General features: G+C 72.2%; 102 protein-coding genes, 2 tRNA genes and 1 pseudogene (2 of these 105 cut by a window edge). 40 read left to right on the forward strand and 65 right to left on the reverse strand.

The window, feature by feature from the left end; genetic code table 11:
• Positions 1-1,338, reverse strand: partial view of a class I SAM-dependent DNA methyltransferase gene (locus tag M1L56_RS05475; protein WP_248598475.1) — the 5' portion only. 1,254 nt of this gene lie to the left of the window's left edge; 1,338 of the gene's 2,592 nt are visible here — the first part of the coding sequence; it begins with the start codon at positions 1,336-1,338; its stop codon lies beyond the left edge, outside the window.
• A 214-nt stretch (positions 1,339-1,552) separates the two neighbouring features.
• Here M1L56_RS05475 and M1L56_RS05480 point away from each other — a divergent pair, with 214 nt between their 5' ends.
• Both M1L56_RS05480 and M1L56_RS05485 read left to right on the forward strand, forming a co-directional pair.
• Positions 1,553-1,825: a hypothetical protein gene (locus M1L56_RS05480; protein ID WP_248598476.1), complete on the forward strand. Its 273-nt coding sequence runs from the start codon at positions 1,553-1,555 to the stop codon at positions 1,823-1,825.
• A 65-nt stretch (positions 1,826-1,890) separates the two neighbouring features.
• Positions 1,891-2,079 carry a hypothetical protein gene (locus M1L56_RS05485; protein WP_248598477.1) on the forward strand — a complete coding sequence of 63 codons (189 nt, stop codon included), beginning with the start codon at positions 1,891-1,893 and terminating at the stop codon, positions 2,077-2,079.
• 1,055 nt (positions 2,080-3,134) lie between these two features.
• Here M1L56_RS05485 and M1L56_RS05490 read toward each other — a convergent pair.
• The 5 genes from M1L56_RS05490 to M1L56_RS05510 all read right to left on the reverse strand — a co-directional run bounded on the left by M1L56_RS05490 (position 3,135) and on the right by M1L56_RS05510 (position 7,630).
• Positions 3,135-3,833: a hypothetical protein gene (locus M1L56_RS05490; RefSeq protein ID WP_248598478.1), complete on the reverse strand. Its 699-nt coding sequence runs from the start codon at positions 3,831-3,833 to the stop codon at positions 3,135-3,137.
• A 147-nt stretch (positions 3,834-3,980) separates the two neighbouring features.
• On the reverse strand, positions 3,981-4,871 hold the full coding sequence (locus tag M1L56_RS05495; protein ID WP_248598479.1) for a type II secretion system F family protein: 891 nt from the start codon (positions 4,869-4,871) through the stop codon (positions 3,981-3,983).
• Positions 4,859-5,716: a type II secretion system F family protein gene (locus M1L56_RS05500; RefSeq protein WP_248598617.1), complete on the reverse strand. Its 858-nt coding sequence runs from the start codon at positions 5,714-5,716 to the stop codon at positions 4,859-4,861. The genes M1L56_RS05495 and M1L56_RS05500 overlap by 13 nt, the downstream gene beginning before the upstream one ends.
• Positions 5,717-5,721: 5 nt before the next feature.
• Positions 5,722-6,966, reverse strand: a complete 1,245-nt coding sequence (locus M1L56_RS05505) for a CpaF family protein (RefSeq protein ID WP_248598480.1) — start codon at positions 6,964-6,966, stop codon at positions 5,722-5,724.
• 70 nt (positions 6,967-7,036) lie between these two features.
• The gene (locus M1L56_RS05510; protein ID WP_248598481.1) at positions 7,037-7,630 is read right to left on the reverse strand and encodes a hypothetical protein; all 594 of its coding nucleotides are present in this window, start codon (positions 7,628-7,630) and stop codon (positions 7,037-7,039) included.
• A gap of 167 nt (positions 7,631-7,797) precedes the next feature.
• On the opposite strand from M1L56_RS05510, the gene M1L56_RS05515 reads away from it, so the two are divergent.
• On the forward strand, positions 7,798-9,546 hold the full coding sequence (locus M1L56_RS05515) for a serine/threonine-protein kinase (protein WP_248598482.1): 1,749 nt from the start codon (positions 7,798-7,800) through the stop codon (positions 9,544-9,546).
• Positions 9,547-9,553: 7 nt separating this feature from the next.
• Entirely contained in the window at positions 9,554-10,339 is a 786-nt protein-coding gene (locus M1L56_RS05520; RefSeq protein WP_248598483.1) for a TIGR01458 family HAD-type hydrolase, read from the forward strand.
• Here M1L56_RS05520 and M1L56_RS05525 read toward each other — a convergent pair.
• Together M1L56_RS05525 and M1L56_RS05530 are read right to left on the reverse strand one after the other, a co-directional pair.
• Positions 10,336-10,596 carry a hypothetical protein gene (locus M1L56_RS05525; RefSeq protein WP_067949310.1) on the reverse strand — a complete coding sequence of 87 codons (261 nt, stop codon included), beginning with the start codon at positions 10,594-10,596 and terminating at the stop codon, positions 10,336-10,338. The genes M1L56_RS05520 and M1L56_RS05525 overlap by 4 nt on opposite strands.
• A gap of 134 nt (positions 10,597-10,730) precedes the next feature.
• Positions 10,731-11,693, reverse strand: coding sequence for a hypothetical protein (locus M1L56_RS05530; protein ID WP_248598484.1), 963 nt, complete (start codon positions 11,691-11,693; stop codon positions 10,731-10,733).
• Positions 11,694-11,841: 148 nt separating this feature from the next.
• Here M1L56_RS05530 and M1L56_RS05535 point away from each other — a divergent pair, with 148 nt between their 5' ends.
• Positions 11,842-12,501 (forward strand): hypothetical protein, encoded by a 660-nt coding sequence (locus M1L56_RS05535; protein WP_248598485.1) that lies wholly within the window; start codon positions 11,842-11,844, stop codon positions 12,499-12,501.
• A gap of 40 nt (positions 12,502-12,541) precedes the next feature.
• Here the strand turns inward: M1L56_RS05535 and M1L56_RS05540 are convergent, their stop codons facing one another.
• The 3 genes from M1L56_RS05540 to M1L56_RS05550 form a co-directional block, all read right to left on the reverse strand.
• Positions 12,542-14,203: an FAD-dependent oxidoreductase gene (locus M1L56_RS05540; RefSeq protein ID WP_067950023.1), complete on the reverse strand. Its 1,662-nt coding sequence runs from the start codon at positions 14,201-14,203 to the stop codon at positions 12,542-12,544.
• Positions 14,204-14,207: 4 nt separating this feature from the next.
• Positions 14,208-16,475, reverse strand: a complete 2,268-nt coding sequence (locus M1L56_RS16085; RefSeq protein WP_248598486.1) for a PAS domain S-box protein — start codon at positions 16,473-16,475, stop codon at positions 14,208-14,210.
• 102 nt (positions 16,476-16,577) lie between these two features.
• On the reverse strand, positions 16,578-16,889 hold the full coding sequence (locus tag M1L56_RS05550; protein ID WP_248598487.1) for a hypothetical protein: 312 nt from the start codon (positions 16,887-16,889) through the stop codon (positions 16,578-16,580).
• 46 nt (positions 16,890-16,935) lie between these two features.
• On the opposite strand from M1L56_RS05550, the gene M1L56_RS05555 reads away from it, so the two are divergent.
• Positions 16,936-17,017 (forward strand) — tRNA-Leu (locus tag M1L56_RS05555).
• Positions 17,018-17,092: 75 nt separating this feature from the next.
• Here the strand turns inward: M1L56_RS05555 and M1L56_RS15905 are convergent.
• The 8 genes from M1L56_RS15905 to merB form a co-directional block, all read right to left on the reverse strand.
• Positions 17,093-17,515 carry a pyridoxamine 5'-phosphate oxidase family protein gene (locus M1L56_RS15905; protein ID WP_308198816.1) on the reverse strand — a complete coding sequence of 141 codons (423 nt, stop codon included), beginning with the start codon at positions 17,513-17,515 and terminating at the stop codon, positions 17,093-17,095.
• 123 nt (positions 17,516-17,638) lie between these two features.
• Entirely contained in the window at positions 17,639-18,472 is an 834-nt protein-coding gene (locus M1L56_RS05565; protein WP_248598488.1) for an ABC transporter permease, read from the reverse strand.
• A 2-nt stretch (positions 18,473-18,474) separates the two neighbouring features.
• Positions 18,475-19,419 (reverse strand): ABC transporter ATP-binding protein, encoded by a 945-nt coding sequence (locus M1L56_RS05570; RefSeq protein WP_248598618.1) that lies wholly within the window; start codon positions 19,417-19,419, stop codon positions 18,475-18,477.
• Between the two features lie 292 nt (positions 19,420-19,711).
• Positions 19,712-20,815, reverse strand: coding sequence for a hypothetical protein (locus M1L56_RS05575; RefSeq protein ID WP_248598489.1), 1,104 nt, complete (start codon positions 20,813-20,815; stop codon positions 19,712-19,714).
• Positions 20,816-20,923: 108 nt separating this feature from the next.
• Positions 20,924-21,520 carry a DUF1992 domain-containing protein gene (locus M1L56_RS05580; RefSeq protein WP_248598490.1) on the reverse strand — a complete coding sequence of 199 codons (597 nt, stop codon included), beginning with the start codon at positions 21,518-21,520 and terminating at the stop codon, positions 20,924-20,926.
• 232 nt (positions 21,521-21,752) lie between these two features.
• Positions 21,753-22,028, reverse strand: coding sequence for a hypothetical protein (locus M1L56_RS05585; protein WP_067950051.1), 276 nt, complete (start codon positions 22,026-22,028; stop codon positions 21,753-21,755).
• 151 nt (positions 22,029-22,179) lie between these two features.
• Entirely contained in the window at positions 22,180-22,617 is a 438-nt protein-coding gene (gene arfB / locus M1L56_RS05590; RefSeq protein ID WP_248598491.1) for an alternative ribosome rescue aminoacyl-tRNA hydrolase ArfB, read from the reverse strand.
• A gap of 59 nt (positions 22,618-22,676) precedes the next feature.
• Complete coding sequence (gene merB, locus M1L56_RS05595) at positions 22,677-23,342, reverse strand: organomercurial lyase (protein WP_248598492.1); 666 nt, start codon at positions 23,340-23,342, stop codon at positions 22,677-22,679.
• Between the two features lie 237 nt (positions 23,343-23,579).
• On the opposite strand from merB, the gene M1L56_RS05600 reads away from it, so the two are divergent.
• The gene (locus tag M1L56_RS05600; protein WP_248598493.1) at positions 23,580-25,238 is read left to right on the forward strand and encodes a thiamine pyrophosphate-binding protein; all 1,659 of its coding nucleotides are present in this window, start codon (positions 23,580-23,582) and stop codon (positions 25,236-25,238) included.
• A gap of 85 nt (positions 25,239-25,323) precedes the next feature.
• Entirely contained in the window at positions 25,324-25,566 is a 243-nt protein-coding gene (locus M1L56_RS05605; protein ID WP_248598494.1) for a DUF1653 domain-containing protein, read from the forward strand.
• Between the two features lie 10 nt (positions 25,567-25,576).
• On the opposite strand, the gene M1L56_RS05610 is transcribed toward M1L56_RS05605, so the two are convergent.
• The 4 genes from M1L56_RS05610 to M1L56_RS05625 form a co-directional block, all read right to left on the reverse strand.
• Entirely contained in the window at positions 25,577-26,371 is a 795-nt protein-coding gene (locus M1L56_RS05610; protein WP_248598495.1) for a zinc permease, read from the reverse strand.
• A 102-nt stretch (positions 26,372-26,473) separates the two neighbouring features.
• Positions 26,474-27,334 carry a M23 family metallopeptidase gene (locus M1L56_RS05615; protein WP_248598496.1) on the reverse strand — a complete coding sequence of 287 codons (861 nt, stop codon included), beginning with the start codon at positions 27,332-27,334 and terminating at the stop codon, positions 26,474-26,476.
• Positions 27,335-27,454: 120 nt separating this feature from the next.
• Positions 27,455-28,414, reverse strand: coding sequence for an aldolase/citrate lyase family protein (locus M1L56_RS05620; protein WP_248598497.1), 960 nt, complete (start codon positions 28,412-28,414; stop codon positions 27,455-27,457).
• Entirely contained in the window at positions 28,411-29,832 is a 1,422-nt protein-coding gene (locus M1L56_RS05625; RefSeq protein WP_248598498.1) for a cation:dicarboxylate symporter family transporter, read from the reverse strand. The genes M1L56_RS05620 and M1L56_RS05625 overlap by 4 nt, the downstream gene beginning before the upstream one ends.
• Before the next feature lie 181 nt (positions 29,833-30,013).
• Between M1L56_RS05625 and M1L56_RS05630 the strand changes: the two genes are divergently transcribed.
• The 3 genes from M1L56_RS05630 (at position 30,014) to M1L56_RS05640 (ending at position 33,316) form a co-directional block, all read left to right on the forward strand.
• Positions 30,014-31,654, forward strand: coding sequence for an ATP-binding protein (locus M1L56_RS05630; RefSeq protein ID WP_248598499.1), 1,641 nt, complete (start codon positions 30,014-30,016; stop codon positions 31,652-31,654).
• Positions 31,647-32,393, forward strand: a complete 747-nt coding sequence (locus tag M1L56_RS05635; protein ID WP_248598500.1) for a response regulator — start codon at positions 31,647-31,649, stop codon at positions 32,391-32,393. The genes M1L56_RS05630 and M1L56_RS05635 overlap by 8 nt, the downstream gene beginning before the upstream one ends.
• A gap of 104 nt (positions 32,394-32,497) precedes the next feature.
• Positions 32,498-33,316, forward strand: coding sequence for a DedA family protein (locus M1L56_RS05640; RefSeq protein WP_374256020.1), 819 nt, complete (start codon positions 32,498-32,500; stop codon positions 33,314-33,316).
• A gap of 33 nt (positions 33,317-33,349) precedes the next feature.
• Here M1L56_RS05640 and M1L56_RS05645 read toward each other — a convergent pair whose 3' ends face one another.
• The 4 genes from M1L56_RS05645 to murI all read right to left on the reverse strand — a co-directional run bounded on the left by M1L56_RS05645 (position 33,350) and on the right by murI (position 36,643).
• Positions 33,350-34,279: a cation diffusion facilitator family transporter gene (locus M1L56_RS05645; protein WP_248598501.1), complete on the reverse strand. Its 930-nt coding sequence runs from the start codon at positions 34,277-34,279 to the stop codon at positions 33,350-33,352.
• An 80-nt stretch (positions 34,280-34,359) separates the two neighbouring features.
• Complete coding sequence (rdgB, locus tag M1L56_RS05650) at positions 34,360-34,986, reverse strand: RdgB/HAM1 family non-canonical purine NTP pyrophosphatase (protein WP_248598502.1); 627 nt, start codon at positions 34,984-34,986, stop codon at positions 34,360-34,362.
• A 14-nt stretch (positions 34,987-35,000) separates the two neighbouring features.
• A complete protein-coding gene (gene rph / locus M1L56_RS05655) occupies positions 35,001-35,771 on the reverse strand; it encodes a ribonuclease PH (RefSeq protein WP_067950073.1) in 771 nt (256 codons plus the stop codon).
• Positions 35,768-36,643, reverse strand: a complete 876-nt coding sequence (gene murI, locus M1L56_RS05660; protein ID WP_067950075.1) for a glutamate racemase — start codon at positions 36,641-36,643, stop codon at positions 35,768-35,770. Before murI ends, rph begins: the two co-directional genes overlap by 4 nt.
• Before the next feature lie 103 nt (positions 36,644-36,746).
• Between murI and M1L56_RS05665 the strand changes: the two genes are divergently transcribed.
• A complete protein-coding gene (locus tag M1L56_RS05665) occupies positions 36,747-38,069 on the forward strand; it encodes a nicotinate phosphoribosyltransferase (RefSeq protein ID WP_308198818.1) in 1,323 nt (440 codons plus the stop codon).
• A 36-nt stretch (positions 38,070-38,105) separates the two neighbouring features.
• Here M1L56_RS05665 and M1L56_RS05670 read toward each other — a convergent pair whose 3' ends face one another.
• From M1L56_RS05670 to M1L56_RS05680, 3 genes are read right to left on the reverse strand one after another with little or no spacing between them, the layout of a single operon-like run.
• Entirely contained in the window at positions 38,106-38,393 is a 288-nt protein-coding gene (locus M1L56_RS05670) for a DUF3039 domain-containing protein (RefSeq protein ID WP_067950077.1), read from the reverse strand.
• 21 nt (positions 38,394-38,414) lie between these two features.
• A complete protein-coding gene (locus M1L56_RS05675; RefSeq protein ID WP_248598503.1) occupies positions 38,415-39,989 on the reverse strand; it encodes a hypothetical protein in 1,575 nt (524 codons plus the stop codon).
• Positions 39,965-41,557: an ABC transporter ATP-binding protein gene (locus M1L56_RS05680; RefSeq protein ID WP_248598504.1), complete on the reverse strand. Its 1,593-nt coding sequence runs from the start codon at positions 41,555-41,557 to the stop codon at positions 39,965-39,967. Before M1L56_RS05680 ends, M1L56_RS05675 begins: the two co-directional genes overlap by 25 nt.
• A 13-nt stretch (positions 41,558-41,570) precedes the next feature.
• Between M1L56_RS05680 and M1L56_RS05685 the strand changes: the two genes are divergently transcribed.
• The 5 genes from M1L56_RS05685 to M1L56_RS05705 all read left to right on the forward strand — a co-directional run bounded on the left by M1L56_RS05685 (position 41,571) and on the right by M1L56_RS05705 (position 45,630).
• Positions 41,571-42,029 carry a hypothetical protein gene (locus tag M1L56_RS05685; protein WP_248598505.1) on the forward strand — a complete coding sequence of 153 codons (459 nt, stop codon included), beginning with the start codon at positions 41,571-41,573 and terminating at the stop codon, positions 42,027-42,029.
• A 190-nt stretch (positions 42,030-42,219) separates the two neighbouring features.
• On the forward strand, positions 42,220-42,912 hold the full coding sequence (locus tag M1L56_RS05690) for an NTP transferase domain-containing protein (RefSeq protein WP_067950079.1): 693 nt from the start codon (positions 42,220-42,222) through the stop codon (positions 42,910-42,912).
• 114 nt (positions 42,913-43,026) lie between these two features.
• Positions 43,027-43,824 carry an ABC transporter permease gene (locus M1L56_RS05695; protein WP_067950081.1) on the forward strand — a complete coding sequence of 266 codons (798 nt, stop codon included), beginning with the start codon at positions 43,027-43,029 and terminating at the stop codon, positions 43,822-43,824.
• A complete protein-coding gene (locus M1L56_RS05700; protein ID WP_248598506.1) occupies positions 43,824-44,564 on the forward strand; it encodes an ABC transporter ATP-binding protein in 741 nt (246 codons plus the stop codon). Before M1L56_RS05695 ends, M1L56_RS05700 begins: the two co-directional genes overlap by 1 nt.
• 64 nt (positions 44,565-44,628) lie before the next feature.
• Positions 44,629-45,630, forward strand: coding sequence for a hypothetical protein (locus tag M1L56_RS05705; RefSeq protein WP_248598507.1), 1,002 nt, complete (start codon positions 44,629-44,631; stop codon positions 45,628-45,630).
• On the opposite strand, the gene M1L56_RS05710 is transcribed toward M1L56_RS05705, so the two are convergent.
• The 5 genes from M1L56_RS05710 to M1L56_RS05730 form a co-directional block, all read right to left on the reverse strand.
• The gene (locus M1L56_RS05710) at positions 45,627-46,931 is read right to left on the reverse strand and encodes a hypothetical protein (RefSeq protein ID WP_067950087.1); all 1,305 of its coding nucleotides are present in this window, start codon (positions 46,929-46,931) and stop codon (positions 45,627-45,629) included. The genes M1L56_RS05705 and M1L56_RS05710 overlap by 4 nt on opposite strands.
• Positions 46,932-46,960: 29 nt before the next feature.
• On the reverse strand, positions 46,961-47,860 hold the full coding sequence (locus tag M1L56_RS05715; protein WP_248598508.1) for a glycosyltransferase: 900 nt from the start codon (positions 47,858-47,860) through the stop codon (positions 46,961-46,963).
• Entirely contained in the window at positions 47,847-48,659 is an 813-nt protein-coding gene (locus M1L56_RS05720) for a CDP-alcohol phosphatidyltransferase family protein (protein WP_067950091.1), read from the reverse strand. Before M1L56_RS05720 ends, M1L56_RS05715 begins: the two co-directional genes overlap by 14 nt.
• A 2-nt stretch (positions 48,660-48,661) precedes the next feature.
• A complete protein-coding gene (locus M1L56_RS05725; protein ID WP_067950093.1) occupies positions 48,662-49,717 on the reverse strand; it encodes a glycosyltransferase family 2 protein in 1,056 nt (351 codons plus the stop codon).
• A gap of 117 nt (positions 49,718-49,834) precedes the next feature.
• The gene (locus tag M1L56_RS05730) at positions 49,835-51,502 is read right to left on the reverse strand and encodes a S1C family serine protease (RefSeq protein ID WP_248598509.1); all 1,668 of its coding nucleotides are present in this window, start codon (positions 51,500-51,502) and stop codon (positions 49,835-49,837) included.
• A gap of 145 nt (positions 51,503-51,647) precedes the next feature.
• Here M1L56_RS05730 and M1L56_RS05735 point away from each other — a divergent pair, with 145 nt between their 5' ends.
• On the forward strand, positions 51,648-52,886 hold the full coding sequence (locus M1L56_RS05735; protein ID WP_248598510.1) for an aminotransferase class I/II-fold pyridoxal phosphate-dependent enzyme: 1,239 nt from the start codon (positions 51,648-51,650) through the stop codon (positions 52,884-52,886).
• Here M1L56_RS05735 and M1L56_RS05740 read toward each other — a convergent pair.
• Together M1L56_RS05740 and M1L56_RS05745 are read right to left on the reverse strand one after the other, a co-directional pair.
• Positions 52,849-53,682 (reverse strand): carbon-nitrogen hydrolase family protein, encoded by an 834-nt coding sequence (locus M1L56_RS05740; protein ID WP_248598511.1) that lies wholly within the window; start codon positions 53,680-53,682, stop codon positions 52,849-52,851. The genes M1L56_RS05735 and M1L56_RS05740 overlap by 38 nt on opposite strands.
• Before the next feature lie 10 nt (positions 53,683-53,692).
• Entirely contained in the window at positions 53,693-54,319 is a 627-nt protein-coding gene (locus M1L56_RS05745; protein ID WP_067949025.1) for a cyclodeaminase/cyclohydrolase family protein, read from the reverse strand.
• A 173-nt stretch (positions 54,320-54,492) separates the two neighbouring features.
• Here M1L56_RS05745 and M1L56_RS05750 point away from each other — a divergent pair, with 173 nt between their 5' ends.
• Both M1L56_RS05750 and M1L56_RS05755 read left to right on the forward strand, forming a co-directional pair.
• Positions 54,493-56,712 carry an immune inhibitor A gene (locus M1L56_RS05750; protein ID WP_248598512.1) on the forward strand — a complete coding sequence of 740 codons (2,220 nt, stop codon included), beginning with the start codon at positions 54,493-54,495 and terminating at the stop codon, positions 56,710-56,712.
• Positions 56,713-56,906: 194 nt separating this feature from the next.
• Complete coding sequence (locus tag M1L56_RS05755; RefSeq protein ID WP_248598513.1) at positions 56,907-57,587, forward strand: TMEM175 family protein; 681 nt, start codon at positions 56,907-56,909, stop codon at positions 57,585-57,587.
• Positions 57,588-57,665: 78 nt separating this feature from the next.
• On the opposite strand, the gene M1L56_RS05760 is transcribed toward M1L56_RS05755, so the two are convergent.
• The 4 genes from M1L56_RS05760 to M1L56_RS05775 all read right to left on the reverse strand — a co-directional run bounded on the left by M1L56_RS05760 (position 57,666) and on the right by M1L56_RS05775 (position 63,016).
• Positions 57,666-57,742, reverse strand: a tRNA-Met gene (locus M1L56_RS05760).
• 193 nt (positions 57,743-57,935) lie between these two features.
• Positions 57,936-58,814 carry a bifunctional 2-polyprenyl-6-hydroxyphenol methylase/3-demethylubiquinol 3-O-methyltransferase UbiG gene (locus M1L56_RS05765; RefSeq protein WP_248598514.1) on the reverse strand — a complete coding sequence of 293 codons (879 nt, stop codon included), beginning with the start codon at positions 58,812-58,814 and terminating at the stop codon, positions 57,936-57,938.
• On the reverse strand, positions 58,811-61,693 hold the full coding sequence (locus M1L56_RS05770; protein ID WP_248598515.1) for a UPF0182 family protein: 2,883 nt from the start codon (positions 61,691-61,693) through the stop codon (positions 58,811-58,813). The genes M1L56_RS05765 and M1L56_RS05770 overlap by 4 nt, the downstream gene beginning before the upstream one ends.
• A 186-nt stretch (positions 61,694-61,879) precedes the next feature.
• On the reverse strand, positions 61,880-63,016 hold the full coding sequence (locus tag M1L56_RS05775; protein ID WP_082847191.1) for a PDZ domain-containing protein: 1,137 nt from the start codon (positions 63,014-63,016) through the stop codon (positions 61,880-61,882).
• A 217-nt stretch (positions 63,017-63,233) separates the two neighbouring features.
• On the opposite strand from M1L56_RS05775, the gene M1L56_RS05780 reads away from it, so the two are divergent.
• Entirely contained in the window at positions 63,234-64,592 is a 1,359-nt protein-coding gene (locus M1L56_RS05780; protein WP_248598621.1) for a zinc-dependent metalloprotease, read from the forward strand.
• An 802-nt stretch (positions 64,593-65,394) separates the two neighbouring features.
• On the opposite strand, the gene M1L56_RS05785 is transcribed toward M1L56_RS05780, so the two are convergent.
• Positions 65,395-67,206: an ATP-dependent helicase gene (locus tag M1L56_RS05785; protein WP_248598516.1), complete on the reverse strand. Its 1,812-nt coding sequence runs from the start codon at positions 67,204-67,206 to the stop codon at positions 65,395-65,397.
• Positions 67,203-68,237, reverse strand: coding sequence for an NAD(+) diphosphatase (nudC, locus tag M1L56_RS05790; protein WP_248598517.1), 1,035 nt, complete (start codon positions 68,235-68,237; stop codon positions 67,203-67,205). The genes M1L56_RS05785 and nudC overlap by 4 nt, the downstream gene beginning before the upstream one ends.
• Positions 68,238-68,411: 174 nt before the next feature.
• Here nudC and M1L56_RS16205 point away from each other — a divergent pair.
• Positions 68,412-69,086, forward strand: a pseudogene (locus M1L56_RS16205) (phosphotransferase); the annotation flags it as partial.
• Positions 69,087-69,523: 437 nt separating this feature from the next.
• On the opposite strand, the gene M1L56_RS05795 reads toward M1L56_RS16205, so the two are convergent.
• Both M1L56_RS05795 and M1L56_RS05800 read right to left on the reverse strand, forming a co-directional pair.
• Entirely contained in the window at positions 69,524-72,838 is a 3,315-nt protein-coding gene (locus M1L56_RS05795) for an ATP-dependent DNA helicase (protein ID WP_248598518.1), read from the reverse strand.
• Positions 72,835-75,942 carry a UrvD/REP family ATP-dependent DNA helicase gene (locus tag M1L56_RS05800; protein ID WP_248598519.1) on the reverse strand — a complete coding sequence of 1,036 codons (3,108 nt, stop codon included), beginning with the start codon at positions 75,940-75,942 and terminating at the stop codon, positions 72,835-72,837. The genes M1L56_RS05795 and M1L56_RS05800 overlap by 4 nt, the downstream gene beginning before the upstream one ends.
• 93 nt (positions 75,943-76,035) lie before the next feature.
• Here M1L56_RS05800 and M1L56_RS05805 point away from each other — a divergent pair, with 93 nt between their 5' ends.
• Entirely contained in the window at positions 76,036-76,260 is a 225-nt protein-coding gene (locus tag M1L56_RS05805) for a DUF3107 domain-containing protein (protein ID WP_067949010.1), read from the forward strand.
• On the forward strand, positions 76,260-76,565 hold the full coding sequence (locus tag M1L56_RS05810) for a hypothetical protein (RefSeq protein ID WP_067949007.1): 306 nt from the start codon (positions 76,260-76,262) through the stop codon (positions 76,563-76,565). The genes M1L56_RS05805 and M1L56_RS05810 overlap by 1 nt, the downstream gene beginning before the upstream one ends.
• 54 nt (positions 76,566-76,619) lie before the next feature.
• Here M1L56_RS05810 and M1L56_RS05815 read toward each other — a convergent pair whose 3' ends face one another.
• Entirely contained in the window at positions 76,620-77,336 is a 717-nt protein-coding gene (locus M1L56_RS05815) for a ferritin-like fold-containing protein (RefSeq protein WP_082847189.1), read from the reverse strand.
• Positions 77,337-77,471: 135 nt separating this feature from the next.
• On the opposite strand from M1L56_RS05815, the gene M1L56_RS05820 reads away from it, so the two are divergent.
• Complete coding sequence (locus tag M1L56_RS05820; RefSeq protein WP_248598520.1) at positions 77,472-78,965, forward strand: DEAD/DEAH box helicase; 1,494 nt, start codon at positions 77,472-77,474, stop codon at positions 78,963-78,965.
• 9 nt (positions 78,966-78,974) lie between these two features.
• Here M1L56_RS05820 and M1L56_RS05825 read toward each other — a convergent pair whose 3' ends face one another.
• Positions 78,975-79,865 (reverse strand): PHP domain-containing protein, encoded by an 891-nt coding sequence (locus tag M1L56_RS05825; RefSeq protein ID WP_248598521.1) that lies wholly within the window; start codon positions 79,863-79,865, stop codon positions 78,975-78,977.
• A gap of 96 nt (positions 79,866-79,961) precedes the next feature.
• Here M1L56_RS05825 and M1L56_RS05830 point away from each other — a divergent pair, with 96 nt between their 5' ends.
• The gene (locus M1L56_RS05830; protein ID WP_067949001.1) at positions 79,962-80,984 is read left to right on the forward strand and encodes an endonuclease/exonuclease/phosphatase family protein; all 1,023 of its coding nucleotides are present in this window, start codon (positions 79,962-79,964) and stop codon (positions 80,982-80,984) included.
• Positions 80,985-81,014: 30 nt separating this feature from the next.
• The gene (locus M1L56_RS05835; protein WP_248598522.1) at positions 81,015-82,595 is read left to right on the forward strand and encodes an aminopeptidase P family protein; all 1,581 of its coding nucleotides are present in this window, start codon (positions 81,015-81,017) and stop codon (positions 82,593-82,595) included.
• 56 nt (positions 82,596-82,651) lie between these two features.
• Here M1L56_RS05835 and M1L56_RS05840 read toward each other — a convergent pair whose 3' ends face one another.
• A complete protein-coding gene (locus M1L56_RS05840) occupies positions 82,652-83,359 on the reverse strand; it encodes a general stress protein (RefSeq protein ID WP_248598523.1) in 708 nt (235 codons plus the stop codon).
• A gap of 66 nt (positions 83,360-83,425) precedes the next feature.
• Here M1L56_RS05840 and M1L56_RS05845 point away from each other — a divergent pair, with 66 nt between their 5' ends.
• The 5 genes from M1L56_RS05845 to M1L56_RS05865 are packed head-to-tail and all read left to right on the forward strand — an operon-like array spanning position 83,426 to position 88,932.
• Positions 83,426-84,760 (forward strand): magnesium transporter MgtE N-terminal domain-containing protein, encoded by a 1,335-nt coding sequence (locus tag M1L56_RS05845; protein ID WP_067949383.1) that lies wholly within the window; start codon positions 83,426-83,428, stop codon positions 84,758-84,760.
• Entirely contained in the window at positions 84,747-85,268 is a 522-nt protein-coding gene (locus M1L56_RS05850) for a DUF1003 domain-containing protein (protein WP_067949384.1), read from the forward strand. Before M1L56_RS05845 ends, M1L56_RS05850 begins: the two co-directional genes overlap by 14 nt.
• Entirely contained in the window at positions 85,258-86,466 is a 1,209-nt protein-coding gene (locus M1L56_RS05855) for an Mrp/NBP35 family ATP-binding protein (RefSeq protein ID WP_248598524.1), read from the forward strand. The genes M1L56_RS05850 and M1L56_RS05855 overlap by 11 nt, the downstream gene beginning before the upstream one ends.
• Positions 86,467-86,471: 5 nt before the next feature.
• Positions 86,472-87,368, forward strand: a complete 897-nt coding sequence (locus M1L56_RS05860) for a hypothetical protein (RefSeq protein ID WP_248598525.1) — start codon at positions 86,472-86,474, stop codon at positions 87,366-87,368.
• Between the two features lie 4 nt (positions 87,369-87,372).
• The gene (locus tag M1L56_RS05865; RefSeq protein WP_248598526.1) at positions 87,373-88,932 is read left to right on the forward strand and encodes a succinic semialdehyde dehydrogenase; all 1,560 of its coding nucleotides are present in this window, start codon (positions 87,373-87,375) and stop codon (positions 88,930-88,932) included.
• Between the two features lie 30 nt (positions 88,933-88,962).
• Here the strand turns inward: M1L56_RS05865 and M1L56_RS05870 are convergent, their stop codons facing one another.
• A complete protein-coding gene (locus M1L56_RS05870) occupies positions 88,963-89,352 on the reverse strand; it encodes a twin-arginine translocase TatA/TatE family subunit (protein WP_067949392.1) in 390 nt (129 codons plus the stop codon).
• Positions 89,353-89,442: 90 nt separating this feature from the next.
• On the opposite strand from M1L56_RS05870, the gene M1L56_RS05875 reads away from it, so the two are divergent.
• Positions 89,443-90,075: an O-methyltransferase gene (locus M1L56_RS05875; RefSeq protein WP_067949393.1), complete on the forward strand. Its 633-nt coding sequence runs from the start codon at positions 89,443-89,445 to the stop codon at positions 90,073-90,075.
• Positions 90,076-90,077: 2 nt separating this feature from the next.
• Here M1L56_RS05875 and M1L56_RS05880 read toward each other — a convergent pair whose 3' ends face one another.
• From M1L56_RS05880 to dapE, 3 genes are all read right to left on the reverse strand, one after another.
• Complete coding sequence (locus M1L56_RS05880) at positions 90,078-90,251, reverse strand: DUF3117 domain-containing protein (protein ID WP_019179788.1); 174 nt, start codon at positions 90,249-90,251, stop codon at positions 90,078-90,080.
• 124 nt (positions 90,252-90,375) lie between these two features.
• Complete coding sequence (locus tag M1L56_RS05885) at positions 90,376-91,608, reverse strand: hypothetical protein (RefSeq protein ID WP_248598527.1); 1,233 nt, start codon at positions 91,606-91,608, stop codon at positions 90,376-90,378.
• 7 nt (positions 91,609-91,615) lie between these two features.
• On the reverse strand, positions 91,616-92,719 hold the full coding sequence (gene dapE, locus M1L56_RS05890) for a succinyl-diaminopimelate desuccinylase (RefSeq protein ID WP_248598528.1): 1,104 nt from the start codon (positions 92,717-92,719) through the stop codon (positions 91,616-91,618).
• 101 nt (positions 92,720-92,820) lie between these two features.
• Between dapE and dapD the strand changes: the two genes are divergently transcribed.
• The gene (dapD, locus tag M1L56_RS05895) at positions 92,821-93,783 is read left to right on the forward strand and encodes a 2,3,4,5-tetrahydropyridine-2,6-dicarboxylate N-succinyltransferase (protein ID WP_248598529.1); all 963 of its coding nucleotides are present in this window, start codon (positions 92,821-92,823) and stop codon (positions 93,781-93,783) included.
• A 122-nt stretch (positions 93,784-93,905) separates the two neighbouring features.
• Positions 93,906-96,464, forward strand: a complete 2,559-nt coding sequence (locus M1L56_RS05900) for a penicillin acylase family protein (protein WP_248598530.1) — start codon at positions 93,906-93,908, stop codon at positions 96,462-96,464.
• Between the two features lie 8 nt (positions 96,465-96,472).
• On the opposite strand, the gene M1L56_RS05905 is transcribed toward M1L56_RS05900, so the two are convergent.
• Entirely contained in the window at positions 96,473-96,904 is a 432-nt protein-coding gene (locus M1L56_RS05905) for an Lrp/AsnC family transcriptional regulator (RefSeq protein WP_248598531.1), read from the reverse strand.
• Positions 96,905-97,028: 124 nt separating this feature from the next.
• Between M1L56_RS05905 and M1L56_RS05910 the strand changes: the two genes are divergently transcribed.
• Together M1L56_RS05910 and ctlX are read left to right on the forward strand one after the other, a co-directional pair.
• Positions 97,029-98,057 (forward strand): ornithine cyclodeaminase, encoded by a 1,029-nt coding sequence (locus M1L56_RS05910; protein ID WP_282573326.1) that lies wholly within the window; start codon positions 97,029-97,031, stop codon positions 98,055-98,057.
• Positions 98,058-98,061: 4 nt separating this feature from the next.
• Positions 98,062-99,048 carry a citrulline utilization hydrolase CtlX gene (ctlX, locus tag M1L56_RS05915; RefSeq protein WP_248598532.1) on the forward strand — a complete coding sequence of 329 codons (987 nt, stop codon included), beginning with the start codon at positions 98,062-98,064 and terminating at the stop codon, positions 99,046-99,048.
• Positions 99,049-99,129: 81 nt separating this feature from the next.
• Here the strand turns inward: ctlX and M1L56_RS05920 are convergent, their stop codons facing one another.
• The 5 genes from M1L56_RS05920 to M1L56_RS05940 form a co-directional block, all read right to left on the reverse strand.
• Positions 99,130-100,443, reverse strand: a complete 1,314-nt coding sequence (locus M1L56_RS05920) for a citrate synthase (RefSeq protein ID WP_369798145.1) — start codon at positions 100,441-100,443, stop codon at positions 99,130-99,132.
• A gap of 190 nt (positions 100,444-100,633) precedes the next feature.
• Positions 100,634-101,749, reverse strand: coding sequence for a succinyldiaminopimelate transaminase (gene dapC, locus M1L56_RS05925; RefSeq protein ID WP_248598533.1), 1,116 nt, complete (start codon positions 101,747-101,749; stop codon positions 100,634-100,636).
• Positions 101,750-101,751: 2 nt separating this feature from the next.
• Entirely contained in the window at positions 101,752-102,072 is a 321-nt protein-coding gene (gene fdxA / locus M1L56_RS05930) for a ferredoxin (RefSeq protein ID WP_067949403.1), read from the reverse strand.
• A 39-nt stretch (positions 102,073-102,111) separates the two neighbouring features.
• Positions 102,112-102,558 carry a hypothetical protein gene (locus M1L56_RS05935; RefSeq protein ID WP_248598534.1) on the reverse strand — a complete coding sequence of 149 codons (447 nt, stop codon included), beginning with the start codon at positions 102,556-102,558 and terminating at the stop codon, positions 102,112-102,114.
• Positions 102,555-103,004 (reverse strand): hypothetical protein, encoded by a 450-nt coding sequence (locus tag M1L56_RS05940; protein WP_248598535.1) that lies wholly within the window; start codon positions 103,002-103,004, stop codon positions 102,555-102,557. The genes M1L56_RS05935 and M1L56_RS05940 overlap by 4 nt, the downstream gene beginning before the upstream one ends.
• 88 nt (positions 103,005-103,092) lie before the next feature.
• On the opposite strand from M1L56_RS05940, the gene M1L56_RS05945 reads away from it, so the two are divergent.
• The gene (locus M1L56_RS05945; RefSeq protein WP_248598536.1) at positions 103,093-103,905 is read left to right on the forward strand and encodes an enoyl-CoA hydratase/isomerase family protein; all 813 of its coding nucleotides are present in this window, start codon (positions 103,093-103,095) and stop codon (positions 103,903-103,905) included.
• A 67-nt stretch (positions 103,906-103,972) separates the two neighbouring features.
• On the opposite strand, the gene M1L56_RS05950 is transcribed toward M1L56_RS05945, so the two are convergent.
• The 6 genes from M1L56_RS05950 to M1L56_RS05975 form a co-directional block, all read right to left on the reverse strand.
• Positions 103,973-104,662, reverse strand: coding sequence for a M23 family metallopeptidase (locus tag M1L56_RS05950; protein ID WP_248598537.1), 690 nt, complete (start codon positions 104,660-104,662; stop codon positions 103,973-103,975).
• A gap of 274 nt (positions 104,663-104,936) precedes the next feature.
• Entirely contained in the window at positions 104,937-106,841 is a 1,905-nt protein-coding gene (gene typA, locus M1L56_RS05955; protein ID WP_248598538.1) for a translational GTPase TypA, read from the reverse strand.
• 202 nt (positions 106,842-107,043) lie between these two features.
• On the reverse strand, positions 107,044-108,813 hold the full coding sequence (locus M1L56_RS05960; RefSeq protein ID WP_248598539.1) for an ABC transporter ATP-binding protein: 1,770 nt from the start codon (positions 108,811-108,813) through the stop codon (positions 107,044-107,046).
• Positions 108,810-109,760, reverse strand: coding sequence for an ABC transporter permease (locus tag M1L56_RS05965; RefSeq protein ID WP_248598540.1), 951 nt, complete (start codon positions 109,758-109,760; stop codon positions 108,810-108,812). The genes M1L56_RS05960 and M1L56_RS05965 overlap by 4 nt, the downstream gene beginning before the upstream one ends.
• Complete coding sequence (locus M1L56_RS05970) at positions 109,750-110,679, reverse strand: ABC transporter permease (protein WP_248598541.1); 930 nt, start codon at positions 110,677-110,679, stop codon at positions 109,750-109,752. The genes M1L56_RS05965 and M1L56_RS05970 overlap by 11 nt, the downstream gene beginning before the upstream one ends.
• 184 nt (positions 110,680-110,863) lie before the next feature.
• Positions 110,864-112,486 carry an ABC transporter substrate-binding protein gene (locus M1L56_RS05975; protein ID WP_067949416.1) on the reverse strand — a complete coding sequence of 541 codons (1,623 nt, stop codon included), beginning with the start codon at positions 112,484-112,486 and terminating at the stop codon, positions 110,864-110,866.
• Between the two features lie 228 nt (positions 112,487-112,714).
• Here M1L56_RS05975 and M1L56_RS05980 point away from each other — a divergent pair, with 228 nt between their 5' ends.
• Positions 112,715-113,479 (forward strand): CPBP family intramembrane glutamic endopeptidase, encoded by a 765-nt coding sequence (locus M1L56_RS05980; protein WP_067949418.1) that lies wholly within the window; start codon positions 112,715-112,717, stop codon positions 113,477-113,479.
• Here M1L56_RS05980 and M1L56_RS05985 read toward each other — a convergent pair.
• On the reverse strand, positions 113,425-113,901 hold the full coding sequence (locus M1L56_RS05985; RefSeq protein WP_157356824.1) for a hypothetical protein: 477 nt from the start codon (positions 113,899-113,901) through the stop codon (positions 113,425-113,427). The genes M1L56_RS05980 and M1L56_RS05985 overlap by 55 nt on opposite strands.
• 136 nt (positions 113,902-114,037) lie before the next feature.
• On the opposite strand from M1L56_RS05985, the gene M1L56_RS05990 reads away from it, so the two are divergent.
• Positions 114,038-114,114: the 5' end (the start) of a hypothetical protein gene (locus tag M1L56_RS05990; protein ID WP_248598542.1), read on the forward strand. It continues 118 nt past the right edge of the window; 77 of the gene's 195 nt are visible here — the first part of the coding sequence; the start codon lies at positions 114,038-114,040; its stop codon lies off the right edge, out of view.

The following is a 114,114-nucleotide window of genomic DNA, read 5'->3' on the forward strand; positions in this document are numbered from 1 at the left end:
CTCGCCGTCATCGTTGGACTCCTGGGCCCGTCCGAGGTCGTACTTTTTCAGGATCGTCTGCGACAGCTCCTTGATCTTCACTCCGAACGGCGGATTACAGACGACGACATCCCATTCGTCCTTCTGCCTATTGACCGAGTCGAGCGAGTTCTCCTTCTTGATGTTCGATTTGCCGTCGCCGTTGAGCACCATGTTCAGCACGGCCACCTGCACTGCCTCAGCCGAGACGTCAGCCCCCCACACTCTGCTCGCGTAGTCGGGGAAGTGCTGACCTCGACGGAATGCCGCAGTAAGGAAATCCGCACTGCCACACGCGGGGTCGCGGACCTGCTCATCCCATTGAGGGTTCACCACGTCCACGATGAAGTCGGTGACGGTAGGCGGGGTGAAGTACTGTGCCAGGTCCCACTTATAGAGTCCCTTGGCGAAGTACATGTAGAACTCTTGGATGACGCTGTGACGCATTGCCGTGATCTGGTGCGGTGCGAGGATCGACATCACTTCGAGGAAGGCATCGTCAGTCAGCACGAGGGTCTTCGAGACAGGCTCGGGCAAGTGCCGCTCGTAGTACTTTGCAGCGGCAGCAAGAAGCTCGTTGAAGGTGGTCTTCGCGGCATTCGCCCCGACGCCCAGAGACCGGTAGTCCTGGATCACCAGCGGCTGGTCCGGGTGGATCTCGTGCTGGTGCTCGTCATGCAACTTCGCCAGAAGCAGCTGGAGCATCATCGTGAAGCGGCGAGCCGGCCCGATGGATGCTGCGTGAAGAACGTCCTCAATGCGTTCGAAGATGCTCTTCAGGCTGGTCTCGTACTTCAGCAGGTCTGCAATCATCAACGGCTTGAGGCCGGGTTCCCCGCCAAAGGGTGGCAGGCTCGCGATCGGTCCGTCCTGAACGACTCGGTGACCATCTTCGACGGCTTGCCAGAACACCCGACGTTCAACATCGTCCCAGTAGACCGCCATGCAGCGGTCATGTGCCGCGAACGCGAGCAGCGGCTTCACCTGGTACTGCTTGGCGTCATCGGCAGAGGCATTGCTGCGCTTCACTTCCGCGAGCAGTACCGCGTGCTCAAGCAACTCGTCCGCGGTGTGTCCGACCTCAGCCGCAGGTACGTCCAAGACTGCGAAGTCAGCCCGGAAGCTGTTGCGACCACCGTTACCGAAGCGCTTGATCACGGGCTCAATGACGAAGTGGCTCTTAGGGTAGCCCTTGTCGATCAGGTACTTGATCGCCTCGACGCGGAAGCGTTCCTCTGAAGGGGTGAGGCCGTCCGCAGTCCGTCCGGTGACCTTGAGGCGACCACGGACGGGGCATACGAGAGTCAGACCATCTACCATTCTGAAAACGATAGGGGATGACCACATCTTCCTCGGGCGTGTCGCGCGGGCCGCGTCCGACAGCTAGGCCCGGATGTTGGTGCGACTCGGCAGCGGGGGGCCATTTCGGGCCTTACGCGCCCAGGAAGCCGGGTTTTCGCACCCACGCGCATCCGAATGTCTGAGCCTCCGCGTACTGTGCAGCTGCCAAGTACAGCAACCCGAGGAGGCAATCATGGCGGTTCACTGGGTGAATTACGACCTCAACAAATCCGGTCAGGACTACACGAAGCTTATCGAGTACCTCAAGTCTCACAACGGCTGGGCGAAGCCGCTCAAGAGCAGCTTCTTCGTCAAGACCTCGCTGACGGCTGGCGAGCTCCGCGATGGGATCAAGAAGCACATCGACGCGAACGATGACGTGGTGGTCCTCGGAGTCGGCGGCAAGGGGTGGGCAACCTACGGCCTTTCCGACGAGCTGAACAAGTGGCTCAAGGACAACCTGTAGGGGAACGTGCCCGCCGACTAGAAACCGCTCGGCGCCAGCTCTGTCTAGTGGATAGCATCAGCACCATGCCCACAGGCCCGAAGCACATCCGCTCCTACGACCTCCTGCACCCGGACGGGCGGGAGGAGCACATCGAGGAACCTTGCCGCTGCACCATCGGTGATGACCATGACGCCAGCGACGCGCTGAGCCCGTGGGAAGCGGAGGACATCTACATGTCGAGCGGCATGGACGAGGATTACGACTTCCGCTAGGGCGGATCTCCAAGTCATGGAATCCATATGAGTACGGCGTTCAGGATGGCGTCGGCGCGGTGTACGCTACCCGTCACCACTACGGACCTTGCGGGAGGCTGACCGGTGCCGGAATACGAGCTCTCGTTCAAGGATCAGGCGAGACTTACTCCAGCGCAGCGAACGGAGTACGAGCGACTAAAGTCCAACGTCGCGAGCCCGCCGCCGAATGCCGGAGAGTCTTGGCTTGGACCGTTCCTTCCGGGCCTAGTCGCCGGTCTGTTGGCTCTGCTTATCTTCCTCGTGACAATATTCGTGCTGCTTGAGTCCTCGTGGCTCATGCTGGTGATGGCCGCTGAGGGGCCCCTTCTCCTCGGAGCGTGGTTGCTGGCAACTTACATCGGCAGTCATCGTTGGGATCGCAAACGACGACCGCAGCATGAGCGGGCTCTAGCCGCGTTCGTTGACGCAAACCGTTCCCGAAATACCGGACCTAGCAATCGTTGGGATGACGACACTCGCACGGAACGACAGCGCCAGCACGATTGGTACGGTAGCCACACGGAGCTCGATTGGCGAGACCGCACAGCGGCGAAGACGTTTGGGATGACGTCTGATGAATGGTCTTCGAACATGTCGGGCGATTAGGAGACGCGCCCTAGCCGATGCAGCGACCGCACCGCACTTTGGACAGCGCCACACTCGCCGAACCGTGACTCCGCCAATCCACGGCATCCAAGCAGCTTCGCAGGTGGGGCGGTTCGTTGCCCAGTCGACGAGCCTGGCCGACCTCTCTCTGCCGCTCCAGATTGTTCACTCCGCCAGCCGGGGCAGGCGAGAGCGCCCACGCGCGGCGCTCCGTGGAGCCTTCCTTGACCTCGCGGGGGCTGGACGGTATTCGAGGGGGTCCGCGCCACTAGAATTCAAAGGAGAGGCGCGGAAAGCCGTCCGCGACTCAGAGAACACGGCGAACCCGAGCGAACCCGAGCGAACACGACGAAACCGAGATGCCCGCCAACAGGGCATGACGAAGCCCCCGATGCCGAACAGGCGAGCCGGGGGCTTCGTCGAGTGAGTCAGGCCGCGTTGTTGACGCCGAAAGTGCGGTCGAGCTTCCGGACCGCCTCAGCCGTGTCCGCGTTCGCCACCGGCTCGGTGTTCGACGCCATCAGCGCCTCGAACCCCTCCGGATCGGCGTGGAACAGCGCCGTGAGACCGCCCCCGGTCTCCCGACCCTCGATGGCGTCCACCACCACCTCGCGCCACGCCGCCTGCTCGTCGTACGCACGCTGGGCGTCCCGGGCGATGGTGGCCTTCGCGTCGCCGACCTCGACCAGCCGCTCGAACACCTGCCCGTGAATGCGCGTCACCTCCTCGGGGGCGTTCTGTCCCGCGCCGAGAACGGCCGGGATCACCTCGATTTGTGCGAGGATCGCGTCGAGTCGCGCCGGGGTCGCGTCCCGGATAACGCCTTCGAGGGGGTGGCCGGCGGCGAGCAGCCGCTCCACGATCCCGAACTCGTGCTGGGCCACCGCCACCTGATCGGCGGTGCGCGGCGCACGGTCCGCGAGGACCTTCGCCGGGGTCATGGTCGGGGCGGTGGGCTCCGCCGGGACGGACTTGAGCAGCTCCGCCCTTGCCGCCATGATCTTGTTGTGCCGGTGGCGCGTGATCGCGGACGCCGTGAGGTCCGCGTCGGTGAACTTGACCGCGCTGGCCGTGTCCGTCCGGAACTTAGTGACTGCGGCGACGAGCGCCTGCTTGTTGATTGCCATTCGTACTCTCCTCATTGGTTCCCTGGCTGGGCCTCGAGGCCCTGGGTGGGACCCGGCGACGGGATTGCCGCCGGGGGCTTGTGGGCCCGCTAGGCGGCTTCCCGGAGGCTGACCTCGAACGGGAACTTGGGGAGGGTGACGACAGGGCTAGATGCAAGCCCACCGAGCAGGGACGAGCATCGCGATCTCCTTGCGGCCGGCGAGTTCGATGATGCTGCGCTTGGCCTCGGCGCGTGCGTCGCCGGCCTGCGCGCGGAGCACCGCCGCGAGCGGCGCACCCCGGTCGAGCGCGCCGAGCACCTGGTCGAGCGCGCGCGCCAGCCCGGGATGCTCGAGTCCGTCGCGGAGGTCGGCCAGCGCGACCGGCAGCGGGACCCCGGCGCTCACCGCGGAGACGACCCCGGCGAACTCGACGGGCAGTTCCCCCGAGCCGGCACGGGCGACGCGGCGCAGGGCGTCGAGCATGCCCTCGCCGGCGGTGAGACTCAGCGTGAGGAACTCGAGCATGGTCGGCAGCTCGGACGAGATGCGGGTGAGCCGACGGCGCGCCGCCCGCTGCAGGATCCAGTCGCGAGCGACCGCTCCAGCGACGCTGAGAAGGAAGGGCAGAAGCGCCCGGACGACCGGCGGCGCCGCGGCGAGCGCCGGTGCGAACAGCGCGAGAGCCGCGCCGAGCGCGAAGGCCGCACCCGCCCATGCGAGCTGTTCACCTCGGAAGCGCTCGACCGTGGCCGTCGAACCGGCCTGGCGCAGGCGCCTGGCGATCGTGTCGTTGCCGCCGAGGACCGTCGAGAGGACGCCGCGGAGGCGCCGGGCTGCGGGGAGGACCAGGAGTCCGAGCATGCTGCCCGGATCGGCCGAGGGTCGTGCCCGCATCGCGCGGGCCTCGGCCGAGAAGTCGGTGATGTACGGCGCCACGCGGTCGACCAGCCGGGGGCGACCGAGTCGCGGGGCGGAGGCGACGACGAGCCAGAGTCCCAGGCCGAGCACGGCGCCGAGCGCGACCGAGACGGTGGGCGCGGCGCTCAGGTGAACCATCGGCGCTCCTCTGGGAGACGGCCGAGGCCGATCATGAGTCGGTATGCGATGAGCGTGACCCCGACGCCGCACAGGATGAGCGCCGAGCCCGCGGCGGAGTCGTAGGCGCGCAACGTCTCCGGTCGGCTCGCGAGCACGAGCAGGAGGAGCCACGGAGCCGCCACGCCGAGCCGGGCGGCGTTGCGGATCCACGACTGCCGCGCGCTCACCTCGGCGCGCACGGCGGCATCCTCGCGCAGATAGACGGCGAGTCCGCGGAGAACGGCGGTGAGGTCGGTGCCGCCGACCTCGCGGGCCATGCGGAGCGTCTCGAGGATGCGGTCGGCGGTCGGGTCGGCGAGTCGCGCCTTGAGCGTGTCCACTGCGCCGCCGAAGTCCCCGGTGCGGCGGAACTCGTCGTCGAACGAGGCGAAAGCTGCCCGCGTCACCGCCGGGCCGAGGTCGCCCAGCGCGCCGATGCTGTCGGGCAGCGACATCCCGGCGCGAACGCTGGCGACGAGGTGGTCGACGACGTCGGGCCAGACCGCCCGATTACGGATGCGGCGCCGGTTCGCGCGGGCACGGATCACGACGGGAAGCAGCAGGAGGCCCAGGACGCCGCCGACCACGGCGAGCACCGTCACGCCGAAGACGGCCTGGCCGAGGGCGGCGCCCACGACGCCGAGCACGAGGGTGACGGCGAGCGCGGCGGTGACCGGCGCACCGGGCACGCCGGCGAGGGCGAGCTCGTCGGCCAGCGCCGAACGCCGACGTGTCGGAGGGGTGGTCTCGCCGCCGCGAGGAGAGGGCCACAACAGCGGCGAGACCACGAGGAGCAGGCCGACGCCGAGCGTCGCACCGAGCATGAGGCTCACGCCGCGACCTCGCCGGCGTCGAGCACCACCGCGGGATCGAAGCCCGCGGCCGCGTACTTCTCGAGGCGGGCCGGGCGGATGCCGGTGGCGACCAGCTCGTGCGTATGCGGATCGAGGCGGAAGATCGGCTCGGCGTCGACGCCGGCGCCGGTGGTCGTGCCGGTGGTCGCGTCGATCGACGCGACCCGGCGGTGACCGCGGCGGTCGATGGTGAGGTGGACGACCAGGTCGACGCAGGTCGCGACCGTCGGGACGACGAAGCCGGAGTCGATGTTGCGGCCCGCGAGCAGCGGCAGCGTGCACAGCTTGGCGAGGGCGTCACGCGCCGAGTTCGCATGAATCGTGCACATGCCCGGAAGCCCGGAGTTCAGCGCGATGAGCAGGTCGAGGCTCTCGGCCTCGCGCACCTCGCCGACGATGAGCCGGTCCGGTCGCATGCGCAGGGCCTCCTTGATGAGGCGGCGGAGGGTGATCTCGCCGGTGCCCTCGAGGTTCGGCTGCCGGCACTGCATCGCGACGAGGTCGCGCACGTCGAGGTCGAGCTCGAAGGTCTCCTCGACCGTGACGACGCGCTCCCCCGCTCGGGTGCCCGACATGAGGGCGTTGACCATCGTGGTCTTGCCCGTGTGCGTGGCGCCGGAGACCAGGATGTTCGCGCCGGCGAGCACGCTCATCCGCAGGAATTCGGCGGCGGGGCGGGTGAGCGACCCGCGTTCGACGAGCTGTCCCAGCGAGCGGATGCGCTGCTGGAACTTGCGGATGTTCACCGCCCAGTGCGCGCGCGTCACATCCGGGATCGCGACGTGGAGCCGCGACCCGTCGGGCAGGGACGCGTCGACGAACGGCGACGACAGGTCGACGCGGCGACCGGAGTGCTGCAGCATCCGTTCGACGAGGTCGCGCACCTCGCGGTCGGACAGCACGACCGTCGTCAGCTCGGGCACGCCGGCCCGGGCGACGAACACGCGCGTCGGCGAATTGATCCAGATCTCCTCGACGGTCGGGTCGTCGAAGAACGGCTGCAACGGCCCGTACCCGGTGATGGATGCCACGACCTCGCGTGCCGCGTCGCGCTCGTCGACGAGCGGGGCATGGGCGCCGGCGAGCGCACGCTCGGAATAGCGCTGCACCTCCTCCGCGACGTAGCGCGAGGCGAGCCCTTCGTCTCGTGCGAGGTCGACGCCCTCGCGCAGCACCCGACCGCGCACCCGCTCGGCGATGGTGCGCACGGGATCGGACATGCGCACCATCTTGGAGAGCCGCCGAGAACGGCCCCGGAAGTTATCCACACCGGGGGCCGCCGGACCGCGATCAGCGGAGCGGATCCTCCATGCCGGCGGGGTGGTGCGCGACGGCGAACGCGTACGCCACCTTGAGCAGGAACAGCGCCGCGGCAACGAGCAGCAGGAGCGGCGCGACATCCGTCATCGCCCAGATCACGACGCCGGCCAGGCCGAACGCGAGCACGAGACCGCCGACCGGCTGCTGCAGCCGCGACCCGTGCAGCAGGTTCACGGCCGACGCCCCCACGAGCGTGTACGCCGTGACGGCGAGCGCGAACCAGAACCCCTCGCCCAGCGCGAGCGCGATGACCACCAGGTGCCAGTGCACGGCGATGAACACCCACCGGTTGCGCGGCCGCTCGGCGTAGTACCGATCGGTACCGCGCGTGAAGTTCGCGACCGCGCCGCAGCAGATGTCGGCCACGAGCAGCACCGCGATCACGGCCCGCCACCAGGCGACGTCGGCGAGCGATTCGGCCCCCGCGAGGCACACGACCGCGGCGAGCCCGAGCCCGCCGACGACCACGAGCGCGAGCTCGACGGGCGACTGCACTTCGCCGAACACGTCGTGCAGCGCCTTCGGCATCCGGATGTCGCGCACCCGCGACGCACGGCTCGTCATGCCGCGAGGCTACCGCCCGGCGCCGCCCAGCGCCGCCCGGCGCCGCCCGGCGCCGTCCGGCGCCGCGCAGCGGGCGGACCTTCCCACACCGGCTCCGTCGCCGCAAGCCCGCGAGACCGCACCCCCGACGGCGGTACCGTCGGCGTGGTGCCGCAAGGAAGACCTCGATGAACACGCCTCCCGCCCTGGTCGCCGACCGCTATCGCCTCGTGCAGCTGATCGGCAGCGGCGGCATGGGCGTCGTCTGGCACGCGTGGGACGAGCGCCTCGAGCGCACCGTCGCCCTGAAGCTGCTGCGCACCCAGCCGGAGCTGACCGACGAGGAACGCGAGGTCACCACCAAGCGGGCCATGCGCGAGGCGCGGATCAGCGCCGGCCTGCACCATCCGCACGCCGTGCCGGTGTTCGACGTCGTCGAGCACGAGGGCCAGCCGTGCATCGTCATGCAGCTCATCGAGTCGACGCCGCTGTCGGCGCTGCTGCAGGAGCACGGCACCTTCACGCCGCAGCAGACCGCGCGCGTCGGCGCCGAGATCGGGTCGGCACTCGCCGCCGCGCACCGTCGGCGCATCGTGCACCGCGACGTGAAGCCGGGCAACATCCTGATCCGCGAGGACGGGTCGGCGCTGATCAGCGACTTCGGCATCGCGCAGGCGCTCGGCGACACCACGATCACCGCGACCGGGCTCGTGCACGGCACGCCCGCCTACCTGGCACCCGAGGTGGCGCGCGGCGAACCGTCCAGCTTCGCCTCCGACGTGTTCTCGCTCGGGTCGACGCTCTACGCGATGCTCGAGGGCGGCCCGCCGTTCGGCACCGACCAGAACGCGATCGCGCTGCTGCACCGCGTCGCACAGGGCGACGTCCCGGTGGCCGAGCACGCCGGACCGCTCGAGCCGGTGCTGCGCGAGATGCTCGCGGCCGACCCGAAGCAGCGTCCCAGGATGTCCGTGGTCGCCCAGCGGCTGAGCGAACTGGCCCAGCAGCTGGCGACGGATGCCGCGGAGCCGGCGGATCTCGACGAGCCCGCCGCACCGACCGTGCCGCTCGCCGGCGGCGCCGCCGCCGGGGCGGCCGCCGCGGCCGCCGCCGGGAGTGCCGCCGCTGCGGACGACGTCGACACGCGCGTCCTCGGCGCCACCGCCGCCACCGAGTCGCTCGACGAGTCCGACGAGCGCGGCGGGCCCGGCGAGCCCGGCCAGGGGGCCGCCGACGCCGCGCAGGACGCCGAACCGGCCGTCGCCCGTCCGGAGCGCCTGGCCGAACCGCTCTTCCCGTGGATGGCCGACACCCCCGCCGCCGCTGCCCCGCCCGAGGAGCCGGTCGCCGACGACCGTCCGTCCGGTCGCCGCCCGGGACGCACGGCGATCCTGATCGGTGCGCTCGTGACCGCCGCGCTGCTGACGATCGGCACCATCCTGCTGCTCACCGGCCTGCAGCAGGGCGGCGAGACCGCCGCGCCACCCGAGACCGAGCCCGCGGCGACGTCCGAGCCGCCCGCCGAAACCGAGGAAGCGGAGCCGCCGGCCCCGGCCGAGACCCCCGAGCCCGCGCCCGAGACCGCCGAACCGCCGCCCCCGAGCGAGGAGCAGCGCACGGTCGACGCGCTGCAGGACTACTACGCGCTGATGCCCGGCGACCTCGACACCGCCTGGACCCTCATGACCGCCGACTACCAGGTGAACCACGTGGGCGGCCGCGACGCCTACCAGGCGTTCTGGGGCGACATCACCGACGTCGCCATCGCCGACGTCGTCGCGACCGCGCCGGGCGAGGCGCAGGCGACCCTGACATACACGTTCGCCGACGGGCGGGTCGTGCGCGAGGTCACGGCGTACCGCCTCGTCGACGAGGGCGGCACCATGAAGATCGCCGCGAGCGAGGTGCTGAGCAGCACGGCCTCTGAGCGAGCATGATGGGCTCATGACCGGTGTGCTGCTCGATCTCGACGGCGTGGTCTACGTCGGCGACGAGGCGATCGCGGGCGCTCCCGAGGCGGTGGCCCGCCTCGACGCCGAGGGCGTGCCGTACTGCTACCTGACCAATACGACGTCCCGTCCCCGCAGCGCGATCGTCGCCAGCCTCGCACGGCTGGGGGTCGGCGCCGACGCCGAGCGCATCCTCACCCCCGCGGTCGCCGCCGCCGCGTGGCTGCGCCGCGAGGGCATCGAGCGTCCGGCGCTCTTCGTGCCGGATGCCACGGCGACCGAGTTCGCCGGCCTCGAGCCGCTCGCGCCATCCGCCGACGAGGGTGCGGGCGCCGTGGTCGTGGGCGACCTCGGCGAGGGGTGGGACTTCGCCACCCTGAACCGGGCGTTCCGGCTGCTCATGGCCGACCCGCACGTGCCGCTCGTCGCACTCGGACTCACCCGGTACTGGCGCGCGTCCGACGGGCTGCGGCTCGACGTGGGTGCGTTCGTGCGCGCCCTCGAGCACGCCTCGGGACGCGAGGCGGTCGTGCTCGGCAAGCCGGACCCGGCGTTCTACGGTGCCGCCGTCGCCGCGCTCGGCGTGGACCCGAGCGACGTCGTGATGGTCGGCGACGACATCCGCAGCGACGTCGACGGGGCGCAGCGGGCCGGGCTCACGGGGGTGCTGGTGCGCACCGGCAAGTTCTCCCCCGCCGACCTCGACGGCGAGGTCCGTCCCGATGCGGTGCTCGACTCCATCGCGGACCTGCCGGACTGGCTCGCCGCACGACGACGCTAGAGGGTCGTGAGGATCCGCCCCGTCGCGAGCACGAGGCCGAGGATCGCGAGCGCCGTCAACCAGCGGCGCGTGCGGGTCCCGAGCTCGGGCGCCGCGATCTCGGCGAGGACCAGCGCGGCCATCGAGACCGGCAGCGTGAACCAGATGCCCGACACGTGCACGAGCGCCGACGCTCCGGCCACGACGAGCACCGCGGCCTTCACGCCCGGCGGCCACTCCCGCTCGAGCGTGATCTCGGTGTCGACGCGTTCGGTCATCGGCTCCCCCTTCCGGGGAGGCTAGCGCGAGCGATCCGACCGGTCTCGGGGCTTGACAGCGGGCGACGGATGGCACTGCGGGCGCGCGGCCGGGCGAGTCGTCGGCCCGGGCCCGGCCAGTGGAGTGGTGTCGATCAGCGCGGTCGCTCGGCGGCGCCCGCGGCCGCCTCCGCTGCGTCGAGGTCGGCACTCGCGCGGTCGGCGGCGTGCGCGGCGGCTTCGCGTGCCCGGGTGGCGGCCCGAGCCTCGCGCTCGGCCTCGGCGAGCTCGTCGCGCAGGCGGTCGAGCCGCTCCTCGAGCTCGTCGCGCTCGGCACGCAGCGCGGCCACGCGCTCGTCGGCGGCGTCGAGCGCGTCTCGTGCCTCGTCGAGTTCGCGTTCGGCGGTCTCGGCGTGCTCCCGCGCGGCATCCGCCCCGGCGCGGGCTCGCTCGCGCGCGGCGGCGCGTTCGGCCTCGGCGCGCGCGGCCTCGGCCCGTTCGGCCTCGGCGCGGTCGCCGGCGAGGTCGACGTCCTCCTCGGGCGCGGACTCGGCGGCTGGCGCGACCCCTTCCGCGTCGCCGGCCACGACCGGCGCGCGCGGCACGTCACGGACCTCCCCCGCGACGGCGCCCGATACGTCCACCTCCGACCCGACGGCCTGCAGCGACCGCACCAGCCGCCCGGTCAGCACGGCCGCACCCGCCTCGGCCGACACCGTCGCCGCGACGAGGGTCTGCTCGACCTCGTCGAGCACCGCGCGCGACGGACTCCGGTCCGCGGCGTCCGCGAGCTCGGTCGCCTGCCGCAGGAGTCCCGCGACCGCTCGCCGCCGCTCGGCGACGAGCGCCGTGAGCGCGCGCCCGTCGCCCGAGCCCTGCGCGTCGGCGAGCTCCCCGCCGAGGCCCACGAGGTCGCCCACGTCGTCGGCGTGCTCGCGCGCGAGGCGGTTCACGATCCACGCCGCAGGCGACGGTCGCTTCAACCCCGAGATGCGCTTGGCCAGACCCCGGTCCGACGCCTTCGCCTCCGCCGCGCGGGCGTTGCGCGCCGCCGTGAACTCCTCCGGCACGAGCGCGTACAGCGCGTCGGCCGCGTCGGTCAGGGCATCGGTCGCCATCGCCCCATCATGTCGCGAACGGATGCCGCGCAGCACGGTTCGCGAGGGCGGGGCGCGACATGCCGAGCGCCGCAGCTCCGCAGCATGACGCCGCCCGGCAGGTAGATTCTGGCTCGAGCGCCCTTTCGCAACGGCGGACGGAGGACCGATGGCGGCATCCGGGACGCATCACCTCGTCGAGGCGGCACCACCCGGCACCATGGTGCCGACGAGCGTGATGGACGCGGTCATCGCCGAGGAGCTGACCACCCTGAGACGGGCTTTCGCCGAGGGTGCCGAATACGCCCTCACCCGGGCCGGCCGCCGCGATGCGACCATCCACCGGCTCGACTGCCCGGCCCTGCAGCCGCACCTCGACCGACGGGCGCGGTGGACGCAGCTCCATCGCGACCGGCTTGCCGCCGACCGCTCCTACCGAATGCCGTTACCCGAACTGCTCACCCGGGAGCGTGCTCGACACGCGTCCGCTGCGCGCGGCTGCCGCGTCTGCTGGCCGAACATCAGCGGCCGCGACGCCCGACCGCTGAAGCGCCTCACCGCGCGCGGACTCCGTGCGCGGCACGCGGGGCGCGTGCTCGCGTCGGAATCCGGCGAATCGCTCGGCACGATCCTGCGGATCGCGGTACTGCGCGGCACCGACCTGTTCGGCGTCCAGCACGACGAAGTCGAGGTCGTCACGTCGGGGCGGACCCTCCGCCTCGCGCCGACCGATCCCGTTCATCTCTGGGACCTGCCGAGCGATGCCGAGGCGATGGAACGGCGCACCCGCCTCATCGCTCGGTTGGGTGGGCCCGCGCCCGCCGCCTGACCAGGGCCGCGAACGGATGCCACGCGGCATCCGCTCGCCCTCAGACCGTCTCGAGGTACTGGTGCACGAGGCTCACCGCGAGCGCACCCTGTCCGACGGCCGACGCGACGCGGCGCATCACGTCGTGGCGGACGTCGCCCGCCGCGAAGATGCCCGGCACGCTCGTCTCGAGCAGCAGCGGGTCGCGCCGCAGCGTCCACCCGCGCGGACGCCGACCGTCGTGCACGAGGTCGGGTCCCGTGAGCACGAACCCGTGGTCGTCGAGCTCGAGCAGGCCGCGCACGAGGTCGGAACCGGGGACCGCGCCGATGAAGATGAACATCGCGTCGGCGGGCAGGTCCTCCTCGGCACCCGTCACCGTGTCGCGCACGGTCATCGAGGTCAGGCGATCCTCCCCCTCGAGCTCGGTCACCTGGGCGTGCGGTCGCACCGTGATGTTCGGCGTCGCCTCGATCTGGTCGATGAGGTACTGCGACATGCTCTTCGCGAGCGAGTCGCCGCGAACCAGGATCGTCACGTGCTCGGCATACCGCGACAGGAACATCGCACCCTGGCCGGCCGAGTTCGCACCGCCGACGACCACCACGCGGCATCCGCTGTAGCTGACGGCCTCGCTCGCCGCGGCACCGTAGTAGACGGATGCCCCGTTGAGCCGTTCCTCGCCGGGGATGCCGAGGGTGCGCGCCTCGACGCCGGTCGAGAGCACCAGCGCCCGGGAGCGCAGCTCGCTGCCGTCGTCGAGCGTGACGATCTTGTACGAGTCCTCCACCCGGATGCCCGTGACCGCCTGGGGATTCAGGATCTCCGCGCCGAGCCGCTTGGCCTGCGTGACGGCGCGGCGCGCGAGGTCGGCACCGCTGATGCCGTGCGGGAAGCCGAGGTAGTTCTCGATGCGGGAGCTCGTGCCCGCCTGGCCGCCCGGCACCTCGCGCTCGATCACGGCCGTCCGCAGCCCCTCGGACGCGCCGTACACCGCCGCGGCGAGACCCGCCGGCCCGGCGCCGATCACGATCAGGTCGTAGAAGGGCGCCTGCGGCGGCGCCCGCAGCCCGATGCGCTCGGCGAGCTCGTGCAGGTCGGGGCACGAGAGCACCGTGCCGTCCGGCAGGAACACCACCGGCAGGCGGGTGCTGCCGGGCGTGGTCGCCTCGACGAGGGCCCGCGCCCCCTCGTTGCGCTCGATGTCGAGCCACTGGTACGGGATCTGGCTCCGCGCGAGGAAGTCCTTCACCGCGTGCGTCGTCGGCGACCACAGCGCCCCGGCGACCCGGATGCCCTCGTAGACCGGCGGCGTGTTCGCCTGCCAGTCGTCGAGGAGGTCGTTCAGCACCGGGAAGAACCGCTCCTCGGGCGGATCCCACGGCTTCAGCAGGTAGTAGTCGAGGTCGATCTTGTTGATGCTCGTGATCGCGGCATCCGTGTCGGCGTACGCCGTGAGGAGCACGCGCTTCGCGTCGGGGTAGTGCGCGATGGCCTCGGTGAGGAACTCGGTGCCCGACATGCCGGGCATGCGCTGGTCGACCACGAACAGGGCCACCGGCGTGCCGCGGCGCTCGAACTCGGCGATCGCCTCGAGCGCCTCCTGGCCCGAGCCGGCCTTCACGATGCGGTAGTCCTCGCGGTACCGCGACTGCAGGTCGCGGGCGACCGCGTTCAGCACCTGCGGCTCGTCGTCGACGGTCATGATGACGGGCTTCGCCATCCGATCACCCCTCCTCCTGCTGCATGGCGCCGGCCGGCGCGCCGGTCTCGCCGTCGGGTGCGACGCCGATCGGCAGGCGCGCCGTGAACCGCGTGCACCCGTCGCGCGACTCGAGGTCGAACTCGCCGCCGTGCTTCTTCACGATGATGTTCCGCGAGATCGCGAGGCCCAGGCCGGTGCCCTCGCCGGGGGCCTTCGTCGTGAAGAACAGGTCGAAGAGCTTCGAACGGATGTCGGCGGGCACGCCCGGCCCGTCGTCCTCGACCTGCACCTCGACCCGATCGCCCGCGCGTCGCGCCCGCAGCGTGAGCGTGCCCTGGCCGCCCATCGCGTCGATGGCGTTGTCGATGAGGTTGGTCCACACCTGGTTGAGCTCGCTCGCATAGGCCTGGATCAGCGGCAGGTCGGCGTCGAACTCGCGCACCACTCGCACGCCGTGCTTGAGCTTGTTGTGCAGGATCACGAGCGTGTCGTCGAGGCCCGTGCGCACGTCGACGTCCTGGACCGGGGTCTGGTCCATGTACGTGTACATCTTGAGCGCCCTCACGAGTTCGACGATGCGGTTCGTCCCGACCACGATCTCCGACAACAGGGCGTAGATGGCGGACTTCAGTCCCAGCCATTCCACGACGACCGGCAGCCGCTCGTCGCCGAACACCATGCCGAGCTCGTCCAGGCCGTCGCGCGTGACGCCGAGGTTCACGATCGAGGCGGCCAGGTCGCCGCCGGAGCGGACGTCGTAGCGCTCCAACCAGTCCTCGACCTCGGCCTCGCGGTCACTGCGCTCGACCGCGCCGAGCTCGACCGGATCCCGCGCCCGCCGCGCCGCGAGCGCGTCGAGCTCGCGCAGCTTGTCGAGCCGAGAGCCGTAGAGGCCGAGCCGTCCGAGCTCGATCTGCGCCTCCTGCAGCCGCGCGAACACCTCCGAGGCCTGGGCGGCCCCGCGCTGGGCAGCGGATGCCGGATTGTTCATCTCGTGCGCCATGCCCGCGCTCAGCCGTCCGATGGAGGCCATCTTCTCCTGCAGGAGCAACTGGTCCTGCATGCTGTTGATGCGCTGGATGGTCTCCTCGAGGGCGGCGTTGCGCGCCCGGAACTCCGCCTCCTTCGCGCGGAACTCCTCCTCGCTGCGACGCAGCGCCGCTTCGGCCGCCCGGCGCTCCGCGAGGTCGCGGATGATGCCGGTGTAGTACCGGTCGCCGCCCACGGTCCAGGTCGACAGCGAGAGCTCCACCGGGATCTCGGCGCCCGACGCCGTGAGCGCCTCCAGCTCGACCGTCGTGCCGATGACGTGCGCCTCGCCCGTGGCCGCGTACCGCGCCATCCCGGCGCGGTGCTGCTCGCGATACCGGGCGGGGATGACGAGTTCGAGCGAGCGGCCCAGCGCGTCGGCCTCGCTGTGCCCCAGGATGCGAGTGGCCGCGGGGTTCCACGACACGATGCGCCCGGTGTGGTCGGCCGAGATGATGGCGTCGACGGCGGAGTCGGTCACCGACCGGAACCGCTCCTCGGCGCGCACGCGATCGCTGATGTCGCGGATGATCCCGGTGTAGTAGCGGTCGGCGTCGAGGAACCAGGTGCTGAGCGCCAGTTCGATGGGGAACTCCGTGCCGTCGCTGCGGAGCCCCGCGAACTCGACCGTCCGTCCGATGAGGTTCGTCGGACCGCCGTGGCTGACGCGTTCGATCGCGGTGCGGTGCCGTTTGCGGAACCGTTCGGGGATGATGAGGTCGAGCGTCCGCCCGACGGCCTCCTCCTCGGGGTGACCGAACAGGTCGGCGGCGGCGCTGTTCCAGCTGCGGATCACGCCGTCGGCGTCGGTGGAGATGATCGCGTCGATCGCCGACTCCATCACGGAACGGAACTTCGCCTCCGACTCCCGCCGCGCCGCCCGCGACCGCGAGATCGTCACCTGCCGTTGCACCCGCGCGAGCGCCTCGTGCGGATCGAGCGGCGTGGAGATCAGGTCGTCGCCGACCTGCAGCCCCCGCACCCGGCGCTCGACGTCGGACTCGGCGACGAGGAACACGACGGGCAGGTCGCGCGCGCGACCCGCATGGTGCAGGTCGGCGGCGAGCTCGAACGGGTCCGCCCGCTCGAGTCCGACGTCGACCACGATGAGGTCGGGCGCGGCCGCGAGCGCCTGGGTCGACCGCTCCAGGTCGCCGGGCGCGTGCACCACGTCGTACGCGTCGACGCCGAGCAGGTCCCGCAGTTCGCCGGCTGCCCGGGCGTCGTCGGAGACGACGAGGATCACTCCGCGGTCGCCCACGAGCCCCACCTCCCCCGCTGCATCGCGCCGGACGGCTCACCGCCAGAGTAGCGACGCGCCCGAGGCGCGGCCAGCGTCGACGGAGGCCCCGAACAGGGGGCGTCAGTTGCCGACGGTCGCGAACAGGATGAGCGCTCCCTGGCTGACGAACACGAACCCGCCGAGGATGATCGCGGCCATCGAGATCCATCCCGGTCCCGTCGACGGATCCTCCCGGAACCGTCGACGACCCTGCACGCCGAGCGCGACCGCGATCCCCGAGACCCCGAGCGCCCACAGTGCCGGCAGCGCCAACGAGAGGGCGGCGAGCAGCAGCCCGATCACCGCCGCGGGCGACACGGTGCCGAACCAGCGGAGCGCGCCGCCGCGCGGGGCGCCGTCGGCCTCGCCGCCGCCATCCGGTCGTTGCACCATGCGCCCCAGTCAACCGCATCGCGCCGCCTAGACTGAACGGGCACTCGCGGGAGTGGTGAAATCGGCAGACACGCAGGATTTAGGTTCCTGTGCCTTCGGGCGTGTGGGTTCAAGTCCCACCTTCCGCACTGGACTGGGCTGGACTGGCTGGCTCTCCCTGACCGAAGGCGCGCGCCGGGGTGCGTCCGACGGGCGATCGCAACCTAGATGCGGTAGCGCTGGACTCGCTCTGGGTGCAGCACGAGCCGCACCACCTCGCTGCGGTGCAACGCGCGGATCGCAGCGCGGTTCGCCTCCAGGTCGGCGCCGTAGTACCGATCGATCAACCGGAGCATGAGCTCGCGTGCGCCCTCCTCGTGGTGGTCGATGCGGCCCTCGATCGACACCCAGTGTTCGGGTTCGCCCACCGGCGCAGCGACGACCACCGATGCGCGGGGGTCCTCTCGAAGCCGAGCCAGACGCGGCGTTCCCACCACGCTGAACATCTGGAGACGTCCTCCGTCGGCGACCTCGAACCACACCGGTCTCGGAGCCGGCCATCTCGAAGGGTGGGGGCGGACGGTGAGCATGGCGTGAAGCGGGCGGTTCAGCAGCTCGAGGTCGTCTGCCGTAAGCGACGGGTTCATGGGATCCTCCGATCGGGGCGCGGTTCGGGCCGCGCTGCGCACGCGGGTGCTGGGGTGGCGGAGCCGCGGTCGTAGCCGGATGTTACCCGCGCCCGACCGTTGGACTGCGTTCAGCAACACGTCCTAGACGTCCCGCTTCTTGGTCACGACCAGGGCGATGACCTGGAGTCCGATCGCCCACGCCGCCATCGTGAGTCCGCCTTCCAGGCGGCTGAGCGCACCATCGGATGCGGTGACGGCGACCATCTGCTGGCCCGCCTCTCCGGGCAGGAAGCGCCCGACGTCCGCGACCCAGTCGGCCAACCCCGCGAGGGTCTGGAGCACCACCGGCAACACGAAGAATCCGCCGACGACGGTGACGATACCGCCGGCCGTGTTGCGCAGGAGCGTGCCGGTGGCCATCGAGATCAGTGCGACGAGCGCCAGGAACGTCCCGGTGTTGACCACGCTGAGGAAGACGCCCTCCTCGCCGAGGGCGAACCCAAGGCCCTGCGCATCGAGGATCGGCTGCGTGACGAAGTAGGACCCGAGAGCGCTGACCAATCCGACGACGAACGAGATCGCCGCGATGACCGCCGCCTTGGCAACCAGCGCCTGCGTGCGCCCGGGGACCGCCACCATGGTCGAGCGGATCATGCCGGTACCCCATTCCGAGGCGACGAGCACCACGGCGAGCGAGGCGATGAGCAGCTGCCCGAATGCCAGGCCGGATGAGGGGACGGCGAACGCGGCGCCGGGCGGCGCGGCATCGGCGGCCAAGCCCAGCGACCAGGCCACCACCGCGGCGAGCCCGATCATCACCACGAGGGTGATGACGATCAGGATGACCGTCGACGGAACGGTGGTGACCTTGATCCACTCGGACCTCAGCACGCGACCGAAGGTGATCCCGGAGCCGGCCTCGGCGCGGGTGGTCGGCGTGGTCGGTATGGACGAGGTTGCGGTGGGTGCGGTCATGGTCAGCGTCCTTCCGTGGATGCGAGGGTCGAGGTGTTCGAGAGGCTTCGGGATTCGTATTCGACTTCGCCCCTCGTCAACTGCATGTATGCGCCCTCGAGCGACAGTTGCAGCGGCGTGAGTTCGTAGACCAGGACGCGCTCTCGGAGGGCGACCTCCGCGACACGACGCGCCTCGACGCCGCTGATCTCGACGAGCTCGGGTTCGAGCACCTGCGAGGTCACGCCGTCGCCGGCGAGTGCCCCGAGGAGGTCCTGTGGGCGTTCCGCTCGCACCCGGACGCGCGCCGTGCTCTGCGCGTCGATGATGGACTGGATCGGCGCGTCCGCGATGATGCGGCCACGTCCGATGACGATGAGGTGGTCCGCGGTCAACGCCATCTCCGACATGAGATGCGACGACAGGAAAACCGTGCGACCTTCGCCGGCCAGATCCCGGGCGAGATGCCGGACCCACTGGACGCCCTCGGGATCGAGGCCGTTCACCGGCTCGTCCAGGATCACGGTGTGCGGATCCCCGAGCAAGGCGACCGCGATGCAGAGCCGCTGGCCCATGCCGAGCGAGAATCCGCCGACGCGCTTCCTGGCGACGGGGCCGAGCCCGGTGAGCTCGATAACGTCGTTCACCCGGCGATTCGGGATGCCATGCGTCGCCGCCATGGCCCGGAGGTGGTTGTAGGCGGAGCGCCTGGTGTGGACCGCCTTGGCGTCGAGGAGCGCGCCGACTTCGTGAAGCGGGGCCTTGTGCGCTGCGTACGGCCGCCCGTTCACGGTGACGCGTCCGCCGGTCGGGTTGTCGAGGCCCATGATCATGCGCATGGTGGTGGACTTGCCGGCCCCGTTCGGGCCGAGGAACCCGGTCACGCGTCCGGGCTGGACGGTGAACGAGACGGTATCGACGGCCGTCTTGCGGCCGTATCGCTTCGAGAGGGCTTGTGCTTCGATCATCATCCTTCTTCCTGCTCGTTCGCACGAGCATCGGAATCGGTGGTTCCGTCCCCCGCAATGAGAAACGGTGTGCTCAGGACAGGGTCAAGCGGGCGGATCGCGGCCTCCCGTGCTCCGGCGACCCCAGGAGGAGGGCGAGCGGGTCGACGGACCCGGGATCGATTGCCATGTCCCCATTGCACTCGGAGGGAGCAAGGGCGGGTAGTGCCGTGATGTCACCCGTTGACATGACGGATGTCACGAACGGCAGCCGGAGGTGCGGTGCCGCCGCCGGGACTCATGGCCGACTCGATCAGCCGCGTCGAGCGAGCAGCCCGTCCACGACGGCTCGTGCATGCTCGGATTCCGCGTCGCCACGCCAGCGGACCTGGACGAGGTCTCGTCCGAGGACGACCGTCGCCATCGAGACGCCCTCGTCGAGCTGCACGTGCAGCGCCCCGTCGGTCTCCGTCGAGGCCGAACCTTCGGGGAGCGCCTCATCGGCCGGCTGCATCCATCCGCCGTCGGGAACGACGAGCACCTGAAGGCGTTCGTCATCACCGAAGTCGAGTTCGCACACGGTGGATCCCGTGAGATCGATGGCGGTGTTCGTCATCGAGCGCCTCGGCACCCGATCGGGTGCGAGGGCGGACCCGTCGACGCCCGCCGCATCCGCACCCTGTCCGAGCAGGGCGCGGCACCGTTCGGTACGGTGTTGCACCTGGGGCCGAGGCGTCTCGACCGACTCGGCGCTCGCGACCAGGACCGGCAGCAGCGTCGCGCCGAGGTCGCGGAGTGCTGCCGTCGATTGCGCCGGCCCCGACGGCATGCCGAACGCGCTGATCTCGGCGAACACCTCGCCCGACAGGACGGACAACGTGCAGCTCGCCGGCTCCCCCGGTTCGCAGACGATGCCGGAGGCATCGCCGAGCGTGTCGTCCCATTGGTTGTGGCCGCTCCCGCTCACGTAGCCCTGCCAGTACTCGGCCCCGTGGGGTGTCGCTCGGAGGACGATCGCCGGAGCGTCGCGTTCCACGACGAATCCGTCGACGACGATCGACGAGCCCCAGGAGCATTCGATGCCGTTGTCCTGCAGGATGACCGGATCCGGGAGGTGCGCCTCCGGCGCATCGACCCGCGCACCGAGAAGTCCACTCGCGACTTCCGGACCGACGAGGGCGTCGCAGGTCAGCCCGGGGAACCCGGGCGCCGGCGGGTCGATTTCCGCGGGCGCGCTGTCGGGCACGGGGTTCCCGGCAGGTGGGGTGGGGTTGCTGCGCTCCTCCGGAATCGGCTGCGAGATCCCGGTGCAACCGGCGGACAGCACGACGGACAGTGCCGCGATGCAGCCGACTGCGATTCGCATCGTCGCCGACAGCCGGTGAAGGGCGAGGTCGCTGGGTCGCGGTTCGACCATGTCGTTCCTTTCCGCACGGCGGGGTCGATGCTTCGGGCGGAACCCCGGGCCGCCCGCATCGCGCATCCACCGACTGGGGGAGCAGCCGGCACGGCCGCGTCACCCGGCTCAGTCGCGGCGACGCCACCACCTCGACCGGGTCGATCGTGCCGCCTGCTCGTGGCGTTCGCGCTCCTCGGCCGCACGCCGGTGGCGCGCCTCGCGGCGTTCGCGCCAGGCGCGGGCCTCGCGGTCGGCATCGCGAGTCGCGGTGACGACGGGCGGTCCGCCCAGCAGTTGGCGGCGCGCCTCGATCACGCGTCGGTTGAAGTCCTCGATCGCCTCGCGGACCTCCGACTCGCGGTGCATCCGGTCGAGCCGGTCGTCGAGTTCGGCGTCCTCCACGCGGAGGGTCAGCGCGGGCGGTCCGAGTCCGGTGAGCTGCTCGCGCTCGATCTTCCGACGGATCCACCAATCCGCGTCATGCCGCCCGTTCAGTCCCTCGAGCGGCTTCCCCGCGCCGGGCAGGTCGTCGAACTCCCCGCGTCGGATGGCCTGCTGGATGACGTTCTCGACGTACGCCGCGCGTTCGGCCGCGTTGGACCAGCGGGGACCGTCCGGTGCACGCTCGGCCGTGTCGGGGTCCTCGCCGCGGGCGAGGGCCTCCTCTCGCGCGACGCGATCCGACCGGTAGTGCGCCGCGGCGCGCTGGGGATCCTCGCTCATCCTCGACCTCCTCGCGGCGACGGGCGTCCGTGTTCCACGATACGTCCGGCGGCGAGCCGCCCGGCCGGCGGAGACGCCGCGCTCGCAACTGGCCGCCGAACGGCACGGGACCCTCGGGCTCTGCCCGAGGGTCCCACGAAAGCTCGGCTGGGTCGCACGTCCGCTGCGAGGAGTGGCCCGGCCTGTCCGCGCGTGAGGGGGGATTGCTCCCCCGCTCACTCGTCGATGCGACTCAGCGTCGGTCGGCGCGCTCGTCGCGGTCGGCGAAGTCGCGGCTTCCGGCCTTCGCGAGGCCGCGGCTGATCATGTATCCGATCGTCAGCAGGGTGACGAAGAACCACGCCTGCTCGGCGCCGAATCCCTGTCCGTCCTCACCGTTGTCGACGACCGCCGACGCGATCAGGACGCCCACGAGGACCACGACGTACGCGATGAACTCGGTAGTCTTGAACGCGGCCTTGGTCTCGGTCGATCGTCGGGTCTCGACGTTCCGGGTGGTGTTCGTCATCAGATGTGTGCCCTTCGGGTTGGCAGTCAGGTGTTGCCCGGTGCGAGATGCACCGCCGTACACCCAATCAGTCGGTGGGCGATCGCGGAGGGGTATTGACATCCGTCGGGAGCAGCAGGAGAAATCACGCGAGGGCCGCGGCTCGCGATCCTCAGTCCTGGGGAGGGCGCCGCAGGCGCTTCACGTCGGTCCGCCGCTTCTTCGCGTCCAGGCGCCGTTCCTTCGCGCCGCGGCTCGGCTTGGTCGGTCGCCGCGGGGGCGACGGCGGGCGCAGCGCCTCGGCCACCACGTCGGCCAGGCGAGCACGTGCCGCGTCCCGGTTGCGCAACTGCGCACGGTGCTCGGACGCGGCGATGGTGAGCACTCCGCCGACGAGGCGATTCCCCAGCCGTTCGACGAGGCGTTCCCGCTGGGCCGGGGAGAGGACGGCCGACGCCGCGACGTCCCACACGAGTTCGACCCGGGAGTCGGCGGTGTTGACGCCTTGACCGCCGGGACCGGACGACCGCGAGAACCGCCAGCCGAGTTCCGCCTCCGGGATCGTCAACGCCGCGTCGACGCGAAGACCGGGACGGTGGGCGGCGGGCATGCCACCATCATCCACCGCCCGATGGCGCCCGCGGCATCCGTCACCGACCTTCGGCCCGCTCAACTCCCCCAGAACGGCCCGGTGAGCCCGACGCTCGCGAAGTACTCCCGCGCCTCGGCCGGCTCACGGCGGCGATAGGGCGAGTCCAGGCGGCCCTCGTACCAGTGCGCGGCGAGCCGCCAGAGCGTCGGCAGGTCCATGACGTACCCCCGCTCGTTTCCCGTACGCGAGAGCCAGGCCTCGACGCAGTCCTCGGAGCAGAAGATGCGCTGGTGCGAACAGGTGTGCACCACGTCGTCCCACACGTGCGCGGCCGGCACCAGGAAGTGCGCGACCTGCGGCGCGTCGGGCTCCTCCGCCCGCGAGACCGTCCAGGCGTGCGGGCTCCCGCACGCGGGGCAGGTCGTGGCGATGAGCGCGTGCGGCTCGTCGGGCACGAGGTGCGGGATCGCGAACGCATCCCACGCGCAGCCGCCCCACCAGATGGTGCGTCCGCCCATGACCGAGAACCCGAAGCTGCGGGTCGCGAACGGATGCGCGAGCACGATCCGGTGCTCCTCGTCGAAGACGACATGGCGGGCGGCCGCCAGGCGTTCGAGGGCGTCGGCGACCTCGGCCTCGCTGAGCGAGGCGTGCGCAGCGAGGGCATCGGCGGCGGGCATCCGCCCGCTTGCGGCGAGTCCGCGGTAGACAGCGAGGCGGACCGCCTCATCGCGATCGTCCATGGGTGAAGTCTCCTCCCGCGCAGGGCACGACGCCAGTGCCGGCGTCGGCGCACCCGTCACGCCGGGTCGTCGCAGCCGGGCGTCCCACCCCGCCGGACGCCCGGTAGACTCGGCCCGTCCAGGCGCTGCGATGCGCCGGTGCTCGGAAAAGGGGCACGAAGCGACGCAGCCGTCCCGGCTCCTCGCGAGACACATACGGAACCCTTCCCCGTCCGTCATGTCTCGAGAGGCTTCGCCATGCCCACCGTCTCCGCGCACGTCGCCCGCACCCTCGCCGCCCACGTCGACCACGTCTTCGGGGTGATGGGCAACGGCAACGCCTACTTCCTCGATGCGCTCGAGCGCGAGACGGATGCCGCGTTCGTCGCCGTCCGCCACGAGGTCGGCGGGGTCGTCGCCGCCGACGCGCACTTCCGGGCGTCGGGCCGGCTCGCCGCGGCGACCGCGACGTATGGCGCCGGGTCCACCAACACGCTCACGGGCCTCGCGGAGGCCGTCCAGGCGGGAGTCCCGCTCGTGCTCGTCGTCGGCGACGAACCCACCTCGGGTCCGCGGCCGTGGGGCGTCGACCAGATCGCGCTCGCATCGGCGGTGGGCGCGCGCACCTACACGGTGGGGCGAACGGATGCCGCAGCGACGACGGTGATCGCGATCGAGCACGCCCTGTCGTACCGGGTGCCGACGGTGCTCGCGATCCCCTACGACGTCGCGTCGTTCGAGGCGGGCGATGTGCCGCCCACCGTGCCGCTCCGGCTGCCGGCGCCGCTCGAGCCGGCGGGCGACTTCGGCGCGACGGCGATCCGTCGCCTGGCGGAGCGGCTCGCGATCGCGGAGCGGCCCCTCCTGCTCGCCGGCCGCGGCGCGTGGCTCGCCGGTGCCGGTGCGGCGCTGGGCGAGCTCGCCGCGGCGACGGGCGCGCTGACGGCGACCACGGCGCTCGGGCGCGGCATCTTCCCCGACGCGCGCTTCGACCTCGGCGTGGCGGGCGGCTTCGGCGCCGAGGGCGCGATGGAGCTCGTGCGGGAGGCCGACGTCGCGGTCGTGTTCGGCGCGTCGCTCAACCAGTTCACGATGCGGTTCGGCGAGCTGTTCGCTCCGGGTGCGCACGTGGCGCAGGTCGACACGGCGCCCACGGCGACGCATCCGCACGTCGGTGCGTACGTCCGCGGCGATGCGGCGCTCGTGGCGCGGGCCCTCGTCGCCGAGCTCGGTGCGACCGGGACGTCGCGACCCGACGGCGGATGGCGCGAACGCGTCGACGTCGCGGCATCCGTTCGGCACGACCCGGGCACGGGCACCGCCGAGGATGGCCGGCTCGACCCGCGGTCGGTCGCCGCGCGGCTGGCCGAACTGCTGCCGGAGGACCGCGTGGTCGTCTCGGACGGCGGGCACTTCATCGGCTGGGCGAACATGTACTGGCCCGTCGCCTCGCCCGACCGGATGATCATGGTCGGCACCGCGTTCCAGTCGATCGGACTCGGCTTCCCGAGCGTGCCGGGCGCTGCGGCGGCGCGGCCCGACGCGACGGTCGTGCTCACGACGGGCGACGGCGGCGGCCTCATGGCGCTCGCCGATCTCGAGTCGGCGGTGCGCACCGCGGGCGGGCGCGGCATCGCCGTCGTGTGGAACGACGCCGTCTACGGAGCCGAGGTGCACGTCTACGGCGCGAAGGGCCTCGCGCCCGAGCCGATGCGCATCCCCCAGGCCGACTTCGCGGGGCTGGCCGCGGCGGTCGGCGCGGAGTCCGTCGTGGTGCGCGAGCTCGCCGACCTCGATCGGCTCGCCGAGTGGGCGGCGGTGCCCGTCGGCGAGCGCCGGTTCCTGCTGCTCGACTGCCGGGTCTCCGACCGGGTCGTCGCGCCGTACCAGCGGGAGATCGTGCACGCGAACCGCTGAGGGCGGGAGCACCTCGACCCCGCCTCGCACCGTCGGCGGCGGCGTCGGGGATGAGCGGGGCCGCGGCATCCGTACGATGGGGCGGGTGACCGCCCCCGAACCGACGCCGGACATCGAACCCGGCCTGTACGAGCACTACAAGGGCCCCCGCTACGAGGTGCTGACCACCGCCCGGCACAGCGAGACGGAGGAATGGCTGGTGGTGTACCGCCAGCTGTCCGGCGACCGCGGGACCTGGGTGCGGCCCGCGGCGATGTTCGCCGAGAACGTCGTGCACGAGGGGCGCACCGTGCCGAGGTTCCGCCGCATCGCCGAGCCCGACGGCTGATCGTCGGCGGTCAGGCCAGCGACAGCACGAACGACAGCACAAACCCCGCGGCCGTGCTCATCGCCACCGCAGGGCCCCCGTGCTCGTACGCCTCGGGCATGATCGTGTCGGCGAGCGAGGCGATGACGGCGCCGGCGGCGAATGCGAGCGGCAGCGAGACGGTCTCCGGGTCCGAGTTCGCGAGCGGCCCGGCACCGACGACCACCGCGATCACGAGGAGCACCGCGCAGCCCGTCCAGAGGCTCAGGATGGAGGCGGTCGAGCGCCCCTGCGACCGCATCGACGACGCGCCGACGAGCGCCTCCGGCAGGTTCGAGACGAAGATCGCCGCGAGCAGCGCGAGCCCCCCGGAGCCGGCGGCGCCCAAGGAGACGCCGAGGGCCAGGTTCTCCGGCACCCCGTCGAGCGTCACCGCGGCGAGGAGCGCGAGGCCGGCCGTGCCGCGAGTCGACGCCGACGTGGGCGGACGGTCGGACGCCGCGGCATCCGTGTCGAGCTTCACGCTGCCCTCGACTTCGGCGGTCGGCTTCGCCCGCCGCGTCGGCTGCGCCCAGCGGTCGAGCAGCGCGCTCAGCCCGGTGAAGACGACGGCGCCGACGAAGAGGCCGATCGCGGCGCGCACGATGCCACCCTGCTCGTAGGCGTCCTCGAAGAGTTCGAAGGCGAGCGCGGTGATGAGGGCGCCTGCCGCGAACGACAGCAGCATGGCCAGCAGGCGCTTCGGGAACGTGACGCGCACGCCGAGGAACGCGCCGAGCAGCAGTGCGCTGGACGCGACCGCGCCGAACAGGAGCGCCGTGCCCACGGGCTCAGTATGGAGCGCCGCCCCGACGCCGCGGAAGGTGGTTGACGACGGCGGTTCGGAGGGCCCGCGCCGTCCGGCGTGGGGCACGGACGGCGGGGCGGCTCAACGCTCGACGCGCTCTCCGTCGGCTCCCCCGAACTCCTCGCCGAGGCCCTCGTCGCCGCCTCGCGCGTTCAGCACCTCGATGCCGTCGACGTTGTCGACCTCGACCGAAACCGGCAGCTCCGGCGTCATCGGCTCGGCGAACGGCGGCTCCGGGATGTCGAGGACGGGCGGCGGCTCGATGCGGGCGCCGGTGCTCACGGCGAGCTCCGCGACGGCGCGTTCGAGCGCCGCGATACGCGCCGCCTGCTGGGCGATCAGGGTCTGGTTGTGCGCCACGATCGGCAGCACGCCGTAGTTGAATCGGCGCACGACGCCGGGGTCGGTCTCGACCGACGCCCCGGAGAACAGGCCGGCCCAGATGTTGTTCATGCGCGTCCGGTCGCTGTCGCTGAACATGTCATCCTCCACCATCAGGATCGCGGGCGCGGCTGAGGAGATGGCGGGGCGGATGAGCCCCATCGGGTCCTCGACCCGGCCCGAGAAGATCGAGTCGACGCTTCGGCCGAGCGTCGTGTGCGCATGGGCACCGGCCCATGCGGTGCCGGGCGAGTCGCCCGCACCGGCGACGTGGGCGAGGGTGTCGCCCGGTCGCACCCGCGTCCCCACCGAGACCGCGATGCCGCGCACGTGCGCCCAGCCCGCGAAGCGGCCTTCGTCGAGCTCGACGACGACGCAGCGGCCGAGCACGGATGATCGCGGCAGGCTCGCGACGCGACCCGGGAGGTAGGCCGGGATGGGCGTGCCGGCGCCGTGGATGAAGTCCTTGCCGCGGTGCCCCTGCGGCCCGTAGAACTGCGAGTTCGGCAGGATGCCGAAGGCGCCGCCGGGCGCTCGATAGAAGTCCTGCCACTCGGCCATCGCGTCCCCCCGATGTCGCGACGCATGCCGACCCTGTCGGTCGCGGCATCAGACTAGAGGATTCCTCACCTCACGTCGTCCCCCGAGCGGGGGCTTTCGGTGCAGCCGCCGACGTCGTGCTCAGTCCGCGTATGCGGACGTCGCCGGAGCGACCGCCAGGTCGAGCCCGAACGCCTCCGCCGCATCGCACACGCCGCGGGCCCGCGCGAGGCGTGGCAGGTCGCTGCCGTCGCGGATGCCGGACCGCTCGATGGTCTCGAGCACGCCCAGCGCCCACGCGATCTCGCCCGTGGACGGGCTCATCGCCTGGTGCACGGAACCCACCTGCTCCTCGCGGAGGCACAGGCGCCCGGTCAGGCCGACGGATGCCGCGTGGCGCGACGCCTCGGCGAGCACCGCCGCGTCGCGGGCGACCGTCGGCCCGTCGACCGGCCCGGGGAGCCCGGCCGCCCGGCTCGTCGACACCAGCCGCGACCGCGCGTACAGCAGCGCCATGGGGTCGTCGGCGGCGCCCGTGTCGCGCCGGAAGTCGCCGCTGCCGAACGCGAGGCGGGTCACGCCGGGGGCCGACGCGATCTCCAGCGCCGATTCGACGCCGAGCGCGCTCTCCACGAGGGCGACGAGGGGCAGGGATCCCGCTCCCCCGAGCCCGTCGAGCGTGCGTCGCACGTGCCCCGCCGCCTCGACCTTGGCGAGCACGACGCCCGCGGCGAGGTCGCGGCCGCGCAGGAGCGCGACATCCGCTCGCCACTCGTCGGATGCCGCGTCGGCGATGCGCACCCACGGCCGGTCGGCGATGCCGGCGCGGTCGAGCTCGGCGACGGCCGCGGCGAGCGCGCGTCGGGCCTCGCCCTTGCGGTCGGGCGCGACGCCGTCCTCGAGGTCGACCACGACGACGTCGGCCGACGACGAGCGGATGCGGTCGGCGAGCCGGTCCGCGGTACCGGGCACGAGCAGCCACGAGCGGGCGATGGCCGGTGCCACCTTCGTCGAGGTGGTGACGGATGCCGCGGCCGGCGCCGCCGGCGCGGGGCGTCCCGCGTCGACGGCGCCGGTCGTGCCGGTGACCCGCGTGCTCACCGGCGCGCTCCGGCCTTCTCGGCCTCGAGTTCGCCGACGATCGCGGCGATCGACTCGGTCGACGGACGCTGCTCGCGCTCGACCTCGGCCTGCTCGTCGGCGGAGAGGTGGTCGTCGACGCTCATGGTCGCCTCGTCGAAGGGTCGCTCCCCTGCGAGCACCGACCGCAGCTGCTCGCGGTCGAGCTCCCGGGTCCACGTGCCGACGAGGAGGGCGGCCACGGCGTTGCCGGTGAAGTTGGTGAGGGCGCGCGCCTCCGACATGAACCGGTCGATGCCGACGATCACGCCGACGCCGTCGACGAGGTCGGGGCGGTGCGCCTGGAGTCCGCCCGCGAGCGTCGCGAGGCCTGCGCCGGTGACGCCGGCCGCGCCCTTCGAGGCGACCATCATGAACAGCAGCAGGCCGATCTGCTCGCCGAGCGAGAGCGGCGTGCCCATGGCCGACGCGATGAACAGCGACGCCATCGTCAGGTAGATCGCCGTGCCGTCGAGGTTGAACGAGTACCCGGTCGGGATGGTGATGCCCGCGACCGGCTTGGACACGCCCGCGTGCTCCATCTTCGCGATGAGGCGAGGCAGCACGACCTCGCTCGACGAGGTCGAGACGATGAGCAGGTACTCCCGGCCGAGGTACTTCATCATGCGGAAGATCGACACCCGGGCGACGGTCCACAGCAGCGTGCCGAGCACCACGACGATGAACAGCGCGCAGGTCACGTAGAAGGCGATCATGAGCGTGCCGAGCGAGATGATCGCGGCGACGCCCGTGTTGCCGACGACGGCGGCGATCGCGCCGAACGCCCCGATCGGGGCGACCCACATGATCATCGCGAGGATCCGGAACACGAGCGCCTGGATCTGGCGGATGGCGCCGAGGATCGGCGTGCCCTTGGAGCCCATCTTCTGCAGCGCGAAGCCCACGAGTAGGGCCACGAACAGCACCTGGAGGATGTTGCCGTCGGTGAGCGACGACAGCATCGAGGTGGGGATGATGCCGAGGATGAACTCCGTCGTGGTCTTCGCCTCGCCGGATCCGGCGTCGTACGAGGCGCCCGCGATGTTCATGCCCTCGCCCGGGTGCACCAGGTTGCCGACGACGAGTCCGATGCCGAGCGCGAACGTCGACATGAGCATGAAGTAGAGCAGGGCGAGCCCGCCGACCTTGCCGACGGTCGCCGCCTTCGCGATCGAGCCGACGCCGAGCACGATGGTGCAGAAGATGATCGGGGCGATCATCATCTTGATGAGCAGCACGAACGCCTCGCCGATGGGCTTCAGGCCGACGGCGAACTCGGGGGCCGCGAGGCCGACGACGGCGCCGGCGACGACCGCCGCGATCACCGCGATGTAGAGGTAGTGCGACGGGTCGATGCTCCGCTTGGGCTTCGAGCCGTCGACGCGAGACTGGAGCGCCATTGCCGTCCCTGCCTTCCTTGGTCGGTCGTCGCCGGGGGCGACGAGTCGGGGTGTCGGGCCAGCATGCGCGAGCGGATGCCGCGCCATCCGCTTGTGTTCATACTGTTCGCGGTCGACGCGGCCCCGGCCGCCCCCGACGGTCGTAGGGTGAGACCGACGACGGCGTTGCGAGGAGGACACGGTGCGGCGGATCCGCGGGTGGAGCATCGCCGCGAAGCTGTTCGCGCTGCAGCTCGCGGTGATCGTCGTCCTCGCCGGGATCGCCGTCGCCCTGATCTGGGCCGACGCGCGCGCCGATGTCGAACGCGATGCCGCGTCGACGACGATGGCGGTCGCGCAGACCATCGCGAACGATCCGTTCGTGGTCGCCGCGGTGCAGGGCGACGACCCGTCGGCCGACCTGCAGCCGTATGCCGTCGACGTCATGCGCGAGGCGCGGATCGACTTCGTGACGATCATGGCGCCCGATCGCGTGCGCTTCACCCACCCGGACCCCGCCGAGATCGGCCGGGCGTACCTCGGCAACATCGACCGCGCGCTGGGCGGCGAGCCGTTCAGCGAGACGTACACGGGGACCCTCGGGCCGTCGGTGCGCTCGGTGGTGCCGATCGAGGATGCCGCGGGCGAGGTCGTCGCGCTCGTCGCCGCGGGCATCACGGTGTCCACCACGCAGGTGGCGCTCGGCGCGAGGATCGCGACGGTCGTGATCGCGGCGGGGGTGATGATCGCGCTCGGCGCGCTCGGCGCGTGGCTGCTCAGCCGCTACCTGCGGCGGGTCACGTGGGGGCGCGGCGCCGAGGAGATGAGCCGCATGTTCGCGTACTACGAGGGCGTGCTGCACTCGATCGGCGAGGGGCTCGTGCTGCAGGACGACCGGAACCGCGTCGTGCTCGCGAACGACCGTGCGGTCGAGCTGCTGGGACTGCCGAAGCCCGCCGGACGGGACGCCGCGCCCGCCAACCTCGAGGCGCTCGACCTCGCGCCCGCGGTCGCCGAGGTGCTCGCCCGCGACGACGCCGTCGTCGACGAGATCGTGATCACGCCCACCCACGTGCTCGTCGTCGACCGCGACGTCATCGTCTCCCGAGAGCGCCCGGGCGACCGCGGCGCACGCCGCGTGGGCACCGTCACGACGCTCCGCGACCACACCCGCCTGCAGGAGCTCACCGGCGAACTCGCCACGATGACGACGCTCTCCGATGCGCTGCGGTCGCAGGCCCACGAGTTCGCCAACCGCCTGCACACGATCATCGCGCTCATCGAGCTCGGTCGCACCGAGGAGGCCGTCGAGCTGGCCTCGAGCGAGCTCGCGCTCAGCCAGGCCCTCGCCGACCGGCTGCTCTCCGCCGTCGAGGAGCCGGTGCTCCTGGCCCTGCTCCTCGGCAAGGCGGCGCAGGCCGGCGAGCGCGGCATCCGCTTCGACGTCGACCTGCCCGAACGGCTCGCCGCCACGGGCATCGACCCGCGCGAGACCATCACGATCGTCGGGAACCTCATCGACAACGCGCTCGACGCCGCGGCGACGACACCCGCACCCGCGGTCGACGTCGCGATCGACGCGCGCGACGGATGCCTCGTGGTGGCCGTCGCCGACAGCGGTCCCGGGCCGGCCGCGGGCGCCCGGGTGTTCGACCTCGGCGTCACGACCAAGCAGGCCACCGCCGGAGGCGGCGACCACGGGCACGGCATCGGCCTCGCCCTCGTGCGCCAATCCGTGGCGCGACTCGGCGGTGCACTGGAGGTCGACGGGTCGCGGTTCGAGGTGACGCTGCCGCTCCCCGCGGCGGCGGCGACGGTGCACTCGGAGTCCGCCGATGCCTGACGCGCCGATCCGCGTGCTCGTGGTCGAGGACGAGCCGCTCACCGCCGAGGCGCACGCGGCGTACGTGGGGCGCCTCGCCGGCTTCGAGGTCGCCGGGGTCGCGCACACGGGCGCCGAGGCGGTGCGCACCCTGCGCGACGCGCGGGCTGCCGACGGGCGGGTGGCCGGGGTCGACCTGATCCTGCTCGACGTGAACCTGCCCGACACGACCGGAATCGAGCTGTGCCGCTCGCTCCGTGCGGCCGGCATCGAGATCGACGTCATCGCGGTGACGGCGGTGCGGGATGCCGCAGTGGTCCGCTCCGCCGTGTCGCTCGGCGTCGTCCAGTACCTCATCAAGCCCTTCGCCTTCGCGGCGTTCGCCGAGAAGCTCGGCGCGTACCGCGACTACCGGTCGCGCGTGCACGGTGCCGGAGTGACCGACCAGCAGGAGGTCGACGCGTCGTTCGCCGCGCTCCGCACCTCATCGGGCGGCGACCTGCCGAAGGGGCTCACGCGCGAGACGCTCGACCGGGTCCGAACGGCGATCCGGGACGCGCCGGGCGACGCCGGCGTCTCGGCCGGCGAACTCGCCGCCGCCCTGGACCTCTCGCGCGTGACCGCGCGGCGCTACCTCGAGCACCTCGCGGACACCGGGGCGGTCGAGCGCGCGAACCGCTACGGCGCGCCGGGCAGACCGGAGGTGGAATACCGTCGCCGGCATGCCGACGATCGGCCCGTCCGTCATCCGCTCGGTTGACTCCGGGACGACCCGGGCGTCGCGCCGCGTCGCGCTCGGTAGACTGCACGGACACCACGCACCCGTGACCGGCCCTCCGCCGGGTCCGTCGACAGGAGCCGTCCGTGATCCACACCGCGCTGATCCCCTGGCTGGATCCCGAGAACATCATCGGCGCGGCCGGCCCGTGGGCGTTGCTCGTGGTCTGCTTCATCGTCTTCGCCGAGACGGGCCTGCTCGTCGGCTTCCTGCTGCCGGGCGACACGCTGCTCATCATCTCCGGCCTGCTCGCGCACTCGACGCCGGCACTGCCGAACGGCGTCTTCGGGGTCGCCGCGTGGGTCGTCGCGCTGCTCATCGGGCTCGCGGCGTTCGTCGGCGGCGAGGTCGGCTACGAGATCGGCCATCGCGGCGGGCCGAGGGTGTTCGAACGCAAGGAGAGCGGCGTCTTCAGCGTCAAGAACGTCGAGCGCACCAACGCCTTCTTCGAGCGCTTCGGCGGCCTCACGATCATCCTCGCCCGCTTCGTGCCGATCGTCCGCACGTTCGCGCCCGTCGCCGCCGGCGTGGGCCACATGCAGCGCGGCCGGTACACGCTCTACAACTTCATCGGCGCCGTGATCTGGGGCTTCGGCCTCACGATGTTCGGCTACCTCATCGGCTTCATCCCGCCCGTGGCCTTCCTCGTGCGCGAGTACATCGACGTGATCCTGCTCGTGGCCGTCGGCGGCACGGCGCTCGTGACCGCCTGGCACTACTTCCGCGAGCGGGCCAAGGCCCGCCGCGCCGAGCAGGCCGGTGAAGACGTCGTCACCGATGAGGACGAGGCCGAGGAGCTCGTCCTCGACCCCGACGTGTTCGACCGTCCGCCGCACTTCGACGGCGACCACGACGGCCGCGGCCACCCGGGCCACGGCGACGAGCGACCGCCCGCCGAGCGCTGACCGCGAACGGATGCCGCGTGGCATCCGCTCGCCTCACGCGTGGAGCTGCGGCTCCCGTCCGGCGCGTCCCTCGGGCTCGAGCTGGAACGTCGAGTGGGCGACGTCGAAGTGGTCGCTGAGGCAGCCGCCGAGCTCGTCGAGCAGCGCGCCGACGCGTCCCTCGGCGAACACCGCCGGCTCGACCTCGACGTGGGCGCTGAAGACGTGGGCGCCGGTCGTGATCGCCCAGACGTGCACGTCGTGCACCGCGACCACGCCGGGCGTGCCGAGCAGGTGGTCGCGGATCTCCGCGACGTCCGTCTCGGCCGGCGCCGACTGGCTCAGCACCCGCATGACGTCGCGGAGCAGCATGAGCGCCCGCGGCAGGATCAGGGCGGCGATGAGGAGCGACGCGATCGGGTCGGCCGCATCCCAGCCGGTGGTGACGATGACCACGGCGGCGACGATGACGAGCGCCGAGCCGAGCGTGTCGCCGAGCACCTCGAGGTAGGCGCCGCGCAGGTTGATCGAGTCCTTCGCGCCGCCGCGCAGCACGAACAGGGCCACGAGGTTCGCCACGAGGCCGGCGATCGCGACCGCGAGCATGGGCCCGCCGGCGACCTCGTGCGCCTCGCCCTCGCCGCCCGCGAGCAGCCGCCCGATCGCGCCGGCCGTCACGGCGACCGCGACGACGACGAGGATCACGCCGTTCGCGAGCGCGCCGAACACCTCGAACCGGCGGAACCCGTAGGTCTGGCGGTCGGTCGCCGGACGCGCCGCGACGACGGCCGCACCGAGCGCCAAGGCGAGCCCGAGCAGGTCGCCGGCCATGTGCCCCGCGTCGGCGAGCAGCGCCAGCGAACCGCTGAGCAGGCCGCCGATCACCTGCACGACGAGGAACACGCCGATGATCCCGATCGCCACGCCGAGCCGGGTGCGGTTCGCGGCGTGTGCGGCGTGCGAGTGATCGTGCGTGTGGGCCATGGTCCTTCCAGCGTAGGCGCGGATGACGCGCCCCGGCGCTGATGGGAATGAGAGCCGTTCTCGGGCGGCGCTCCCCCGCGTCAGTCGCGGCGCGCGGCCGCGATCCGCTCGAGCTCGGGCAGCAGCGCCGCGAACGCGCGGGCGCGGTGGCTGTGCCGGTTCTTCACCTCGGGCGCGAGCTCCGCGGCCGACACGTCGAAGCCGTCGGGCACGAAGATCGGGTCGTAGCCGAAGCCGTTGACCCCGGCGCGCTCGGTGGCGATCCGGCCCGGCCACGTGCCGACGGCGGCGAACTCGTAAGGCGCCCCGCCCGCGGCATCCGGAACCACGAGCCCGATCGTGCAGTGGAAGTGCGCCGTGCGGTGCGGGTCGCGGATGTCGGACAGCTGCGCCAGGAGCAGTTCGAGGTTGGCCTCGGCGCCGCGACCCGGTCCGGCCCAGCGCGCCGAGAAGATGCCCGGCGCCCCGCCCATCACGTCGACCGCGATGCCCGAGTCGTCGGCCAGCGCGATGCGCCCGGTGTGGGATGCCGCGGCCCGCGCCTTGATGAAGGCGTTGTCGTCGAACGACGTGCCGTCCTCGACGGGCTCCGGCCCGTCGTAGGGCAGGACGGTCACGCCCGGCACGTGCTCGCCGAGGATGTGCTGGAACTCCTCGATCTTGTGGGCGTTGTGGGTGGCGAGGACGATCTCGAGCGGCTGCGGCATCCGTTCGCCCCCGGTCACTCGCCCCGGCCCGGCAGGGCCGCGTCGAGGGCGTGCCGCTGGGCGGCGGCGAGGTCGGCGGTGCCGGCGAGTGCGAGGTCGAGCAGGGCGTCGAGTTCGCGGCGGTCGAACGGCGCGCCCTCGGCGGTGCCCTGCACCTCGACGAACAGCCCGCGCCCGGTCGCGACGACGTTCATGTCGGTCTCGGCGCGCACGTCCTCGACGTAGGCGAGGTCGAGCATCGGGGTGCCGTCGATGATGCCGACCGACACGGCGGCGACCGTGTCGATGAGCGGGGTCGCCTTCTGCGCGATGAACCGCTTGCCGCGGGCCCACTCGATGGCATCGGCGAGGGCCACGTAGGCGCCCGTGATCGCGGCGGTGCGCGTGCCGCCGTCGGCCTGCAGCACGTCGCAGTCGATCTGGATGGTGTTCTCGCCGAGCGCCTTCGTGTCGACGACCGCGCGGAGGCTTCGGCCGATCAGTCGGCTGATCTCGTGCGTGCGCCCGCCGATGCGGCCCTTGACCGATTCGCGGTCGTTGCGGGTGTTCGTCGACCGGGGCAGCATCGCGTACTCCGCGGTGACCCAGCCCGTGCCCTTGCCGGTCATCCAGCGGGGCACGCCGTTGGTGAAGCTCGCGGTGCAGAGCACCTTGGTCTGCCCGAACGAGATGAGGGCGCTGCCCTCGGCGTGGGCGCTCCAGCCGCGCTCGATGACGACCTCGCGGAGGGCGTCGGGCGTGCGGCCGTCGGCGCGCACCAGGTCGGGGTGGGAGTGCTCGGTCACGTGGTTCTCCTGTCGGTGACGGATGCGGTGTGGCCGGCCGGACCGCGGTCGCGGAGGCCGGGAAGGGTGAGGGCGCCCGTCTGCACGAGCTCGACGCTCGAGATGTCGGGGCCGATGAGTCGGTGCGCGAGGTCGAGGAAGGCGGCGCTCGACCCGCCGGTCGCCTCGAAGCGGTGCACGGGCGGGGTCGGAGCGCGACGTTCGAGACCCTGCGAGACGAGCACGCGGTAGACGTCGTTGGCGGTCTCGACGTCGCTCGAGACGAGCGAGACGCCGTCGCCCATGACGTACGAGATCGCACCCTTGAGGAACGGGTAGTGCGTGCAGCCGAGCACCACGGTGTCGACATCGGCCGAGCGGAGCGGCGCGAGGTACTCCTCGGCGACGGCGAGCACCTCGGGCCCGGTCGTGACCCCCGCCTCGACGAACTCGACGAACCGCGGGCAGGCGGCCGAGGTCAGCTCGAGGTGCGGCGCCGCGGCGAACGCGTCGTCGTAGGCGCGCGACTGGATCGTGCCGGCGGTGCCGATGACGCCGACTCGGCCCGTGCGGGTCGCGGCGACCGCGCGCCGCACCGCGGGCTGGATCACTTCGACCACGGGCACGTCGTACCGTTCCCGCGCATCGCGCAGCATGGCCGACGACGCGGTGTTGCACGCGATCACGAGCATCTTCACGCCTTGCGCGACGAGGTCGTCGAGCACCGCGAGCGCGTACCGGCGCACGTCGGCGATGGGCTTCGGCCCGTACGGCGAGTGCTCGAGGTCGCCGACGTAGAGGATCGCCTCGTTCGGGAGCTGGTCGCGAACGGCGCGGGCCACGGTGAGTCCGCCGACGCCCGAGTCGAAGATCCCGATTGGTGCGTCCGTCACGGGTACCCAGCCTAGATGAGCGGATGCCGCGGCTGCCCGCCGGCCCGCGTGACGCGCATCGCCGCCCCGCGGCATCCGCACGCCCCGGGGCTAGGCTGGGCGCGTGACGACCGGGTCTGCTGCGCTGTTCACCGACCGCTACGAGCTGACGATGGTGGATGCCGCGCTGCTCGACGGCACCGCCCACCGCGAGAGCCTGTTCGAGGCGTTCGCGCGCCGACTGCCGGAGGGACGCCGCTACGGCGTGGTCGCCGGCACCGGGCGGCTGCTCGAGCTCATCGAGCGGTTCCGCTTCGGCGACGAGGAGCTCGACTTCCTTCGCGAGCAGCACGTGGTGCGCGACGAGACGCTCGACTGGCTTGCCGACTACCGGTTCAGCGGCGACATCTGGGGCTACCGCGAGGGCGAGGCGTACTTTCCCGGCTCGCCGCTCCTGACGATCCGCGCGTCGTTCGCCGAAGCCGTCATGCTCGAGACCGTCGTGCTGTCGGTGCTGAACTACGACTCGTCGGTCGCGAGCGCCGCCGCGCGCATGGTGTCGGTCGCGCTCGGTCGACCGATCGCCGAGATGGGGTCGCGGCGAACCAACGAGGGCTCGGCGATCGCCGCCGCGCGCGCCGCCTACATCGCCGGCTTCGACGCCACGAGCAACCTGGAGGCCGGCCGCAGCTGGGGCATCCCGACGATGGGCACCGCGGCGCACGCGTTCACGCTCCTGCACGACAGCGAGGAGGCGGCGTTCCGCGCCCAGGTCGAGGCCCTGGGCCCCGGCACCACGCTCCTCGTCGACACGTACGACATCGAGCGGGGCGTCGAGACGGCGATCCGGGTCGCGGGCACCGAGCTCGGCGCGGTGCGCATCGACTCGGGCGACCTGCCGACCGTGGTCGCGGCGGTGCGCGAGCAGCTCGACTCGCTCGGCGCCGTGCGGACCCGCATCACCGTCACGAGCGACTTGGACGAGTACACGATCGCGGCCCTCTCGGGGGCACCGGTCGACGCGTACGGGGTGGGCACGTCGGTCGTGACCGGGTCCGGCTTCCCGGCGGCCGGCATGGTGTTCAAGCTCGTCGCCCGGCGCGGCGACGACGGCGAATGGGTCGACGTCGCGAAGGCGTCGACGAACAAGCTCAGCATCGGCGGGCGCAAGAACGCCGCCCGTCGACTCGATCGCACGCGCACGGCGCGCGAGGAGCTCGTCTTCGTCGGCGACGGACCCGAGGGCGAGGCGGAGTTCGCCGACGATGACTCGCTGCGGCCGCTCATGGTGCCGCTCATGCGCGAGGGTCGAGCGGATGCCGCGTACACGGGCCACGCGGGCGTGCAGGCCGCACGCGCCCACCGGGCCGAGGTCATGCAGGAGCTGCCCATCGAGGCGTTCCGGCTCGGCCGCGGCGAGGCGGTCATCCCCACCTCGTACCGCTGAGGCCCGCGGGCTCCCCGCCGGCGCACGGCGAGCGGGTCAGCCCTGCTTCAGCCGCTCGTAGATCTCCTTGCACGTCGGGCAGACCGGGAACTTCTCCGGATCGCGGCCCGGCGTCCACTTCTTGCCGCAGAGCGCCTTGACGGGCTTGCCGGTGAGCGCCGACTCGAGGATCTGGTCCTTCTTCACGTAGTGCGAGAACCGCTCGTGGTCGCCGGGTTCGATGGCCTCCTCTTCGAGGAGCTTCTCGAGTTCGCGGTCGAGCACCGTAGTGCCGCCGCCGGGTGCGTCGGGGTCGGCGATGCTCGCCTGCACGGGACGGATCATGCGCTCGATTCTACGCGCGACTCAGGCGCGGACGGCGGCCTGGAGGATCTCGGGGGCGCGGCGGTTGAACACGCGGCCGCCGACGAGGACGCCGAGCACGAGCACGATGAGTCCGAGGCCGACGCCCGATGCGAGCGACGCCGCATGCCAGGCGGGGTCGAGGAAGATCCCGAGGCCGGCGAACACGATCGCGGGCGCCGCGACCAGCACGGTGCCGAGCATCGTGACGGACTGCACGAGGGCGGTGACGGTGCCGCTGGACTGCGGCTGCTGGAACGGGCTGTCACCCGGCTTCACGACCGGGTACGGCAGCGCCGCGGACGTGATCGAGCCGATGCCGAGCCCGGCGAGCAGGAGCGCGGTGCTGACGCCGAGCAGCGACGGCAGGAGCCGCCAGTCGTTGATGACGAACACGGTCACCGCGCTGCCGAGGCCGATCACGAGGACGCCGGAGATGAGCACGGGCACGAGGCGGCCGATGCGGTCGGCCACGCCGCGAACCCCGGAGGCCACGTGGAGCCAGACGGCGGTGCTGTCGTACGCGGTGTCGTTGTGCAGGCTCCAGCCGAGCAGCAGGCAGATGAGCGGCACGGGGATCAGCCCGAGGTAGGTGGCGGGCACGCCGGCGATGGCCAGCGGGACGATCACGAGCAGCGGGGTGACCGGCACCATGACGAGCGCCACCCAGTAGCGGGCGTCGCGGAACCAGTAGGTGATGCTGCGCGCGGCGATGGCGCCCGTGGCGCCGTGCGGCATCCGGCCGAACCACCCCAGCCCGTGGTAGGACCGCGGCGCGGCCTCGCGGCCGGGGGTCACGAGCATGTGGGCGACCAGTCGCTCCCACGCGCGCCAGGCGAGCCACACCGTCGCCGCCGCGATGACGAGCTTCAGGATGGCCGGACCCCACTCGCCCGCCGCGGCGTCGCCGGGCACGGCGAAGGCCGCGCCCAGCGGGGTCCACGACAGGATGCCGCCGATCGCCGCGAGCGCGCTCCGGCCGGAGGAGGCCCAGTCGACCGTCGCGAGCGCGACGACGACGGGCGCGGCCATCACGACGAGCAGCACGCCGATGACGCCGCCCACCTCGCGCGCGCGGCGCGTCTCGAGGAGGAGTCCGCCGAGCCCGGCCGTCAGGCGCGCCGCGAGCAGGCACGTCGCGAAGGCGAGGGCGGCCGCGATGATCGCGAGCAGCGTCTCGGGGATCCCGCGGGACCAGGTCACCACCGTGCCGAGGAGGGCGATGGCGAGCGCGAACGCGGGCACCCCGACGGTCGCGGCGATCGCGAGCCCCAGCGCGAGCGTGCGGTCGGGCAGGCCGAAGAGCGCGAACCGGCGCGGGTCCATCGTGTCGTCGACGCCGAAGACGAGCGGCACGAGCAGGAATCCGACGACGACGGCCGAGCCCGCGACCACGAGCACGTCGCGCACGAGGGTCACGTCATCGCTGCCGCGGAGCCCGGACAGCAGGAGGAACACGACGATGGCGGCGCCGAGTCCGTAGACGAGGCCCACCGTGATGCCGACGACCTGCCAGGCGCTGCGTCGGAAGATGTTCCGCAGCAGCCGGAGCTTCAGTCGGAGAAACTGTGCAACCATTCCAGCCCCTCCGCTGCCTTGCGTCCGCCGGCGAGCTCGACGAAGCGGTCCTCGAGGGTCTGCCCCTGGCGCACCTCGTCGAGCGGTCCGGATGCGAGCACCCGACCGCCGACGATGATCGCCGCCGAGTCGCAGACGCGCTCGATGAGGTCCATGCTGTGGCTCGACAGCAGGACCGTGCCGCCGCCTGCCACGTAGCGCTCGAGGATGTCGGTGAGGTTCGCCGCCGAGACGGGATCGACGGACTCGAACGGCTCGTCGAGCACGAGCAGCCGCGGCGAGTGGATCATGGCGCAGGCCAAGGCGATCTTCTTCGTCATGCCGGCGGAGTAGTCGGCGACGAGACGGTCGAGGGCGTCCTCGAGGCCGAACGCGGTCGCGAGGTCGGCGCTGCGGTCGAGCACGGTCGCGTGGTCGAGTCCGCGCAGCGAGCCGGAGTAGTAGAGGAGCTCGGAACCGGTCAGGCGATCGAAGAGGCGGAGCCGGTCGGGCAGCACGCCCGTCGCGCGCTTGGCCGCACGCGGGTCCTTCCACACGTCGATGTCGTTGATGTGCACCGTGCCGGCGTCCGGCCGGAGCAGGCCCGTGACCATCGAGAGCGTGGTGGTCTTGCCGGCGCCGTTCGGCCCGACGATGCCGTAGAACGACCCGGCGCGCACCTCGAGGCTGATCGCGTCGACGGCGGTGGTGTCGCCGTAGCGCTTCACGAGTCCGTCGATCGCGAGGACGCGCGACGCGGCCTCCGGAGCCGGACGGGCCACCCGCAGGGTGCGCTTCTTGCGCGGAGCGGGCTTCGACGAGCCGACCGGGATCACGGCGACGCCGCGCTCGTCGCCCACGGCACGGGCGTCGTCGTCGACCTCCGACGGCGCCTCGACGGGCTCGGCCACCGGCTCCTCCGCCACCGGCTCCTCGACCACCGGCTCGGCTGCCGCGGGCTCCTCGGCCAGGGACTCCTCGGCGACCGACCTGCCGGCCTCGGGCTCCTCGACGACGACGTCCTCAGCGGGCGCCTCGGCGACCGGCTCCTCGACGACGACGACCTCAGCGGGCGCCTCGACGACCGGCGCCTCCTCCGCCACGGGCGCCGGATCGGCCTTCGCCGGCGCGACCGAGTCATCGGAACGGCGCGGCGGGCGCTCGGCCTCGGTGGTGTCGGTGGTCATCGCGGCAGCCACGCGCTGGCGGGCGACGGCCTTCTTCCGTGCGTCCGCCGCGCGTTCCTTCGCCTGGGCGAGCGAGACGGAGGGCGTCCGGGCGTTCTTCGCGGCGGCCGTGCGCTTCGCTGCGGCCGACGACGACGCCGACCGCGATGCGGCGCTGCGCTTCGACGCGGCGGCCTCGGTCGGTTCCTCGGGCGAGGCGTCGACCGCCTCGGGCTCGACCTCGGCGGGCACGGCCGTCGATCGCGACGATGGCTTGCGGGCCGCGGGCTTGCGGGCTGCGGGCTTGCGGGCCGCCGTGGTCTTCGCCGCGGCGGACGCGGGCGCCGCCGCCGACGTCGCGGCGTCACCGGGAGCCGCGGAGGCGGCCTCGGTCGCGTCGGAGTCCGCGGGACCAGCCTCCACGGGCGCCGGTGCCTTGGCCGCGGTCGTGTTCGATCGGCGGGCGGCCGGCTTGCGGGCGGGCTTCGGCGCGGCGTCGGCGCCGCTCGGGTCATCCGCCTTCGGGGCGTCATCCGCCTTCGCCGCGGTCGTCTTCGTGCTCGCCGACTTCGCGGTGCTCGTCTTCGCTCCCGACTTTGCGCCTGCCGGCTTCGACGTCGTCGACGCCTTCGTGCGGGCCGACGACGACCGCGCCGCCGACGACCTCGGCTTGGCTGCGGGCTTCGCCTTCACGGGACGCGCCGGGCTCGCCGCGGCATCCGTGGTCTCGGGCGCGACGGACGCCCCCCGATCGGCGGACACCCCCGTGCCGGTGCCTTCGGGAGTCTCGTCGTCAGGGCCTGATCGCGAAACGGAAGTCACCACGACAACCTACCAAGTCGCGTCGTCCCCGCCTCCGAATCCCCTGCACGCCGCGCCGGGTTTCGGGCCATGAAACTGGGCAACCGCTGGGCGTCACATCACGAAACCGCCACGACGGGCGCAAGGGGTAGGGCTCGAACAGTCCGACCCGGTATCCTGAGGATCGGCATAACGGCGTGTCCACCCAACAACTTCCGGATGAACTCCTGGCGAACTCGTCGTGACACGGCGCGCCGCTTCATCCGACCGATGAAGGAGATGCAGTGACCACCCAGATCGTGATCCTCGCAGCCGGCATGGGGAGCCGGCTCGGGCGAAGCCTCCCCAAGCCGCTCACCGAGCTCAGCGACGGCCGCACGATCATGCGCCAGCAGTTCGACAACATCGAGCACGCGTTCGGTCGGAACGCCGCGGTGACCATCGTCGTCGGCTACAAGCTCGAGCACATCATCGAGGCGTTCCCGCAGGCGTCCTTCGTCTACAACGAGGAGTACGACCAGACGAACACCTCGAAGTCGCTCATGCGCGCGCTGCAGGCATCGCAGCCCGGCGGCGTGCTCTGGATGAACGGCGACGTCGTCTTCGACCCGCGCATCCTCGACCGGGCGCTGCCGTTCATCGCGCGCGACCAGTCGTTCGTCACCGTGAACACCGCGAAGGTGTCCGACGAAGAGGTGAAGTACACCACGAGCGCCGAGGGCTACATCAAGGAACTCTCCAAGACCGTCAAGGGCGGGCTCGGCGAGGCCGTGGGCATCAACTACATCTCCAGCCGCGACAAGGCGACGCTGCTCGCCCACCTCCAGCGCGTCGGCGACCAGGACTACTTCGAGCGCGGCATCGAGCTCGCGATCGAGCAGAACGGCATGCTCGTCGAGCCGATGGACGTCTCCGACCTCTACGCGGTCGAGATCGACTTCGCCGAGGACCTCGAGCGGGCCAACCACTTCGTGTGACCTGCGCCCCACCGACAGCGTGAGAAGCGGATGCCACGTGGCATCCGCTTCTCGCATGTCGGGGCCCGCCCGCGCGGTTCGGGAGCCGTGCGCGGGGCCTCTACGATGAGAGCCATGAGCTACGCCGACTCGCATCCGTTCTCGCGGACGCGGTGGTCGGAGTACCGTCACTCGCTCTGGTTGCTGACCACGCGCGACCTGAAGGTGCGGTACACCACGTCGGCGCTCGGCTACCTGTGGTCGATCCTCGACCCGCTGGTGATGGCGGCGATCTACTGGTTCGTCTTCACCCAGGTCTTCCAGCGACTGGTCGGCACCGAGCCGTACATCGTGTTCCTGCTGGCCGGCCTCCTGCCCTGGATGTGGTTCAACGGCGCCGTGTCCGACTCGACGCGGGCGTTCCTGAAGGACGCCAAGCTCGTGCGGTCGACCAAGCTGCCGCGGACCATCTGGGTCAACCGCATCGTGCTCTCGAAGGGCATCGAGTTCGTGCTCGCCCTGCCCGTGCTGGCGCTGTTCGCGATCTTCGGCGGCGCCCGGGTCGGCTGGGAACTCGCGTACTTCCCGCTCGCGATCGTGCTGCAGGCGGCGCTCACCGCCGGCATCGGCATGATCGTCGCCCCGCTCGTGGTGTTCTTCCGCGACCTCGAGCGTGCGACGAAGCTCGTGCTGCGGTTCCTCTTCTACGCCTCCCCCATCATCTACGGCATCTCGAACCTGCCCGAGCCGCTCCACTTCTGGGCCGCGTTCAACCCGCTCACGGGCATCTTCAGCCTCTACCGGGCGGGCTTCTTCCCCGGTGAGCTCGACTGGTTCGCCGTGGGCGTCGCGGCGGCCATGTCGGCGGCGTTCCTCGCCGTCGGACTCTGGGTGTTCCGCAACGCCGAGCGTCAGGTGCTGAAGGAGATCTGATGACCGACGCCGCCATCCGCACCATCGACCTCGGCATCCGCTTCCGCCGCAACCGCCGGGGCCGGCGCACCTTCAAGGACCTCTTCTCCCGCAGCCGTCGGAAGATCCGGCCGGACGAGTTCTGGCCGCTCCGCGGACTCAGCGTCGACGTGCTGCCCGGCGAGGCGATCGGCGTGGTCGGCCGCAACGGCCAGGGCAAGTCGACGCTCCTGAAGCTCGTCGCGGGCGTGCTGATCCCCGACGAGGGCGAGGTCGTCGTCAACGGCGGGGTGGCCCCCCTCATCGAGATCACGGGCGGATTCGTCGACGACCTCACGGTGCGCGACAACGTCTACCTCACCGCCGGGCTCCACGGCATGAACCGGGCGCAGATCGACGCGAAGTTCGACGAGATCATCGACTTCGCCGAGATCGCCGACTTCCTCGACACCCCGTACAAGCACCTGTCCAGCGGCATGAAGGTCCGCGTGGCCTTCGCCGTGGTGTCCCAGCTCGACGAGCCGATCCTCCTCGTCGACGAGGTCCTCGCCGTCGGCGACAAGGCGTTCCGCGAGAAGTGCTACCGGCGCATCGAGGAACTCCTCGAGAGCGGCCGCACGCTGTTCTTCGTCTCGCACAACGAACGCGACCTGCGCCGCTTCTGCACGCGCGGACTGTACCTCGACAAGGGCCGCCTGGTGCTCGACGCGGGCATAGACGAGGTCATCGACCGGTACAACGCCGACTACGGCGCACGCTGACCGGCATCGTCAAGCCCTGCGATCCTGCGGCGGGTTCCCACGATGGCGTCCTAGGATGCTCGCCATGTCCGACCGAGTGCACCGCATCACCTCGATGGGTCCCGGCGCCCCGCGTGAGGCGGGCACCGAGGTGCCCGACGACCCCGCCTTCGCGAGCGCGGGGCACCAGCAGCCGGATGCCGCGAACCGGGCCGAGGGGCTCGAGCGCGGGCTCGACCGGCTCATCTCGATCCAGCGGCCCGTGGTGCTCGCGCACCTGCGCACCATCCGGCGCAACCACCCGCACGCGACGCCCGACGAGATCGTGCGCATCCTGGAGCGCCGCTACCTCACCGCGGTGACGACGGGCGGTGCCGCCGTCGGCGCGACCGCCGTGGTGCCGGGCATCGGCACGGGCGTCACGCTCGCGCTCTCGGGGGTCGAGACCGCCGCATTCCTCGAGGCGACGGCGCTGTTCGCGCAGTCGGTGGCCGAGGTGCACGGCCTGCACGTCGAGAACCCCGACCGCGCGCGCGCGCTCGTCATGACCCTCATGATGGGCCGCGAGGGCGTCGACCTGGTCAAGCAGTTCGCCGCCCGGGCCGTCGGCGGCGGCGTGAGCCGGGACGCCTACTGGGGCGAGATCATCACGAGCAGCCTGCCCAAGGCCGTGATGGGCCAGGTCGTCGACCGGCTGCGACGGAAGTTCATCAAGCAGTTCGCGGTCCGCGGGGGCGCCGGCATCATCGGCCGCGCCATCCCGTTCGGCATCGGCGCGGCCATCGGCGGCGTGGGCAACCACGTGCTCGGCCGGCGCGTGCTCCAGCACGCCCGGCTCGCGTTCGGCGCGGCGCCCGCGATACTTCCCGTGGAACTCGAGCCGCGGGATGCCGGCGTCTCGGCCGTCACGCGGACGGCGCGACGCGGGGCGTCCATCGGGGCGGCCGTGGCCGGGGTGACGAGTCGCGGCATCCGCTCGGCCGGACGTGCCATCGGCCGGCGCCGGCACGACGACGAGCAGTCGGAGGTCGAGGGCCGCGCACCGGCGCCGGCACCCGACGGGCCCGAGGCCGGAGCCGACCGCTAGTCGACGTCGATCTCGTCGGACCGCTCGGCGACCTCGCCCTCCGCGTCGTGCTCCTCGATCTCCGGGTCGTCGGCGTGCAGCGCCGCGAAGCGCTCCCACTCGGCCATGAGTCGGTCGACCGCCGCATGGAATCGCGCGGTCGTCGCGCCCGGCGTCGTGTCGCCGAAGTACCGCTCGACCCAGAACCCCAGCCGCTGGAGCGCCGCCTCGTCGTGCGCCACCTCGTCGACGCGCGCCGCCATCGCCTCGCCGTCGGCGGCGTCGAGCCACTCGCACGCCGACAGGTAGCCGCCCGTGTCGATCTGCGCCTCGGGATTGACCGGTCGCGTGACGAGCAGCGGCCGACCCGCGGCGAGACGGTCGTAGACCATCGCCGAGATGTCGACGATCGCGACATCCGCCGCGGCGAGCTGCCACCCGAGGGCCGGGCCGTCGTCGAAGACGTGCTGCGCGGTCGGGTCGGCCGCGTTCGCCGCGCCGATCGCCTGGATGATGGCCCGGTTGGCGGCGCCGTACTCGTGGTCGACGACTCCCGACCGCGGGTGCGGACGGTAGATCACCCGGTGACGACCCGTCGCGAGCAGGCTCGTCACGAGCGCGACGCCGTGCGAGGCGATCGACCCGTACGCCGCCGCTCCCCGGTCGCCCTCCCAGGTGGGCGCGTACAGCACCACCTCGCGGTCGTCGGGCGTGTACGGCAGCGGCGAGCCGTCGAGGTAGTGGTCGGCCTGCGGTCGGCCGATCGGGATCGCGCGCTTGTCGAAGTCGTAGTCCCAGAGGACCTTCTCGAGGCGGGTGCGGGCGGCATCCCCCGCGATCAGCGCGTAGTCGTACGCCTTGAACTGGTTCGTGGTCATGTACATCTTGTCGGACTCGCCGTGGTTGATGAACACGTGCCAACGGCGCCCGTACCGCATCATCTGGAAGTTCTTGGCGTTCTGGTTGACGTAGAACACCAGGTGGAGGTCCTGGTCGTGGATGACCTGTTCGAGGTCGGCGACGCGGCGCACGTACGCGACGGGCAGCGGCGACTCCTCGAGGAGCTGGAGCGCTGCGCCGGAGGCCCGGCTGAGGATGAGCACCGGGTGCCGCTCGGCGAGCCGGGCGAGCGGCTGGTACCACTGGCGCAGCTGGTAGAGGTTGACCTTGCCGTCGGCGAAGTAGACGCCGATCCGGTACCGGTGCGGTTCGAGCGGCGGTCGGGCGGCGAGTTCCCGTGCCAGCCGTCGCTGCGCGCTCCGCGAGCGAACGACGTTCTGGACGAGTTTCACGGCACGACGCGCATCAGTCCTCAAACCCACCGTCCAAGGGTAGCCGCCGCTCGCGGGCCTCACACGACGGGCGGTCTCCCGGCCAGCGTCATCCGCCACACGGTGCGCCACGACATGGGGCGCCGCTGCCCCGGGTCCTCGCGCCATCCCGCTCGCCACCCGGCGAACCAGGCCGAGAGGGCCTTCGGATGCCGCGCCCACCGCAGCACCTGGATGGCCGTCCACGATCCGACGTAGAGCGGCACGAGCACCGCGGGCAGGTTGCGGCGCGCGAGCCACACCCGGTTCCGTGCATTGAGGCGGTAGTAGTACGCGTGTCGCGCCGGATCGATCACCGGATGCGCGGCCTCGAGGTCGCCCGCGTACCACGCGCGTCGGCCCGAGTCCCAGACGCGCCACGCCAGCTCGATGCCCTCGTGCGCGTAGAAGAACGGGTCGGCCCAGCCGCCGGTCGCGTCGAACGCCGAGCGCGGCGTGAGCACCGCGCCCTCCCAGCAGGAGAAGACGTTGCTCGAGTGCGCCGGATCGCCCTTGCGGATCCGCGGGATCCACCGGCGGGGGGCGGTGCTTCCCGTCGGGTCGACGACGCGGGGCTGCACGAGGCCCACGTCGGGATGCTCGGCCAGGAGGCGGCATCCGTCGGCGAAAAACGTCGGGCTCGGCAGGAACGCGTCGTCGTCGAGGAAGAACAGCACCTCGCCCGCGACGTGCGGGACACCGCGGTTGCGTCCGGCCGGGATGCCGAGGTTCTCGGGCAGGTGCACGGTGCGCACCTCGTCCGGCAGCCGCGGGTCGGCGGTCGCGGGGTCCCACCCGTTGCCGACGCACACGACGTCGACCGCGACGCCCGCCTGGTCGAGCACGCTCCGGATGCCGCGCGCGAGCTCGACCGGGCGCCGCCCCTGCGTGAGGACGACGACGCCGACGCGCGGCACCGCCGAGAGGTCAGGCCCGGACACGGCGGGACGCCATGATCGCGACGAAGTGACCGAGGAGCGCGAGCGTCGCGAGCGGCAGCAGCGCGAGGACCACGATGCGATCGACCTCGGGCTGGCCGGCGACCAGGCCGACGAGCGCCGCCGCCAGCGCGATCAGCGTGAGCTCGACCGAGTGGTAGAGCCGGTGGAACGGGAGGAAGCGTGCGGCGCGGCGGAGCTTCGCGATGAGCCCGCCCCGGGGCGCGGTCTCGCCGTGGGTGTCGGCGAGCTTCGGCAGCCCGGCGTTCGCCCGGGCCACGTGCACCATGTCGTTCAGCGCCTTGTTCAGCACGATGACGAGCGCGAGGAGCGCGCCGACCGTGGTCCACAGGAAGTCGGCCGGGAACTCGAGCGGATACGCGGCGGCGCGGATGCCGAGCGCGATCGGGATCAGCGCCTCGGTCGAGTAGTGGCCGACCTTGTCGAGGAACACCCCGGCGGGCGACCGCGTGCCGCGCCAGCGGGCGACCTCGCCGTCGCAGCAGTCGACGAGCATCTGCAACTGGCCGAGCAGGACCGCGAGGAGCGCACCCCACACGCCCGGGATGAGCAGCGCCGCCGCGGTCGACCAGCCGACGAGGATCATGAGCCCCGTCACCCCGTTCGCCGAGATGCGCGTGCGCAGCAGGAGCCAGGTGAGGTAGGGCGAGAGGTCGCGGAGGTACAGCGACGCCGTCCAGTGCTCCGCGTTGCGGCGGTTGCGCACCTCGGGCGGCTGCGTGACCGCGCGCAGCTCGGCGATGCTCGTCGGCCGCCCGCGGCCCGGCGAAGTCTCCGTCATGCTCACCTTCCCGTGTGGCTCGCGATGTTGCTCGTGAGCGAGAGGTAGCCGAGCACGAAGCCCGTTCCCCACGACACGTGGATGCACGGCAGCACCACGAGGAACCAACCGAACACCCCGGCGCCGCGGCCGCGAGCGTACGCGAGCGCCGCGAGCAGCACGAAGAGCAGGTACACGCCCGGCACGGCGAAGCCGAGGAGCAGCCACGGGGTCGCGCCCACCGCGAGCTGCACGAGGCCGCCGATCCCGAGCAGGGTTCCGACGACGACGCCGACCACCATCAGGGGCGGCACGAAGTAGCGGATGCCGTTGTCGGCGGGGAAGCGGCGCGCGAGCTCGCCACGCCACAGGCCCGTCGAGAGCATCTGCCGGGCGAGCCGCTCCACCGTGGAACGGGGACGATAGGTGACGGCGAGCTCCGGGGTGAACCAGACGGTTCCGCCGGTGTCGCGCAGGCGCCGGTTCAACTCCCAGTCCTGCCCGCGCTTGATGGTCTCGTCGAACAGGCCCACGCGTTCGAGGGCGCTGCGCCGGAAGACGCCGAGGTAGACGGTGTCGGCCGGGCCCTCCTGGCCGCCGACGTGGAACGCGGCCCCGCCGAGGCCGACGGGGGTCGTGTAGGCGAGCGCGACCGCGCGCTCGAACGACGTCTCGCCGCGGGCGTCCATGATGCCGCCGACGTTGTCGGCGCCGGTGCGGACGAGGGTCTCGACGGCGATGCGCGTGTACTCGGCGGGCAGCATCGAGTGCGAGTCCACCCGGACCACCACCGGGTGAGCGGCCGCGCGGATGCCGATGTTGAGGCCGGCGGGCGTGGACCCGACCGCGTTCTCGAGCACGCGCACGCGGGCGTCGCGCTCGGCGAGGTCGGCGACGAGTTCGTTCGTGCCGTCGATCGACGGGCCCAGTGCGATGAGCACCTCGACCGGCCCGTCGTAGTCCTGCTCGAGGATCGACGCGACGGCCGCGCGCACATGGGAGGCGTCGTTCAACACGGGCATGACGTAGGAGACGCCGATCGGCGGCGACAGCTCCGCCGGATGGTGCTGCTCGGGCATGGTCCTCACTCGTGCACTGGGTCGATCGAGCCTAGCAGCAGGGGGTGCGCCGACCGGGACGCGACGGGGCCCGGACCGCATGCGGTCCGGGCCCCGTCCGAAGGGACGACGACGCGATCAGCCCTCGAAGGTGCCGAGCGTCACGGTGACCGTGCTCGACTCGCCGTCGCGCGTGTACGTCAGCTCGGCATCGGCGCCGCCGGGGAGCGCCCGGACCTGCGCGGTGAGGTCGGTCTGGTCGGTGATGGGGATGCCGTTCAGCGCCGTGACGACATCGCCCGCCTCGAGTCCCGCCGCCTCGGCCGCACCGCCCGGCGTGACCTCGGAGATGAGCGCGCCCACGGTCGAGCCCTCCCCCGCCGCCTGCGCGGACGTGACGGTCGCGCCGAGGAGGCCGTGCGTGGCCGCACCGTTCTCGATGATCTCGTTCGCCACGCGCTCGGCGAGGTTCGACGGGACGGCGAAGCCCACCCCGATGTTCCCGGCCTCGCCCGACGAGCCGCCCGCCGAGAGGATCGCGACGTTGACGCCGATCAGCCGACCCTCGGAGTCGAGGAGCGCACCGCCGGAATTGCCCGGGTTGATCGCGGCATCCGTCTGGATCACCGGGATCGAGATGAGGCCGCTGCCCTGCGACTGCCCCTGCTGGCCGGGCACGTCGAAGTTCCAGAAGTCGAACGGGCTCTCGCCCTGCTCGCCCTCGCCCTGGCCGCCGTCGTCGGGCGTCTCGGGCGCCGCGGCGGACTGCACGTCGATGCTGCGGTTCAGCGCGCTCACGATGCCGTTGGTCACCGTGCCGGACAGGCCGAGCGGTGCGCCGATCGCGATCGCGGTGTCGCCGACGTTGAGCTCGTCGGAGTCGGCGAACTCGATCGGGCTGAGGCCGGACGCGTCGACGAGCTTGATCACGGCGAGGTCGCTCAGCGGGTCTGTGCCGACGAGCTCGGCCGAGTACAGCCGGCCGTCGTCGGTGCGCACCTGGATGCTCGGGTCGCCCGTGGCGCCGTCGAGCGTCACCACGTGGGTGTTCGTGAGCACGTAGCCGTCCTCGGAGAGGATCACGCCGGATCCCGTGCCCTGGCCCTGGCCGCCGGACACCGCGATGGTGACGACGCTCGGGCTCGCCGCTGCGGCGACCGCCGAGATCTGGTTCACCGACTCCGTGTCGTTGATGACGATCCGCTCGCCCGTGCTCGACTGGAGCACGGTGTCGTCGCCGTCGTCGTTCATGAGCGCGGTGATGCCCGCGCCGGACGCGCCGCCGATGAGCGCGGCCGCGACGACCGCGGCGGCGATGCCGAACCCGGCCCGGCGCTTCTGCGGGCCCTCGGGGGCAGCGGATGCGGCGGGCGCCGGTCCGCCGAACGCGGGCGGCACGGAGCCGCCGCCGTCGTCCGGGCGGCCCGCGGCGGGCGCGGCGTGGGGCGCGGAGGCGGCGGTCGCGGCGGCCGCAGCGCCGGTGAGCGGGGTCGTGGGGGCGGTCTCCCCCGGCGCGGGCGCGGTCGCCGGCTCGTGCCGGTACTGCGGCGCCACGTACGGCTGCGGCGCCTGGCCCGGAGCGTAGACCGTGCCGGTGGGGCGCGGTGCCTCGGGCTCGGGCGCGGCGGACGGCGCCGGAGCGGTGGGCTCCGGAGACGCCGCGGGGGTCTCGGGCGCCGACTCCGGCTGGGCCGGCGCGGCGGAGGATGCGGGCGTCGCGGGGGCCGCGGGCGTCGCGGCCCGCGCCTCGTCCTGCGGGCGGGTGTCCGGGTCGTGCTCGTGCCCGCCGGGGGTGGTGTCGGTCATGTGTCGCTCCCTTCAGCGAATGCCAGCATCGCCCGTGGATCTGTGCGAGGCTTCTGCGGTTCCTATGACCCGGCTGTGCCGGCACCGGGAACCGCCCGGACGCATCGGACAGCGTATCCGCCCGAGCGTGACGTACGGTGTGAGCGTGGATGACACCGGAGCACCGCACCTCGCCCCCTGGCAGCGGACGGCCGCCGGAGCGGGCCTGCTCGCGGCGAACGGCACCGTCGCGCCGACCGTGTTCGCCGAGATGAGCGCGCTCGCCCTCGAGACCGGAGCCGTGAACCTCGGCCAGGGGTTCCCCGACGAGGACGGTCCGCGCGAGGTGCTCGACGCGGCCCGCGAGGCGATCGCCTCGGGCGTCAACCAGTACCCGCCCGGGCCCGGGATGCCCGTGCTCCGCGAGGCGATCGCGCGTCACCAGCGACGCTGGTACGACCTCGAGGTCGACCCGGTCCGCGAGGTGCTCGTCACCGCCGGCGCGACCGAGGCGCTCGCGGCCGCCATCCTCGCGTTCGTCGACACCGGTGACGAGGTCGTCACCTTCGAGCCCTCCTACGACGCTTACGCCGCGCTCGTCGCGCGCGCCGGCGGCGTCCACCGCACGGTGCCGCTGCGCTTCCCCGACTGGGCGCCGGACCACGACGAGCTCCGCGCCGCCGTGACCGACCGCACGCGCGTCATCCTGCTCAACTCGCCCCACAACCCGACCGGGGCGGTGCTCGATCGGGCGACCCTCGAGCTCGTCGTCGAGCTCGCGCACCGGCACGACGCGCTCATCGTGACCGACGAGGTGTACGAGCACCTCGTCTTCGACGGCAGGCACGTGCCGATCGCGACCCTCCCCGGCGCGTGGCAGCGGACCGTGTCGATCTCGTCCGGCGGCAAGACCTTCAACACCACCGGGTGGAAGATCGGATGGCTCACCGGCCACGCCCACTTCGTGACCGCGGTGCTCGCGGTCAAGCAGTACCTCACGTTCGTCAACGGCGCGCCGTTCCAGCCCGCGATCGCGGCCGGGCTCGACCTGTCCCACACCTACTTCGCGGATGCCGCAGCCGCCCTCGCCGCCAAGCGGGACGTGCTCGTGCGCGGGCTCGACGCCGCCGGGTTCACGACGGCGGTGCCGCGATCGGGGTACTTCGCGGTCGCGGATGCCGCGCCCCTCGGCGCCTCCGACGCGGCCGCGTTCTGCCGGGAGCTCCCGCATCGCGCTGGCGTGGTCGGCGTTCCGGTGACCGCATTCGTGCACCCCGACCGTCGCGACTCGGTGCGGACGCTCGTGCGCTTCGCGTTCTGCAAGCGGCGTGAGGTGCTCGAGGAGGCGTCGGCCCGGCTCGCGTCGCTCAGTCGACGGCGGGGTGCGGACGCTCGGCGACCGTGAACCGGCGCAGGCGGAGGGCCGGGTTCAGCCGGCGCACCGACTCGATGCGCTGCCGGGACAGCCACGCGATCGCGACATCCGTCTGCTCGCCGATCGTCGCGACCTCGACGCCCATCGGGTCGACGACCATGCTGTTGCCCGCCCCCACGGGCGGCGCGTGGTCAGCTGCGGCGACGTAGATCGTGTTCTCGAGTGCCCTCGCCGTGGTCAGGGTGCGCCAGTGGGCCTCCTTCAGCGGACCGCGCACCCACTCCGCGGGCATGCAGATCACGTCGGCGCCCGCGTCGACGATGCGACGCGACACCTCCGGGAAGCGCGCGTCGTAGCAGGTCTGCAGGCCGAACCGCAGTCCGCCCGCCTCGAACAGCTCGGGCGGGGTGACCTCGCCGGGAGCGACCCACTCGGATTCGCGCTGCCCGAACGCGTCGTACAGGTGCAGCTTGCGGTAGCGCGCCACCACCCCGGCACCCGGCGCGACGGCGACGACGGTGTTCGCGACGCGTCGCTGCCCGTCGAGCCGTTCGATCATGCCCGCCACGAGGTGTACGTCGAGCCGGTCGGCGAGCGCGGCCAGCGCGGCCGTGAACGGCCCGTCGACCGGCTGGGCGGCGTCGAGCCACGCCTCCGACGGCGAGGCCGTGAACCAGCTCGAGTACTCCGGGAAGACGACCAGTCGCGCACCCCGCGCCACGGCGAGTTCCGCGAGGCGCTCGATCTCGGCGAGGTTCGCCTCGGCGTCGTCGTCCGGGGCGAACTGGGCGACGGCGAGCGCGAAGCCCGCGGCATCCGTCTGCATGCCCTTCAGCCTAGGCCTGCACGATCCGGGCGCGGACCCGGTGGACGATGGTGTCGAGCTCGCGCGTCGTGGCCTCCAGCTCGTCGAACGCGTCGAGCAGGTCGGACCGCCCCGCGCCGTCCTCCCCGGACAGCCTGAGATCGGTTCCGATGTTCAGGGCGGCGGCGCGCGTGCTCGCGGCCAGGGTCGCCGCGGCCGTGCCGACGTCGGCCAGCAGCAGGGTGCTCGTGTCGTCGACGAGTTCCTCGAGCACGGGAACCAGGTTCGCGGCGAATCGGCCGAGCGCGGCCGACGACTCGGCCGCCGCGAGGCTCGCCTCGCGCATCGCCGTCGCGCGGCTCTCCGCGTCGTCCCGCCGACTCGCGTCGGCGAAGCCCGACGAGGCGGCCGTGTCCCGATCCGCCATCCCGGGCGCGGTCTCGCGCATCGCCGCCGAGAACGCCGCCAGGCACTGTTGGCGGATCTCCTCCTCGGGCGACGCGTGCGGCTTGCGATGCGCCACGACCATCTCGACGAGGGCTGCGGCCATCCCGGTCATCAGCGCGGCGGCCGCACCGCCGCCCGGGTTCGCGCCGGTCGAGGCGAGCGCGTGCAGCCACTCCGAGATCGGCTCGTCGGCCGTCAGTCTGGGTCCCATGGCTCGACGGTAGACCCTCGCGTGCGGCATCCGTCACCGCCGCCCGCGACAGGGGCTGCCGACGGCCCCGCGGAGGCGTAGTCAAGCCGATCGCTCCGCCGAAGACAAGATCTGTCTTCCTCGCCCGCGACGTGGTGGACTGTGCCCGTTCAGGCGCGCGACCGAACCCGGCCGTGCCGCACGATCGGTCCCTACGCCGACGGACGAACCATCTCGGGCAGCGGGGCCACGACAGATGGGAAACCCCGTGCTCAGAGCACCACCGACGCTCCATCGGCGCCTTCGCCGTCGGAGCACTCGCCGCGAGCTTCCTCGCGGCGACCGCGGCGCCGGCGAACGCCGACGACCACGAGAACCTGCCCGGCGAGCCCACCATCACGCTGCCGATCAACGACAGCGCGGCGGGCGGCACCTACGACCAGGACTTCACCCGGGTGTACGCCGGGGCGACGCCCGACGGGACGCCGGTCTACCTCTACGTCCCGGCCGGGACGCCCCTGGACGGCAGCGCACCCGTCGGCGTCGACAGCCTCGACCCGGCGTTCGACCACAACCCGGACGACGACTTCGTGCCGTGCGCCGACCGCGACGTCGCGGACTTCACCCTGACGCAGGCGCAGATCGACTACATGGGCGACCAGCTCGCGAACCAGATCGTCGCGGTCGACGAGGAGCACTTCGGCCCCATGGATGCGGCCGATCCCGACGTCCCCGAGAGCGACTCGCTCGTGATGCTCGTCTACAACGTGCAGGACGACAACTACTACGACTGCGCGGCGACGAGCTACACCGCCGGCTACTTCGCACCGGACTTCATCGACTCGGCCGGCATGAACACCATCGTGATCGACGCGTTCGACTGGGCCAACCGCGTCGGGCCGAACGACGCGGAGTGGCGCGACGGCGACCCGGCGAACGACCTGCCGACGCTGTACGAGGGCGTCATCGCGCACGAGCTCGAGCACCTGCTGCACAACTACAGCGACCCCGGCGAGCTCAGCTGGGTCGACGAGGGCCTCGCCGACTTCGCGGTGTTCCTCAACGGCTACGACGTGGGCGGCTCGCACCTGACCTACCACCAGGTGTTCTACGCCGAGACGTCCCTGACGCGCTGGGCCGGCGGCCTCGAGAACTACGGCGCCGCCTACACCTACATGCAGTACCTCTGGGAGCAGGCGGGCGGCAACGGCGACGGCACCTACGAGCCCGACCTCGAGTACGACGGCGCGGGCGGCGACCTGCTGATCAAGCTCATCTTCGAGAACCAGGCCGACGGCATGGCGGGCGTGCAGGCGGCGATCGACGAGTTCAACGCGGCCACGGGCGCCGACCTGCGCTCGGCCGAGGAGCTCTTCCAGGACTGGGCGGTCGCCGTGTACCTCGACGACGAGGACTCCGAGCGCTTCGACATCAAGGCCGTCGACTTCGGCGACCCGGCGTCGACGAGCTGGACCATCGACATCGCCGACGACCAGTTCTGGGACGGCCGGGGCTCCAACCAGGGAGCGCAGCCCGACGCCAAGTGGGAGCGTCGCAAGAACGGCCAGGCCGACACGGCCCTGCCGTACGGCATCCAGGTCGAGCGCTTCCGCAACCCGGGGCCGACCGTCACGGTGGGCCTCGACGGTGACGACACCACGCAGATCGCGCCGCACACGGGCGACACCCACTGGTACGCCGGGTACGAGAGCCAGGCCGACAACGTCCTCGACGTCGAGGTGGCGGATGGTGCGGCCTCGACGCTCGACTTCTGGTCGTGGCACTTCATCGAGGAGGGCTGGGACTACGGATTCGTCGAGGCGCTCGTCGGCGACGAGTGGGTGACGGTGCCCCTCACGGACGACTCGGGCGCGACGGTGACCACCGACACCGACCCGCACGGCAACAACGCGGAGGGCAACGGCCTCACCGGGACCTCGGGCGGCGAGTACTTCGTCGACGAGCCCGAGTACGTGCACCTCTCCGCCGACCTCCCGGCGGGCACGACCGACGTGCGCTTCCGGTACTCGACGGATGCCGCGTACCTCGACACCGGGTGGTTCGTCGACGACGTCATGGTCGACGGTGAGGCCGCCGCGGTGTCCTCGGCCGACGGCGAGTGGATCGAGACGACGGGCCTCCAGGACAACAACTGGACGCTCCAGGTCGTCGCGAGCTGCGACCTCACCCCCGGCGTGGAGTCGGACTTCGAGATCGTCGACGAGGCGGGCAACCACGTGTACCGCCTCGAGGGCGACGACATCTCGATGTCGGGCCTCGACACGTCGTGCGCGAAGGGCAAGAACCGCGACTTCGCGACGCTCGTCTCGAACCTGCCCACCGGCGACCTCGACACGCTCGACGCGGGCTACTCGCTCGGCGTGACGAACACCGGCAAGGGCAAGCGCGGCTGACGCCGCACCGCCCCCTAGGAGGCCCCGGTCCGATCGGACCGGGGCCTCCCTCCGGTTCCGGGCGCCGTGGCGAGCGGATGCCGCTGATCGACCTCGCCGCGGCGCGGCGCGTTGTCCTCCGCTCACCGCCCCGTGGGAACCCCCTACGCCGATCGCTCGGCGCGCGCTCATGATGACGAGTGACCAATGCCCGGATGCGACATCGAAGCCGAGCCGCACGTTCCGACACCAGCCGGGCGGTGGCCTTCAGCGACGCCGTCATCGCCATCGTCATCACGCTCCTGGCGCTCGAGCTCAAGCCGCCCGACGCCGAACCCGGCGAACTGCTGGATGCCCTGCTCGGCGAGTGGCCCACCTACCTGGCATATGCGGCCTCGTACCTCTACCTGGCCGTGATCTGGTTGAACCACAAGGCCGCCTTCACCCGGATCCGCGAGATGGACCGCGGCCTGCAGTGGGCGAACCTCGGGATCCTCGCAACCCTCGCGCTCGTGCCCTGGCCGACCGCGGTGATCGCTGAGACAGCCAGGACGGGCGACCTCACGGCCGAGCGGGTCGCCGTCGTGCTGTACGCGCTCGTCGGCGCAGTACTGTGCCTGGCCTGGCTGGCGTTCTTCTCGTACCTGGCGCGGCATCCGGATCTCACGAACGACGAGGTGGACGACGCGTACTTCGCGCGCGAGCGCCCGCGCGCGCTCATCGGGTTCGTGCTCTACCTGATCGCCGGAGCGGCCGGCATCCTGATCCACCCGCTCGTGGCGTCGGTGGGCTTCCTGCTCGTGCCCGTCTACTGGGGCGTGACCAGCCATGGCATCGACCACGGGCCGGCATTCCTCCAGCGGGGCGGTCGCAACGGGCGCATCAAGGCGCACTGACGGATGACCCGGAGCGGGGCCCGGAACGACGAAAGCCCCTCCCGAAGGAGGGGCTTTCTGAGGCGATTTCTCGCCACGTGGTTGCGGGGGCAGGATTTGAACCTACGACCTCTGGGTTATGAGCCCAGCGAGCTACCGAACTGCTCCACCCCGCGGCACGAGAGATAACACTAGCACGGGCTCGGACCGCGGTCGAATCGGGGGCGCGGGCCGGGCGTTTCGGGCCTCGAAGGGGTGCGGAGCGGTTCGCTCGCGGTCCGCGGGGCGGCCTCGGTACGGGCGCTTCGCGTCCTACTCGACCACCGGGGCCTTCGCGTCCTCCTCGACCGCCGGAGGGCGCTTCGCGCCCTACTCCCCCGCTCGCGTGCGCGGGGTCGCGGCGACCACCTCGTACGACAGCGGGAGCCAGCGGCGGTCAGGCCAGCCGTACATGCCGTCGCCCCTGGGCACCGTCACGGGGAAGATCTGCCACGGCACCTCGTAGTGCTCGGTGAACGAGTCGATCCGCAGCCCGGCGTCGCGCAGCGCCCTGAGCACCTCGTCGAGCGGATGCATCCACTCCCAGGTTCTCGCGTGCTGGATGCGCGCGTCGGGGTCGGCGTAGTCGCTCGGGTCGTCGATGACCTCCGGCCTGCCGGCGGCGTAGGGGTAGGCGAACTGCGGCATTCCGTCGGGTCCGCCGTCGCCGTCGAACACGAACGCGGCGGGGTGTCCGTCGGCGAAGTAGAGCCGACCGCCCGGTGCGAGGAACCACTCGATGATGCGGGCCCACTCCGCGACATCCGGGAGCCAGCCGATGGTGCCCCAGGTCGTGAAGACCAGGTCGAACGACTCGGGTTCGGGCAGCACGTGCCGGGCGTCGTAGATGTTGGCCTGCACGAACCGGGTGCGGTCGGCGACGCCGAGCTCGTCGGCCATCCGTCGCGCCTCGACGACCGCGGGCTCCGAGAAGTCGAGACCCACGGCCGTCGCCCCCGCGTTCACGAGCGAGAGGGTGTCCGACCCGAAGTGGCACTGCAGGTGCAGCACGCGGACGCCGTCGAGACCGTCCGGGAAGAGCCGCTCGACCCCCGCGCGCGCGATGGGGTCGAGCACGCTGCCGCCCTCTCGGAGCCGCGCGCGGTCGTAGAACGTCGAGGCCACGTGCACGGGCACGCGCTCGTCCCAGTTCGCCCGGTTGTCGTCGAGCCAGTCGCCGTCGCGAAGGTCGACCCGGGCCTCGGTCATCCCTCGTCGCCCGTGGGCGTGGCACCGGAGAGCTCGAGCAGGCGGGTGATCACCTGGTTGAGCTGCTCGTCGGCCTCGGCGAATGCGGCGAGGTCGCCCTCGGCGAGCGCCGCCTGCTTCTGCTCGAGCAGGTCCGCCGCCTCGGCGAGCAGGGCGGCCTGCTCGTCGCTCGGCGCGGGCTCCTCAGTCGGGGGCGCGTCCGGGTCGGCCGGCTCGGTCGGCGCCGGCTCCGGCTCGACCTCCTCGTCGCCCGCGGCCGCACCCGAGTCGCCTCCGAAGAGCACGTTCAGTGCCTCGTCGAGCGTGTCCTGGAACGCGATCTCGTCGCCGAAGGCCACGAGGACCTTCTGCAGCACGGGATAGCTGGTCTCACCGGTCGAGCGGACGTACACCGGCTGGACGTACAGCAGGCCGCCGCCGACCGGGATCGTGAGCAGGTTGCCGTTGATGACGTCGGACTGGCCCTGGCGGAGGATGTTCAGCTGCGCAGAGATCGAGGTGTCGCTGTTGAAGGTGTTCTGCACCTGGCCGGGGCCGGGCACGTTGTCGTCCTCCGGCAGGTTCAGGAGCCGCAACTTGCCGTAGCCTTCGGCCCGCTCGCCGTCTTCCGATCCCGCATCCGAATCCACCGCGAGGTATCCGCGCAGCACGTTGCGGCTTGCCTGACCTCGCGCTTCGGGGATGAAGGTCGAGTAGATCGAGTACGTCGGCTCCTCTTGGCCGGGCATCTGCATCGTCAGGTAGTACGGCGGCTGCAGGAGCGTGCTGCCCTGCCCCTGCGTCGGGTCGAGCGGCGTGGTCCACGCGTCCTCACGCGAGTAGAAGGCGTCCGCCTCGGTCACGTGGTACCGGCCCAGCACGGCGCGCTGCATCTTGAAGAGGTCGGCGGGGTAGCGCACGTGACTCATGAGCTCTCCCGACATCTCGCTCAGGGGGCGCACCTTGCCCGGGAAGATCTTGTCCCACGTCTGGAGGATGGGATCCTCGTCGTCCCAGGCGTAGAGCGTCACCTTGCCGTCGTACGCGTCGACCGTCGCCTTCACGGAGTTGCGTACGTAGTTGACCTCGTCGAACGCGAGCGGCGACGCGACCGTGTCGCTGTCGGAGATCGCCTCGCTGTAGCTCACCTTGTTCGAATACGGGTACTGATCCGAGAGCGTGTAACCGTCGACGATCCACACGATGCGGCCATCGACCACGGTCGGGTAGGTGTCGGTGTCGAGGGTGAGGAACGGCGCCACCTTGCGCACGCGGTCGATCGGATCGCGGTCGTAGAGGATCTGCGACTCCTCGTTCACCTGGTCGGAGAGGAAGATCTGCTCCGACTGGAACTTCAGCGCGTAGACGAGCTTGGTGAAGACGTTGTCGAGCTTCGGCCCGCCGTCGCCCTGGAACGTCGTCTGCTGGGGTTCGCCGTCGCCGCCCGCGGGGAAGTCGAGCTCGATCTCACGAGCACCCTCGGGGGCGCCGACGATCGAGTACTCGGGCGAGTTCTCGCCGAAGTACACGCGCGGCTCGAACTCGGGCAGGGTTCCCGTCGAGGGGATGCCCGACTGCAGGAAGACCGGCTGGCCGTCGCTCGACCGCTGGTTGCCGGCCGCGGCGACGAGGCCGTAGCCGTGCGTGTAGACGAGGTGCGTGTTGAACCACGTCTGCGCGTCGCCGAGTCCCTCGAGGTTCAGGTCGCGGATGGCGACGATCGTGTCCTGCGACTGCCCGTCGATCTCGTAGCGGTCGACGTCGAGCTGCTCGGGGAACTGGTAGTACTGGCGGAACTGCTCGAGTTGGCGGAACGCCGGGCTGATGATCGCCGGGTCCATCAGGCGGATGCTCGCCGTGGTCTCCGCATCGGAACGCAGCGCACCCGGCTCGGCGTCCGTCTTCGCCTCGTACGGGATCTCCTCGATGTCGGCGACCCCGAACGCGTCGCGCGTCAGGTCGATGTTGCGTTGGATGTAGGGGGCCTCGAGCGAGCGCGCGCTCGGGTCGACCTGGAAGCGCTGCACGACCCACGGGTACAGCGAGCCGATCAACAGGCTCGACACCACCAGCAGCACAGCGCCCACGAGCGGGAGGCGCCAGCGCCCGAGGAACGCGGTGACGAGGAACAGCACGGCCACCACGGCGGCGATGACGGCGAGGATCTGCCGGCCGGGGATCGTCGCGTTGACGTCGGTGTACGACGCACCGGTGATGAGCGAACCCACCTCGGTGACCGTCGCGTACTGGTCGAGCCAGATGCTGACGGCCTGCAGGAGCAGGTACAGGCCCGCGGTGATCGCGATCTGGATGCGCGCGGCCTTCGAGATGACCACCTCGCGTCCGCTGATGCGGATGGCGCCGTAGAGGTAGTTGGTCGCGATGACGAGCAGGCCAGAGAGCAGCACGACCGCCGAGGCGAAGCCCACGATCGAGCGGTAGAACGGCAGCTCGAAGACGTAGAACCCGACGTCGAGGCCGAACTGCGGGTCGGTCGTGCCGAACGGGGTGCGGTTCAGCCAGGTGAGCACCGAGTCCCACCGGCTCGCCGTCGAGACGCCGGCGAAGATGCCGAGCACGATCGGCACGCCGAACATGGCGAGGCGCCGCAGCGGCTCGAAGACCTCCTGGTAGCGGTCGAGCTGCGAATTGAGCTTCGCGTACACGGGCCGCGTGCGGTAGGCGATCTGGATCGAGGCCCAGACCGGCACGGCCATCGCCACGAAGCCGATGAGGAACAGCACGATGCGGGCGACCCATTCGGTCACCAGCACCTCGACGAACCCCAGCTGCTGGTACCACATCACGTCGGCGTAGATTCCGGCGAACACGAAGAACGCGACGACGAGGGCGCCGACGATGCCGATCGTGATCGCGATCGGCGCGCGTCGGCGCGGCATCCTCGGTTCCTGCGGCTGTGCTGTGGACACTTCTCGGCCTCATTCGGGGTCGGGACGGGATCGAATCCCCATCCTATGGTCGGCAGTCTTGGAAACGGCTGGTGGGAAGCGGGTGCCCGGGCCCGGGGAGATAACGAACCGGTACCGTTCGGGTCGCCTCGCCCGACGGCACGGGAGCGCCCTCGATCAGCCCGCGGCCTCGCACCGGGCGAACGACGACGTGTCGCCGCCCTCGCCCGCCGCCTCGACGATCGCCCGCGCCTCGTCGAGGGTGGTCACCGCGAACACCTCGAGCCCGTCGGGCACGTGCCCGACGACCTCGCCGCAGTTCGCCTCGGGGGCGAGGAACCAGTCCGCGCCGCTGTCGACGGCGCCCCACAACTTCTGGCGGATGCCGCCGATGCCGCCCACCTCGCCGTCGGAGTCGATCGTGCCGGTGCCGGCGACGCGCTCGCCGCCCGTCATCGCACCGGGGGTGAGCTTGTCGACGATCCCCAGGGCGAACATCATGCCCGCACTGGGACCGCCGACATCGTCGAGGCGGATCTCGACGTCGATCGGGAACTCGTAGCGCATGCGCACGCCGATGCCGATCACGACCTGGCCGTTGCGCTCGACCGGCGTCACCTCGACCTCGGTGGTGCCGTCGCCGCGCACGACCTCGAGCGTCGCGGGCGACTCGGTCCCATGCTCGGCCAGGGCGCTGCGCAGTTCGCCGACCGAGCGCACCGGCTCGCCGTCGACCGCCGTGATGACGTCGCCGATCTCGAGCACGCCCTCGGCGGGCAGGCCGTCGCCGACGCCCTGCACGACGACCTCGCGCGGGAAGTCGTAGCCGAGCTCGACCAGCGCGGCCGCGATCGCGTCCTGCTGCGAGTCGACCATCTGGGCCTCGTTCTGCGAGTCGCGATCCTCCTCGCTGATGCCGGGCGGGAAGACCGCCTCGACGGGCACGACCGCGCGACGGGTGTCGAACCACGCCACCGCGACGTCGAGCCAGCCGGGGGTCCGGCCGGGCCGTCCGATCGCGGAGACCGTGAGCAGGTCGAGCGAGCCCTCGGTCGGGAAGGTCTCCTCGTCGGGGATGGAGATGAGCGGGATCTCCTCGCCGTCCGATTCGGTCGTGCCCAGGGTGTCGAAGACCGGACCGGGCTGCTGGATGACGTACGGGGACGGCAGCAGCGCGATGAGCAGGCCGAGCACGGTCGCGACGGCGACCGCGCCCCAGCCGATGCGCTCGCGACGGCTGCGACGGGACGCGACGGCGGACTCGTCGGAGTCGCCGGTCGGCGCGGCATCCGCTCGCGGTCCTGACAGCACCATGCCGCGTTCATCCTTCCCAGGGCGCCGCAGAACCGGTCCGCGCCGACTCGTGCGGCGCTGTTCGCGACGGGCGGACACCCGGAACGTCAGCCTAGGCCAATTCCCGGGGAGGAAGACCGGGGGCGGCGGTAGCGTGGAATTCCGATCGAGGGAGGTGGCCTCCGTGGCCGAACGCGACGACCAGCCCGACCGGAACCCCGAGGACGAGTTCCGCGACATGCTGCGCGAGCTGCTGTCCGGATCCGGCGGCATCGATCCGTCGAGGCTCGCCAACGCGGCGGGCCTGCCGAGCGACCCGGCGAGCCTGGCTGCGATCTTCAGCCAGCTCCAGCAGGCCATGCAGCGCTCCGACGACGAGGGCATCGACTGGTCGCTCGCCCTGCGGCAGGCCGAGCAGCGCGCGGCATCCGGCCAACGCCAGGTCGAAGCCGCCGACGCCGAGCGGCTCGATCGGGCGGCGCAGGTCGCGGCCCTCTGGCTCGACGAGGTCGTCGACGTCGCCGCCCTCCCCACGCCGCCCGAGCTGCTCACGCGGCGCGCGTGGGCCGCCGCCACCCTGCCCATCTGGTCGCAGCTCGCGGAACCGGTCGCGCTGAGCATCGCCGACTCGCTCACCCGGGTCATGTCCGAGCAGGCGCCGGAGGAGATGCGCGAGATGGTGCAGGGCGCCAGCCGCATGATGCGCGGCATCGGCGGCGCGATGTTCGCGATGCAGCTCGGCCAGGTGGTCGGCCAGCTCTCCACCGAGGTCGTCTCCGGGGGCGACGTGGGCATCCCGCTCCTCGACGACGGCCGCGCCGCCCTGCTGCCGCAGAACATCGCCGAGTTCGGCGCCGGACTCGACATCCCCGACGACCAGGTGGAGCTCTACCTCGCGGTGCGCGAGCTCGCGCACGCGCGACTGTTCCGCCACGCCCGCTGGCTGCGGCTGCATCTCATCACGGCGATCACCGCGTTCGCCCGAGGCATCGACGTCGACGTGGAGCGCCTCGAGGAGCTCGCGGAGGGCTTCGACCCCGCCAACACCGACGAGCTGCGCGACGCCGTCGCCAACGGCGCCCTCCTCCGGCCCAAGAGCCCCGAGCAGGAGGCCGCCCTCGGGCGCCTCGAGACCGTGCTCGCGCTCGTCGAGGGCTGGGTCGACGTCGTGACGGCCGACGCGACGCAGCGGCTGCCGAAGTCCGACGCCGTGGCGGAGACCATCCGTCGTCGCCGAGCGACCGGCGGACCGGCCGAATCGGCGCTCGCGACCCTGGTCGGCCTCGAGCTGCGCCCTCGTCGCCTGCGTGACGCCGCCGCGATGTGGCGCGCGGTCACGGACGCGGTCGGCGTCGCCCAGCGCGACGCCCTGTGGTCGCATCCCGACCTGCTGCCGACGGCGGCCGACCTCGACGACCCGGGTCCGCTCGCCGCGCGCCTCGCCGCGGGCGGGCAGGCCGCCGGCGAGGCCGACGCCGCCTTCGACGAAGCGCTCGAGGCCCTGCTGCGCGGTGAGTCCGGCGGCGACGACGCCGGCGTCTCCGACGACGACCCGAGCGGCGGCTCCGACGACGAGCGCGGGCCCGCCGCGAGCTGACGCGTCGCCCCACCCGCCGCGTCCGCGGCCCCGTCCTGTGGACGGCCGACGAGCCGTCCGCCGGCGGTCGGGCATGCTTCCGGCATGACGCCGCGACTCGACCCCGCACTGCCCCTCGTCTGGCGCTCGCACGACGCCCTCCAGCTCGGCGGCGTCCGTCCGGTCGCGGTCCTCGAGCGTCCCGGGCCGTTCGAGGAGGGGATCCTCAGCGCGCTCGCCTCCGGCGCGAGCCGGTCCACGCTGGCGACCATCGGGGCGGCGCTGGGCGGCTCGCCCACCGACCTCGACGACCTGCTCGAGCGGGTCGAACCGGCCCTGCTCCCCGCCGCGGCATCCGCTGGGTCGCCCCGCGCCGGTACCGTCGCCATCGACGGCGAACCCGACCACGTCGCCACCCTCGCCGCGCAGCTCGCGCGGCTCGGCCACCGGCCGGTCCACGCGCCGAACGCACCGGCCGACGCGGTCGACGCGGTCGTCGTGATCGCCTCACGCGTGGTCTCCCCCGCGGCCCACCTGCCGTGGCTGGCCGCCGACGTACCGCATCTCGCGCTCGTGTTCGACGAGCGCGGCGCCGAGGTGGGCCCCTTCGTGCGGCCGGGGTCGGGTCCGTGCCTGCGCTGCGTCCACCTGGGCCGACGCGACGCGGATGCCGCGTGGCCGGCCGTGGCCGCACAGCTCGCGGCCGCCGCCGCCCCGCCTCGCAGCCCGCGCGTCGAGCACGAGGCGCTGGCGCTCGCGGCATCCGTCGTCGACGACCTGCTGCGGGACGGTCGCACCGCCCTCGACGCGGCCTGCGTGCTCGTCAGCGACGCGTCGGCACGCCGCCCACGCGCTCCCGAGCCGGTCGCTGCGCATCCCGAGTGCGGATGTCGAGCTCCCGGAGGAATCGCGACGGCTCCCGCTCGCCTCGATGCGTGCCGGATCGGGCCGCCCAGGTCAGCGTCAGCCGACGCCGTGCCCGCGTGATGCCGACGTAGAGCAGGCGTCGCTCCTCGTCGATCGCCTCGAGCCCGGTCGCGTAGGCGATCGGGAGCATGCCCTCGGTGAGGCCCACGAGGTGCACCTCGTCCCATTCGAGGCCCTTGGCCGAGTGCAGCGTCGCCAGCGTCACCGCGGCGATCGCCGGCTCGTGCTGCGCCTGCGCCCGCGCCGACAGGTCATCGGCGAACGCGCGCAGGGTCGTGCCCGCGGGCACGTCGTCGACGAGGCGGGCGAGCGCGTTGAGCGACTCCCACCGCGACCGCACCGCTCCGGGGCCCTCCGGCGCCTCCACCGACCAGCCGAGCGAGCGCAGCACGTCGCTGACCGTCTTGAACAGCGGCTCGCCCGTCGCCGCGAGCGCCTGGGCGCGGATGGCGTGCACGGCCTGCTTCACCTCGGGCTGGTCGAAGAACCGCTGGGCCCCGCGCACCCGCGTCGAGACGCCGACCTCGGCGAGCGCCTGCTCGAGCAGTGCCGACTGCGAGTTGACGCGCATCAGCACGGCGATGGATTCGGCGGGCACGCCCGCGTCGATGCGGTCGCGGATCCGCGTGGCGGTGCCGCGGGCCTCGGCCAGCTCGTCGGGGTAGGCCACCACCTCGGGTGCCGGCCCGTCGGCCACCCGTCCCCGGGCGGATGCCGCGCGCTCAGCCGCGACCGTCGCGTCGCCGGTCGCCGGATCCCCGGCGTCGGGCGCGGCCGCGACCAGGCGGAGCGCGCCGGGACGACCGCGCACCAGGCGGTTCGCGACCTCGACGATCTCGGGGGTGGAGCGGTAGTTGCGTTCGAGGCGCACGATCGTGGCATCCGGGTACCGCCGCTCGAACCCGAGCAGGTGCTCGGCCGACGCGCCCGCGAAGGAGTAGATGGTCTGGCTGGCATCGCCGACGACGCACACGTCGCGGCGGTCGCCGAGCCACAGGTCGAGCAGGTGCTGCTGGGCGGGAGAGACGTCCTGGTACTCGTCGACGACGAAGTGGCGGTAGCCCTCGCGCACCTGCATGGCGACCGCCGGCTCGGTCTCGATCATGCCCGCCGTGGCGAGCAGCACGTCCTCGAAGTCCATCGAGCGGCGCTCGTCCTTCAGCTGCTCGTACGCGGCGACGAGGTCGAGGAACTGGTCGGCGTCGAGCGAGCCGGGCGCCCCGCGCGAGGCGAGGCGAGCGCGGTACTCGTCCATGCCGAGCACGCTGACCTTGCGCCACTCGATCTCGGCGGCGACGTCGCGCAGCGTCGCCGTGTCGACCCGCAGGCGGCACCGCTCGGCCGCGAGCCCGAGGAGCCGACCCTTGAACTCGAGGACCCGCGGAGCCGGACCACCCGCCACGATCGGCCAGAAGTGGTTCAGCTGCGCGAGCGCCGCGGCATGGAACGTGCGCGCCGGCACGCCGCCCGCGCCGAGCGCGCGCAGGCGGGACCGCAGTTCGGCGGCGGCGCGGTTCGTGAACGTGAGGGCCATGACGCGGGCGGGGTCGTAGGCGCCGGATGCCACGCCGTAGGCGATCCGGTGCGTGATGGCGCGGGTCTTCCCCGTGCCGGCGCCGGCGAGCACGCAGACCGGTCCGACGAGGGCCTCGGCCGCGACGCGCTGTTCGTCGTCGAGCGCGTCGAGGAGCGGATCGCTCGTGGTCATGACGTCGACCAGGGCAGTGACGACGCGAGCGGACCCCCGTACCACTGCTCGAGCATCCAGCGCGCGATCGAGGTCTCGCCCGGGAGGGCCACCCGGCCCAGCGCCCCGCGCAGCTCGGTCCGGTCGAACCAGCGCAGCTCGACGATCTCCTCGCCGTCGGGCACCGGTGCGACCGGCGCCCCGTCGACCACCCGCGCCCGGAAGGCCAGCATGAGGCTCGCCGGGAACGGCCAGGGCTGCGACCCCAGGTACTCGACCCGGTCGACCCGCAGGCCGGTCTCCTCGGCGATCTCCCGCACGACGGCCGCTTCGAGCGACTCCCCCGGTTCGACGAAGCCCGCGAGCACCGAGAAGCGGTCCTGTTCCCACATCGCGTTCGAGCCGAGCAGGACGCGATCGTCGTCGTCGGTCACGATGACGATCACCGCCGGGTCGGTGCGCGGGAATCGCATGCGGTCCTCGGCGAGGCAGCGACGCGCCCATCCCGCGGTCACGACCTCGGTCGCGCTGCCGCACGAGGCGCAGAAGGCGTGCGTGGCGTGCCAGTTGGCGAGGGCCACCGCCTGGATGGCGAGTCCGGCGTCGCGGTCGTCGAGGACCGTCGCCACCGAACGCAGGCCGCGCCAACGGTCGTCGTGCCCGAGCGTCGGCGCGTCGGCGTCGGCGAGCACCCACGCCTCGACGGGGCTGCCTGCGGGCAACGGCTCGCCCGCGGCATCCGTCGACGCGTCGAGCGTGCGGCCGAGGTACATGCGCACCTCGGGCCGGGGCAGGGCCGACGGATGCCGCAGCTCGAGCGCCTCGGGCGCGCCGGCGCCGACGAGGACGCGCCCGTCTCGGACCACGAGCACGCGCGCGTGCGGGTCGGCGTCGAAGGCGGCCTCGCGAGCCGGATCGGTGCGGCCGACGGCGTCGCGATCGAGGTGCTCGCGCGCCAATGGCGGTGCCTCGGCCGCGAGCGGCGCCCGGGTCGGATGCGGCGCGGCGTCGGGGTCGGACGCGGCCTGCTCGGGCGACGCGGGTACGGACACGGTCACCTCTCGCTTTCGTCCGGAGTCGTCGGGAAGGCGTGGCGGTCGCCGGGCGGGCGCGGACGCGTGCTTAGGCTGTGTGCCATGGCCAGACCCCCACTCACTCTAGCCGCGTTGGCCACGGCCGCGGTGGCGGGACTCGAGGTGCGGGCGGCCCGGACGCACACCTACGGGATGTCGGGCGCGTTCGATGCCGTCGAGCTCCACTCCACCGACGGCCGGAGGCTGTTGATCCGCGTCCCGCGCTCGCCCGCCGCCGAGAACGAGCAGTCCGCCGACCTCGTCGGGCTGCGCGCCCTGTCCACCGGCATCCGCTCGCGCCTGCCGTTCGCGGTGCCCGAGTTCGTCGGCCAGGCGCCGATCGGCCCCACTCGCGCGGTCGTCACCGAGTTCATCTCCGGCTCGGTGCGCTCGGCGGACGACCTCACGGCCACCCCGGCGCTCGCGGCCGAGGTCGGCCGGGCGATCTCCGCGATCCATGCGCTTCCCGCGGGCTTCATCGGCGAGGCGGGGCTTCCGCGGCGCTCGGCGGAGCAGGCCCGCGAGGCGGCCGTCGAGGTCATCGACCGCGCGGCGGACACCGGGCGACTCCCCGCGGCACTCGTGCGCCGCTGGGAGGAGGCCACCGACGACGACACGCTGTGGCGGTTCGCCCCCACCGTCGTCAACGGACAGCTCGGCGCCGACTCGTTCCTCGTCGAGGGCGACCGCGTGACGGGCGTGCTCGGCTGGGCCGGCCTCGCGCAGGACGACCCCGCACGCGACCTCCACTGGGTGCTCACCTCCACGGGCGCCGCGGCGGAGGAGACCCTGGCCGCGTACGTGACCGCTCGCGCCGGGCTCGCCGACGCCGAACTGGCACGGCGCGCGCTGCTCTACGGCGAGCTCGAACTCGCGCGCTGGCTGCTGCACGGCGTCGACACGCACGACGACGCCGTGATCGACGACGCCGTGGGACTGCTCGACGGCCTCGTCGCGCGCGTGCACGACCACTCGTCCGAGTCGCTCACGACCGACACCGGTCCGGTCCTCGCCGTCACCGACGTGGAGCGCCTGCTCGAGTCCACGCCGCGGGGCACCGCCGCCCGCGAGCCCGGGACGAGCATGCTCACCGACAGCTACGACGTCGAGGAGCTCCGTCGCCACCTCGACGGCGGCGAGGCGCCCGCCGCGGGACCCGGCGACACGCGCGCCGCCGAGCGCGCGCCGGCCATGGACGAGACCGCGCCGATCCCGCTCGACCTCAGCGACTGGGGCGATGCGACGCCGCGCCCGGCTCGGGCACCTCAGGCCTCGGCGACCACCGAGCGCACCTCGCCCGGCAGCGCGTCGAGCGTCGGTGCGGAGGACGGCGCGGCGGAGACCGCGCGCTCGGACACGGACGCCCACGCTCGCCGCAACGCCTCCTCGTCGTAGAGGCGTTCGGGTCGGAGCACCAGGTCGTCCTCCACGTAGTAGAAGACGGCGTCGATCTGCTCGACCGGCACGCCGGACCACCGCGAGTACGCGAGGCGGTAGAGCGCGAGCTGTGTCTGCCGCAGCTCGAGCTCGCGCTCGTCGCGCGGCGCCGCACCGGTCTTCCAGTCGACCACCTGGTAGCGGATGCCGCGCTCCGCCGCCTCCGTTCCCGGCGGCACCCCGTAGACGGCGTCGAGCTTGCACACGAACACGTGACCGTCGAGCGGGAGGTGCAGTTCGAGTTCGACCGCCTCCGGGCGTCGGTCGCCCCACTCGGAGGCCGCGAACGTCTCCCGGAGCGCCGCCAGTCGCGCCTCGGTCGGGTCGGCGACGACGTCGCCCTCGGTGTCGAGGTCGAGCTCGACGTCGAGCGTGTCCAGGTCGTCGCCGGCTCCGGACGACGCCCCCTCGCCGAGGGCGCGCTGCTCGACCCAGGAGTGGAAGAGCGTTCCGATGCGCGTGGCCCGGTAGGGGCGCTGCGGCATGGGGCGCGCGAGCTCCGCGGCGACGGCGCCGGGGTCGTCGACGTAGTCCTTGAATCGCGAGGCGGGCACGCGGACGGGGACCGCCCCGCCGCGCCGCGGATCGCTGCGCCGCCGGCGCTCCTCCAGCAGCATCCGGATCTCGTCGGCGAGCTGCGGCCCGATGCCGGTTCCCGACGGCAACGACGCGGCCTCACGGACGAGACCGGCGGCTCGCTCGACCGACGGGCGTCGCGGCCCGAGCGGATCGAGCGGCCACCGCACGCGCGACGACTCGGACGCGCGCGGGTTCTCGTCGTGCTCCGGCGCCGGCGGGAGCACGTCGGCCGCGACCGCGCCGACCTGGACGAGTTCGCGGAGGAACACGCTCGGCGAGCGCGGCGCTTTCTGCGTCGCCCACCACGACCCGGCCAGCAGGAGTTCGGCGCGCGCCCTCGTCACCCCGACGTAGGCCAGCCGGCGTTCCTCCTCGGCGTGCCGGTCGCGGTTCTCGGCGGAGTACGCGCGCACCGCCTCGTCGAACTCGGCCTGGCTCTGCACCCCACGCCACATGAGCTCGGGGATCTCGTCGCGATCGCCCCGGAACTCGTCGGGCAGCGCACCGAACGTGAGCCAGCCCTTGCCGCTCCGCGGCTTCGACGGCAGCTCGTCGTCGACCATGCGCGGGATCGCGACGAGGTCCCACTCGAGGCCCTTGGATCCGTGGATGGACAGCACCTGGACCGCACCGGGCTCGGGGTCGTCCTGTCGGGGGCTCAGCCGGTCGCGCTGCTCGGCCTCGGTCAGCCAGCCGAGGAAGGCGCCGAGCGTGGCGTGCTCGGCGGTGTCGACGAACCCCGACACGAGCTCGTCGAACGCCTCGAGGCTCGGGCCGCCGAGCGGTTGGGCGGGGTTGGCGGCGACCTCGACGTCGAGCAGGAGTTCCTGCTGCACGAGCGTGACGAAGTCGACGAGCCCGAGACCGGTGCGGCGTCGCAGCGCCTGCAGCTGCGTGCCCGCGCGCCGCATGCGGCCCAGCCCGTCGGGGGTGATCGCCGCGAGCGCGCGGTGGTCGTCGGGCGCGGTGAGGATGAAGTCGAGCGCATCGACGATGGAGGGTGATTCGTCCGGGGCGATCGAGCCGCGGATGCCCTGCCGCACCTCGTCGGCGAGACGACGGGTGGAGAGGTCGCGCTCGGCGAGCCACCGGGCCAGGGCGCCGAGGGCGGCGAGGTCGGCGGTGCCGATCCGCCACCGGGCGCCCCCGAGGAGGCGCAGCAGCTCGGACCCGGCCGTCGGGTCGTGCAGCACCCGCAGCGCGCACACGAGGTCGGCGATCACCGGCTGGTCGAGGAGGCCGGCCACGCCGAGCACGTGGACGGGCACCCCCCGCGCGCGCAGCGCGTTCGCGAACAGGTCGACGTGGGCGAAGGTGCGGCAGAGGAGCGCCGCCGTCCGGCCGCCGGGGCGGAGGCGGTCGGCGAGCCACTCGGCGACCTGCTCGGCCTCGTCGTCGATCGTCTCCGACCACGACACGTCGAGGCGGCCGGGTCCGGCGAAGGGCGACGGGCGCAGCGGCGCCTTGGGGATGCCGCCGTCGAGCGGCGCGATGAGGGCATTGGCCGCGTCGAGGACGACGACCGGGTTGCGCCAGCTCGTCGAGAGGTCGTACGCCGACGCCGTGCCGTCCGCGCCGAAGTCGCGGCCGAACCGCGCGAGGTTGGCGGCGCTCGCGCCGCGCCATCCGTAGATCGACTGGTCGGGGTCGCCGACGGCCATCACGGGGTGGTCGCGGAACAGCGTCGCCAGCAGTCGGGTCTGGACCACGCTCGTGTCCTGGTACTCGTCGAGGAGCACCGTCGCGTAGCGGTCCCGGTGCTCGGCGACCACATCCGGATGCGACGTGCAGATCTCGAGCGCCAGCGCGACCTGGTCGGAGAACTCGATGTACCCGCGCGACCGCTTGGCGGCGGCGTACGCGTCGGCGAGGTCGAGGAGCGGCGGCAGGGCGTCGACCACGCCGAGCGCCGAGATGAAGCTCTCGAACGGCGTCCGCTTGCGCGGTGCCTCGATCGGCAGGTCGGCCATGGCGAGGAAGTCGCGTGCGAACGCCCGCACGTCGCGGCTGTCGGTCACGTTCTCGGCGAGCGCGCGGCTGAGCGAGAGCACCGCCCCGGTGACGCGATCGAGGGAGGCGTCGATCTCGACGAGCCTCGGATCGGCGGAGTCCGCCACGATGCTCCGTGCCAGCTGCCAGGCCGCCGCCTCGCCGAGCACCACCGCGTCGGGCTCGCGGCCGATGCGCAGTGCGTGCTCGCGGTAGATGGCGCCCGCGAAGGCGTTGTACGTGCCGACGGCGGCGGACTCGAGCGGATCGATGCGGACCTCGGCGAGCCCCTCGTCGACGAGCTGGCCGATCCGCTCGCGGATCCGGTCGGCGAGTTCGCCCGCGGCCTTGCGGGTGAACGTCAACCCGAGCACCTCGGGCACGTCGGCGTGGCCGTTGGCGAGCAACCAGACCACGCGATTGGCCATCGTCTCGGTCTTGCCGCTGCCCGCGCCGGCGACCACGATGCTCTGGCCGTGCGGGGCGGCCTCGATGACGGCGCGCTGCTCGGGCGTGGGCTGGTGGAGGCCGAGTCGCAGGGCGATCTCGTCGGCCGCGAGCCGGACTGCGGTCATGCGCACACCGCCGGAACGAGGTGGACGCGGTACTGCCAGTCGCCGAACCGGGAACCGTGGGCGAACTCGATCGGCGATTCGAACGTCGCTCCGGCCATGACCCGGGCGACCTCGTCGAGGCGACTCCGGAAGGCCGCCTCGGCCTCGTCGTCGAAGGGCTGCTGGGCGCGCTCGGTGTAGAGGCGGCCACCGATCGGCCGGGCCACGTAGACGAGCTTCGCGCCGCCGAGACGCCCGGCGTTCGGGAGGGCGCCCGCACGGGCGGCGAGCTGGTAGGCGGCGAGCTGCGGGTGCTCGGCGGTCTTCGCGGCGCTCGGGGGCGTGCGACCGGTCTTGAGGTCGACGATCACGGTGGTGCCGTCCGGCGACGCCTCGACGCGGTCGATCGTGCCCGTGATGCGCACCCGGCCGCTGACGAGCGTGAAGCGCCCCTCGGCCCCGAGGACGACGACCCCATCATCGGCGGCACTGCGGAGGTAGTCGGCCGCTCCCTCGGTCATGCGCCGTGCGCCGCGACGCTCGCGTTCGGCGACCCAGCCCGCATCGAATCGGAGGTCGCGCCAGCGGCGCTCGACGGAGGCCCAGAGCGTCTCGACGTCGAGGTCGCCCTCCGTGGTCGAGGCCTCCTCGACCACGGCGTGCACGATGGTGCCGATGGACGCGGCGAGTCCGGACGGCGGGGACGCCACGCGGTCGACGAACCAGCCCAGCGGCGATTCCTCGACCCGGTCGATCTGGGACGGCGACACGGCGACGAGCGCCTCGGGATCGCCCTCGAGGTCGACCAGCGGGGCGACGGTCGACGGGGCCAGCAGGCCGTACCAGTCATCCGGGTGGGCGCCGGGGACGCCCTGCTCGGCGAGGAGCGCGATCGCCGCGGCGGCCTCCCGATCGCCTCCGGCCGCGTCGCGCCGCAGGGCGCCGACGAGCCCGCGCAGGTGCAGCGGCCGCCGCCGCCGCGCCACGCGATGCTCGGCGGCGAAGGCCATCAGCACGGACGGCTGCTCGTCGTCGTTCGCGGTGCACGCGAGGACCACCTGCCGGCGCGCGCGGGAGATCGCGAGCGCGAACAACCGCAGCTCGTCGGCTCGCACGGCGGCGCGCACGGCGGCCGCGGAGTCGGGTTCGGGCGGCTGCTGCCCGGCGCGTGCCGCGGCCACGGCGGGACCGAGCGATCCCGCGTGCAGCAGCGTGCCGCGCGGACGCAGGTTCGGCCAGACGCCGTCCTGCAGGCCCGCCACGACGACCACGTCGAACTCGCGTCCGATGAGCGCCGGCGGCGTCGCGAGCACGACGGCGTCGTCGCCGCGCTCGGGAGCGAGCGAATCCTCGGGGAGGGCGTTCTGGAGGAGCTCGTCGACGAAGCGACGCGCCGGGGCTCCCGGCTCGCGCTCGACGAAGCGACGCGCGGACGCGAACAGGGCCACGACACCGTCGATGGATCGGTCGGCCTCGTCGGCGAGCACCCCCGAGCCGGCCGCCTGGCCCGCCCATTCCGCCTCGAGGCCGCTGTCGTGCCACAGCAGCCAGAGCAGCTCCTCGACCGTGGCGCCCCGCTCCGCGGACCGACGGGCGGCGTCGAGCAGTCGCGCGAGGCGCGCCGCGCGGCGACCGGCCGGTGCGTCGATCGTGGCGAATCCGCCCGCGACGCCGAGCGCCTCGACGAGCAGCTCGTCGGCGCTGCGGACGCCGCCGCCGGAGAGTTCCTCGTGCCGGAGGGCGAGCCGCAGCCGACGGAGTCCGACGCGGTCGAGCCGACCGAGCGGGCCCGTGAGCAGCGCCGTGGCCGATTCGGGCGTGATCGGCTCGATGCCGAGCACGCAGGCCACCGCGGCGATGAGCGGTGCCGCACCGGGGGCATCGCGCAGGGCGACTCGTGCGTGGCGGCCGGACACCGGCACGTCGGAGGCGGCGAGCGCGCGGGCGAAGGCCGGCAGCTCGGCGCCCGAGCGGAGCACCACCGCCATCGACGACCACGGCACGCCGTCGAGGAGGTGGCGCTCGCGCAGCAGCGCTGCGACCTGCGCCCCCTCTGCGGCGGCGGAGGCGGCTTCGATGCCCACGATCGGCGCGAGCGGATCATGTGCGGGCTCGGTGCCCGCGGCCGCCCCGGCGAGCTCGGCCCCGCGGTGGCTGCCGCCGAGCGCCGCGCCGACGTGGGCGGTCACGGAGGCGAGCAGGTCGCGATGCTCGGCGCGACCGCGGTGCACGCGAGGCAGCACCACGCGGCGCACCTCGCGTGATCCGAGCACCGATCCGAGCGAGCCCAGCAGGTCGGCGCGGCCGCCGCGGAAGCCGTTGCTGGCCACGTCGGGATCGCCGAGCGCGACCACCCGGACGCCGCGGGCCGCGAAGGCCCCGAGCAGCGCCGCGGTGGCCTCGGTGGCCTCCTGGGCGTCGTCGACCACGATGAGCCGGAGCGCCGCCAGGTCGCCGAGTGCGGCGGCGTCGGCGGGGTCGACGAGGCTCCGACGGACGATCGCGGCGGCGTACGCGCCGAGCTCGGCCGAATCGAACTGGGTGGGCCGGAGCTGCTCCTTGACCTCGGCGTACTCCGCCATGAATCCCGCGGCGGCACACCATTCGGGGCGCCCGGCGAGCCGGCCGAGGCGGTCGAGCTCTGCGGCGTCGACGCCCTGCTCGACGGCGCGCATGAGCAGGTCGCGCAGCTCGGACCGGAACCCGCGGAGCGCCCGGACCTCCTCGGAGAGGACCTCGGGCCATGCCGGCCCGCCGCCGTCGACGGCCTGCGCCTCGAGCAGCTCGCCGATGACCTGGTCGTGCTCGGCGCCGGTGAGCAGCGTCACCGAGCGGCCGCTGCGGGCGCGCACGAGGTCGTACGCGACCGCGCTCGCGGTGCGGGCGAGGGCGCCGCGCGTCGGCACGCCGAGGCGGACCGCGAGCGTGTCGCGCAGGCTCGATGCGGTGCGTCGGGTCGCGGCGAGCGCGAGGACCTCGCCCGGGTCGCCGCCCGCGGCCACGTACTCGGCGACGAGGTCGACGGCGAGCGTGGTCTTGCCGCTGCCCGGCGCCCCGAACACCGCCGCGTGCCCCGGTCCGACCAGGTCGACGAGCGAGGGGGCGGGCTGGACGAGCGGCTGCATGCGGCCAACGGTATCCGTGTCCGCCGACAGTGAACTCGTCGGGCCGGGTGCCGCGCGTGTCGTAGTGTGCTGTCAACGACAGAAAGGCGCACCGTGGACCTTCGCATCGGCATCCAGAACTCCCCCCGCGAGCTCGGCTTCGAGACCTCGCAGACGGCGGAGGAGGTCGAGCAGGCCGTCGCTGCCGCACTGACCGGACAGTCGCCGGTCCTGCGCCTCACCGACTCCAAGGGCGCCGTCTTCGTGGTGCCCGCCGCCGCACTCGCCTACGTGGAGATCGGCACCGAGTCCGCTCGCCGCATCGGCTTCGTCGGCTGATGGAGCTGCTGTTCATCACGCTCGGCGGCGCCCTGCTCGGCATCGCCGCGCGGTACGCGATCCCGCGCCGGAGCATGCACGGCGTGCTCGTCGTGCCGGCCGTCGGCGCGGCGGTCGCGGCGGTGGTGTGGGTCGCGCTCACGTGGCTCGGCCTCGCGTGGGACGGCGGCTGGATCTGGGTGATCTCGCTCGTCGCCTCGGGGCTGGCGGCCGCGGCCGTCGCGCTGTTCCTCGGTCCGCGCCGTGAGCGCGACGACGCCGAGACGTTCACGCGCCTGGCGAAGGCGGGCGTCGCCCGCTCCTGAGCCGGGCAACGCACGAACCGGACTCGGCAGCCGCCCGGCGGGCGGCGACGATCGTCAGGCCGTGAGGCCGAGCGCGTCCATCCGCCGGGTGTGCGCGGCGATGAGCTCGGTGAAGACCGGCTCCACGTCGGTGCCGAGCGCGCCGTTCGCCTCCGCGGCCCGGAGGGCCGACCGCGCGATCAGCAGCGTGTCGCCGACGAGGCTGCGGCCCCACAGGGCGAGCCGGTCGTCGAGCCCGGGCTGCGTGGCGATGGCCTCGGACAGTTCGCGTTCGATCACCTCCGACGCGCCGCGTTCCTGCAGGATGCCGCGCACGCGCGCGCCCAGTTCGGCCGGGAGCCCCTCGGAGAGCTGCCCGAAGTAGTCGTCGAGCATGCCCGAGGTGATGTGGATGCCGAGCAGGAGCTCGTACCAGTCGGCGCCCGAGGTCGCCTGGCGGAACCGGTCGGTCGCGGGTGCGAACGGCGCCATGACCTCCGCCGGCTCGGCGCCCAGGCGCCGGAGTTCCGCGATGAGGTCGTGGTGCTTGCGCAGCGCGACCCCGGCGGCGGCGCTGAGCCCCTCCTTCGCGGCGAGGTCGGGCGCGGTCGCGACGGCCTTCGCGAGGCTCTCGAAGAACTCGAGCTGGATGTAGGCGGCCTGGCCGAGGAACGCGACCGGTTCGGGCACGATCTCGGTGAAGTCGATGCGCGTGAGCTCAGTCGGCACGACGCGGGGCCGCATGCGCGGCGCCTCGGGGCGCGGGAGGCGCGCGCGGGACCAGTTCGCCATGTCGGACAGCATATCCGGGCGCTCCCAGCCGCCTCGGATAGGCTGTGCGTGCACGCGGGCGATGGAACCGCGGCCGTGCGCCTGGGATCGGAACAGGGCGCACCTCTTCATTCCGCATCACCGACAGGCAGACACTTGACCACGTTCACCGAACTCGGCATCGCGCCCGACATCGTCGAGGCCCTCGCCGGGAAGGGCATCGTCGATGCCTTCCCCATCCAGGAGCAGACGATCCCGCTGGCCCTCTCCGGCCAGGACATCATCGGCCAGGCGAAGACCGGCACCGGCAAGACCTTCGGCTTCGGCCTCCCCCTCATCCAGCGCCTCGGCGACGACCCCGAGCCCGGCGTCAAGGCGCTCATCGTGGTGCCCACGCGCGAGCTGTGCGTGCAGGTCACCGAAGACCTCGAGCTCGCGGCATCCAACCGCCCCACCAAGATCGTGTCGATCTACGGCGGCAAGGCGTACGAGGGCCAGATCGAGCAGCTGAAGGCCGGCGCCCAGATCGTCGTCGGCACGCCCGGCCGCCTCCTCGACCTGGCCAGCCAGCGGCTGCTGTCGCTGAAGAACGTCAGCGAGATGGTGCTCGACGAGGCCGACAAGATGCTCGACCTCGGCTTCCTCGCCGACATCGAGAAGCTGTTCTCGCAGACCCCCGCCACGCGCCACACCATGCTGTTCTCGGCGACCATGCCGGGCCCGATCGTCGCGCTCGCGCGCCGCTTCATGCTGCGCCCGATCCACATCCGGGCGACCGATCCCGACGAGGGCCTCACGCAGGCGAACATCAAGCACCTCGTCTACCGCGCCCACTCGCTCGACAAGGACGAGGTGATCGCCCGCATCCTGCAGGCCGAGGGCCGCGGCAAGACCGTCATCTTCACGCGCACGAAGCGCGCGGCGGCGAAGCTCGTCGAGGAGCTCAACGACCGGGGCTTCAACGCCGCGGCCGTGCACGGCGACCTCAACCAGGACCAGCGCGAGCGCGCGATGGCCGCGTTCAAGGCGGGCAAGAAGGACGTCCTGATCGCGACGGATGTCGCCGCCCGCGGCATCGACGTCGACGACGTGACGCACGTGATCAACCACACGATCCCCGACGACGAGAAGGCCTACCTGCACCGGGTCGGCCGCACGGGCCGCGCGGGCAAGACCGGCATCGCCGTCACGTTCGTCGACTGGGACGACCTGCACAAGTGGGCGCTGATCAACCGTGCTCTCGAGTTCGGCCAGCCCGAGCCGACCGAGACCTACTCGTCGAGCCCCCACCTCTACACCGACCTCGACATCCCCGAGGGCACCAAGGGCCGCCTCAAGCCCGCGCCCACCGCCCCGCCGACCCGGTCGAGCACCGCCGGTCGTCGCGAGGGCGAGGCGGCGACGGATGACGCGTCCCGCCCGGCGCGGTCGCGATCGCGTCGTCGCACCCGCGGCGGCCGTCCCGACGGCGAGCGTCCGGCGGCGACCGCTGCCGACGAGGGCGCCGCCGCCGAGGTCAGGGAACCGGGCGCCGGCACCCACGACGGCAAGGGACACGAGCACCACGACGGCAAGGCCGCTCCGCGCCGCCGCCGTCGTCGCGGCGGTCGCTCGGGCGGCGGCACGGCGGCGCCCGCAGCGCAGGCCTGACGCGTCCGGTCAGCGTGCCGCGCGTTCCCCGGCGCGCGGCACGACCGGCGACGACCCGGTTCCCTCCGCGACGATCCGCGCGACGACCTCGGGGTCGGTCGTGCACTCCCCCAGCCGGTTGGGCTTGCCGAGTCCGTGGTAGTCGCTCGACCCCGTGACGGCGAGCCCGTACCGGTCGGCGAGTCGGCGCAGGCGCGGCTTCGCGGCATCGGTGTTCTCGGGGTGGTCGATCTCGAGGCCGAAGAGTCCCGCGTCCACGAGCTGGCGGATGCGCGACTCCGGCAGCACCTCCTCGGCGCCGCGCGTGCCCGGATGCGCGAGCACGGGCACGCCGCCCGCGGCGCGGATGAGGCGGATGCCGGTAAGCGGGTCGGGCGCGTAGTGCGGCTGGGCGTACCCCGATCGCCAGTGCAGGATGCCGGCGAAGGCATCCGACCTCGTCGCGGCGTGGCCGCGGGCCACGAGCGCGTCGGCGATGTGGGGCCGGCCGATCGTGGCGCCCGAGCTCGTCTGCGCGAGCACGTCGTCCCAGGTCAGGTCGTAGTCCATCGCGATGCGCTCCACGATGCGCTCCGCGCGCGTCAGGCGCGACTCGCGGATTCGGGCGGTCTCGGCGAGGAGGCCCTCGTGCGCGGGATCGACGAGGTAGCCGAGCACGTGGACGCTCGCGAACTGCACGCGGGTCGACAGCTCGATGCCCGGGATCATCATGACGCCGTGCTCCTCGGCAGCGATGCGCGCCGCAGCCCAGCCCGCCGTCGAGTCGTGGTCGGTGATCGCGAACGCCTCGAGCCCCGACCGCGCGACGGCCGCCACCAGCTCCGCCGGTGAGTCGGTGCCGTCCGAGACCGTGGAGTGCGTGTGCAGGTCCGCCCGGACGGCGACGGGGATGTCGGCCATCCCCCCATCGTACGGGCGCGTTCACCGCGGACTCCCAGCGGACATGCGGTCGGCTCGTGCCCCGCGGACGGGGGCGCTGGCCTACGCTGGAACGCGATGCTCCCCCGCACCCTCGGCTGGGCGTTCCTGCTCGGCACCGCCGCCGTCGCCGTCGTGCTGCTGTGGCCGCAGGCGTTCGGACTCCAGAACCAGTGGATCGCGGCGCACGTCGTCGCCCTGCGCGGCGCCGCCGCGGTGTGCGCGGCCGTCGCCTCGGCGTTGTTCGTGGCGCTCGCGCTCGGCCGTTCGGCACGGTGGTTCGGGGCGGCGATGGCCGCGATCCTGATGCTGTTCGCCATCGGCAACGTCGGCGTGCTCGCCGTTCGCGGCCTGGGGCTCGGCGGGACGCCCGCGGCCGCGGCATCCGGTTCGGTCACCGTGCTGTCGTGGAACACCCTCGGCGAGGTGCCGGACGCGGCGACCATCGCCGATCTCGCCCTCGCGGAGGGCGCCGACGTGGTGGTGCTCCCCGAGACGACCGCGCAGCTGGGCGAGGACGTCGCGGTCGCCATGCGCGAGGGCGGCAGTCCGATGTGGGTGCACACGCAGGCGTTCGACGAGATCGCGAAGGCGCGCTCCACGACCATCCTCATCACGCCCGACCTCGGCGACTACGAGGTCGTCAACGCGGAGTTCCCGGGCCCCCCGGGGAACACGAACACGCTGCCGAGCGTCGTGGCCGACCCGGTCTCGGGCAGCGGGCCGCGCATCGTCGCGGTGCACGCCGTCGCCCCCATCCGCTGGGAACTGCGCAACTGGCGCAGCGACCTCGACTGGCTGGCCGAGCAGTGCGCGGGCGACGACGTGATCATGGCCGGCGACTTCAATGCGACGCTCGACCACTTCGCCGGGCGCGGGGTCGACGGCGGCGACCTCGGGCGGTGCGCGGATGCCGCGGCCGCGGGCGGCTCCGGCGGCGTCGGCACGTGGCCGACGGGGCTCCCGGCCCTGCTCGGCAGCCCGATCGACCACGTGATGGCGACGCCGTCGTGGTCGGTCGAGTCGTTCCGCGTGATCGAGGGACTCGACGACGCGGGAAGCGACCACCGCCCGGTCGTGGCCACCCTGGTCCGCAGCTGAGCGTCGTCGCCCGGTGCGAGAATGGACCGCATGACGAACACCGGCGACGCCACCGCGACGGCCCACGAGGCCCGTTCCCTCGACGAGACCACGGCCGAGGAGTCCGGCCGCAACGCCAATCGGTCCACGACGCCGGAATCCGAGGGCTTCAAGTCCTTCATCCGCGGCGGCTGGGCCGATCGCGACGAGACGCTGCCGGCGCCGCGCGAGCAGGCGGCGTTCGCCGCATCGCGTCGCGAGCGGGTGTCGGCGGCGTTCCCCGGCCAGCGGCTGATCATCCCCGCCGGCGACATGAAGCAGCGGGCGAACGACACCGACTACCCGTTCCGTGCGCACTCGGCGTTCGCCCACCTCACCGGCTGGGGCTCGGACTCCGAGCCCGGCGCGGTGCTCGTGATGGAGCCCGCGGGCGACGCCGGCCACGCGGCGACCGTCTACTTCCGCGAGCGGGCGGGCCGCGACTCCGAGGAGTTCTACGCGAATCCGGCGATCGGCGAGTTCTGGATCGGAGCGCGCCCGTCGCTCGCCCACGTGGCCGCCGACCTGCAGCTCGAGGCGCGCGGCATCGCCGACCTCGACCAGGTGGTCGACGCCGTCGACACGGCCACCCTCGTGCTGCGCGAGGCCGACCCGGCCGTCACGGAGCGGGTCGACCACGCCCGCCTGCGCTACGCCGCCGAGGTCGCCCTCTCGACGAACGCGGCCGACACCCCGTTCAGCCTCGAGGTGAACGCCGAGCACGAGCCCGACGCCGAGCTCGCCCGCGTCCTGTCCGAGCTGCGGCTCGTGAAGGACGACTACGAGGTCGCCGAGCTGCGCGCCGCCGTCGACGCGACCGAGCGGGGCTTCGCCGAGGTGCTCGCCGAGCTGCCCCGCATCACGAGCGAGGTCCGCGGCGAGCGCGTGATCGAGGGGGTCTTCGCGACGCGCGCTCGCCTCGACGGCAACGACGTCGGCTACGCCTCGATCGCCGCGGCCGGCCCGCACGCCACCATCCTGCACTGGACCCGCAACGACGGACCGGTCGTCCCCGGCGACCTCGTCCTGCTCGACGCGGGCGTCGAGCGCGACAGCTACTACACCGCCGACATCACGCGCACGTTCCCGGTCAACGGGACCTTCTCGCCCGTGCAGCGGCAGGTGTACGAGGCCGTGCTCGAGGCGGCGGATGCCGCGTTCCGCATCGTGCGCCCCGGTGCGATCTTCCGTGAGATCCACGCCGCGGCGATGGAGGTCATCGCGAAGCGCACCGCGGAGTGGGGCTTCCTGCCCGTCTCGGCCGAGGAGTCGCTGCGGCCGGAGAACCAGTTCCACCGGCGCTACATGGTGCACGGCACCAGCCACCACCTCGGCCTGGACGTGCACGACTGCGCCCAGGCGCGGCGCTCGATGTACCTGGACGGAGTGCTCGAGGCGGGGATGGTGTTCACCATCGAGCCGGGCCTCTACTTCCAGCCCGACGACCTCACCGTTCCGGAGGAGTTCCGCGGCATCGGCGTCCGCATCGAGGATGACATCCTCGTCACCGCCGACGGCGCCGAGAACCTCTCGGCCGGCATTCCGCGCACGGCCGACGAGGTCGAGGCCTGGGTGCGGGGCGCGCGCGGCTGAGGCCGACGGCCGGCGCTGCGACGGCCGGCGCTGCGACGGAGGTCGCCGCGCCGGCGTCAGGCGCCGCCGGTGTCGCGCTCCTCGCGCGCCGCGCGTCGGCGCGCATCCTGCGCCTCGCCGTAGGTGAGCGGTCGCGCCTCGTCGACCGGGGCTGCGGGCTCGCCGCCCGTCGGCGGACCGGCCGGGGCCGTCGGGTCGGCGGCCGGAGCGGGCGGCTGCGCGGCGGGCGGCTGCGCGGGCGGCACGGGCGCGGCGGGCGGCGCCGGCGCCGCGGCATCCGTCACCCCCAGCACGGTGCGGGCCCGGGCCACGTGACCGGGGTCGCCGATGATGGCGTAGCGCGTCGCGAGCACCTGCATGACCGAGGTGAAGTCGCGGCGGCGGCGGTTCAGGGAGTACGACACGACGCTGAAGATCATGCCGAAGCCCGCGCCGATGAGGATGGCGGCGCCGAGCACGCCGAGCGACGTGCCGGTCGGCGAGAAGATGAACAGCAGGAGCCCGAGGAAGGTGCCGAACCAGGCTCCGGAGAGGGCGCCGGCGCCGGCCGCGCGGCCCCACGTGAGCTTGCCCGTGATGCGCTCGACCGTGGTGAGGTCGTGGCCGACGATCGAGAGTTCCTTCACCGGGAACTCGGCCTTGGCGAGCTTGTCGACCGCGGCCTGCGCCTCCTGGTAGGTCTCGTAGCTCGCGATCGTCTCGCCCTTGGGCAGCGTCGGGTAGGCGCGGCCGAGTCGGCCGCCGAACGGGCTCTGCGTGCTCACCCGGCCATTCTCCCATGCGGCCGCCTCGGCGGGCCGGAAGGGAGGCCCCCGGGGTAAGTTGGGGGTGTGAGCGCCACGAGAGTCTTCGTCGCCCGACTCGCCGGGTGCCCCGTCTTCGACCCCGCGGGCGACCGGGTGGGCAAGGTGCGCGACGTCCTCGTCGTGTACCGCAAGTCCGACCCGCCGCGCGTCGTCGGCCTGATCGTCGAGATCCCCGGCAAGCGCCGCGTCTTCGTCTCGATCGGGCGCGTCACCTCGATCGGCGGCGGGCAGATCATCACCACCGGGCTCATCAACCTGCGCCGCTTCGAGCAGCGCGGCGGCGAGGTTCGCGTGATCGCCGAGATGCTCGGCCGCAAGGTGGCGTTCAACGACGGCTCCGGCACGGCCACCATCGAGGATGTCGCGATCGAGGAGCGAGACCAGGGCGAGTGGGAGGTCGACCAGCTGTTCGTCCGCCGCCCGAAGACGAGCGCGTCACCGTTCGCCAAGGGGCCGTCGGCCTACGTGACGTGGCGCGAGGTCCGCGAGCTGACCGCCGCGGGCGAGGCGCAGTCGGCCGAGCAGCTCATCGCGACGTACTCCGAGCTGAAGCCCGCCGACCTCGCGAGCACGCTGCTCGACCTGCCGCCTCGCCGCCGGCAGGAGGTCGCGGCCGAACTGCCCGACGACCGGCTCGCCGACGTGCTCGAGGAGATGCCGGAGGCCGACCAGGTCGACATCCTCGCCAAGCTCGGCGACGACCGTGCCGCCGACGTGCTCGACCACATGTCGCCCGACGACGCCGCCGACCTCATCGCGCAGCTCCCCGAGGAGCGCGGAGAGCACCTCCTCGAGCTCATGGAGCCCGAGGAGGCCGAGGACGTCCGGTTCCTCCTGTCGTACGGGCCCGACACCGCGGGCGGGCTCATGACCACCGAGCCGATCATCGTGTCGGCGGATGCCACGGTCGCCGAGGGCCTCGCGCTGATCCGCCGGCACGACCTGCCGCCGGCCCTCGGCGCGGCGGTCTGCGTGACGCTCCCGCCCTACGAGCCGCCGACCGGCCGGTTCCTCGGCATCGTGCACTTCCAGCGGATGCTGCGCTACCCGCCGCACGAGCGGCTGGGCTCGCTCATCGACCAGGGCCTCGAGCCCGTGACCGCCGACACGTCGGCGGCCGAGGTCAGTCGCATCCTCGCCAGCTACGACCTCGTGTCGGTGCCCGTCGTCGACGAGAAGCACCGCCTCGTGGGCGTCGTCACCATCGACGACGTGCTCGACTACCTGCTGCCCGATGACTGGCGAAGTCATCCCGACTCCGAGTCGGAGGTGACCAGACGCGCGACCGCCCGCGCCCAGCTCGCCACCGGCAGTATCCCGATCGCACCCGGAAGGAGGGCAGGAGATGGCACGCGCTGACGGCGACGACCGACGGTTCGACACCCCGAAGGGCCTCGGCCGCTCGGGCTCTCCCCTGCGACTGTCCGGTGACCGCGACCGGTTCGGCCGGTTCACCGAGGTCGTCGCGCGGGGCATGGGCACGCCGTGGTTCCTGCTGGGCCTCACGGTGTTCGTCGCCGCCTGGATGCTCTGGAACACCCTCGCCCCAGCGAACCTCCAGTTCGACCGGGCCGACTACGGCTTCATCGCGCTGACCCTGATGCTCTCGCTGCAGGCGTCGTACGCGGCGCCGCTCATCCTGCTCGCGCAGAACCGCCAGGACGACCGCGACCGCGTGCAGATCGAGCAGGACCGCCAGCGCGCGGAACGCAACCTGGCCGACACCGAGTACCTCGCGCGCGAGGTGGTCGCGCTCCGCATCGCCGTGCGCGACCTCGCGTCGAAGGACTTCATCCGGCAGGAGCTGCGGCAGGTGCTCGACGAGCTGGACCGTCGCGACGACGAGGACGCCGCGAATGGGTCCTGACCGGTCGGGGGCGACGGACTCGGACGCCTCGCGGTCGCCTGCGGAGGTCGAAGCCGCCGTGCACGCCGCGCTCGCGGGGGTCATCGATCCCGAGATCCGGAAGCCCATCACCGAGCTCGACATGGTCGAGGCGGTGGCCGCGACCGCGAACGGGGTCGACGTCGACATCCGCCTGACCATCGTGGGCTGCCCCGCGTCGGACCGCATCGAGCGCGACGTGCGCCTCGCGGCCGAGCAGGTCGTGGGGCCGGGCAACGCGGTGGTGCGCCTCGGCGTCATGACGCCGGAGCAGCGGCAGGCCCTGACCGAGCGGCTCCGCGGCGGGCGGGGGGCCCGCGGCAACCCGTTCGGGCCGGGCACGCTCACGCGCGTGATCGCGGTGACGAGCGGCAAGGGCGGGGTCGGCAAGTCCACCCTGACCGCGAACCTCGCCGTCGCCCTCGCCGCGCGCGGCCTCTCGGTGGGGCTCGTCGACGCCGACGTGCACGGCTTCTCGATCCCCGGTCTCCTCGGGCTCGTCGACGAGCACGGCAACGCGCCCCGGCCGACGCGGGTCGACGACATGATCCTCCCGCCGGTGGCGCACGGGGTGAAGGTGATCTCGATCGGCATGTTCGTCGAGCCCACCAGCCCGGGCGGGCGCGGTTCGTCGGTCGCCGTCGCGTGGCGCGGGCCGATGCTGCACCGCACGCTGCAGCAGTTCCTCACCGACGTGTACTTCGGCGACCTCGACGTGCTCCTGCTCGACCTGCCCCCGGGCACCGGCGACGTCGCGATCTCGCTCGGCCAGCTCCTGCCGAACGCCGAGGTCGTCGTGGTGACGACGCCCCAGCCCGCGGCGGCGGATGTCGCCGAGCGCTCGGGCCTCGTGGCCCGACAGACCGGCCAGCGCGTGGTCGGCGTGGTCGAGAATATGGCCGGCTTCGCCCAGCCCGACGGCTCCGTGCTCGACCTCTTCGGCGAGGGCGGCGGGGCCGAGGTGGCGCGCCGCCTCTCGGAGGGCGTCGACGAGGCGGTGCCGCTCCTGGCCTCGGTACCGCTCAGCGTGGGGCTCCGTCGCGGCGGCGACGACGGGGTGCCCGTGGTCCTCGCGGAGCCCGACGACCCGGCCGCGCGCGCGATCGAACAGGTCGCCGAGACGCTCGCCCGGCGTCCGCGCTCGCTGGCCGGTCGGCCGCTCGACATCCGGGTGCGGTGAGGCGGATGCCGCGGGCACGACGGGCCGGCGCGAATGCGCTCGCGGTCGTCGTGGCGGCGTTGGTGCTCACCGGATGCGCCACCGGGGCGAGCGCGCCGAGCGACGCCGGTCCCGAGGCGGTCGACGGGACGTTCCGTGGCCTGTCGGTGGAGGTCCGCCAGGGCCGGTTCGACGTGCCCGACCGCGTGCTCGTGGTGTCGTTCGCGAACGACGGCGAGGAGCGGCTCGTGATCGACCGGGCGGAGGTGGTCTCCCCCGCGCTCGAGCCGGGGATGACGCGCTCGCGACCGATCGAGCTCGATCCGGGCGACCGGCTCGACGCCCGGTTCCCGCTCACCGCGAGCGTGTGCGACGCCGCCCCCGACACGACGGTCGACGTGCTCGTCCGACGCGGACCGGACGTCGACGCCGACGACGGAGTGCGCGCCGCGCTGGTGCCGAGCGACCCCTACGACACCATGGCCCGCATCAACGACCGCGACTGCCTCGCCGACTCGGTGGCGGCCGCGGCCTCGATCGTGCTGCCGGACCGCCTGCGCACGACCGGCGAAGGCACGGACGCCCGAGCGGTCATCGACGTCGGGGTCGAGCCCGCGGCATCCGGCGACCTCGCGCTCGAGATCACGCAGGTGCTCGGTACGACGCTCATCGGCTCGGAGGCGGGCGGGGCGTGGCCGGTCGGCCTCGACGTCGCGGCCGGCGACCCGGCGACCACCGTCGAGCTCCCCGTGCGACCCGCCCGTTGCGACGCGCACGCCATCGCGGACGACAAGCGCGGCACCATCCTGCCCTTCGAGGTGCGCACGTCCGACGGCCGGTCGGGCGTGCTCGAGCTGCCCTCCGGCGACGCGCTGAAGGCCGACCTGTACGCCTACTACGCCGAGCGCTGCGGCCTAGACTGACCGCGTGTCCATCGCCCCTGCCCGTACACCCGTCCGCTCCTCGGTCGATGCCCTGACCGCCGACCTCGTCGCCTCCACCGGACGGACCGTCCCCATCCCGTCCCCGGCGACGGGCGAGCCCATCTCGGACCTCCCGCGGTCGAGCGCGGACGACGTGCGCGGCGCCGTCTCGCGGGCCAGGCTCGCGCAGCTGGCGTGGGCGCGACTCGGCTTCGCCGAGCGGCGGCGGGTCCTCCTCCGGGCGCACGACCTCCTCCTCGACCGCCGCGAGGAGCTGCTCGACCTCACCCAGCTCGAGAGCGGCAAGACCCGAGGGCAGGCCTTCGAGGAGGTCTTCCAGGCGGCATCCGTCACGCGCTGGAACGCCCTGATGGCGCGCCGGGTGCTCGGCGGGGGCCGGCGTCGGTCGGGCATCCCGCTCGTGCTCTCGACGCGGGTGCGCCACCGCCCCAAGGGCGTGGTCGGCGTGATCACCCCGTGGAACTACGCCGTGAGCCTCGCCGCGATGGACGTCGTGCCCGCCCTCGCCGCAGGCTGCGCCGTCGTGCAGAAGGCCGACGACCAGGGCGCGCTGTCAGTGCTCGCCCTGCGTCGCGCCTTCATCGACGCGGGCCTGCCCGAGGCGGTCTGGGCGGTCGTCGCGGGAGATCCCGGCGAGGCCGGCGAGGCGCTCACCGACGAGGTCGACTACATCTGCTTCACCGGCTCGACGGCGACCGGGCGACGCATCGCCGAGAAGGCCGGGCGGCGACTCGTCGGCGCCTCGCTCGAGCTCGGCGGCAAGAACGCCCTCATCGTCCTCGACGACGTCGACGTCGAGCAGGCCGCAGCGGATGCCGCGCACGCGTGCTTCTCGTCGATGGGACAGCTGTGCGTCTCGATCGAGCGCATCTACGTGCACCGTCGCGTCGCCGAGCCGTTCACCGCGGCACTCGTCGCGCGCCTGTCCGATCCCCGGATCGGATCGGGTCTCGACCACGACGCCGACTACGGCAGCCTCGCGACCGAGTCGCAGCTGCAGCGCGTGCGTTCCCACCTCGACGACGCCGTCGCCAAGGGCGCGCGAGTCGTGGTCGGCGGACGCGCCCGACCCGACATCGGGCCGTGGGCCTTCGAGCCGACGATCCTCGCCGACGTGACCCCCGACATGCGCGCCGCGAACGAGGAGACGTTCGGCGCGATCGCGAGCATCGCCGTGGTCGACGACGAGACCGAGGCCGTGCTCCTCGCGAACGAGTCGGAGTACGGCCTGAACGCCTCGGTGCTCACGGGCTCCACGCGCCACGGGCTCCGCCTCGCCCACGAGATCGACGCCGGCAGCGTCAACGTCAACGAGGGCTACCGCGGCAGCTTCGGGTCGGTCGACGCGCCCATGGGCGGCCTGAAGGAGTCCGGGATCGGACGCCGGAACGGCGTGGAGGGGCTCCGGCGGTTCGTCGACCCGGTGACCATCTCGATCAATCGGCGGCTGATCCCCCTGCCGCACACCGGTCGCGAGTACGCCCGGCTCGTCGGCCCGCTCGTGCTGCTCGCGCGCGTGCTCCGGGCGATCCGGCGCGCCTGACGGCGACGACGTCGGCCGGATGGGCCTCGTTCAGGTGGCCTCGGAGTCGAACGGGGCGCCCTCGCCCACCGCGAGCGTCTCGCGCTTGCGCTTGCGCTGCAGGTAGGCGGAGTTCTCGTTGACGGCCGCCCGCGCGACGACGGGCTTCTGCGGTTCGGCGAACGGGTCGACCTCGGTCAGTGCCTCGCGGATGATGCGACGCGGGTCGTACTGCCGCGGGTCGAGCTTCTGCCAGTCGACGTCGTCGAACTCCGGACCCATCTCCTGGCGCATGCGGTCCTTCGCCCCGTTGGCGAGGTCGCGGAGCGAACGGACCATGCGGCCGAGCTGCGCGGCGTAGTGCGGCAGGCGCTCGGGGCCGAGCAGGAAGACGGCGATCACCCCGATGATGAGGAGTTTGTCGAAGGTGAGGCCGCCCATGTCGTCAAGGATAGTGGGCGGCGAGGCGTGCAGGGCCATCTCCGGACGGCCCCTAGGCTTGGGGGTCGAGAGAACCCCGGGAGCCGCCACGTGTCCGAACACGACTTGAACTGGAAGTACGTCGACGAGTCGGTCGTCGAATCCGAGTCGATCGCGAAGGCCCGTCAGCAGTCCCTCGAGCTCGGCGTCGAGCCGGTGTCGCCGGCCGTCGGAGCGCAGCTCGCGGTGATCGCCGCGGCGGCCGGCGCTCGCGCGATCATCGAGGTCGGCACGGGCGTGGGCGTGTCGGGGCTCTGCATGCTGCAGGCGGCCCGCGGCGCGCACCTCACGTCGATCGACACCGAGACGGAGTACCAGCAGCACGCGCGCGAGCACTTCACCGAAGCGGGCATCGCACCGGCGCGGGTGCGCCTCATCGCGGGCCGCGCGAGCGAGGTGCTGCCCCGCATGAACGAGCGCTCGTACGACATCGTGTTCGTCGACGCCGACGCGCCGTCGGTCATCGAGTACGTCGAGCACGGGCTCCGCCTGGCGAAGCCCGGGGGCAGCGTGCTCGTGGCGCGAGCGCTGTGGAAGGGGCGGGTGGCCGACCCGGCGCGGCGGGACGACGCGGCGACGGCGTTCCGCGGACTCATCTCGGAGCTCGCGGCCTCATCCGCCGTCGTCACCGCCATCTCGCCGGCCGGGGACGGCCTGCTGCAGATCGTGAAGCTGGGCGCCTGAGGTCAGGCCGCGTTCACGACGCCGCCGAGGACGTCGTAGAGCTCCTTGGCCTCAGCGTCGTTCACCGAGACGACGAGACGACCGCCACCCTCGAGGGGCACGCGCACGATGATGAGGCGCCCCTCCTTCACAGCCTCCATCGGTCCGTCTCCAGTGCGTGGCTTCATAGCCGCCATTGAGCTACCCCTTTCGTGGCTGAACCTCCATTATCCCGCACCGTGCTGTCCGCCGGGAAATCCTCTCCGGTTGTGTCCGGCCGGTTGCGGGTCCGTTCACGCGGCGTCCGCGCCTCGTTCACGATCACGGTGGCGTCCAGTCCCTGCCGTCGATGCCCCACGCGATGAGCAGCCAACCCACCTGCAGGGCGAGGAAGAGCAGGACGAGGCCGCCCCGCCACCACGGCGAGCGCGGTACGGCGAGGGCGCCGGCCATGGGGAACAGCGGCGCGAGGATCCGGAACGTGCTGGACTGCGGGAAGAACACGGCGAAGACGTACAGGGCGTAGCTCACGAGCCAGAGTCGGATGTCCACGCCGAGTCGCTTCACCCACGGCGAGGCGATGGCGAGCCCGAAGGCGATGACGAGGGCGATCGGGACGATCGTGCCCATGGGCTGGCCGAGCCACCATTCACCGGACTGGAACCACGGCGTGAGGGGAACGAGCTCCACGTACCCGATGTACGCCGAGCGCCACGCGAGCTCGGTGTCGGTGTACGCCGTGAGCGAGCCCGTCGCTGCCCAGGCGATGCCGGGCCAGGCGAGGCCGACCACGCCGGCGAAGGCGGCGACGGAAGCCACCACGATCCGCTCGCGGACCGGGAACGGGTCGCGTCGCCGCGTGGCCCACCGCACGATCCAGTGCAGTCCGAGCGTGAGCGCGAACGCCAGCGCCCCCGGCCGCGTGAACGCCCACACGGCGAGGACGGGCACGAGCCAGCCGTAGCGCCGGTCGACGAGCAGGAGCAGCGCGATGGCGAGCCAGAGGAATCCGAGCGACTCGGCGTAGCCGAACTGCATGATCGGCGCGACCGGTGCGACGCAGAACAGCACGACCGCGAACATCGCCTGGTCCGGTTCGAGGAACCGCGACATGAGCCGGTGGAACACGAGCGCGGCGCCGAGGCCCGCTGAGAGCGCCACGAGCACGGCGGCCACGTCCCACGGCACGCCCACGGCGGTGAACAGCCGGACGACGCCCGGGAAGACGGGGAGGAACGCCCACGCGTTCTCGGCGACGTGGCCGCCGTCGGTGCGGGGCAGCTCCGTGGGGTAGCCGACCGCGGCGATCACCTGGTACCAGCGCGAGTCCCAGATGTTCGCGTACTCGAAGTAGCCCGGCTGGGCACCGGTCCACGGGTTGGCGCCCTGCTCCCGTGCGAGCAGCATCACGAACACGGTCGTGAGGAGCCGGGATGCGGCGTACACCACGATGACGCGACCCCACCACGGCAGGAGCCGCCAGCGCACGCGCGGCGCCCAGCGGCCGTACCGGACGGCGTCCGGTCGCCGGGGCTCGACGTCGATTCCGCTCACCGCTCCCCTATGCGGCGGATCCGGTGAGCCAGTCGCGCAGCGCCCGCTCGCAGGCGACGATCTCGTCGCAGTCGACGCGTTCGTCGTCGGCATGGGCCAGCAACGGGTCGCCCGGGCCGAAGTTGACCGCCGGGATGCCGAGCGCGCTGAAGCGCGCCACGTCGGTCCAGCCGTACTTGGGGCGCGCCTCGCCGCCGACGGCGCGCACGAACTGCCGGGCGAGCGGGTCGTCCAGCCCGGGCCGGGCGCCTTCGGCGGAGTCGGTCACCGTCACCTCGTACTCGGGGAACAGCTCGCGCACGTGGGCCCTGGCATCCGCCACCGATCGACTCGGCGCGAACCGGTAGTTGAGCGTGAGCACGGCCTCGTCGGGGATGACGTTGCCGGCGACGCCGCCGTGCACGAGCACCGCGTTCAGGCCCTCGCGGTAGTCGAGCCCGTCGACGCGCACGGTCTCGGCCTCGTACGCCGCGAGCCGCTCGAGCGCGGGCGCGAGCTTGTGGATGGCGTTCTCGCCGACCCAGCTGCGGGCCGAGTGCGCCCGGCGGCCGGTCGCGCGCAGCTCCGCGCGCAGGGTGCCGTTGCAGCCGCCCTCGACCTCGGCGCGCGTCGGCTCGCCGAGGATCGCGAAGTCCGCGTGGAACAGCTCGGGGTGCACGCGCAGCACGCGTCCGAGCCCGTTCAGGTCGGCCGAGACCTCCTCGTGGTCGTACCACATCCAGGTCACGTCGACCGCGGGCTCAGCGAGCTCGTACGCGAGCTTCAGCTGCACCGCGACGCCGGCCTTCATGTCGACCGTGCCGCGCCCCCACAGGATGCCGCGCCCGTCGACCTCCTCGTACTGCGTCGGCAGGTTGTCGTTGATCGGCACGGTGTCGAGGTGGCCCGCGATGACCACGCGCCGGTCGCGGCCGAGGTTCGTGCGGGCCACGATCGTGTCGCCGTCGCGGACCACCTCGAGGTGCGCCGCGTCCGCCAGTGCCTCGACGATCAGGTCGGCGAGCGGGCCCTCGTCGCCCGACACGCTCGGCACGTCGCAGATGGCCCGCGTGATGGCGACGACGTCGGCGGAGAGGTCGAGCGCGGCCGTGGGACGGACGGGAGCAGCCATGCGGTCGAGTCTACGGCGGCGGCCGCGGGCGGGCGGATGGCGGCGACGGGCGCCGTCGTCACGCGCCGACCCGGCGGCATCCGGCTCGATACCCTTGAGGCATGCCCGCAGACACGCCGAACACGACCGCGCCCACCGCCGCCTGGGGCGACGGACTCGCCACCATCGCCGCCGACGGCACGGTGCTCGACACGTGGTACCCCGCCCCGCAGCTCGGCGACCTGCCGTCGCCGGAGCCCGCCGCGTGGGAGCCGCCCGCGGGCTCGGTCGGCGACGACGAGCGGCGGGGCGTGCGGGTCGAACCCGTCCGCCTTGCGATCCGCCTCGCCGAACCGCCGGCCGGCACCTCGGACGCATACCTCCGCCTGCACCTGCTGTCGCACCTGCTGGTCCGACCGAACTCGATCAACCTCGACGGCATCTTCGGGCACCTGCCGAACGTCGCCTGGACCAACGCCGGCCCCGTCCACCCCGCCGACCTCGACCGCCTGCGGCCGGTGCTGCAGCGCGCGGGCATCCACGTCACGGGCCTCGACAAGTTCCCGCGCCTGCTCGACTACGTGATCCCCGAACGCGTCCGCATCGCCGACGCCTCGCGCGTGCGGCTCGGCGCCCATCTGGCTCCCGGCACGACCGTCATGCACGAAGGGTTCGTGAACTTCAACGCGGGCACGCTCGGCACGTCGATGGTCGAGGGCCGCATCTCGCAGGGCGTGGTCGTCGGCGACGGCAGCGACATCGGCGGCGGCGCCTCGATCATGGGCACGCTGTCCGGCGGCGGCACCGAGCGCGTCACCATCGGCGAGCGCGCCCTGCTCGGGGCCAACTCCGGCATCGGCATCTCGATCGGCGACGACTCCGTCGTCGAGGCGGGCCTGTACGTCACGGCCGGCACGAAGGTCGCCGTGCGCGGCGCCGCCGGCGAGCGCGACCGCGTCGTCAAGGCCGTCGAGCTCTCGGGACGGCCCAACCTGCTGTTCCGGCGCAACTCGCTCGACGGACGCGTGGAGGTCATCTCGCGTTCGGGCGAGGGCGTCGTGCTGAACACGGCGCTGCACGCCTGAGCACGCGCCGCCACGCGGCATCCGTCGGCCCATTCGGCCGGGTACAGTGATCACCCGAGGCCGCCCCACGGGCGGCCACCCGCATGCGCATGGCGGCGCGGCGGCGAGCACGAGGGAGTGACGTGGGGACGGACGCGCCGAGGACGGCTCGACACCGGTGGGCCCGGTTCCTGGTGGGGCTGCTCGTCACCGTGCTGGTCCTCGCGGTGGTCGCCGCGGGCGTCGGCTGGTGGACCGTGCAGCGCTCGTTCCCGACCGCATCGGGGCGGGTCGTCGTGCCCGGGCTCACGGCCCCGGCGACCGTCTACCGCGACGACGCGGGCGTGCCGCACATCGTCGCCGAGACCGACGCCGACCTCTTCTTCGCACAGGGGTTCGTGCACGCGCAGGACCGCTTCTGGGAGATGGACCTGCGCCGCCACGCCACCGCGGGCCGGCTGGCGGAGCTGTTCGGCGAGTCGCAGGTCGCGAGCGACGCGTTCGTGCGCACCCTCGACTGGCGCGGCGTCGCCGAACGCGAGTACACCGAGCTCGACGCCGACACCCGTGCCGCGTTCGACGCGTACGCCGAGGGCGTGAACGCCTACCTCGACCGCCGCTCGGGCGTCGAGCTGTCGCTCGAGTACGGCCTGCTCGCGCTGCAGCGGCCCGGCTACGAGCCCGAGCCCTGGACCGCGGTCGACTCCATCGCGTGGCTCAAGGCGATGGCCTGGGACCTCCGTTCGAACCTCGGGGACGAGATCGACCGCGCGCTGCTCTCGGCCGAGCTCCCGCCCGAGGAGGTGGCGCGGCTGCATCCCGGGTTCCCGTTCGACGCGAAGCCGACGATCGTCGGCGGACCCGTGGCCGCGGCGCCGGCCGCCACGGCCGTCGAACCGCTCGCTCCGGATGCCGCCGGGCACCTGGACGCGCTCGCCTCGCTCGCGACCACCATCGACGCGCTGCCGGAACTCCTCGGCCCCGAGGGCGGCGACCTGGGCTCGAACTCCTGGGTCGTGTCGGGCGCGCTGACCGAATCGGGACTGCCCCTGCTCGCGAACGACCCCCACCTCGGGCCGGCGATGCCCTCGATCTGGACGCAGACGGCGCTGCGGTGCGCCGAACGCAACGACGCCTGCCACTACGACGTGTCGGGCTTCGGCTTCGCCGGACTCCCGGGGATCGTCATCGGGCACAACGACCGCATCGCGTGGGGCCTGACGAACATGGCGCCGGATGTCGCCGACCTGTACCTCGAGCGCGTGCAGGGCGACTCGTACGAACTCGACGGCGCGCTCGTGCCGCTCACCGTCCGCGAGGAGGTCATCGAGGTCGCGGGCGGCGAACCGGTGTCCGTGACCGTGCGCGCGACCGAGCGCGGCCCGATCGTGACCGACATCTCCAGCGACTTCGGCCGGGTGGCCGAGGACTACGCCGCCGTGGCCACCCCCGGCGAGCCGCCGGCAGCCGAGGGGACCGAGGCCGAGGTCTCGTTGCAGTGGACGGCCCTCACCGCCGGCACCACGCCGCGCGCGATCCTCGCACTCAACCGCGCCCGCGACTGGGACGATTTCCGCGATGCCGCGGCGCTCTTCGACGTGCCGGCCCAGAACCTCCTCTACGCCGACGTCGAGGGCAACATCGGCTACCAGGCACCCGGGCGGATCCCGGTCCGCTCCGCGGGCGACGGCACCCTGCCCCTCCCCGGCTGGACGAGCGCGAACGGCTGGTCCGCCTACCTCCCGTTCGACGCGCTGCCGACCGCGCTCAACCCCGGTCGGGGGTACTTCGTCGCGGCGAACAACGCGATCGCGGCCGACGGCGCCGAGCTCACGCAGGACTGGGACCTCGGGTACCGCGCGGAATCCATCGACCGTCGACTCGGCGAGCTCATCGCCGCGGGGCAGCCCATCACCGCCGAGCACATGGCGGAGATCCAGCTCGACACGCGCGACGCGAACGCCGAGGCCTTCCTACCGGTCATCGCCGAACTCGAGCTCGACGGCGACGCCGCGCGAGGGGCGCGACTGCTCGACGGGTGGGACGGCGCCGCCGACGCGGACAGCGCCGAGGCGGCGTACTTCGCCGTCTTCTGGCGGGAACTGCTCGACCGGATGTTCGGGGACCTGCCGGAGGGCACCCGACCGCAGGGCGGCGACCGCTGGTTCTCGGTCGTGCAGACGCTGCTGGGCGAACCCGAGAACCCGTGGTGGACCGACGAGGGGGCCGGTGCGACCGGACGCGACGCCGTGCTCGCCGCCGCACTCGCGGGCGCCTGGGCCGAGGCATCCGATCTCATGGGCGACGACGCCGCGGAATGGCGCTGGGGACGCCTGCACACGCTCACGCTCGAGCACTCGTCGTTCGGATCGTCGGGCATCGACGCCCTCGAGTGGACGTTCAACCGCGGACCGTACGAGCTCGGCGGGGGCTCGGCCATCGTCAACGCCAACGGATGGGACGCGAGCGTCGGCTACGAGGTCGACTGGGTGCCCTCGATGCGCATGGTCGTCGACCTCGACGACTTCGACGATTCGACCTGGGTGAACCTCACGGGCGTGTCGGGCCACGCGTTCCACCGGAACTACGACGACCAGGCCGAGCTCTGGCGCGAGGAGCGCATGCTGCCGTGGGCGTTCAGCGTCCGCGCCGTCCGCGAGACGACGCGCGACGTGCTCCAGCTCCGGCCGCCCGGCGACTGACCCGCTCGTCAGCGCAGGACGGAGCTGAGCAGCAGGCTCGTCTCGCTGTTCACGACGCCGACGATCGAGCGGATGCGCCCGAGCACGCGGTCGAACTCGCCGAGGGTCTCGGTGCGCAGCTCGGCGACGAGGTCCCAACCGCCGTTCGTCGTGTGCAGCGCGATGATCTCGGGGAACCCCCGCAGGCGGCGGATGACCTCGTCGGTGCTCCGCCCCTCGACCTCGATGAACGAGATCGCGTGGATCGCGAGCGGGTCCGCCTCGTCGCGCACGCGCACCGAGAATCCGATGATGGTGCCGGATGCCACGAGCCGGTCGATCCGGCCGGTGACCGTCGCGCGAGCCACGCCGAGCCGGCGCGCGAGCTCGGCCACGGGTGCCCGTCCGTCCTCGCGCAGGAGCGCGAGCAGCCGGCGGTCCAGCTCGTCCAAGTGATCCATGGACACATCGTATCTTCGTGCTGGGCAATTCGATCGCACGGGCGGCGATCCGTGAGCAGAACGGTCGTTGCCGTTGCATATCGACGGGACCTAGCCTGATCGCAGGCAACTGGAAAGGAACGTGATGACGAGCTTCGTCGACGTACGCAACATGGTCGGCTGGGTCGCCAGCACCGGACCCGAGCGCATCATCGCCGGGATCATGGAGTACCTCGAGCAGGACTTCGCGCGGTGGGAGAGCTTCGACAAGACCCCGCGCGTGGCCAGCCACACGCCCTTCGGCGTGATCGAGCTGATGCCCACGAGCGACCACGAGTCGTACGCGTTCAAGTACGTCAACGGCCACCCCTCGAACCCGGCCCGCGGCTACCAGACGGTGACCGCGTTCGGCGTGCTCGCCGACGTCCACAACGGCTACCCCACGTTCCTCGCCGAGATGACCGTGCTCACCGCGCTGCGCACCGCCGCGACGTCCGCCTTCGCGGCGAAGCTGCTCGCCCGGCCCGACTCGCGCGTCATGGCGATGATCGGCACCGGCAGCCAGGCCGAGTTCCAGGCACTCGCATTCCGCAGCGCCCTCGGCATCACCTCGCTCCGCGTGTTCGACGTCGATCCCGACGCGATCGCGAAGTTCGTCCGCAACATGCTCCCGCTCGGGTTCGAGATCGAGGTCGCCGGGAGTGCCGCCGAGGCGCTCGACGGCGCGGACATCGTCACGACGTGCACCGCCGACAAGGCACGCGCCACGGTCGTGTCCGACGAGTGGGTCCGCCCCGGCATGCACCTGAACGCGATCGGCGGCGACTGCCCCGGCAAGACCGAGCTCGACCCGGCGATCCTCGATCGCGCGAGCGTCTTCGTCGAGTACACGCCGCAGACGCGGATCGAGGGCGAGATCCAGGCGAAGGCGCCGGACTTCCCGGTGACCGAGCTCTGGGAGACGCTCACCGGTCGCGCCGCCGGCCGCACCGGCGCCGACCAGATCACCCTGTTCGACTCGGTCGGCTTCGCCATCGAGGACTTCTCCGCCCTGCGCTACGTGCGCGACCAGGTCGCGGGCACGAACTTCGAGCAGCGGATCGACCTCGTCGCCGACCCCGAGGACCCGAAGGACCTCTTCGGCATCGTCGGCGCGTTCTCCCCCGTGAGCTGAGCGGATGTCCGTCCAGTCCCCCGCTGCGGTCGTCATGGTCCGGCCGCACCACTTCGCCCCGAATCCGCAGACGGTCGCCGACAACGGCTTCCAGCCGAGCACCGACGGCCTCGACGAGGACGCCTTCGCGGCATCCGCCTACGAGGAGGTCACGCGCGCCGCAGCGGCGATCGAGGCGGCCGGCGTCACCGTGCACCTGTTCGAGGACGAGACCCGGCACCGCCCCGACAGCGTCTTCCCGAACAACTGGCTCTCGACCCACTCCGGCGGCCACATCGCCCTGTACCCGATGTTCACGCCCAACCGCCGGACCGAGCGCCGGTCCGACATCGTCGAGCTGCTGAAGACCACCTACCGCGTGCAGGACGTCATCGACTACTCGGGACTCGAGTACGACGACGTCTTCCTCGAGGGGACGGGGGCGATGGTGCTCGACCACGAGTCGCGCATCGCCTACGCGGCGCGCTCGAACCGTGCCGACCCGATCGCCCTCGAACGCTTCTGCACCAACTTCGGCTACGAGCCGATGGTGTTCGACGCGGTCGACGGTCGCGGCATCGCGGTGTACCACACCAACGTGATCATGAGCATCGCGACCGAGTACGCCCTGCTCGCGACGGACATGATCGTCTCCCCGGTGCGCCGACAGGAGATCATCGACCGGCTCTCGGCGCGCGGCCGCCGCGACGTCATCGCGCTCACCAACGAGCAGATCGACGAGTTCAGCGGGAACGCCCTCGAGCTCTGGGGCTCGCAGGGCCGCGTCCTCGCGCTGTCGCGGCGCGCGTACGACGCGCTCACCGCCGACCAGCGGGCGCGCATCGAGCGCTCCGCGCGTCTGCTGCCCCTCGACGTGCCGACGATCGAGCTGGCCGGCGGCTCGGTGCGGTGCATGCTCGCGGGCATCCACCTCGACCCGCGCCCCGGGCTCGTCGAACGGCATGCGACGCCGGCCGTTGCCGCCTCCGCCGACGAGGTCGCCGCGCTCTGACCGGGTGCCCGGGGCCCGTGGCACCCGCCGACGACGACGGCCCCGCCTCCCTCGGGAGGCGGGGCCGTCACTCGTCCGGCGTCAGCGGTGCGGGTACGGGCGCTCGAGCGAGCCCGTGTACAGCTGCTGAGGGCGGCCGATCTTGGTCTGCGGGTCGAGGTTCATCTCGCGCCAGTGCGCGATCCAGCCGGGAAGGCGGCCGATCGCGAACAGCACCGTGAACATGCGCGTCGGGAAGCCCATCGCCTTGTAGATGACGCCGGTGTAGAAGTCGACGTTCGGGTACAGGCGACGCTGCTTGAAGTAGTCGTCCTCCAGGGCGAACTGCTCGAGCTCCTTGGCGATGTCGAGCAGCGGGTCGTTGACGCCGAGGCCCTCCAGCACGGCATCCGCGCTCTGCTTGACGATCTTCGCGCGCGGGTCGTAGTTCTTGTAGACCCGGTGGCCGAAGCCCATGAGCTTGACGCCGTCTTCCTTGTTCTTCACGCGCTCGACGAACTTGCCGACGCCCTCGCCGGAGTCGCGGATGCGCGCGAGCATCTGGAGGACCGCCTCGTTCGCCCCGCCGTGCAGCGGACCGGACAGCGCCTGGATGCCGGCCGAGATCGACGCGTACAGGTTGGCGCCGGTCGATCCGACGAGCCGGACGGTCGAGGTGGACGCGTTCTGCTCGTGGTCCTCGTGGAGGATGAGCAGCCGGTCGAGCGCCTTGGCGAGCGTGGGGTCGATCGAATAGGGCTCGGCCATGTTGCCGAAGTTCAGTCGCAGGAAGTTCTCGACGAAGTTCAGCGAGTTGTCGGGGTAGAGGAACGCCTGGCCGATGCTCTTCTTGTGGGCGTAGGCGGCGATGACCGGGAGCTTCGCGAGCAGGCGGATCGTCGTGAGCTCGACGTGGTCGAGGTCGTGCGGGTCGGACGAGTCCTCGTAGTACGTCGAGAGCGCCGCGACGGCGCTCGAGAGCACGGCCATGGGGTGCGCGGTATGCGGCAGCGCCGAGAAGAAGCGCTTGAGGTCCTCGTGGAGGAGCGTGTGCCGGCGGATCTTCTCGTCGAACTCGCCGAGCTGGTCGGCCGTGGGCAGCTCGCCGTAGATGAGCAGCCAGGCCACCTCGAGGTACGTGGAGTGCTCGGCGAGCTGCTCGATCGGGAAGCCGCGGTACCGGAGGATGCCCTGCTCGCCGTCGATGTAGGTGATCGACGAGCGCGTGGACGCGGTGTTCACGAAGCCGTAGTCGAGCGCGGTGAGGCCGGTCTGCCGTGTGAGCGTCGAGAGGTCGATGCTCGAGTTGCCCTGGGCTGCGGCGTGGATGGGGAACTCGGCGGTTCCGCCGGGGAAGGCCAGCGTGGCGGTGTCGGGACGGTCGGCCCCGGGCGCGGTGTTCACGACGTCGCTCACGGCATCTCCTGTGATCGTCACTTGCGGGGTCACCTGCTTTCCGGCCCCGTGCCGGTCGGCGTCGGCGGCCCGCACTACAGCCTAGACGGGCCGAGCGGGCATTGTCGCATCCACCAAGAGATCACACCCTCGGTTGACGGATGCCACAGATCCGCCCGCAGGATGCCCTCGCGACCTCACACGGACCGGGTCAGCGGACCGCGGTGGCGCGAAGGCGCGCCGCCGCGGAGGCCACCCGTTCGTCGGGCGCGGTGAGCGACAACCGCACGTGCGCGGGGAAGTGCGTGCCGTAGAAGTGCCCCGGACCGGCGAGGATCCCCAGGTCGGCGAGTCGACCGATCGAGTCCCAGGCGTCGCGGCCCTCCGTCGCCCACAGGTAGAGCCCCGCCTCGCTGTGGTCGATGCGGAACCCCGCGTCCTCGAGGGCGCCCCGCAGCTGCTCGCGGCGGCCGCGGTAGCGCTCCTTCTGCTCGGCGACGTGCGCCTCGTCGCCGAGGGCGACCGTCATCGCCGCCTGCAGGGGCGCCGGAACCATGAGGCCGGCGTGCTTGCGGGCCGTCGTGAGCCGGGCGATCGAGTCGTGGCATCCCGCCACGAACGCGGCGCGGTAGCCGGCCATGTTCGACTGCTTCGACAGCGAGTAGATGGCGAGCACCCTCGAGGTGTCGCCGCCGGTCACGCGCGGGTCGAGGATGCTCGGCACGGCACCCTCGCGCCACGGACCCTCCCACCCGAGTTCGGCGTAGCACTCGTCGCCCACGATGACCGCGCCGAGCTCGCGCGCGCGGCCGACCGCCGCGCGGAGCTGCTCGACGTCGAGGACCCGGCCGTCCGGGTTGCCCGGCGAGTTGAGCCACACCAGCCGGGTCTCCTCGGGCCACTCGGCGGGGTCGTCGGAGGCCATCGATCGGGCCCCGGCGAACACGGCACCCATCTCGTACGTCGGGTATGCCGCACGAGGATGCACGACGACGTCGCCCTGCCCCACGCCGAGCATGAACGGCAGCAGGGCCACCAGCTCCTTCGACCCGATGGTGGGCAGCACGTCGTCGGCGGCGAGACCGGTCACGCCGCGGCGGCGCTCGTACCACCCGACGATGGCGCGGCGCAGCGCCGCGGTGCCCACCGTGGTCGGGTACGCATGCGCGTCGGTCGCCGCCGCGAGGGCCTCTCGCACGATGGGCGGCGTGGGGTCGACCGGCGAGCCGATGGACAGGTCGACGAGCCCGTCACGATGCGCGGCGGCGCGCTGGCGATACGGGACCATGAGGTCCCAGGGGTACTCGGGCAGGGCGCCGAGCGCCATGCTCAGTGGCCCTGGGGCGGCAGGGCGGCGACGAGCGGGTGGTCCTTGGCGATCACGCCGACCTTGGCGGCACCGCCGGGCGAGCCGATGTCGTCGAAGAACTCGACGTTGGCCTTGTAGTAGTCGGCCCACTCGTCGGGCAGGTCGTCCTCGTAGTAGATGGCCTCGACGGGGCACACGGGCTCGCAGGCGCCGCAGTCGACGCATTCGTCGGGGTGGATGTAGAGGGAGCGTTCACCCTCGTAGATGCAGTCGACGGGGCACTCGTCAATGCAGGCGCGGTCCTTCACATCGACGCACGGCAGGGCGATGACATAGGTCACGGTGGGTCGGTGTCCCTTCGATGAGGCTGGAAGGCCAGTCTACGCGTGCGTCGCGCGCGGGCGCGCTACGGCGGCGCCGCGTGACGGAAGCGACGGCCACGCGACGACGAGGACGGCGATGAGGGCGGGCGCGACCGACCAGATCGTGCCGACGATCCCGCTCGCGACGAGGACGGAGCCGCCCGGCCCCGGCAGGGACAGGAGGGCGACGGCGGCGACGACCCCCACCGACGCACCGATCGCCGCCGCGCGTCCGCCGGCCACCATGCGGATGCCGATGAGCAGTGCCGCCACGCCGACGAGCCCGGCGACCAGCCCCCACGGGATCGAGACGTCGCCGATCTGCCACGCGTGGCGGTGGCCGACCGTCGCGACCGTGCCGTAGACGACGCCCACCACCACCGCGATGGCGATCGTCCGCACGCGGGCGGACATCGACGTGCGCGGTTCGCGATCGCGCTCGACCGGCGCGTTCCCGCGGCTCATGGCGCGACGCTCACGGCGTAGCTCACCGTCGTGCCCTCCCCGGCGAGCACCACGACGTGTTCGCCGTTCGAGTAGAGGATGCCGGACGCCGACTGCGCCGATCCGGAGGTCTGCTCGGTGAATCCGGCCTGCTCGAGCGCCGCCGCCGCCTCCCCCACGGGGTCGGCCGCCGACGAGGTCACCACGACGACCCACCCGGCGGCGCCGCCGGAGCCGCCGCTCAACTCGATCTCGCCGTCGATCACGGGGACGGACGCCGGGAAGTCGGCCGGCAGGTCGCCGCCGAGGCTCACGTCTCCGCCGGTGGCGCCCTCCACCGCCTCCTCGACGTTGCGGTTCACGAACTCGTCGACCGGGTTGCCGGTGCACCCGGCGAGGAGGCCGACGGAGAGGGCGGCCGCGAACGCGGCCCGGATCGCGCGAACGCGTCGGGGGGAGGCAGGCATGCGGCCGAGTCTACCGTCGGGGCCTGCAGCGGCGGATGGCGTAGCGTGGTCGCCGTCGGGCACCGGCGCCCGTCGGGAAGGACCACGAATGACCGAGCATCCTGCAGGCGACCCCGCGACGCCCGCCGTCCGCGTCGAACGCGACGGCGTGGTGGCGACCGTCGTCATCGATCGCCCGTCGGCACTGAACGCCCTCTCCCCCGAGGTGCTGCGCGACCTCGCCGAGGCGTTCGACGGACTCGCGGCCGAGGGCGACGCCGTGCGCGGCGTGATCGTCGTCGGCGAGGGCGGCCGCGCCTTCGTCGCGGGTGCCGACATCCGCTCGCTCGGCGGGCTCACCCCCGACGAGGGCGCCGACGCCGCACGCCTGGGCCACCGCGTGGCGGCGGCGATCGAGGCGTTCCCGGCGCCCGTGATCGCGTGCGTCGACGGGTTCGCGCTCGGCGGCGGCCTCGAGCTCGCGCTCGCCTGCGACCTGATCTATGCGACGGATGCCTCGGCCTTCGGCCAGCCCGAGGTGCGCCTCGGCCTGATCCCGGGATTCGGCGGCACGGTGCGCCTCCCCCGTGCGGTCGGCCTCGCCCTCGCGAAGGAGCTCATCTACACCGGCCGGCGCATCGGCGCGGCGGAGGCCGAGGCCGCCGGACTCGTCTCCCGGCGGTTCCCCGATCGCGAGGCACTGCTCGAGGGCGCACGCGCGACCATCGCCGAGGTGGCGGAGAACGCCTGGACGGCGGTCGCGTTGGCCAAGCGCGTGCTCGTCGCGGCGACCGGCACGCCGACCGCGGTCGCGACCGACCTCGAGGTCGAGGGCTTCGCCGACGCGTTCCGGACCGACGACATGCGCGAGGGCGTGGCGGCGTTCCTCGAGAAGCGCTCGCCCCGGTTCGCGGGGCACTGACCCCGGAGACGACGAAGCCGGGCGCCCCGTCGACGGGGACGCCCGGCCTGCGCCGAGGTGCCGGGGGTCAGCCGGTGACGTTGGCCTGGAGCCAGGCCATGCCGTCGAACCGGACGCCGTCGGCGCCGTACATCTCGAGGTGGAGGTGCGGCCCGGTCGACTGACCGGTCGAACCGACCGCGCCGAGCGGGTCGCCGGCGCTGACGCGCTGGCCCGCGGACACCTGGATGGAGCCGTACTGCATGTGGGCGTACAGCGAGGTGATCAGCACGCCGTTGATGTTGTGCTGCACCTCGACGTACGCGCCGTAGCCGCCGCCCGCCTCGGTCGCGGTGATGACCACGCCGTCGGCGATGGAGACGATGGGGGCGCCTGCACCGGGGTTGAAGTCGACGCCGTCGTGCTCGGTCGAGCAGCCGCCGCAGGGGGCCACGCGCGGACCGAAGCCGTCGGAGGTGCGCGAGGGGTCGACGGGCCAGACGATGCGCGGCGACTCGAGCAGGGACACGTCGCCGACGCCGGCGACGCTCGACTCGATGGGCGGCGGCGCCGCCTCGACATCCCACTCGCCGATGTCGATCGGCTGCAGGGTGGCCTCGGCGCTCACCTCGAGCGTCTGGGAACGCTCGGAGACGGTGCCGCTCGCGGGGGCGTAGACGGAGGCGCGAACCTCGGTGTCGGTGGCGGAAACGGCGAGCGCGGGGACGCTCGTCGCGAGCAGCATGCCGCCGGCGAGGGACATCGCGGCGAGCGACATCGCGGACCGGACGGGGGCGGTGCCGCTGCGACGCGCTCGGGGGGCGCGGTCGCGTCGCGGGAGGAGGCTGGGGCGGGGGCGTGCGGCCGCGCGGCGGCCATGGGGGCGATGGGTCATAAAGTCACAAGGGGGGTTTCGTACGTAACAATTGCGTAACTGGCGTATCGGGTTTCGAAGAACCCGACAACCATACGACCCCGTTTCTGTGAACTTCATCAACCGGGCGAGCGGATGCCGCGAACCGAGGCCCGCGGCATCCGCTCGGACCGCCGGCTCAGCCCTGCTTCTTGAGGCGCGAGGCGGCACGAGCACGTGCCGTCGCGTCGAGCTCCACCTTGCGGATCCGCACCTTCTCGGGCGTGACCTCGACGCACTCGTCCTCGCGTGCGAACTCGAGGCACTCCTCGAGCGTGAGCTGGCGCGACGGCGTCATCGACTCGAACGTGTCGGCCGTCGACGAACGCATGTTCGTGAGCTTCTTCTCCTTGGTGATGTTCACGTCCATGTCGTCGTTGCGCGAGTTCTCGCCGATGACCATGCCCTCGTAGACCTCCTCGGTGGGGTTCACGAAGAAGGTCATGCGCTCCTGCAGCGCGATGATCGCGAACGGCGTCACCACGCCGGCCCGGTCGGCGACGATCGAGCCGTTGTTGCGCGTCGTGATCGTGGCCGCCCACTCGTCGTACCCGTGCGAGATCGCGTTGGCGATGCCCGTGCCGCGCGTGATCGTGAGGAACTCGGTGCGGAAGCCGATGAGCCCGCGGCTCGGGACGATGAACTCCATGCGCACCCAGCCGGTGCCGTGGTTCGACATGCCGTCCATGCGGCCCTTGCGCGCGGCGAGGAGCTGCGTAATCGCGCCGAGGTACTCCTCCGGCGCATCGATCGTCAGGTGCTCGTACGGCTCGTGGACCTTGCCGTCGACGGTCTTCGTGACGACCTGCGGCTTGCCGACGGTGAGCTCGAAGCCCTCGCGGCGCATCTGCTCGACGAGGATGGCGAGCGCCAGCTCGCCGCGGCCCTGCACCTCCCAGGCGTCGGGCTTGCCGATGTCGAGGACCTTGAGCGAGACGTTGCCGATGAGCTCGCGGTCGAGGCGGTCCTTGACCATGCGCGCCGTGAGCTTGTGGCCCTTCACCTTGCCCACGAGCGGGGAGGTGTTGGTGCCGATCGTCATCGAGATGGCGGGGTCGTCGACCGAGATGGCCGGCAGCGGCCGCACGTCCTCCGGGTCGGCGAGCGTCTCGCCGATCGTGATCTCGTCGATGCCGGCGACCGCGATGATGTCGCCGGGACCGGCCTCCTCGGCCGGGTGGCGCTCGAGCGCCTTCGTCTTCAGCAGTTCGGTGATGCGCACGTTCGAGTGCGAGCCGTCGTGGCGCACCCACGCGACCGTCTGCCCCTTGCGGATGGTGCCGTTGAACACGCGGAGCAGCGCGAGGCGGCCGAGGAACGGCGACGCGTCGAGGTTGGTCACCCAGGCCTGCAGCGGCGCCTCGTCGTCGTACGTCGGCGCCGGGATGTGGGTCAGGATCGCCTCGAAGAGCGGCTCGAGGTCGTCGCTGTCCGGCAGCGAGCCATCCGCGGGCTTGGTGGTCGAAGCCCGGCCCGCCTTGCCCGACGCGTAGACGACGGGCACGTCGAGGATGGCATCGAGGTCGAGGTCGGGCACGTCGTCGGCGAGGTCGGAGGCGAGGCCGAGGAGCAGGTCCTGGCTCTCGGCGACGACCTCGTCGATGCGCGCGTCGGGCCGGTCGGCCTTGTTGACGAGCAGGATGACGGGCAGGCGCGCCTCGAGCGCCTTGCGCAGCACGAACCGCGTCTGCGGCAGCGGCCCCTCGCTCGCGTCGACGAGGAGGACGACGCCGTCGACCATCGACAGGCCTCGCTCGACCTCGCCGCCGAAGTCGGCGTGCCCCGGGGTGTCGATCACGTTGATCGTGACCGGGCCGGATGCCGCGTGGCGTCCGTTGTACTCCACCGCCGTGTTCTTGGCGAGGATCGTGATGCCCTTCTCGCGCTCGAGCTCGTTGGAGTCCATCGCCCGCTCGTCGACGTGCGCGTGCTCGGCGAACGAGTGGGTCTGCTTGAGCATGGCGTCGACGAGGGTCGTCTTGCCGTGGTCGACGTGGGCGACGATCGCGACGTTGCGCAGGTCGTTGCGGGTGGCCTTGGCCATGGTTGGTCCTCGCGTGGCCGCCGGTCGCCGTGGGCTCCGGGGCGCGGATCGGCAGCGCGGAAGGCGCTGGATGGGGTCGGTGGGAGCGCGGTGGGCCGAACGGCACGGATCGCGCCAGACCAGCCTACCCTGTCGCCGGAACGGCGGACGCCCGGCATCCGTCTCGCGGATGCCGGGCGTCCGGCAGTTCACACCCTCGGCGTCAGGCGCCGAGCTTGAGGTTCGCGCCCGGGATGGCCGCGAGCAGGTCCTTGGTGTACTGCTCCTTGGGGTTGTCGAAGACCTCGTCGGTCGTCGCCGACTCCACGATGCGACCCTTCTGCATCACCGCGACGTGGTCGGCGATGACCCGCACGACGGCGAGGTCGTGCGTGATGAAGAGGTACGTGAGGTCGAGCTCGGCCTGCAGGTCGGCGAGCAGGCGCAGGATCTGGGCCTGCACGAGCACGTCGAGCGCGGAGACGGCCTCGTCGAGCACCACGATCTCGGGCTTCAGCGCGAGCGCGCGCGCGATGGCGATGCGCTGGCGCTGGCCGCCCGACAGCTCGTTCGGGTAGCGACCGACGAGCGTGCGCGGCAGCGACACCTGGTCGAGCAGCTCGAGCACGCGGGCCCGGCGCGACGCGGTGTCGCCGACCTTGTGCGTGTAGAGCGGCTCGGCGATCGTGTTGCCGATGTTGCGGAGCGGGTTGAGCGAACCGTACGGGTCCTGGAACACCGGCTGCATGCGGCTGCGGAGCTCGAACAGCTCCGACCGGCTGACCCTCTCGAGGTCCTTGCTGCCGACGATGATCTTGCCGCTCGTCGCGTCCTCGAGCTTGAGGAGCATCTTCGCCACCGTCGACTTGCCCGATCCGGACTCGCCCACGAGCGCCATGGTGGTGCCCTTGGGGATCTGGAACGAGACGTCGTCGACCGCGGTGAACTCGCCCGACCCACGGATCTTGAAGACCTTCGTCAGGTTCTCGACCACGATGGCCGGCGCCTTCGACGCGGCGGCCTCGACGGCCTCGTGCCGGGCCTCGGCCGTGGCGATGAGGTCGATCGTGTCGCCTGCGGCGGCCGCGGCGTCCTCGGACATCGAGGCCTCGGCCGCGCTCACGCTGCCCGTCGCCTGGATGCGGCGCGAGGCGAGGCTCGGCGCCGCGGCGACGAGTCGCTGCGTGTACGGGTGCTGCGGGTTCTGCAGGATCTGCAGCGACGGGCCCGACTCGACGACCTTGCCCTTGTACATGACGACGAGCTGCTCGGCGCGCTCGGCCGCGAGGCCGAGGTCGTGCGTGATGAACAGCAGCGTCGTGCCCAGCTCGCGCGTCAGCGACTCGAGGTGATCGAGGATGACGCGCTGCACCGTGACGTCGAGCGCCGAGGTCGGCTCGTCGGCGATCAGCAGCTGCGGGTCGGCCGCGAGGCCCATGCCGATGAGCACGCGCTGGCGCATACCGCCCGAGAACTGGTGCGGGAACTGCTTCAGGCGCCGGTCGGCGTCCTGCAGGCCGGCCTGCTTCAGCACCTCGATCGCGCGGGCCTTGACCTCCTTGCGGCCGGTGGCGATGCCGTTCGCGCGGATCGCCTCCTCGACCTGGAAGCCGATGGACCACACCGGGTTGAGGTTCGACATCGGGTCCTGCGGGACGAAGCCGATCTTGCGACCGCGGATCGACTCCATGTCGCGCTGCGACGTCTTCGCGAGGTCCTGCCCGTCGAGCAGGATCTGGCCGCCCGCGATGTGGCCGGTGCCGGGGAGCAGGTTGATGATCGCGTGCGCGGTCGTCGACTTGCCCGAGCCGGACTCGCCGACGATCGCGAGGCTCTGGCCGCGGTAGAGGGTGAAGCTCACGCCGTCGACGGCGGTGACCTTGCCCTCCTGCGTGTTGAAGGCGACCTCGAGGTCCTTGACCTCGAGGATCGGGCGCTCCTCGGCGCCGGTGGTGGACTGCTGCACGTCGGATCCGTTCACGGTCGAGGTCATCGCTGCGCCCTCGCCTTCGGGTCGAGCGCGTCGCGGATGACCTCGCCGAGCATGATGAAGCTCAGCACGGTCACCGACAGCGCGATGGAGGGGAGGATCAGGGTCTGCGGGTTGGTCCGCAGGTCGACCTGGGCCTGGCTGATGTCGTTGCCCCACGACATGGTCGTCGACGGGAGCCCGACGCCGAGGAACGACAGGGTCGCCTCGGCCACGATCGCCGACGCGAGCGAGATCGTCGTGATGACGAGCACGGGCGCGATCGAGTTGGGCAGGACGTGACGGAGCAGGATGCGGAACCGCGAGACGCCGAGCGCCGTCGCGGCCATCACGAAGTCCGCGTTCTTCACGCGGAGGATCTCCGCGCGGAGCACACGGGCCGTGGCGGGCCACGCGAACGCGCCGATCGCCAGCGAGATGGTCCAGACGTTGGCGTACTGCGAGAACACCGACATCACGACGACCGCCGCGAGGATGTAGGGGATCGAGAAGAAGATGTCGCCGATGCGCGAGAGCACCGCGTCGAGCCATCCGCCGTAGAAGCCGGAGAACGCGCCGAAGATCACGCCGAGCAGGGCGACCAGGAACGACACGATGAGGCCCACCGCGAGCGACGTCGACGTGCCGTGGATGATCCGCGAGAAGATGTCGCAGCCCTGGCGGTTGTAGCCGAGGAGGCTGTCGCCACCGGGACCCTGGTTGCTCAGCGAGAGCTGGCAGTACCGGGGGTCCACGCTCGTGAAGAGCGTCGGGAACAGCGCGACGATCACGAGGATCACGATCATGACCGCGGAGATCCAGAACATCGGGCGCTTGCGGAGGTCGCGCCACGCATCGGTCCAGAGGTTCGAGGGCTTGCCCTCGGCCTTGACGGAGTCGATGGCGACGAGGGGCGTCTCCTCGATCGGCGCGACGTAGTGCGCCTGGCTGGGGCGGGTGTTACTTGGCATAGCGGATCCTCGGGTCGAGAACGGCGTACAGCAGATCCACCAGCAGGTTGACGACGAGGTAGATCAGCACCATGACGGTCACGAAGGAGACGACGGTCGGTCCCTCCCCGCGGATGATCGCCTGGTAGAGCGTGTTGCCCACGCCCGGCACGTTGAAGATGCCCTCCGTGACCGTCGCGCCGACCATGAGCACGCCGAAGTCGACGGCGAGGTAGGTCACGACGGGGATGAGCGAGTTGCGCAGGACGTGCACCGGAACGATGCGACGACGCGACAGGCCCTTGCTCGCGGCGGTGCGAACGAAGTCCTGGCCGTCCGTCTCGATGACCGACGACCTTGTCAGTCGGACGATCTGCGCGAAGCTGCCGGCCGCGAGCACGATCGCCGGCAGCACGAGGTCGCCCCAGGGTGCCCCGGGACCGACGGTGGTCCGGAACCAGCCCAGCTGGATGGCGAAGACGAACTGCGCGACGAAGCCGATGACGAAGATCGGCAGCGAGATCAGGATGAGGCTGACGACGAGCGCGCTGGCATCGAAGATGCCGCCCTTGCGCAGGCCCGAGATGAGGCCGATGAGGATGCCGCCGACCATGAGGAACAGGGTCGAGAGCAGCGCGAGGCGCAGCGTCACGGGGAACGTGCGAGCGAGGATGTCGCTCACGGGCTCGCCCGAGAAGGAGATGCCGAGGTCGCCCTGGAAGATGCCGCCGAGGAAGAGCAGGTACTGGACGATGAACGGCTTGTCGAGGTTGTACCGTTCGCGCACCGCCTCGAGGACCTGGGGCGGCGGGGTCTTCTCACCGAACAGGGCGACGATCGGGTCGCCCGGCATGGCGAAGACCATGAAGTAGATCAAGAACGTGGTGCCGAGCAGCACAGGGATCGCCTGCAGCAGTCGGCGCAGGATGTAGCCGGCCATGGATCAGGCCCCGCGCTCTGCGTGTGTTGACATTGTTGAAGAAACCTCACCGTTGTGGAGTGCGACCACACGATGTTACGCGCTCTGGCTGCACCCCGGATACGTGGGAGTGGGGCGGCGATCTGAATGACCGCCGCCCCACGGGCGTCAGAGAGTCTAAACCCCCTCACACCATGATCGAGAATTACTCCTCGCTCTTGGTCACCTGGTAGTACAGGGGCACCGAGTTCCAGCCGAACTCGACGTTCTCCACCTGCTCACCCCACGCGCCGTTGACGGTCGAGTACCAGAGCGGGATCGCGGGGAGGTCCTCGAAGAGGATCTCCTGCGCCTGCTGGAACTTCTCGATGCCCTCTTCGACATCGGTCGCACCGAGGCCGTCGGCCATCAGCTGGTCGAACTCGGGGTTCGAGTAGTCACCGTCGTTCGAGCCGGCACCGGTCTGGTAGAGCGGCGCGAGGAAGTTCGACAGCGACGGGTAGTCGGCCTGCCAACCGGTGCGGAACGCGGTCTGGATGGCACGGTCGGTGATCGAGGTGCGGAACTCCGCGAAGGTCGGGTACGGAGCACCCGTCGCGTCGATGCCGAGCTCGTTCTTGATCTGGTTGGCGACAGCGTCGACCCAGGCCTGGTGGCCACCGTCGGCGTTGTAGCCGATCTGGAACGAACCCTCCCACGGGCTGAGGGCGTTGGCCTCTTCCCAGAGCTCGACCGCGCGCTCGGGGTCGTACTCGAGGACCTCGGCACCCGGGATGTCCTCCGAGTAGCCGTCGATGACGGGCGAGGTGAAGTCCTTCGCCGGGGTGCGGGTGCCCGAGAAGATCACGTCGGTGATCTCCTCGCGGTTGATCGCGTGCGAGATCGCGGCGCGACGGAGCTTGCCCTCTTCGCCGCCGAAGTGCGGGAGGCGGTCCGGGATGACGAACGACTGGAAGATCGCCGCGGCCTGGTTGACCGACCGGTCGCCGAACTCGTCCTCGTAGGTCGCGAGCGCGCTGTCCGGGATGGCGTCGATGATGTCGAGGTTGCCACCCTGCAGGTCGGCGTAGGCCGCGTCCTGCGTCGCGTAGAAGATGATCTCGAGACCACCGTTGGCCGCCTGGCGGCCACCCTGGTAGTCCTCGTTCTTCACGAGGTCGATGCGCTCGTTGTGCTTCCAGGCGCCCTCTTCGGCCAGCTTGTACGGGCCGTTGCCGATCGGGTTCTCACCGAAGGCCTCGAGGTCCTCCCACGCCGCCTCGGGCAGCGGGTAGTACGCCGAGTAGCCGAGTCGGAGCGGGAAGTCCGACTCGGGCTGCTTGAGGGTGACCTCGAAGGTGCGCTCGTCGATGACCTCGAGGCCCGACATCTCGTCGACGTTCTCGTCGTAGGAGAAGCCCTCGATGGACTCGAAGAAGTAGCTCGAGAGCTGCGCGTTGTCGAGCGCGGCGCCGTAGTTCCACGCCTTCACGAAGGACTCGGCCGTGACGGGCTCACCGTTGGTGAACTCCTGGCCCTCCTTGATCGTGATCGTGTAGGTCTGCGAGTCCTCGGTCTCGATGGACTCGGCCATGTCGTTGACCGGCTTGCCCTCGGCGTCGTAGTAGATCAGACCCGCGAAGATGGAGTCGAGGATCTTGCCGCCGCCGGTCTCGTTCGTGTTGGTCGGGATCAGCGGGTTCTGCGGCTCGGAGCCGTTGGTGGTGATGATCGCGGTCGAGTCACCCTCGGGGGCCGCGGGCTCGCTGCTGGTCGAGCAGCCGGAGAGCGCGAGCGCGCCGGCCGCCGCAAGAGCAATGGCTGCGACGCCGATTCTCTTGATCTTCAATGTTCCTCCTGTGAGATGAGCGCACGACAGCACGATTCGCGTCGGTAGGACTCGAAGGTCGGGTCTGGGGGCGCTGGTAGGTGAGTCGAGACTATAAGCGCGCCTCAGTCAGGCAAACCCGACGGCGGAACCGTTACCGAGGCGCAATCTAGGACGGCCGGCCTGCTCAGATGAGCGCGGCCGAACGCACGATTCTTGCGTCCCGCGGCGTCATGCGAGGATTGCCGCATGTCCCCGTCGCGGCGCCTGCGGCTCGAGGTCGCGATCGTCCTGGCCCTCTCGCTCGGCGCCTCGGCGGTCTACTCGATCGTGTCGATCGTCGCGCGCCTGACCGATGAGCGACCGCTCGGCCAGCAGTCGGCCGCGATCAACCAGTCGCGCGCGGTGCGCGAGTGGCTCGACTTCACGTACCAGTTCCTCGACGTGGTCTTCGGCGTGGCCGTGGTGGCGCTCGTCCTCTACCTGCTGTGGCAGCCGGGCCGCGACCCGTTCCGGCGGATCGGCCTGGACTTCACGCGACCGGGGCGGGACGCCGCATCCGGACTGCTGCTCGCGGCGGTCATCGGCGTGCCCGGCCTCGCGCTGTACGCGGCGGGTCGCGCCCTGGGGTTCACGGTCGCGGTCGTGCCGCAGTCGCTCGACGCGTACTGGTGGACCGTGCCGATCCTCGTGCTCGCAGCGCTGAAGGCCGCGCTCGTCGAGGAGGTCATCGCGGTCGGCTACCTCTTCACGCGCCTGCGCGAGCTGGGGGTCGGGCCGTGGGCGACGATCCTCTCGAGCGCGCTCCTGCGCGGCACGTACCACCTCTACCAGGGCTTCGGCGCGTTCGTCGGCAATGCCGTCATGGGCGTCGTATTCGGCTGGGCCTACCTCCGTTGGGGCCGCACGATGCCGCTCGTGGTGGCCCACTGGATCCTGGACATCGTGTCGTTCGTCGGCTACCCGCTGGCGCTCGGCTGGTGGCCCGAGCTGTTCGCTCCGCCGGCCGACTGAACCGGCGGTCGTGCCGCAGGCGCGACCGGCGCCGGCGACGGATGCCGCGGCCGCGACGTCTCCGCGACGTGCCGGCCGCGCGCGAGGGCCACGACGGTGGCCGGCATGGGCGGCAGCGCCTCCTCGGGCGGCTCGACGCGCAGGTCGGCGTCCGCGGAACGGACGCGGGCCCCGTCCATCCAGCTGCGCCGGCTCGGCGTGCAGACCGCCGAGAACGCCTCCGGGCCGGTCGCGAACCCGCGGGTGAAGTCGCCCATCGTCTCCGCGCGCCGCAGCGCCTCGGCGAGCGCGGGATTGCGGCGCTCGACCAGCCCTGCACGCTGCTGCAGTCCGAGCGACCCGGATCCGGCGAGCGTGCAACCCACCATGACGCCGGCGAAGGCGACCGTCGCGACCGCGGCGACGAGATCGATCGGGACCATGCGCACCCCCATTGTGCGAGAGATCCTCAGTGTACTCCCGGGGGTCGGTCGAGGGACCGTCCGGATCCGGCGGCAGGCGGTGGCGACCACCCTGATCCTCGGACCGCCGCGCGCGGTCGGACGGAAGGGATCGGCCATGGACCTCGCACACGCGCTCGCAGCCGCCGGCGTCGCCGCTCGACGCACCCGACGACGCTTCCACGACGAGGAGGA

The organism is Agromyces sp. C10 (genome assembly GCF_023217995.1).
GTDB classification, from domain to species: Bacteria; Actinomycetota; Actinomycetes; order Actinomycetales; family Microbacteriaceae; genus Agromyces; species Agromyces indicus.

Excerpts from the sequence above, each read along its gene's own strand:
- M1L56_RS05480 (WP_248598476.1), top strand. The coding sequence starts at position 1,553 with ATGGCGGTTCACTGGGTGAATTACGACCTCAACAAATCCGGTCAGGAC.
- M1L56_RS05485 (WP_248598477.1), top strand. The coding sequence starts at position 1,891 with ATGCCCACAGGCCCGAAGCACATCCGCTCCTACGACCTCCTGCACCCG.
- M1L56_RS05490 (WP_248598478.1), bottom strand. The coding sequence starts at position 3,833 with ATGGCAATCAACAAGCAGGCGCTCGTCGCCGCAGTCACTAAGTTCCGG.
- M1L56_RS05495 (WP_248598479.1), bottom strand. The coding sequence starts at position 4,871 with ATGGTTCACCTGAGCGCCGCGCCCACCGTCTCGGTCGCGCTCGGCGCC.
- M1L56_RS05500 (WP_248598617.1), bottom strand. The coding sequence starts at position 5,716 with ATGCTCGGTGCGACGCTCGGCGTCGGCCTGCTCCTCGTGGTCTCGCCG.
- M1L56_RS05505 (WP_248598480.1), bottom strand. The coding sequence starts at position 6,966 with ATGTCCGATCCCGTGCGCACCATCGCCGAGCGGGTGCGCGGTCGGGTG.
- M1L56_RS05510 (WP_248598481.1), bottom strand. The coding sequence starts at position 7,630 with ATGACGAGCCGTGCGTCGCGGGTGCGCGACATCCGGATGCCGAAGGCG.
- M1L56_RS05515 (WP_248598482.1), top strand. The coding sequence starts at position 7,798 with ATGAACACGCCTCCCGCCCTGGTCGCCGACCGCTATCGCCTCGTGCAG.
- M1L56_RS05520 (WP_248598483.1), top strand. The coding sequence starts at position 9,554 with ATGACCGGTGTGCTGCTCGATCTCGACGGCGTGGTCTACGTCGGCGAC.
- M1L56_RS05525 (WP_067949310.1), bottom strand. The coding sequence starts at position 10,596 with ATGACCGAACGCGTCGACACCGAGATCACGCTCGAGCGGGAGTGGCCG.
- M1L56_RS05530 (WP_248598484.1), bottom strand. The coding sequence starts at position 11,693 with ATGGCGACCGATGCCCTGACCGACGCGGCCGACGCGCTGTACGCGCTC.
- M1L56_RS05535 (WP_248598485.1), top strand. The coding sequence starts at position 11,842 with ATGGCGGCATCCGGGACGCATCACCTCGTCGAGGCGGCACCACCCGGC.
- M1L56_RS05540 (WP_067950023.1), bottom strand. The coding sequence starts at position 14,203 with ATGGCGAAGCCCGTCATCATGACCGTCGACGACGAGCCGCAGGTGCTG.
- M1L56_RS05550 (WP_248598487.1), bottom strand. The coding sequence starts at position 16,889 with ATGGTGCAACGACCGGATGGCGGCGGCGAGGCCGACGGCGCCCCGCGC.
- M1L56_RS15905 (WP_308198816.1), bottom strand. The coding sequence starts at position 17,515 with ATGAACCCGTCGCTTACGGCAGACGACCTCGAGCTGCTGAACCGCCCG.
- M1L56_RS05565 (WP_248598488.1), bottom strand. The coding sequence starts at position 18,472 with ATGACCGCACCCACCGCAACCTCGTCCATACCGACCACGCCGACCACC.
- M1L56_RS05570 (WP_248598618.1), bottom strand. The coding sequence starts at position 19,419 with ATGATCGAAGCACAAGCCCTCTCGAAGCGATACGGCCGCAAGACGGCC.
- M1L56_RS05575 (WP_248598489.1), bottom strand. The coding sequence starts at position 20,815 with ATGGTCGAACCGCGACCCAGCGACCTCGCCCTTCACCGGCTGTCGGCG.
- M1L56_RS05580 (WP_248598490.1), bottom strand. The coding sequence starts at position 21,520 with ATGAGCGAGGATCCCCAGCGCGCCGCGGCGCACTACCGGTCGGATCGC.
- M1L56_RS05585 (WP_067950051.1), bottom strand. The coding sequence starts at position 22,028 with ATGACGAACACCACCCGGAACGTCGAGACCCGACGATCGACCGAGACC.
- arfB (WP_248598491.1), bottom strand. The coding sequence starts at position 22,617 with ATGCCCGCCGCCCACCGTCCCGGTCTTCGCGTCGACGCGGCGTTGACG.
- merB (WP_248598492.1), bottom strand. The coding sequence starts at position 23,342 with ATGGACGATCGCGATGAGGCGGTCCGCCTCGCTGTCTACCGCGGACTC.
- M1L56_RS05600 (WP_248598493.1), top strand. The coding sequence starts at position 23,580 with ATGCCCACCGTCTCCGCGCACGTCGCCCGCACCCTCGCCGCCCACGTC.
- M1L56_RS05615 (WP_248598496.1), bottom strand. The coding sequence starts at position 27,334 with ATGGCCGAGTGGCAGGACTTCTATCGAGCGCCCGGCGGCGCCTTCGGC.
- M1L56_RS05625 (WP_248598498.1), bottom strand. The coding sequence starts at position 29,832 with ATGGCGCTCCAGTCTCGCGTCGACGGCTCGAAGCCCAAGCGGAGCATC.
- M1L56_RS05635 (WP_248598500.1), top strand. The coding sequence starts at position 31,647 with ATGCCTGACGCGCCGATCCGCGTGCTCGTGGTCGAGGACGAGCCGCTC.
- M1L56_RS05645 (WP_248598501.1), bottom strand. The coding sequence starts at position 34,279 with ATGGCCCACACGCACGATCACTCGCACGCCGCACACGCCGCGAACCGC.
- rdgB (WP_248598502.1), bottom strand. The coding sequence starts at position 34,986 with ATGCCGCAGCCGCTCGAGATCGTCCTCGCCACCCACAACGCCCACAAG.
- M1L56_RS05670 (WP_067950077.1), bottom strand. The coding sequence starts at position 38,393 with ATGATCCGTCCCGTGCAGGCGAGCATCGCCGACCCCGACGCACCCGGC.
- M1L56_RS05675 (WP_248598503.1), bottom strand. The coding sequence starts at position 39,989 with ATGGTTGCACAGTTTCTCCGACTGAAGCTCCGGCTGCTGCGGAACATC.
- M1L56_RS05695 (WP_067950081.1), top strand. The coding sequence starts at position 43,027 with ATGAGCTACGCCGACTCGCATCCGTTCTCGCGGACGCGGTGGTCGGAG.
- M1L56_RS05700 (WP_248598506.1), top strand. The coding sequence starts at position 43,824 with ATGACCGACGCCGCCATCCGCACCATCGACCTCGGCATCCGCTTCCGC.
- M1L56_RS05705 (WP_248598507.1), top strand. The coding sequence starts at position 44,629 with ATGTCCGACCGAGTGCACCGCATCACCTCGATGGGTCCCGGCGCCCCG.
- M1L56_RS05720 (WP_067950091.1), bottom strand. The coding sequence starts at position 48,659 with ATGACGGAGACTTCGCCGGGCCGCGGGCGGCCGACGAGCATCGCCGAG.
- M1L56_RS05725 (WP_067950093.1), bottom strand. The coding sequence starts at position 49,717 with ATGCCCGAGCAGCACCATCCGGCGGAGCTGTCGCCGCCGATCGGCGTC.
- M1L56_RS05730 (WP_248598509.1), bottom strand. The coding sequence starts at position 51,502 with ATGACCGACACCACCCCCGGCGGGCACGAGCACGACCCGGACACCCGC.
- M1L56_RS05740 (WP_248598511.1), bottom strand. The coding sequence starts at position 53,682 with ATGCAGACGGATGCCGCGGGCTTCGCGCTCGCCGTCGCCCAGTTCGCC.
- M1L56_RS05745 (WP_067949025.1), bottom strand. The coding sequence starts at position 54,319 with ATGGGACCCAGACTGACGGCCGACGAGCCGATCTCGGAGTGGCTGCAC.
- M1L56_RS05755 (WP_248598513.1), top strand. The coding sequence starts at position 56,907 with ATGCGACATCGAAGCCGAGCCGCACGTTCCGACACCAGCCGGGCGGTG.
- M1L56_RS05765 (WP_248598514.1), bottom strand. The coding sequence starts at position 58,814 with ATGACCGAGGCCCGGGTCGACCTTCGCGACGGCGACTGGCTCGACGAC.
- M1L56_RS05770 (WP_248598515.1), bottom strand. The coding sequence starts at position 61,693 with ATGCCGCGCCGACGCGCGCCGATCGCGATCACGATCGGCATCGTCGGC.
- M1L56_RS05775 (WP_082847191.1), bottom strand. The coding sequence starts at position 63,016 with ATGGTGCTGTCAGGACCGCGAGCGGATGCCGCGCCGACCGGCGACTCC.
- M1L56_RS05780 (WP_248598621.1), top strand. The coding sequence starts at position 63,234 with ATGCTGCGCGAGCTGCTGTCCGGATCCGGCGGCATCGATCCGTCGAGG.
- M1L56_RS05785 (WP_248598516.1), bottom strand. The coding sequence starts at position 67,206 with ATGACCACGAGCGATCCGCTCCTCGACGCGCTCGACGACGAACAGCGC.
- M1L56_RS05795 (WP_248598518.1), bottom strand. The coding sequence starts at position 72,838 with ATGACCGCAGTCCGGCTCGCGGCCGACGAGATCGCCCTGCGACTCGGC.
- M1L56_RS05800 (WP_248598519.1), bottom strand. The coding sequence starts at position 75,942 with ATGCAGCCGCTCGTCCAGCCCGCCCCCTCGCTCGTCGACCTGGTCGGA.
- M1L56_RS05810 (WP_067949007.1), top strand. The coding sequence starts at position 76,260 with ATGGAGCTGCTGTTCATCACGCTCGGCGGCGCCCTGCTCGGCATCGCC.
- M1L56_RS05815 (WP_082847189.1), bottom strand. The coding sequence starts at position 77,336 with ATGGCGAACTGGTCCCGCGCGCGCCTCCCGCGCCCCGAGGCGCCGCGC.
- M1L56_RS05825 (WP_248598521.1), bottom strand. The coding sequence starts at position 79,865 with ATGGCCGACATCCCCGTCGCCGTCCGGGCGGACCTGCACACGCACTCC.
- M1L56_RS05830 (WP_067949001.1), top strand. The coding sequence starts at position 79,962 with ATGCTCCCCCGCACCCTCGGCTGGGCGTTCCTGCTCGGCACCGCCGCC.
- M1L56_RS05835 (WP_248598522.1), top strand. The coding sequence starts at position 81,015 with ATGACGAACACCGGCGACGCCACCGCGACGGCCCACGAGGCCCGTTCC.
- M1L56_RS05850 (WP_067949384.1), top strand. The coding sequence starts at position 84,747 with ATGGCACGCGCTGACGGCGACGACCGACGGTTCGACACCCCGAAGGGC.
- M1L56_RS05855 (WP_248598524.1), top strand. The coding sequence starts at position 85,258 with ATGGGTCCTGACCGGTCGGGGGCGACGGACTCGGACGCCTCGCGGTCG.
- M1L56_RS05860 (WP_248598525.1), top strand. The coding sequence starts at position 86,472 with ATGCCGCGGGCACGACGGGCCGGCGCGAATGCGCTCGCGGTCGTCGTG.
- M1L56_RS05870 (WP_067949392.1), bottom strand. The coding sequence starts at position 89,352 with ATGGGCGGCCTCACCTTCGACAAACTCCTCATCATCGGGGTGATCGCC.
- M1L56_RS05880 (WP_019179788.1), bottom strand. The coding sequence starts at position 90,251 with ATGGCGGCTATGAAGCCACGCACTGGAGACGGACCGATGGAGGCTGTG.
- dapE (WP_248598528.1), bottom strand. The coding sequence starts at position 92,719 with ATGGCTGCTCCCGTCCGTCCCACGGCCGCGCTCGACCTCTCCGCCGAC.
- dapD (WP_248598529.1), top strand. The coding sequence starts at position 92,821 with ATGCCCGCAGACACGCCGAACACGACCGCGCCCACCGCCGCCTGGGGC.
- M1L56_RS05905 (WP_248598531.1), bottom strand. The coding sequence starts at position 96,904 with ATGGATCACTTGGACGAGCTGGACCGCCGGCTGCTCGCGCTCCTGCGC.
- M1L56_RS05910 (WP_282573326.1), top strand. The coding sequence starts at position 97,029 with ATGACGAGCTTCGTCGACGTACGCAACATGGTCGGCTGGGTCGCCAGC.
- ctlX (WP_248598532.1), top strand. The coding sequence starts at position 98,062 with ATGTCCGTCCAGTCCCCCGCTGCGGTCGTCATGGTCCGGCCGCACCAC.
- dapC (WP_248598533.1), bottom strand. The coding sequence starts at position 101,749 with ATGGCGCTCGGCGCCCTGCCCGAGTACCCCTGGGACCTCATGGTCCCG.
- M1L56_RS05935 (WP_248598534.1), bottom strand. The coding sequence starts at position 102,558 with ATGAGCCGCGGGAACGCGCCGGTCGAGCGCGATCGCGAACCGCGCACG.
- M1L56_RS05940 (WP_248598535.1), bottom strand. The coding sequence starts at position 103,004 with ATGCCTGCCTCCCCCCGACGCGTTCGCGCGATCCGGGCCGCGTTCGCG.
- M1L56_RS05945 (WP_248598536.1), top strand. The coding sequence starts at position 103,093 with ATGACCGAGCATCCTGCAGGCGACCCCGCGACGCCCGCCGTCCGCGTC.
- M1L56_RS05950 (WP_248598537.1), bottom strand. The coding sequence starts at position 104,662 with ATGTCGCTCGCCGCGATGTCCCTCGCCGGCGGCATGCTGCTCGCGACG.
- typA (WP_248598538.1), bottom strand. The coding sequence starts at position 106,841 with ATGGCCAAGGCCACCCGCAACGACCTGCGCAACGTCGCGATCGTCGCC.
- M1L56_RS05960 (WP_248598539.1), bottom strand. The coding sequence starts at position 108,813 with ATGACCTCGACCGTGAACGGATCCGACGTGCAGCAGTCCACCACCGGC.
- M1L56_RS05965 (WP_248598540.1), bottom strand. The coding sequence starts at position 109,760 with ATGCCAAGTAACACCCGCCCCAGCCAGGCGCACTACGTCGCGCCGATC.
- M1L56_RS05970 (WP_248598541.1), bottom strand. The coding sequence starts at position 110,679 with ATGGCCGGCTACATCCTGCGCCGACTGCTGCAGGCGATCCCTGTGCTG.
- M1L56_RS05980 (WP_067949418.1), top strand. The coding sequence starts at position 112,715 with ATGTCCCCGTCGCGGCGCCTGCGGCTCGAGGTCGCGATCGTCCTGGCC.
- M1L56_RS05985 (WP_157356824.1), bottom strand. The coding sequence starts at position 113,901 with ATGGTCCCGATCGATCTCGTCGCCGCGGTCGCGACGGTCGCCTTCGCC.